Below are 110696 nucleotides of genomic sequence, written 5' to 3'. Positions count from 1 at the left end.
GGATCTGGCCGAGGATCAACGTCAACCCGAGTACCAGGAACGGCGCCAGCGGGGTCGCGTAGAAGTAGTACATCTGGCGGTCGAGGTTGGTGAACCAGGGCAGGTAACCGGCGAAGTAGCCGACGAGCACGGCGGCGTAGCGCCAGTCGGCGCGGAAGAACGACCGCCACAGGCTCCAGCCCAGCATCGGCAGGGCCAGCCACCACATCGCCGGGGTGCCGATCAGCATCGTCGCCCGCACACAGGTCGACTCGCCGCAGCCGGTCGCTTCGGTCCCGCCCGCGTACGCGTAGAGCATCGGCCGCAATCCCATCGGCCAGGTCCACGGCTTCGACTCCCACGGATGCGGTTTGTCCTTGGGCGTGACCAGGTTCGCGTGGAAGTCGAGGACGTTCATCGAGTAGTCGCCGAGCGAGCGCAGCGCGGGTGGCATCCAGGCCCAGAAACCAGGGTCGATGTCCTTGATCGCCACGTAGTTGCGGTCGGTCGCGGTCTCACTCGCGAACCAGGCCCAGTAGCAGGCGAAATACACCAGGACCGGGATGACGACGATCGCCCACAGCGCGGGCAGCACGTCGCGGCGCAGCGTGCCCGCCCACGGGCGCTGCACCCCGGCGGCGCGACGGGCGGCGACGTCGAAGAAGACGGTGAGCAGCCCGAACGCGGCGATGTAGTACAGCGCCGACCACTTGACGCCGAAGGTCAGCCCGATCATCAGGCCACCGGCGAACCGCCACCACCGGAAACCCAGCTTCGGGCCGAACCGCGATTCGTTGATCCAGCCTTCGCGGACGGCGACGGCGAGCCGCCGCCGCACCTGGTCGCGGTCGCACAGCACGCAGGCGAACGCGGCCAGCACGAACAGCGCGATGAAGATGTCGAGCATGCCCATCCGCGACTGCAGGTGCAGTACGCCGTCGCTGATCACCAGGATCCCGGCGACCGCGCCGAGCAGGGTCGACCGGGTGAGCCGCCGGGCGACCCGGATGGTGAGCAACACGATCAGCGTGCCGGCCAGCGCGGGCATGATCCGCCAGCCCCAGGCGTTGTAGCCGAACAGCCATTCACCGATCGCGATGAGGTGCTTGGCCAGGGGCGGGTGCACGATCAGCTCGTAGCCGTAGTTGTCTTCGTAACCGCCGTTGCGCAGCATCTGCCACGCCTGCGGGACGTAGTGCTTCTCGTCGAAGACGGGGGTGCCCTTGTCCGTCGGCGTGCCCAGGTTCTGGATCCGGACGATGCCGCCGATGAGCGTCAACACCAGCGTGACGATCCAGCCGCGCAGGCGGTCGGTCGGCATGCCGCGGCCGAGGAGGGTGGCCTCCCGGTCGTTCGGTGGCCGGAGCGCGTCGACCGGATCCGGCCGCACGCTCTCGTTGTCACGGGTCAGCAGCGCGGTCACGGGGCCTGATCCTACGGGCGGAAGAGTGAACTCGGTGTCCGGATCCGTGAACCGGTTAACCTTCGGGAATGACCGAAGGACGCCTCGTGCTGGCAGCCACCCCGCTCGGAGACGTCCGCGACGCTTCGCCACGCCTGTCCGAAGCCCTCGCGACCGCCGACGTGATCGCCGCCGAAGACACCCGCCGCCTGCGTTCCCTGACCGCCGCCCTCGACGTCTCGCCGATCGGACGCGTGGTCAGCTTCTACGAGGACGTCGAGACCGCCCGCCTGCCGAAACTGCTCGAATCGCTCCGGTCGGGCGAAACGGTGGTGCTGGTGACCGACGCCGGGATGCCGAGCGTCTCGGATCCCGGATTCCGCCTGGTGGCGGCGTGCGTCGAGGCGGAAGTGCCGGTGACCTGTCTGCCCGGCCCGTCCGCGGTGACCACGGCGCTCGCCCTCTCCGGCCTGCCGTGCGACCGCTTCTGTTTCGAAGGATTCGCCCCGCGCAAGCCCGGCGAACGTGCGAAGTGGCTCGGTTCGCTGAAGGACGAGCCCCGTACCGTCGTCTTCTTCGAGTCGCCCCACCGGTTGGCGAGCACGCTCTCCGACGCCGCCGAAGTCCTGGGCTCCGACCGTCGCGCCGCCGTCTGCCGCGAGCTGACCAAGACGTATGAAGAGGTCAAACGCGGCAATCTTCCGGAGTTGGCCGCTTGGGCCGCCGACGGGGTCAAGGGGGAGATCACCGTCGTCCTCGCGGGTGCGCCTCCGCGCTCGGTGAGCGTCGCGGACCTGGTTTCGGAAGTTTCGTCGCGAGTCGCCGCAGGCGAACGCCTCAAGTCCGCCGCCGCCGAAGTCGCCGAGGCCACCGGAGTGTCGAAGAAGGAGCTTTACGACGCCGTCCTCGCGTCCCGCAAATAGGGCTAGGTCAACAAGGCCTTCGCGGCCGCGTGAGCCTTCGTGGAGTCGGGCTCGGCACCCGTGATGACGTCGGTGTAGATGAAGGACTCCCCGATCCGGACCAGCAGGTAGGCCAGGTCCTCGACCGGCAGCGGCGGGGCGAGCCGCCCGGCCGCGACTTCTTCGTCGAGGAACTCGCTCAACTTCGCGATCGCCCGGCTCTGCACCACGCTGGCCTTCGTCGTCAGGATCCTCAGCGCCCGCTCGGGCTCGTTGCGCAGGAACTCCCGGAACGGCTTCGAGTCGTTCACGGTCCGCACGAAGGTGCCGATCAGTTCCGCGATCCCTTCCGCGCCGCGGCCGAGTTTGCCGGGGACCCGTGCTTCGAACACCTCCACGGTCATCGACCACAGGATCTCGCCCAGCAGCTGGTCCCGGCCGCCGACCCAGCGATGCAGCGTCGCGCGGCTGATCTCCAGCTCGCCCGCGAGGTCGCGCATGTCCACACGGCGTCCCGCCAGGAACCAGGAGCGCGCGATCGTGAACGCGCGCACGGCGTCCGGGCGCGGCGAAGTCAGCTGGCGTTCAAGTGCGGTTTCGATGAGTGAAACATATCACGACCTGTCTCATGAATGAGACATATGCAAGAATGTCTCATCTCGATGAGGAGGATGCGGATGCGTGCAGTACAGGTGACCGAATTCGGCGGACCCGAGGTGCTCAACCTCGTCGACCTGCCCGATCCCGTTCCCGGCCCTGGTCAGGTGCTCATCGACGTCGACCGTATCGGCGTCAATTACGCCGATACGCACCAAGCCGAGAACTCCTACCTCGCGCCGAGCAAGCTCCCGCTCGTGCCCGGCGGCGAGGTCGTCGGCCGGACCGCCGACGGCAAGCGCGTCGTCGCCCTGCTCAACGGAGGCGGCGGCTACGCCGAGCGCGCGGTGGCGGACGAGGTCACCACCTTCGGCGTGCCGGACGGGGTCGACGACCTGACCGCGCTCTCCTTCATCGTCCAGGGCACCACCGCCGCGGTCCTGCTGCGCAAGAACGTGCACCTCGAACCTGGCGAATCCGTCGTCGTGCACGCGGCCGCGGGTGGTGTCGGCTCCATCGCCGTCCAGCTGGCGAAGGCTTGGGGAGCGGGCCGGGTCATCGCGACCGCCAGCAGTGACGAGAAGCGCGCGCTCGCGCTCGAGCTCGGAGCCGACGTCGCCATCGATTCCCGCGCCGAGAACATGACCGACGCACTTCGGGAAGCGAACGGCGGTAAACGCGTCGACGTCGTTCTCGACATGACCGGCGGCTCTGTGACGGATCAGAGCATCGCGGCGCTCGCCCCGTTCGGCCGCCTCGCGTTCTATGGCATGGCCAGCCGTCGGCAGCCGAAGCCGATCGAAGCCCGCAACCTCCTCGGGCACAGTACGACCGTGTCGGGGATGTGGCTGCCGCACGTTTTCAAACTGCCGGGGAACGTGTTCGGTCGCGCGCTGGACGATCTCTTCTCGCTGGCGCTCGCGGGGCAGGTGCGTGCCATCGCCGGTGGCGAGTACGCGCTCTCGGACGCCCGCGTCGCTCACGAAGCCCTGCGCTCGCGCGGGACCACCGGCAAGCTCCTGCTGGACCCCGCCAAGTAGGTCAGCCGAGCAACCGCTCCAGCGGAGCGGATTTGTGCAGGCATTCCTGCCATTCCGCTTCGCTGTCGGAGTCGGCGGTGATCCCGCCGCCGACTCCCAGTGCGATCGTGCCGTCGTGGATTTCGAAGGTTCTGATCGCGACGTTCAGTTCCAGGCCCGCGATCGGCGACGCGAGCCCGATCGCGCCCGTGTAGACACCGCGCGCCGTGGGTTCCAGTTCGGCGATCAGGTCCAGCGCCCGGATCTTCGGCGCGCCCGTCACCGAGCCCGGCGGGAAGGTGGCCGCGAGCAGATCCGCGTCGCCGACCCCGTCTGCGAGCAATCCCTCCACAGTGGACTCAAGATGCCAGACCCCCGGCGCGGGCCGGACCTTGAGCAGCTCCGGTACGCGCACACTGCCGGTGGCGCAGACCCGGCCGAGGTCGTTGCGGACGAGGTCGGTGATCATGACGTTCTCGGCGACGTCCTTGGTCGATTCCCGCAGCCGCTGCGCGAGGTGATCGTCGTCGGCGTTCCGCCGGGGCAGGGTGCCCTTGATCGGCGTCGACCGGACATTTCGTCCATGCCGCGCAAGGAAAAGCTCAGGGGAGAACGAGACGATCGATCCCCACTCGCCGCTGAGGAACGCCGCCCGCCGGGCGGGCAGGCACCGCACCCCTTCGGCGAACAACGCGATCGGATCGCCGTCGAATTCGCCGGTGAAGCGCGCGCAGATGTTCGCCTGGAACAGCTCGCCGGCCTCGATCGCGTGCACGCATGCCTTGACGGCGTCGTAATGTTCCGACGGCAGCGGACGCGACAGCGGACCGGAGTTCCATCTCGTGGCTTCGAGGGGCTCGTCGAGCAAGGATTCGACCGTGGAAACCTCGCCGACCGGATCCGGGTCGTCGTCGGCGAGCAAAGCCTCGAACCACCACGAACCGTCCAGGTCCAGCCGCAGTACCCGGTCGACCCAGCCCCAGGCCGCCGGTGGAAGGTCGCCCGAACGGTGCGAGGGATCGGTCAGGTCATAACCCAGGTAACCGAACCAGCCGCCCCCGACCGCGCCGGGCACGGCGTCACGGACCACGGGCAGACGAGTGGGAATCGCGAACGCTTCGGCCACATTCCGGACAGGAGACGGGGAAGCACTCAGCGCGATGACCGCGCGTGAGGAGAACCAGTCTCCGCACAGCGCCGCCGGGGGAGCGGAGCCGAGAGTCTTGGCACGCAGGCCGAGAGCCGCCAGCGCCCGCTCGGGCGCGACGTCCGTCCGCAGTTTCCGGCACATCAACCGCACGCGACATTGTCGCTGCCCGAGCGGTCGAAAAGGCAACCCGCGCCTCCCGGAAAGTGACATCCGCGACCACGAGGACCCACGTCGGTGACACTGTGCGCCCCCGCCGTCACAAGTGAATCGCTACAGGAGCACGTCACCGAGGGTGAAGGGGTAGACCACGGCGTCCTGGGCTATCGGCCCCTGCACCCCTGGCAGACCGGTGCCGAAGCCATGCTGATGCAGGCCCAACCGGGAATGGAACCATCCAGGTCTTCCCGGGATCTCGTTGTGCCTCACCAGCCACAACACCACTTCGCTGTCCGCCCACTTGTCCGGGTGCAGGCGGTTCGTCCAGCAGTCGAGTCCGGCGTACACCAGGACTCGTTCGATACGTGCCGCGTGCCTGACATGTTTGATCCACGCCTTGATGAACCGGTCGTCGACGCTGGGCGCCTCCACTTCGAGCGCGGGCGCGAGCGAACCGGGGGCGAAGGCCCCGAGTGCGCTGGCCGTCCGCACGAAATGGTCTGCCTGATCGTGGACCGCGCCGGGGCGCGCGTAGTGCCGCGCGCCGGTGTGGATTCCGGCGTGCTGCGCGCCCGCCAGATTGCGTTCCGCGGCGACGTCCCGCCAGTTGGTGTTCTCGCTGACGGTGACCGAGGCGAACCGGATGTCGGCGCCACGCACCGCCGCCCAGTCCGTCACCGTCTCTCGGTGGGACAGGGTGACGCCGTGTTCACCTTCCGGATCGATCAAAGTCACCTGCCTCGAATTTCGCCCCAGTACGCCGGAAAGGTCACCTTACGTCCGCGGAGCGGCCGCAAGGTGACCTTTCGGTACAGCGTGTCTCAGGCGTTTTCCCGCTGGAACGTCCGCGAGCCCCACCAGATGGCCAGAACCGCCATCACCAGCACCACGACGCTCCCGGTGAACAGCGCGTCCATCGAGAAGTCACCGCGGAAACTGTTCCGCTCGACGTCCACGACATGCCGGAACGGATTGATGCGGGAAATCGTGTACAGCCAATCCGGCGCCGACCCCGCGGTGATCGGGATCAGGATTCCGGAAAGCAGCAGCAACGGCATGAGAACCGCGTTGAGCAAGGCCGGGAAGGCTTCCTCGCTCTTGAGGGTCAGCGCCAGCGCGTAGGAGCACGACGCCAGCGTGATCGACAGCAGGAAGACGATCGCCAGGCTGAGCACGACCCCGCCGAACGGCGCGTTCAAATCGAAGACCAGATACGCCAGCGCGATGATGAGCAAAGCCTGGACGACGGTCTGCAGCGCGTTGGCGAACACCTTGCCCAGCAACAGCGCCACCCGGCTCACCGGAGTGACCCGCATGCGCTCGACCACGCCCGAGCGGTACTCCGCGAGGAGACCGAACCCGACGAACGAACTGCCGAACAGCGCGAGCTGCGCGATGATCGCCGGGGTGAAGATCATCCAGCCGTCCACATCGGACAGCCCTTGCGCGTTGAGCGCCTTCACCAGAAGCGGTCCGAAGAAGAACAGATACAGCAACGGCTGCATGATGCCGATGATGATCCACGTCGGATTACGCAACGCCGCGAGCATGTCCCGGCGGAAGATCAACCAGGTGTCATGCAACATGCGTGGCCTCCTTCGCCGGCTCGTCTCCGACCGGCGCGCCCTCTTCGGCGTCACGCAGGCTGCGGCCCGTCAGGGTCAGGAAGACGTCGTCGAGCGTCGGCCGGTGCACCTGCATGGACGTCATCGTGATTCCCCGCGCGTCCAGCGCGCGCAGCAATTCGGGCATCGCGGTGTCCCCGCGCGGCACCCGGAAACGCACTGTGTCGTCCGTGACGGTCATTTCGTGCGCCCCTTCGAGCCGGCTCGCGACCTCCGCGGTCTCCGCCGCCGACTCCGGTGGAACCCCGATGACCACGCTGTCGCCCGAAACCCTCGCCTTCAGCGAATCCGGTGTGCCTTCGGCGACGATCTTCCCGTCGTCGATGACGATCAGCCGGTCGGAGAGCGCGTCGGCCTCGTCGAGATAGTGCGTCGTCAGGAAGACCGTGACTCCCTGCTCGTCGCGCAGCCTGCGGATGTGATCCCACAGGTTGGCGCGGCTCTGCGGGTCGAGCCCCGTCGACGGCTCGTCGAGGAAGACGAGACCGGGCGAGTGGATCAGCCCGAGCGCGATGTCGAGACGACGGCGCTGCCCGCCCGACAGGGTCTTGGTCGCCCGCTGGTCGAGTCCGGCGAGGTCCAGCTGTTCCGCGAGGGTGGCCCCGCGCGCGAGCGCCTCCGCCTTGCTCATCCGGTACAGCCGCCCTTGGAACTCGATCTCTTCGACGACCTTGCTTTCCGGAGCGGTGCCGCCGCCCTGTGCGACGTAGCCGATTCGCCGGCGCACCCCCAGAGGGTCGGCGAGCAGGTCGCAACCGCCGACGGTCGCTTCGCCCGCCGTGGGCTTGAGCAGCGTGGTGAGCATGCGCAGGGTCGTGGTCTTGCCCGCACCGTTCGGTCCGAGGAAGCCGACCAGTTCTCCGGCCGACACGTCGAGATCGACGCCCTTGACGGCGTGGACCTCGCCCCCATTGCGGCCCTTGCGGCGGAACCGCCGCTCAAGGCCGCGTGCCTTGATCATGAGTACTCCTTTCGGGATCCAGCTAGTCAAACTTGACTAGTGAACGGACGCACTGTGCCCTAAGAGGTGTTCGGCAGTCAAATTTGATTACTTGGGCGGCGTGCCGAACACGACTTCGTCGTCGCCTTCGCCCAGCATCACGTACTCGCCCGCTTCGAGGCGGCCGATCAGGTCCCTCATCCAGGTCACGTTCGCCTCGGCGTGAGCGCTCCACAGTCGGTACAGCTCGCTGACGTGTGGCGGTTTCCCCAGGTCGATCGCGTGCTCGCGGGCGTAGTGGGTCGATTGAGCGTGCGCTTCCATATTCGCCAGCTGCTGTTTCAACAGGGTCAGCACCTGCGCGCGGGGCAGGCTCGGCATGAACGTTACCGCCGCTGACAGCGAGTACCCGGTCGCGTCATCACTCGACAAGGCCCTGCCGAGTTGCACGAGGAACTCGGTCTCCCCGTCTTCGGTCAGCTTGTAGGCGGTCCGGTCGGGCCCACCGCCCGCCTCGACGTCCTCGACCTGTTCCAGGAGGCCTTCAGAGGTCATCTTCTTCAGCGCGTGATAGATCGACCCAGGCTGGACATTGCCCCATTTGTCGGCCGCCCACGAGAGAAGCTCGCGCCGGACCTGGTAGCCGTGTGCCTTCCCGTACATGCGCACGACACCCAGCACCAGCAGACGCGTGGCGGACACCGAGGCCTCCGATCCTCTCCCGGACAACAATGCCTTAGACGACGTCCGTAGGCTAAACAAGCATGAGCACCCCAGTGTTGACTGCGGTGGCCTGGCCCTACGCCAACGGCCCCCGCCACATCGGCCACGTGTCCGGATTCGGCGTCCCGTCCGACGTCTTCTCCCGCTATCAGCGAATGGTCGGCAACCGGGTGCTCATGGTGTCCGGCACCGACGAACACGGCACCCCGATCACCGTCCAAGCCGACAAGGAAGGCCTGACCTCCCAGCAGACGGCGGACAAGTACACCCGTCAGATCGGCCAGGATCTGCAGGGGCTCGGTCTCACCTACGACCTGTTCACCCGCACCACCACGGGTAACCACGCCGAGGTCACGCAGCAGATCTTCCTCGCGCTGCACCGCAACGGCTACGTGGTCCCCAAGACCGCCCGGGGGGCGATCAGCCCCTCGACCGGCCGCACGCTGCCCGACCGGTACATCGAAGGCACCTGCCCGATCTGCGGCTACGACGGCGCCCGCGGTGACCAGTGCGACAACTGCGGCAACCAGCTCGACGCCGCCGAGCTGATCAACCCGAAGTCGCGGATCAACGGTGAAACGCCGAAGTTCGTCGAGACCGAGCACTACTTCCTCGACTTGACCGCGTTCGTCGACACCTTGGGCAAGTGGCTGTCCAGCAAGACCGACTGGCGTCCGAACGTCCTCAACTTCACCAAGAACCTGATCGACGACATGCGGCCGCGGCCGATCACCCGTGATCTCGACTGGGGTGTGAAGATCCCGCTGGAAGGCTGGCGTGACCAGCCGCTCAAGCGGTTCTACGTCTGGTTCGACGCGGTCATCGGCTACTTCTCGGCGAGCGTCGAGTGGGCGCGCCGGTCCGGCAACCCGGATGCCTGGCAGGAGTGGTGGAGCAATCCGGACGCCCGCTCCTACTACTTCATGGGCAAGGACAACATCACCTTCCATGCCCAGATCTGGCCGGCACTGCTGTTCGGCCACAACGGCGAGGGCGATCGAGGCGGAGAGCCCGGCAAGTACGGCAAGCTGCACCTGCCGGACGAGATCGTCTCCAGCGAGTTCCTCACCATGAGCGGCTCGAAGTTCTCGACCTCGCGTGGCACGGTCATCTACGTCCACGACTTCCTGCGGGACTTCGGTCCGGACACCCTGCGCTACTTCATCTCGGTCGCGGGTCCCGAGACCCAGGACACCGACTTCACCTGGGACGAATTCGTCCGCCGGACCAACTTCGAGCTGGCCAACGAGTGGGGCAACCTCGTCAACCGGTCCATCTCGATGGCGCACAAGAACGTCGGCGCCATTCCGCGTCCGGACGCCCCCACGGCCGCCGACGAGGAACTCAAGGCGCTCTCCCGCAAGGCATTCGACACCGCCGGCGCTCACCTCCAGCGGTCCAGGTTCAAAGCGGCGGCGAGCGAGGCCATGCGCGTCGTCACCGCCGCGAACCGCTACCTTTCGGATCAGGAGCCCTGGAAGCTCAAGGACGACCCCGCTCGTCGTGACAGCGTCCTACACACCGCTCTGCAGGTCGTTTCGGACGCCAACACACTGCTCACCCCCTTCCTGCCCCACTCGGCTCAGAAGGTGCACGAGGCACTCGGCGGTTCCGGTGTCTGGGCGGCCCAGCCCGAACTGCAGGAAGTCGAGGACCTCGACATCCCCGGCCGGATCAACCCCATCCTGACCGGGGACTACAAGGCCGAGCAGGCGCGCTGGAAGTCCGTGCCGATCGAGGTCGGAAAGCCGCTGGAGAAGCCGACTCCGTTGTTCGCCAAACTGGATCCGGAACTCGGCGAGACCGGCCCCGAATGGGCGCCGATCTCGAAGTGATCAGTCGATGAGCGCAGAGAAGAAGGAGCTGCCGCCGATCCCGGACAGGCTGCCGGTTTCGGTGGTGGACGCGCACACCCATCTCGACGCGTGCGGCGCGGTCACCGCGGCTGATGTCACCGCCATGGTCGACCGCGCCGAACGCGCGGGTGTCTCGCGGGTGATCACCGTCGCGGACGACCTCGCGGCCGCTCGCTGGGCTACGCAGGCGTCCACTTGGGACTCTCGGGTTTGGGCCGCTGTCGCGATCCATCCCACGCGTACCAAGGATTTCGGTGAAGCCGAGAAATCCGAAGTGGAGAGTCTCGCTAAGGAGTCCAGAGTGGTCGCGGTCGGCGAGACCGGCCTCGACTACTACTGGGACTACTCACCTCACGACGCGCAGCAGGACGCCTTCCGGTGGCACATCGATCTCGCCAAGCGGATCGGTAAGCCCCTGATGATCCATGATCGAGACGCCCACGACGACGTCCTCCGGATCCTTGACGAAGAGGGCGCGCCCGAGCAGGTCGTCTTCCACTGTTTCTCTGGGGACGAGCACATAGCTCGTCGCTGCATCGACGCGGGATACGTACTTTCGTTCGCTGGAACGGTCAGCTTCCGCAACGCCCGCGGGCTCCATGAGGCGGCACGGATCGTTCCGGCCGGCCAGTACCTCGTCGAAACGGACGCGCCGTTCTTAACGCCTCATCCGTTCCGTGGGCGGCCGAACGAGCCCTACTGCGCCGCCTACACCGTCCGCCACCTCGCCTCGTTCAGGGGCGAGGCTGTGCATGAGGTGGCCGAATCGGTGCGAGTGACCGCCGAGCGGGTCTTCCGTTTGCCGAGAGTCACCTCCAGTTGAACGGATTGCGACATTAGTGATCATCAATGGTCCACTCTGATGAGTGACCAACGTCACGACACTCCGGGCGGTGTTTGCGCAACCCGGCGAGGTTCGTTACTGTCCCGTGATCGTGCCGGTCGGTGCCCGTTCATGCGGTCTCCGGCTGTTACGCCCACAGTCACGTCAGTGCACGTCGGGGAAGCGGAACCGGGAGCGGTACGGCCTGGAACCGTGACGATGGCGCTGGCTGCGGGTGTCGGACTTCTAGAGGTGTGCCAAAGTGCGCATCGAGACGAAGGACGTTATGGAGCGGTTGTCGAGTTCCTTGACGTCTTGGGAAAGGGAACGACCCAGTGACTGGTAGCAGTAGGCAGGATGGCTCGCGCCTCGGCGCCGAGACGAACACCTTCGCTTCCGCCGGTTCGGTTGCCGTGCTCGACCGCGACACTCAGTACGGCGAGCTGGACTACTCTGACGATCCGCGCATCACGCACCAGGACGTCCTGGCCGCGCTCGGCCCCGACGCCGATGCTCTGATGGCCGAGATCGACGTCGACGTCGACGAGCTGATCCGCCTCATCAGCGCCGAGACCACCATGCTGCCGCCGATCGTCATTCCGGACGAGATGGCCGAGGACCGCACCGCGGGCGCGCCGATGAAGGCCGCGACCAAGGACGAGGTCATCTCGAACTCGACCCGAGTGTGGAAGAAGCGTTTCCTCAAGGGAACCGTCATGGCGGTGCTGCTCACCCTCGGCGGTGGCGGCGCGGCCGCGATGGCGATGAACAAGAGCGTCACGCTCGACGTCGACGGCCAGCAGCGCACCGTTCACAGCTTCGGCGACACGGTCGGCGAGGTCCTCGAAGACGCCGGCCTTTCGGTCGGCGCGCACGACTCGCTCTCGCCCTCGCCTCAGGCCGAGGTCGGCGACGGTGGCGTCATCAAGCTGGAGCGCGGCCGCAAGCTGAACCTGGTCGTCGACGGCGTAGCTCAGGAGTCCTGGGTTCGCGCGACCAACCTCGGCGAGGCCCTGAATCAGCTCGGCCGCTCCGATCTCGCGAAGTCCGGTACCTGGACCTCGATGCCGCAGAACGGCGAACTCCCGCTCGAGGGCGCCACTGTCGAGGTCAAGACCCTCAAGAACGTCACGCTCTACGACGGCGCGAACGAACCGCGCAAGGTCCAGACCAACTCGGTCACCACCAAGGAATTCCTTGGTGAGCTGCGGATGACCCTCGGCCCGGACGACGAGGCCGTCGGCGGTCTCGACGTCAAGCTGGTCGACGGTGCCGAGGTCCACGTCAGCCGGACCGGCGTCACCATGGTCAAGCAGAACGAGGAAATCGCGCCGCCCGAGCAGAAGGTCGACGATCCGGAGCTCGAAAAGGGCAAGACCAAGGTCGAAGACCCGGGTACCCCTGGCCAGAAGACCGTGACCTACAAGGTCACCCAGCGCAATGGCAAAGAGGTCGGCCGCGAGAAGGTCTCCGAAGAGGTCATCACCGAGGCCAAGCCCAAGATCATCAAGGTCGGTACGAAGAAGCCCGCGGACCCGGTCATCGGTGACGCCGGCGCCTGGGATCGCATCGCGCAGTGCGAGTCGACCGGGAACTGGGCCGCCAACACCGGTAACGGCTATTACGGTGGCCTGCAGTTCAACAAGAGCACCTGGGATGCCTACGGCGGCGCGCAGTACGCCGCGTACCCGCACCAGGCCAGCAAGGCCCAGCAGATCGCCGTCGCCGAGAAGGTTCGCGACGACCGTGGCGGCTACAGCGCTTGGCCGCACTGCGGCAAGAAGGCCTGACGCCAGATCGTTCTCCTTTCCTGAAGGCCATCGTGTGGGTTTCTCCCGCAGGGTGGCCTTCAGGCCGTTTTTCGCTGCTGAGAGTGCGTAGCGTTTTTATCGGAGATCTGCGCGACCGATCTGTCGAGCGCCGTCGAGGGGATTTCCGTGCCGGATCTTGATCTCGATAGCCGGAACCACCACCGCGGCGGTCGCATGTGAGCCACATCGCGAGCCTTGTCCGATCGCACGCTGTCGTCGCCTCTGTGCCGGCTTTGGCCGCCTTGTTCTCGCGGTTGGGCGGTACCTGAGCTGTTCGCCGGTTTCTCGACCGGCTCCGCGGGCTCAGGCCGCTCGGTGACCGGTTCTGGCGACTGCCGAGGCATGGGAACGTCCGGGCTGCTCTCCGCAAGATCGACGATCTCTGCGAAGGCGTCGCCGCGTCTCTCCGCCGGCGTACGGTTCTCGGCTTTCCCGTCCTGGGCCGGTTGTGCCAACGGCACGAGAAGCGCGTTCAGGCGAGCGCCTGTCTCAGGATCGAGGTTGCCCCGCATATCCCAGCGACCGGTGCGTTTCTGACGCAGCCAGAACTCGCTTCGCGGAGTTCTCAGGGTCGGGTCGTGGGTGTCGTTGCCGTCAGGGGCGAGACGCGCGAGCAGGTCTGTTCCGGCAATCGTGACGTCGCGTGGTCTTGCGACACTGGCGAGATCGACCAAGTCCTTTTCGGCTTCGAGGCGGGCCCTCGGGGCGATGTGCTCCGGCAGCCTTCTCATGACAGTGACGATCCGGTCGATGCCGCCATCGGCCAGTGCGCCCGTGGCGGCCGCGGCTCCGGTCAAAGGCGCGACGGGTGGAGTCGAAGTCCCGTCGCGCGTCCGTCTCGAGTTGAGAGCCAGCGCTCGATCGGCCACCTTCTTCGCCTCGGCACGGGGGACCCGGGCCACATGCTCGTAGAAGACGGCGATCGAGTTGTACCCGTAGAGGTCTCGGACACCACGTGACTCGATCTCGGCCAGGATCTGGCCGACTTCGGCGAACAGGCGTCGCCCTTCGCGTAGCCGTGTCTGCAACTCGTCGAGAAGCAGATCGGGGTCACCTTCCGGCAGATTGAGCGGGAAGGTCTTGGGGGTGTTTGTACTGGTCATCCCTCGATTGTCGGGCCAGATTCGAACAAGTGCACGGTATCGATCGGGTGGATGATGATCACGCTCCGGCAGCCCGAACTTGCTGCCATCACTCCGTAGTGGGACCTAGGTTGCGTCGGAGACGTCCGAAGGATGATGCGGTCGAGGTCCGGGGGAACGGGGCCTGGTGCCATTCATCTGCTCCCACTCCTCGCGGAGGACTCCGTAGACAACGGCATCGTGCACGCCGCCAGACCAGCGCCGAGCGCGCCGGAACCGGCCTTCCTCGACGAACCCCAGCCGTCGTCCGACGGCGATCATTCCCGGGTTGCCCGAGAACGTGGCGAAGTCCAGGCGGAGTGCGTCGGTGCGGGAGAACAGGTAGGTCGTCCACAGCCGCAAGGCCTCGGTGCCGAACCCGCCGTTCCAATAGCGCTCGTCATAGATGGCCAGCCCCAGCCGTCGCCAGTCGGTTTGCCTGCTCTCCCAGTACCAGCTGACCTGACCGATCAACCGGCCGTCGCTCAGGTCTGTCACCGCAAGGCTGCTGCGAGGGTCGGGTAGTTCCGACTCGGCCGTGGTGAGCTTGAGTGCCGCCGATTCGGTATCCGCGGCTGTCGGAAGGCCGAAGTACGGGCCGTTCGTCCTATGCCATGGCCGCGCGGGATCGAGTAGGTCGCGGAGCGATCGGATATCCGACGGCCGCCAATCACGCAGCCGGACTTTCTCACCTTCGAGTGCGACGTTGTCCACCGGCCAATCGTGGCCCACCGGGGCTGGCTACGATCGTCAGGTGACTGAACTGCTCGGGCCTGCGGAGATCAGGGCGCTGGCGGCCGAGCTGGACGTACGTCCGACCAAGAAGCTCGGCCAGAATTTCGTGCACGACCCGAACACCGTGCGCCGTATCGTCGACCTTTCGGGAGTCGGCGAAGACGACGTCGTGCTGGAAGTCGGACCGGGGCTCGGCTCGTTGACGCTCGGTCTGCTCGCGACCGGCGCAAAGGTCGTAGCGGTCGAGATCGATCCCGTCCTGGCCGGACGGTTGCCGCACACGGTGGCAGAGCGAGGCGGGGCCGAAAGGCTGACGGTCGTCGGGGCGGACGCGCTGCGGATCAAGGCGGAGGACCTACCCGAACGGCCAACGGCGCTTGTCGCGAATCTGCCGTACAACGTCGCCGTTCCCGTCGTGCTTCACTTGCTCGCCGAGCTGCCGTCGCTGACCAGCGGACTCGTGATGGTTCAGACCGAGGTCGCGGACCGGATGGCCGCCGGGCCGGGAAGCCGGACGTACGGCGTGCCCAGCGTCAAGCTGGCGTGGTACGGGAAGGCGCGCAAAGTCGCCGCAGTGCCCCGATCAGTGTTCTGGCCCGTGCCGAATGTGGATTCCGCATTGGTCGCTTTCGAACGCGGCGACTTGGTGTGGTCCGTGGATCGGCAGCGACTGTTCGCGGTCGTGGACGCCGCCTTCTCGCAGCGGCGAAAGACCTTGCGTGCGGCGCTGGCGTCATGGGCTGGTTCGGCCGAACGCGCGGGGGAATTGCTCGAGAAGGCGGGTGTCGACCCCAAGGCTCGCGGCGAGCAGCTGGATGTTCATCAATTCGCTCGTATCGCCGCAGCGGTCGAGTGACCAGCGGCTGGGCATGACGAGTGCTGTTCGGCGGATGCCTGCTGAGGTCAGCACGAACGCATAAGCCCTCTTCTCGCACTGCGCTGCTCTAGCCTGTCTTAGCAGGCAGGAGCCTTGACGCGTATTCGGGAACGCCACAGCGTTCTCATGATATGGACATCAGATCCTGTAGTATGGACGCGACCAGACGTGTGATCTGCGCCTACGCGCTTGCTTTCATCCAGTGGGATCGGTTTTACTCAGTGAGCCATCCCGAGCGACTGAGAGACCTGGCTCGCCGAAGTCGCAGCAACCACCCTCCACAGGGCAGGTGCTACCGCCAGGACCGATGGAGGCTGTGCCTAATGAACAGGGTCACCCACCCGCTCCTGCTGACCAGGCGACGTGTCGTCGATGAAGGTCGCCGCACGGTAAGTGCGTGTCGACGCTCCACCGTTACTGCCTGAGTCTTCCCCTTACCTCTGAAATCCGTCCGGTCTGGACGGTTAATCGGTGACGGTTGGCGCGCTCGAAAGAAGCGGCGCCCCATTCGCATGGAGCCTTTCGTGATCACTGTCGAAAACTTGTCCAAGTCCTTCCCGCTCAACGGAAATCCCGTCGTCGCCCTGCGCGACGTCAGCGTGGACATCCAAGCTGGCTCGCTGTTCGGAGTCGTCGGTCCGGCGGGCTCCGGCAAGTCGACCCTCGCTCGCTGCATCGGGCTGCAGGAGCGCCCTGACCGGGGTGTCGTCCGGCTCGACGGTCTTAACACCGGGACCCTGGACGGGCGCCGCCTGCGCGAGATCCGCCGCCAGGTCGGTGTCGTGAACACCAAGCCGGAGCTGCTCGCGGAGCGCACCATCGCCGGTAACATCGCGTCGCCGCTCGAGCAGCTCGGCCTTGACGGACCGCAGCGCCGGACTCGGGTCGGCAACCTGCTCGACCTCGTCGGACTGACCCCGCGCGCGGGGCAGCGACCGGGTGAGTTGTCCGAAGGACAGCTGCGCCGGGTGGCGATCGCCAAGGCATTGGCCGCGGGGCCGTCGGTGCTCCTGGCCGACGACCCGACCGCGGGTGTGCGGCCCGAGGAGTCCGGCGCGGTTTTGACCGTGCTCGACCGTGCGCGCGCGGAGCTCGGCGTGACCGTGCTGCTCACCACACCTGACGCCGGAGTGGTTCGCCGTGTTTGCGATGACGTGGCCGTTCTCGAGGCCGGCGCGATCATCGAACGTGGGACCGTGCTCGACCTGGTCTCCGACCCGAACAGCCGGACCGCGCAAGCGCTGCTGCCTTCGATCGAGACCAGCCGGGCGCAGGCTTCGAAGTACGACCGCGCGGTGGACGTCGTGCTTGTCGGCTTCGCGTCGGTCGGCGCGCTGCTGCCTGAGGCCGCCGGGCGTTTCGACGTCGAACTCGCCACCATCGGGGGCGGTCTGACCCGGATCGGCGACACGCCGGTCGGGCGGTTCCGCCTCGGCGTGCGCGGAGAGCACGCGGATGCCGCGCTCGCCTGGATCGCCGAACGGGGCGGTCACGTGACTCACCCGGTCCGCGGGCCGCAGGGCGTCGCTGCCTGAATCCTTCACGAGCGGGTCGTCCTGGACGGATTTCGTCCAGGACGACCCGCTCGTGTCTGACTCGTCCTGTTCTCTTTTCTCCTGGCGGCAGCACAAGTGGAGCGGCCACGTAGGCTTGACTCGTGCTCGCCGTCGTACCGCCCCCAGTCACCGTCAGGGTTCCCGCCAAGGTCAACCTGCACCTGTCGGTCGGTGACGTACGTCCGGATGGCTACCACGAGCTGGTGACCGTGTTCCAGGCGCTTTCCCTGACCGACGAGGTGACCGTGGCGGTCACCGAGGACCCCGGTGTCGAGGTCTATGGCGAGGGTGAGGGTTCTGTACCGACCGGGGCCAACAACCTGGCGTGGAAGGCGGCGCAGGCGCTGGCGGCCCACGTGGGCAGGGCGGACGGCGAATCCAAGGTCCGCGTGGTACTTCGCAAAGGCATCCCGGTCGCCGGTGGGATGGCCGGTGGTAGCGCTGACGCCGCCGCGACTCTGGTCGGGCTCGCGTCACTCTGGAAGCTCGACATCTCCCGCGATGAGCTGGCAGGAATCGCCGCCAAGCTCGGTAGCGATGTCCCCTTCGCTCTCTACGGCGGGACCGCACTGGGTACGGGCCGGGGTGAGCAACTGGTACCGGTCCTGTCTCGGCACACCTTCCACTGGGTGCTGGCGTTCGACCAGCGTGGTCTTTCGACCCCTCGCGTGTTCGGCGAACTGGACAGATTGCGTGAAGAGGGCACCCCGCCGCGGATCGGTTCGCATACGCCGGTGGTCGAAGCGCTGGCGTCCGGTGATCCGAGGCAGCTGGCACTGCTGCTGGGCAACGATCTCCAGGCGGCCGCTGTTTCGTTGCGTCCTGGCCTGCGGCGCACGTTGAGGGCGGGGGTCAACGCGGGGGCGCTCGCGGGCACCGTGTCCGGGTCCGGGCCGACCTGCGCGTTCCTCTGCGCGGACGCCCAGTCGGCGGTCGAGGTCGCCGCGGAGTTGTCCGGAGCGGGAGTGTGCCGGACGGTGCGGGTCGCACATGGGCCGGTACCCGGCGCCCGGCTGGTCGGTGGGGATGACGCGCCGCGCCCGGCGCCGCCTCGAGTGCATGCGTGAGGACGTCCGAACCGGACGTCGACTAATTCCTTGTGGTGCAAGCTTTTTGGAAAGGATCGGCTGAGGAATGGCCAACTTGGTCAACCTGGAGTCGGTGAGCAAGTCCTACGGGGTGCGCCCGCTGCTCGACGGTGTTTCGCTCGGTGTCGCGGAGGGGCAGCGCGTCGGCGTCGTCGGTCTCAACGGGGGTGGGAAGACGACATTGCTGGAAGTTCTCGCCGGTATCAGCGAACCGGACACGGGACGGGTGAGTCACGTCCGCGGCTTGCGGATGGCCGTCGTCACCCAGCGAACCGAACTTCCCGGCGGCAGCACCATCGGCGACGTCGTGCTGGAGCGATACGGCGCGGAGCACGAATGGGCGGCTGACGTCCGAGTCAGGTCCATTATGGATGGTCTGGGGATCACCGCTCTCGGTGTCGACACACCGACGAAGAACCTGTCCGGTGGTGAACGGCGTCGAGTCGCGCTGGCCGCGGCTCTGACTGGCGAGCTGGACCTCGTGGTTCTCGACGAGCCGACGAACCATCTGGACGTCGAAGGTGTGCGGTGGCTGGCGGACCACCTGCTCAACCGCAAGATCGCGGTCGTGGTCGTCACCCACGACCGGTGGTTTCTCGACACCGTCGCGAGTGTGACCTGGGAGGTCGCCAACGGTCGCGTCGAACAGTACGAAGGCGGCTACGCGGACTGGATCTTCGCGCGGGCGGAACGGGCAAGGTTGGCGGCGACGGCCGAGGAGAAGCGGCAGAATCTGGCCCGCAAGGAACTCGCGTGGCTGCGTCGCGGTCCGCAGGCCAGGACTTCGAAGCCGCGCTACCGCGTCGAAGCCGCTGAGGCCCTGATCTCCGACGTCCCGGAGCCGCGCGACTCGGTCGAACTGCAGGCCTTCGCGCGGCGACGGCTGGGGAAGACCGTGCTGGAGGTCGAGGACGCCACCCTGACCGCCGGTGACCGCACCTTGCTCGACCACGTCACGTGGCGGATCGGACCCGGCGACCGGATCGGGCTGGTCGGCGTCAACGGGTCGGGTAAGACGACGTTGCTCAAGTTGCTCGGCGGTGACACGGAGCCCGAGACAGGGCGCCGCATCGAGGGGAAGACAGTCAGTCTCGCGCACCTACGGCAGGAGCTCGATGATCTGCCGGGCGACCTTCGCGTCCTCCAGGCGATCGAGGAGGTCTCCGGAAGGGTCGTGTTCGGCAAGCAGGAGCTTTCCGCGTCGCAGCTGGCCGAAAAGCTGGGGTTCCCGGCGTCGAGGCAGTGGACACCGGTCGAAGACCTGTCCGGTGGTGAACGGCGCCGCCTGCAGTTGTGCCGGCTGTTGATGGCCGAACCCAACGTGCTGCTGCTCGACGAACCGACGAACGACCTCGATATCGACACTTTGCAGCAGCTGGAAGACCTGCTCGATTCGTGGCCTGGCAGCCTCGTCGTCGTTTCGCACGACCGGTACCTCGTGGAACGAGTCTGCGACACCATCGTCGCCCTGTTCGGAGATGGGCACGTGACCCATTTGCCGGGCGGCATCGAGGAGTACCTCGATCGGCGGACCAAGAGCCTGGCGAAGGCCGGTGCCGACCGGAAATCGGGCAACGGGCAGGCTTCCGAGCCCAAGAAGAGCGCCGCGGAACAGCGGGCGGCACAGAAGGAACTCTCCCGCCTCGAGCGCAAGCTCGACCAGTTGCACGCCAAGGAAGGCAAGCTGCACGCGGCGTTGCTCGCGGCCGCGACCGATCCGGCGAAGCTCATCGAGCTCAACACTGAACTGAAAGCCGTCGAAACGGAGAAGGAGGAGGTCGAGGCCCAATGGCTGGAGACCTCCGAAGCGATCGAGTGAGTTCACTCGACGGCGAGCGGTCGTTCTCGGGCGGACAGTACTGTGACGCGCATGAGTCGGTTCGTGGACACGCTCGTCGCCACCGCGGCGGGGCGAGGTCAGCAGCGAGGAATGGTCACAGGTGAGCCCAAGGAGCCGGTTCGGCGTACCTGGGCCGAGATTCACGAGCAGGCCATGCGGGTCGCCGGGGGCCTGGTCGCCGGCGGGCTGGAGCCGGGCAAGGCGGTGGCGGTCCTGGCGGGAGCGCCATCGCTGATCGCGCCGACGGTGCAGGCCGTATGGCTCGCCGGCGGCAGCGTGACGATGCTGCACCAGCCGACCCAGCGCACCGACCTGGCCGAGTGGGCCGAGGACACCGTTCGCGTGCTGCGGATGATCGGATCCGGTCTCGTCCTGCTCGGTGAGCCGTTCGATCAGCTGGCGCCGGTGCTCACCGAGCATGGGATCGCCTTCCAGGTGATCACCGAACTGCTTGAGGCCGAACCCCTGACCGAGGCCGTTCCGACGGCCGAGTCCGACACCGCGCTCCTGCAGCTGACCAGTGGATCGACGGCCGATCCGAAGGCCGTTCAGATCACCTACGGAAACCTGTACTCGAACGTCAAGGCGATGGTCGATCGCGCCGAGTTCGATTTCGACGTCGACGTGATGGTTTCGTGGCTGCCCACCTTCCACGACATGGGAATGGTCGGCTTCCTGACCGTTCCCATGACGTTCGGCGTCGAACTCGTCAAGATCACGCCGCTCGAGTTCTTGTCGGGGCCGTTGATCTGGCCGCAGCTGATCAGCAAGTACAACGGGACGACCACGGCCGCGCCGAACTTCGCGTACGCGATCGTGGGCAGGCGCATGGCGCGCGTCGAGGACGACAACGCCTACGACCTCTCGAAGCTTCGGATCGCGCTGAACGGCGCCGAGCCGATCGACGAAACGGCCGTAGAGGCGTTCGTCGAGGCGGGGGCGCGGTTCAAGATGCCCGCCGAATGTGTTTTCCCGGCCTACGGCATGGCGGAGGCGACTCTCGCGGTTTCGTTCGCGCCGTTGTTCACCGGGCTGACGCTGGACGTCGTCGAAGCCGACGCGCTCGAAACGGACAACCGGGCGGTGCCGGTGCCGGAGGACGACCCGCGGCGCGGGACCGATGAGGTCCGCTCTTTCGCCGTGCTCGGACCACCGCTCGACGGGCTCGAGGCCGAAATCGTCGACGACAAGGGCACCGTTCTCGGCGAGCGTCAGGTCGGGGAGATCCGCTTGCGCGGCGAGGCCGTGACGCCGGGCTACCTGACGATGGAAGGTCCGCTCGCGACACAGGACGAGAACGGCTGGCTGCTCACCGGCGACCTCGGCTACCTGGTCGACGGCATGATCGTGATCTGCGGTCGCCGCAAGGACGTCATCATCATGGGCGGCCGCAACCTGTACCCGACCGATATCGAACGGGCGGCCACGTCGGTCCAAGGGGTTCGGGCGGGGAACGCCGTGGCCGTGCGGATCGACGCGGGCAGCCGTCGGGAGCGGTTCGCCGTCGTCGTCGAATCGAAGCTCGCCGGGGATCCCGACACCGAGAAGGCACTGGCGAAGGAGGTCGCGGCCAAGGTGCGCGACGCCGTCGACATGCGGCCGTTCGCGGTCGTCGTCCTTTCTGCCGGAAGCCTGCCCAAGACGCCTTCGGGCAAGGTGAAGCGGGCCGCGACCGCCATCCAGTTCGCGGACAAGATCGCCAAGAACGCGGCCACCAGCTGACACGAGAAGGCCGGGTCCGCGAACGTCGCGGACCCGGCCCTCTCGCGGCACCTCCCGTGCGTCAGCGGCGCCGCCAGAGCGGCTTGCGGGTGTGGGTGTGTTCCAAGGGCGGCGCGATGTGATAGCCGGCGGACTGGGAGAGCCCGGCAAGCGTGCCTTCGACGTCCCGCAGAAACGCGTCGACGGCCGCCGGGTCGTAGCCTCGTTTCGAAAGCGGCGCTTTGGCGAACGCCACGTTGTGGACGTCCGAAACCGACAGGTCGTCTTCGCCGTCGAGGGTCGCCGCGACGCGTTCGAGGAAGGCGTCGACCGCGGGTTCGTGGTAACCACGGGCGCCGATGGGTGCCCGGTCGAACTGCCGGGTTCTCGCCTCGAACGCGGTGACGGGCACTAGCGCTCCTGGAGGAACTCGACGGGGCCGCGGTCCGGAACTGCGCGTTCGGCGGTCATCTGGTCCTCTTCACGGGCGCCAGGCACTCCGAGCACCTGCTGTCCGGTCCTGTGCGCGAGCTGCTCTTCGACCTTGTCGAGGAACGCGTCGACGTCGCGCTCGTCGTAGCCGCGCTTCCCGATCAAGGGACGCGAGAACATGACGTGATGGACCTCGGCCGCCGTCAGGTCGTCCCGGTCCGAGATGGTGTCCGCGATCCGCTGCAGGAACGCGTCGACCTCGTGTTTGGCGTACCCGCGCCGCCCGATCGGGGCGTTCGGGAAACTGGCGCCGGTGATGTCTTCGGCCGTAAACGACATGAAACTCTCTCCGGTTCGGTGGGGAATGCGATCTCCGCATTCCGTCCTAACGGGTTTGAGAGTTCCCCGGAAGAGCTCACGCTATTCCACGACTCGATCAGGGGCGTGGTGAAACGCCTTCGAGTGATGAGAGGTAACGCACCGCCACGTGAGCTGATTCACCCAGCGTGGAAGGTGTTCTGCGCCGCCGCGAGCCCCGTGCTGATAAGCGCTTCAACGGCGTCGGCGCAACGATCGATCTCGAAAGCGAGCTCCTTACGCTCGACCGTCGAGAAGTCCTTCAGCACGAAATCCGCCGGATCCTGTCGTCCCGGAGGACGTCCGACACCGAAACGGACGCGGTAGTAGTCCTTCGTGCCGAGAGATTTGGTGATCGAGCGGAGACCGTTGTGTCCGTTGTCGCCGCCGCCCAGCTTCATCTTGAGTGCACCGAAATCGACGTCGAGCTCGTCGTGGACGACCACGACACCGGCCGGCGGGATCTTGTAGAACCGGGCCACGCCCACGACAGGGCCGCCTGAGAGGTTCATGTACGAGCGCGGCTTGGCCAGAACCACACGCTGCCCGGCGAGCCTGCCTTCGAGGACCTCGGCACCGCTCTTGTGGGCTTTGAACTTGCCGCCGACGCGGCCGGCGAGTTCGTCGAGCACCATGAAGCCGACGTTGTGCCGGTTGCCTGCGTACTGGGGCCCGGGATTGCCGAGGCCGGCGAGCAGAATCTGCTCGCCGGCCCCGGGAAGTACTGCTTCGGTCACACGAGTGACTTTATTCGGCGGCCTCGGCGGGGGTCTCCTCCGCCTCGCCCTCGTCGCCCTCGAGGGCGGATTCGGACGGCGCCTCGTTCACGGCGACGACCAGGGCGTCCGGGTCGGTGACCAGGGAAGCGCCCTTCGGCAGGACGACGTCCGAGGCGTTGATCTGGGTGCCGGCGACGACGCCCTCGACCGAGACCTCGACCTGCTCGGGGATGTGCAGCGCCTCGACCTCGATCTGGATGGCGTCGAGGTCGGTGGTGACCAGGGTGCCCGGGCCGGGGGTGCCGGTGACGACGACGGGGATGTCGACGGTGACCTTCTCGCCGCGGATGACGACCAGCAGGTCGACGTGCTCGATGTAGTTCTTCAGCGGGTGGACGACGATGGTCTTCGTCAGCGCCAGCTCGCTCTTGCCCTCGAGGTCGAGGGTGATGACGGCGTTGCTGCCGTTCTCACGCACGACGCGGGCGAACTCGATGGCGGGCAGGGCGTAGTGGCGCGGGTCCGAGCCGTGCCCGTACAGCACCGCGGGGATCTTGCCGGCGCGACGCGTGCGGCGCGCGGCACCCTTGCCGAATTCGGTGCGGGGCTCGACGGACAGACGTACCTCGGACACGGTGTAGCACTCCTTCAATTCACCAACATGTTCAGCTAAAGCATGCTGAGGTGGGGATGGTTCGGGGCGGTTCTGGTGTTCGGCGGCGAATTCCACAGGCGTGCTCGACCGCGTGTGGCCACTCAAGCCGCCGCGTCGATCACGTCGGGCACCAGGTGCTCACGGAACCCGCCTCGCCGAGACCGGGAAAGTGTAGACCAACCGGTCGTGCGGGGGTCCCGCCGGGTGGCTCGTTCAGGTGACAAGTCGGTGACAGCTGCTTCGGGAACCCGCGGATGCGGTGGTGCGCGACCCCTTTTCTAAGGTGTGATCTCTTCGCACGCGAGACACAGGGGGCGAAATGCCGGCACGACGGTTGAGGATCGGCGCGGTCGCCGTCTTGTGCTGCCTCGTTGCCGGTTGCGACGTCGCGATCGACGGGGCGGCGGGGATCTCGCCGGCCGAGCAGCAGCGGGTGGACCGGCGCGCGGAGCAGCGCGGCGCCGTCGAGAGCGCGTTGAAGGCCCTCGAGCAGGCGCCTGCCGTTGTCTACAAGTCGACAATCAAGGACGCCGTCGGCAAACCCGCCGAATTGCAGTTCCGGATCACCCGCAACGGCAGCGCGCACGGTGCGCTGCCGGTCGATGGCCAGGCCATCAACGTGGTCGCGGCCGACAAGCAGTTGTACCTCTCGGCGACGCCGGAGTACTGGAAGGCGCACGGGCTGGGCAACAGCGACCAGTACGGCACCAACTGGGTCCGCACCGACAGCACCGACCTGCCGGTGAACGCCGTCGAGGTGCTCAACCCGCGTAAGGCCGCGTCGACACTTCGGACCGCGGTGTCCGCCATGAACCGGTTGACCGATCCGGTTCGGTCGAAGCTGCCCGACGGGACCGAGGTCTACGACGTCGGCAGCGGGCTCGGCGCGCTGCGGGTGACCACCGCGGCGCCGCACCGCGTGATCAGTTTCGCGCCTGCCCTCATCGACCCGGCGGGCGGCAAGACGCTCGGTGCCGAGATGCGGGTCGAGCCGCTCACGGGGGACGCGCTCAAAAAGCTCCAGGCCGATCTCGACGGCGCGATCGGCGGGGTCGGACAGCCATTCGACGCGCTCACCCAGGTCAGCGTCAGTGTGGTCAACGACAAACTCGACTGCACGGACTACGTCGGCACCTGCCGGGCGACCATCGACGTCGCCAACACCGTGATCGGCGACGCGAGGGGGACGCCCGTGCATCTGATGCTGACCGTCGAGTTCAGCGCCCAGTCCCTTGGGGCCCAGACCTGCACGGCGGACGCCAACGCGGCGCCGGACACCACGACGAGCATGACCTGCGAGGTCAAGTTCAGGCTGCCGAATCGGAACGCCAGCTACCAGGTCCAGGCGAAGCCGTCGGCCCGCGGTGAGGTCCGGGCTCCGGTCGACGTGAACGGAGTACGCGAAAAGCTCAAGTCCGAGTTCGCCGCGCTGGGCGGCTGACCTGCACACTCACCTCGGGGTGCGTTGCATACGTTGAAGTAGCCGATCTTGCGTTCTTAGCATCGGTGTCGACACCGATCTAAGGAGAAACGTGATGGCGAAGCTGGTCGTGTTCGGAGGAACCGGGTACGCGGGCGGGAAGATCACCGCCGAAGCGCGTGGCCGTGGGCATGAGGTGCTGGCGGTGTCGAGGAACGCCGCGGGCGAGGGGACCCGCCAGGGGTCGCTGTACGACGAGGCGTTCCTGGCTGAAGTCGCCAAGGGCGCCGACGTCCTGGTGATCGCGGTTCACGGGCAAACCGGTCTGCTGGACGCGGTGCCCTCGATCGCCCGGGTCGCGAAGGACAACGGCGCCCGGATCGGTGTGGTCGGCGGCGCCGGGAGCCTGCACGTGGCCGAGGGCGGCCCGCGGCTGATCGACACTCCCGAGTTCCCGGACGAGTACAAGGGCGAAGCGGGATCCCACGCCAAGGTGCTGGAAGCGTTCCGCGCGCTTCCCGAGGACATCGACTGGTTCTACCTCAGCCCGGCCGCCGAGTTCGGTGCGTGGGCCGAGGGCGAGCGGACCGGTGAATTCCGGCTCGGGAGCGACGTGCTCCTGACCGACGAAAACGGCGATTCGAAGATCAGCGGCGCCGACTACGCGATCGCCTTCGTCGACGAGATCGACAAGCCGGAGCGCCGCCGTCAGCGTTTCTGCGTCGCTTACTGACCGGACAGTTCCTTCACGATCGGCGCGAACACGTCCAGCATCGGTTCGAACACCGTGATGTAGGAGAAGCCGTACCTTTCGCGACGCTCCTGGAGCTGCCGGACGATCTCGCCGACGGTCCCGAACAGCAATTGCGGCGTTTCGAGCAGCCTGTCCACGTCGAGGCCGTCGTCGTCCTGGTCACGCCAGGACTCGGCGGCCGCGCGCCTGTCATCCGTGACGACGACTCGCTGGACGAGCATGTTCAGTTCGGGATCCCGGCCGTTCGCGTGTGAGCGGAAGAAGGCGACGCGTTCGTCCATGCGCTCGGCGTCGTCGAGACGGAACGTGCCCGGCGGTTTTCCCGGTGCTTGGCGAAGGCCCGCGAAGCCGGCGATGTCGGCCTCGCGGGCGGCGAGGGACAGGACGCCGTCGCTGTTGCCCGCGAGGAGCAGCGGCGGAGGCGTGACCCCTTCGCTCGCGAAGTGTTCGCGCAGGTGGCCGAGGCTCTCGGCGAGGTACTCGATGCGTTCTTTGGCGGGAATCCACGGCAGACCGGCTTCGTCGAATTCCGATTTCATATGCCCGGAGCCGAGCCCGAGATCCAGCCGGTCGCCGGTCATCTTCACCGTCGTCGCGACTTCGCGGGCGAAGAGCGCGAAGTTGTAGAAGGGCACGTTGGAGACGAGGGTGCCTACGCGCGGGCGCTGGGTCACCGCGGCCGCCATCGTCAACGCCGGGAAAGGTGCGTTCCGTCCTGGGCCGAGGTGGTCCGGCACGGAGATGACGTCGTAGCCGAGGGCCTCGATGCGGTGGCATTTCTTGACCCAGTCCGCGTGGTTTTCGGCGCCCCACAGGTTCACGCCGAACTTGAATTTCCCCATGAGCGGCAACCTAGCCATGCCGGGCGGTCCGGCGCTCCCGGTTTCGCGGGGGGCCGAAAACGAAGCAAGGGACCTTTGCTGTCACTCTCCGGGAGAGAGCGATAGCAAAGGTCCCTTGCTGCGTTCGGATCAGGCGTTGCCGTCGAAGAGGGACGTGACCGACCCGTCCTCGAAGACCTGCTGGATCGCCTGCGCCAGCAGCGGCGCGATGGACAGCACGGTCAGGCCCGGGAACCGCTTCTCCTCCGGGATCGGCAGCGTGTTGGTGACGATCACCTCGCGCGCCTTGCAGTTCGACAGCCGCTCGGTGGCGGGGTCGGACAGGATGCCGTGGGTCGAGGCGATGACGACGTCGGCGGCGCCCTCGTCTAGCAGGGCCTCGGTGGCCTTCACGATCGTGCCGCCGGTGTCGATCATGTCGTCGATCAGCACGCACAGCTGACCGCGGACCTTGCCGACGACGCGGTTCGCGACGGCCTGGTTCGGCTTGTCCGGGTCGCGGGTCTTGTGGATGAACGCGATCGGCCGGTCACCCAGCTGCGCCGCCCACTTCTCCGCGAGCCGCACGCGGCCCGAGTCCGGCGACACGACGGTGATGTTCTCGCCGTGGTAGGTCTTGTTGATGTGCGCGGCCAGCACGTTCTGCGCGAGCAGGTGGTCGACAGGGCCGTCGAAGAAGCCCTGGATCTGCGCGGTGTGCAGATCGACCGTCATGATCCGGTCGGCGCCCGCGGTCTTGAACAGGTCCGCGATCAGGCGCGCGGAGATCGGCTCGCGGCCCTTGTGCTTCTTGTCCTGCCGCGCGTACGGGTAGAACGGCATGATCACGGTGATCCGCTTGGCGCTCGCCCGCTTGAGGGCGTCCACCATGATCAGCTGCTCCATCACCCACTCGTTGATGGGCGCCGGGTGGCTCTGGATCACGAACGCGTCGGTCCCGCGCACCGATTCGTTGAACCGGACGAAGATCTCCCCGTTGGCGAAGTTGTGCGCGGTCTGCGGGACGACCGCCACGTTGAGGTGCTTGGCCACCTCCTCCGCGAGTTCCGGGTGCGCGCGCCCGGAAAAGAGCATCAGGTTCTTCTTCGGTGTGCCGGACTTCGAACTCATGCTGGCGACTCCCCGTCGTTTCCCTTATTTGAATCGGACACGGCGGTGGTGTCCTGCTTCGCGGCGGAAGCTGCTTCCGCCGCGGGTGTACCCGGCCTGCGCCGGGACACCCAGTCTTCGATGTTGCGCTGCGGCCCGGTCGACACGGCGAGCGCGCCCGGGGGCACGTCCTGCCTGATCACGGTGCCTGCCCCACTGTAAGCGCCATCGCCGATGGTCACCGGGGCGACGAACGTGTTGTCCGCGCCGAGCCGCACATGGGAGCCGATCGTGGTGTGGTGCTTGTTCACGCCGTCGTAGTTGACGAAGACGCTGGAACAACCGATGTTGCTGTTCTCGCCGATGGTCGCGTCGCCGACGTAGGTCAGGTGCGGAACCTTCGTCCCGGCGCCGATGTCCGCGTTCTTCGTCTCGACGAAGGCGCCGAGTTTGCCCTTGGTCCCCAGCTTCGAGCCGGGCCGCAGGTAGGTGAACGGGCCGACCTTCACGCCGTCGCCCAGTTCCGAATCCGAACCGTGGGTCCGCACCACGGACGCGCCCGCGCCGACGGAAACGTTCTCCAGCGTGCTGTCCGGGCCGATCTGGGCACCTTCGCCGACCGACGTCGAACCCTTCAACTGGACACCGGGTTCGATGACGACGTCGCGCGAGAGGGTCACGCCCGCGTCGATCCAGGTGCTCGACGGGTCGACGACGGTGACGCCCGCCCGCTGCCAGCCGCGGACGATCCGGCGGTTCAGTTCCGCACCGAGCACGGAGAGCTGCACGCGGTCGTTGACGCCTTCGGTCACCCACGGGTCGTCGATGACCAGCGCGCCGACACCCTTGCCGTCGCTGCGGGCGATGCCGAGGACATCGGTGAGGTAGAGCTCGCCCTGCGCGTTGTCGGTCGACAGCTTCGAGAGCCCGTCGACCAGCACCGAAGCGTCGAAGGCGTAGACGCCGGAGTTGATTTCGGCGATTTCGTGCTGTTCGGGGGTGGCGTCCTTCTGCTCGACGATCGAGGTGACGACGCCGTTCTCGTCCCGGATGATCCGGCCGTACCCCGTCGGGTCCGCGACGACCGCGGTCAGCACGGTGACGGCGTTACCGGTGGAGTTGTGCTCGGCGACCAGGGAACCGAGCGTTTCGGTGTCGAGCAGCGGGACGTCGCCGTAGCTGACGACGACGGTGCCGGTCAGTCCGTCCGGCAGCGCCGAGAGGGCGCACGAGACGGCGTGGCCGGTGCCCTTCTGCTCCTCTTGGACGGCGGTGACGACCTCGCGGCCAAGCGCCTCGCCGACCTCCGCGAGCCGCGCGCCGACCGAGTCGCGGCCGTGGCCGATGACCACGACCAGGTGTTCCGGGTTCAGCCCCGCGGCGGCCCGCACCGCGTGCTCGACCAGAGGACGGCCGGCGATCGGGTGCAGCACCTTCGGGGTGGACGAACGCATGCGGGTGCCCTCACCCGCGGCGAGGATCAACGTGCTCAGCGGGCCGGTCACGGCGCTCCCAACATTTCACCAACGGTGGTTGTCGGGCATTGATCCTACGTGGGGTGCTCGGCGTCCCACGCGGGGTCGGTCGGAGCATCCTCGCCGGGCCATCCGGTCACCGGATCGATGGCCATCGAGTTCACCGACGAAACCTGGTTCCCGCCGCCGCGTTTCGCCTGGTACATGGCCGCATCGGCGCGTGCCAGGACCTGCTCGGCCCGTTCTTGCGGGCGGAGCGAAACGAGGCCGACGGAGAGGGTGACGCCGTGCGAAAGATGGTGCGGCAGAGATGCGACGGCATTCACAGAACGACCCAGCGCCTGCTTCGCCGCCGAGGCCGGAGCCCCAGGTAGAAGCACGATGAACTCGTCACCGCCGTACCGGGCGACGACATCGTCGCCGCGCAGGGCGTCGCGCAGTGTGCTCGCGATGACACGGAGCACGTTGTCGCCCTCGGCGTGCGACTGCTTGTCGTTGACATCCTTGAAACCGTCGAGGTCGACCAGGGCGACCGCGAGCGGCTGGGCGTCCGCGGACGACGCCAGCGAACGCAGCTTTTCGTCGAGCGCGCGCCGGTTCGGCAGGCCGGTGAGCGGATCCTGCAGGGCCTGCTGGGTGATCGCGCCGTGCTCGGCGGACAGGCGTTCGTGTTCCCGGCGCGCGTTGAGCGTGGCGATCTGCGATTCCCGCAGCGACCACATCTCCGCTTCCAGGATGGTCGCGTAGTCGATCAGCGACTGGCTAGCGCCGGACGCGTAGTCGGGCGTGGTGTCGAGCCTGGCCAGCTCGCGGGCGAGGTTCAGGCGCATCGACGGCAGCGAGCCCTCTTCGTTGTCCTCGCGAACCTCTTTGAGCACCTGCAGCGCGTCTTCGCGGCGACCGGAGTTGTCCAGGCAGCGGGCCAGCGCGATGGCGATGATCTCGCGTTCGTGCGGGAAGACCAGTTCCGGATGCAGTAGCCCGTGCAGCCGTTCGATATGCGACGAATCGGGTGACGCCAGTGCGGCGGCCGCGGCGAGCACGCCGACCTGGTCGATCGCGGGCACCCCGGCCTTGCGCGGGAACAGCGACTCGGTGAACGGGCCTTCGGCGGCCTGCGCCATCGACGCCGCGGTGCGGAACTTGTCCGCTCCCTCGTCGTACCGCTCGATGCGTTCGAGCCGCAGGCCCCAGCCCAGCAGCATCTTGACCCGGTTGATCAGCTGGAGGGCGATCTCGTGCGGGCTCGCGCTGTCGCGGATCGCCTGCGCGGCGCGGGCGATGGCCTCTTCGGCCGCCTCGTAGACGCCCAGCTGGTTCAGCACCAGCCAGCAGTCGACCAGGGTCGTGGACAGCATCCGGTCCCAGTTGCGCCTGCCGACCTGGCGGTCCGGGACCGCGGAGTCGTCGAGGATGGCCAGCGCCCTGGCGATCTCGGTGAGGGCGGCGTCCTCCTGCTTGGCGATCACCAGACGACGACCGCGCATGGCGTGGGCATCGGCCCGCATCAGCGCGAGACCGTGCCGCCGGGTGTGCGCGAGCATCTCGTCGAGCCTGGGTTCGGCTTCGGCGGCGAGACCGCGGGTGACCAGCCTGGCCATCGCGGAGTACCGCAGCAACTGGGCTACCAGCAGGGGTTCGCCGCGGCGCTGCGTCTCGTCGAGGAGTTCGTCGAGGCTGGTGACGATGTCCAGTTGTTCGGTGAAGCCGACGCGCTGGATAGCCGCACCGAGTTCGCGCGCGCGACCGTAGAGCCAGGCGTCGGACATCTCCGCAAGCGCCGGCCGCCTGCTGGTCGTCGGGTCGATCGCGTCCTCGGTCAGCCGCACACACCCCCACCGTTGAAAACGCCGCTGGTCATCTGTTCGTCTGCTCCGCCGCCAGGATTCGAACCTGAACTGTCAGAACCAAAATCTGAAGTGCTGCCGATTACACTACGGCGGATCGATCCTGGTCAGGATAGCCATGCCGGAGACGCCCGCGCGCGCCCGGGGGTTACCTCACGGCCGCGGCCTCTCCCCAGGGGGCGAAACCTCCTGTACCGTAACTTACGGCATCGTAGGTAAGGACACCCTTAGGGTCACCTCAGGGCTGCACGGAGAAAAGAAGTGACTGCATGACGGCTACCCTCGACCGTTCCCAGACGCCCGCGAAGGGCCCCAAGCCGGTACTGGAAGGACATCGATCGAGCGGCGTGCAGCTCTCGGTCTACCTCGGGGTCATCTTCCCGCTCGCCGCGTTGCTCGCGGCCGTCCCGTTCGCCTGGGGCTGGGGACTGACGTGGGTCGACGTCGGCCTTTTCGTGGTCTTCTACGCGATCAGCGGACTCGGTATCACCGTCTCGTACCACCGCTACTTCACGCACGGCTCGTTCAAGGCCAAGCCGTGGCTGCGCGTCGCGATGGCGATCGCCGGCAGCATGGCCGTCCAGGGCCCCGTGATCACCTGGGTCGCCGACCACCGGCGCCACCACGCCTTCTCCGACCGCGACGGCGACCCGCATTCGCCGTGGCTGTTCGGGACGTCACCGGTCGCCATCGCCAAGGGTTTCTGGCACGCGCACATGGGCTGGCTGTTCGACCGCGACCAGACCAACGCGGAGCGTTTCGCGCCCGACCTGGTGAAGGATCCGGCCATCAAGAAGGTCGACGACCTGTTCTGGCTGTGGAGCCTGCTCACCCTGGTGCTGCCCGCGATCCTGGGCGGACTGATCACCTGGTCGTTCTGGGGCGCGGTGACCGCGTTCTTCTGGGCCGGGCTGGTGCGGGTCTGCGTGCTGCACCACGTGACCTGGTCGGTCAACTCGGTCTGCCACATGATCGGTGAGCGCCCGTTCGCCGCCCGTGACAAGTCGGCCAACTTCTGGCCGCTGGCGATCTTCTCCTTCGGCGAGTCGTGGCACAACCTGCACCACGCCGACCCGACCTCGGCCCGGCACGGCGTGCAGCGCGGCCAGATCGACATTTCCGCGCGGCTCATTTGGATCTTCGAGAAGTTCGGCTGGGCCTATGACGTGCGCTGGCCGACCCCGCAGCGCCTCGCGCGTATCGCCGCCGAAAGCAAATAGCGAGGTCGCGTTAGTCTTCTCGAATGGCGGGGAGACGGCGAAGCAAACGTGAAGCGGTCACCGGGGCGCGTCCTGTCGCCCCGGTGGCCCGGGTACGGATGACGGGGACAGAGCGCAGGCAGCAACTGCTCAACGTCGCCAGGGCCCTTTTCGCGGAGAAGGGTTTCGAGGGCACTTCCATCGAGGAGATCGCGCATCGCGCGAACGTCTCCAAACCGGTGGTGTACGAGCACTTCGGCGGCAAGGAAGGCATCTACGCGGTCGTCGTCGACCGCGAGACGCAACTGCTGCTCGACCGGATGGTCTCCACCCTCCACGGTGGACATCCGAGGGTGATGCTGGAGCAGGCGGCGATCGCGCTGCTCTCCTACGTCGAGGATTCGCACGACGGTTTCCGCATCCTCGTGCGGGATTCACCGGTGGCGAGTTCGACGGGCACGTTCTCCACGGTGCTGAACGACATCGCGAGCCAGGTCGAGCACATCCTCGCGCAGCAGTTCGCCGCGCGGGGCTACGACGAGAAGCTGGCCGCGCTGTACGCGCAGGCGCTCGTCGGGATGGTCGCGCTGACCGGGCAATGGTGGCTCGACGCCCGGAAACCGAAGCGGGACGAGGTCGCCGCGCATCTGGTCAACCTCGCCTGGAACGGTCTGTCCAATTTGGAGCACAAGCCCAAGCTGCGGCTGTACTGAGACGTCGGTGGCGCGGCTGTAACGTTTCCCGGGCGATGAGCGCTACGTCCCCCATAGAGATCATCTAACTGGGGGAACCACCGTGGAGAACTACCTCGCGCCCGCCGTCGAACCGATGGCGCCGAAGAAGAGAACCTGGCTCAAACCGGTCATCCGCTTGGGCATCTTCGGCGTCATCGCCCTGATCGCGTTCTTCGTCGCGAATCCGTTCACGGCGTCGAGCACCGAGGTCGGCGCTTGCCTCAAGGGCAGTGTCGACAACGCGGAAAGCGTCAAGAACACCGAATGCGGTACGCCGGACGCCAACTTCAAGGTCGTCGGCAAACAGGAGAACAAGTCGGAAATCGGACTCCGGATCTCGGGCGGATCCGAATGCGACGACTATCCGACGACGGACGCTTACTTCTTCCAGGGAAAGAAGGGCGCCACTGATGGCACCCTGCTCTGCCTGGAAGACCTGAAGAACCCGGGAGAGCGGGCGCCGGTCGTCGGTGACTGCCTTCCCGGGGACGCCGAGGAGGCGAAGAAGCTCGCGAAGGTCGACTGCGCCGGAGCCGGATACAAGGTGCTCGCGGTCGAGAAGAAGCCCGCTGTCGCGTTGAACGACGAGACCTGCGCGCAGGTGCCGTCCGCCGACGCGAAGCTCTCCTGGCGCAGGGCCGGTAGCGCGCTGGCGCAGGAGCGGGTGCTGTGCCTGGACGACCTCAAGAAGTAACGGTCGTCAGCGCAGGAGGCCGGTCTCCCGCAGGTGGTCGAAGATGATCTTGTCCACCGCGGAGACCCGGCCCCGGTCCTCATAGCCGAGCCACGCGACTTCGTCGATCTCGCTGCTGGCCGTGAGCGTTCCGGCGAATTCGGCGGTGTAGCAGGTCATCCGGACCACGACGCCCGTCGTATGCCCGTCGGCCTGCGCCTCGAAAACCCCGGCGGGCGCGATGCTCGACGGGGTGATCTCGACGGTCAGTTCCTCGCGGATCTCCCGGATCAGGGTTTCGGCGTCGCTTTCACCGGCTTCGCGTTTGCCGCCAGGCAGGTAGAACACGGACTTGCCGCGGGAGCGGGTGCTCAGGATCCGACCGTCCCGCAGGTGGAGCCACGCGATCTTGTCGATCATGGTTCAGCCCAGCGCCGCGGCGGTCTCGGCGGTCGTGAGCACTTCGCCCAGCCTCGGGAACACCTTCGTGATCGCGGATTCGTGGGAGATCACGGCGATCCCGGCCATCGCGTCCGAGACGGCGATGGTCTCGTAGCCGTGGTCGATCGCCGCGCGCAGTGTCGATTCGACGCCGTACTCCGTGGCGATCCCGCCGAGCACGAGTGTCTTCACGCCGAGCCGACGCAGGAGTTCGTCGAGTCCGGTGCGGTAGAACGCGCCGATCGTGTGCTTCGTGATCAGATGCTCGCCTTCGCGAGGCGTCAGCTCGGTGACCAGTTCGCTGCCGGGCGGCTGTTCGTCGACGCCCGGCCGGTGCGCCCGGACGTGGACGACCGGTGAACCGGCCGCGCTGAAGGCGTCTCGCAGCAGGACGGCGTTCGAGACGACTTCGGCGCCTTCGATCGGGACGGTTTCGAGCGCGACGATCCGCGTCTGGAGGTCGATCAGGACGAGCGCGGTCGTCGCCGGGTCGATCTTCGTCATGCGGGGAAGCCTAGTGTCCCTATGCTGGAGATATGGGGAAGCACAGGGAAGTCGTGGTCACCGGCGGTGGAACGGGAATCGGATACGCGGTCGCGGCGGCGTTCGCCGCGCAGGGCGACCGCGTCACGATCACCGGCCGCCGCGAACAGGTCCTCACCGAAGCCGCCACGTTGCTCGGCGCGAATCCGGTTCCGTTCGACGCCGCCGACCCGGACGCGGTGGAACGGGCGCTGTCGGATCTGCCGGAACGGGTCGACGTCCTGATCAACAACGCCGGCGGAAACACCGATTTCCAGACCGGGCCCGCCGATGATTTGAAGGCGTTCGCCGCGAACTGGCAGGCCAATCTGGACGCGAACGTGTTCAGTGCCGTCCTGGTCACCCGCGCCCTGCGGGACAGGCTCGCCGACGGCGCGCGGATCGTCACCATCGGTTCCATCGCCGCCCGCACCGGAGCCGGTTCCTACGGCGCCGCCAAGGCCGCGCTGGAGGCGTGGAACGCCGACGTGGCGAGGGAATTCGGGCCGCGCGGGATCATCGCGAACGTCGTCGCGCCCGGTCTCGTCGGGGATACCGAGTTCTTCCGTGGCAAGCTTTCCGACGAGCGCCGCGCGACGCTGATCGGCAACACGCTGACCAAACGCGCCGGTGAACCCGCCGACGTCGCCGAAGTGGTCGCGTTCCTGGCGAGCCCGGCCGCGCGGCATGTCACCGGCCAGGTCGTCCACGTCAACGGCGGCGCGTACCTCGGCCGCTAGGCACCCGGGGTGACTCGCAGCAGTTTGTCGTCTTCGCCTTCCGAGGTCGTGATGTAGAGGGAGCCGTCCGGGCCGCTGCGGACGGCACGCAGCCTGCCGAATTTGTCGTCGAACTCCGGCGGCAGCGTCACTTCGGTGACCTTGCCGGTGTCGTCGAGGCGGAACAGCAGCAGCTTCTGTCCCTTCAGCGCGGTCACGGCGAGCGAGCCTTCGAGCGCGCCCCACTGCGATCCGGAAAGGAACTCGGCGCCGCAGATCGCCTCGGTGATCTCACCGGTCGTCCACAAAGGACTGACGGCGTCCGGGAAGCGCTGCTTGTCGGTCATCGGGACGCTTTCGTCGTAACTGGTCTCGGTGCCGCCCTTCGACGGGTCCCAGCCGTAGTTCGCGCCGGCCCGTTCCAGATTGACCTCGTCGTCGATGGTCGGCCCGTGCTCGGCGGTGAACACCTGGCCGGAGCCCGGCCGGACCGTCACGCCCTGGACGTTGCGGTGCCCGTAGGTGAACAAGCGCTGTTCGTTCGGGTTCGCCGAGGTGATGAACGGGTTGTCCGGCAACGGATTCCCCGTCTTCGCGTCGACGCGCAGCACCTTGCCGCCGAGACTCGTGCGGTCCTGCGGGTGCTGAGGGCGGGCGGTGTCGCCGGTGCCGACGAGCAGGGCGCCGTCCGCGCCGAACGTGGGACGGCAGCCGGAGTGCCTACCGCTGGGGTTCAGCGGTAGTCCCGTCAGCAGGTCCTTGACCTTCGTGGCGCTCGCGCCGTCGTCGGAAAGCCGCCAGGTGACCAGGCGAATGTCGACGGGAGTGTCGCCTTCCTTGTGGGTCTGGCAGGTGATGAACTCGCGCGACGTCGCGAAGTCCTTGCTGATCACCATCCCCATCAGGCCGCCTTCGCCGCGCACGTGGACGTCGGAGAAGTCGGCCGCGACGTCGCGCTTCGTGCCCCCGTCGACCAGTGCCAGCTTCCCGGGTCGCTGGGTGACGAGGATCTTCCCGTCCGGCAGGAAGCCGACGTCCCAGCCGTGTTCGAGCCCGGCCGTCACCTGCTCGACCTTCAGTTTCGACACGGCGGGTTTCGAGGTGACCGGCGGTGCGCTCTGCACTGTTTCGCTCGACGCCCCGGAACAGGCCGTGACCAGCAAGGACAGGGAGGCGAACGCGACGACCGCGGTAGTGCGCATGGCATCAGCATGCCATCGCGCTCACCCGCCCGCGCGAACCAAACCGCTTTCGTAGGCGAACACGACGGCGTGGACCCGGTCGCGTAACGCGAGCTTCGCGAGGATCCGGCCGACGTGGGTCTTCACCGTCGTCTCCCCGATGTAGAGCTTCTCGGCGATTTCGCCGTTCGCCAGGCCGCGCGCGATGAGGGTCAGGACGTCGGTTTCGCGTTCGGTCAGTTTCTCCAGCCGCTTGCTTTCGGCACCGTCCCGGTCACCGCCCACGTAGCGGTCCAGCAGGCGTTTCGTGACCGAGGGGGAGACCATCGAATCCCCGCGAAGCACACCTCGGATCGCGACCAGGATTTCCTCGGCCGGAGCGTCCTTGACCAGGAACCCGCTCGCGCCGGCACGCAACGCGGCGTACGCGTATTCGTCGAGATCGAAGGTCGTGATCATCAGGACCCGGGTGTCCGGCAGCGACGCGCAGATCCGTTCCGTCGCCACGACGCCGTCGAGCACCGGCATCCGGACGTCCATCAGCACCAGATCCGGCCGCAGTCTCTGAGCCGCTTCGACCGCTTCGGCGCCGTTGGCGGCTTCGCCCACGACGGTCAGGTCCTCCTGGCTCGTCACGATCATGCCCATCCCGACCCGGACCAGTTCCTGGTCGTCGCAGATCAGCACCTTCACCGGTGTCGCCGTCATCCCGCCTCCACCACCAGGTTCGCGGCGACCCGGTAACCGCCGTCGCGGGTCGGCCCGGTGTCGAGCGTCCCGTGGAACATCTCGACGCGTTGCGCCATCCCCGCGAGCCCTCGCCCCGAGGACGGCAGCCGCGGTGCGAGCGGACCGGAACCCCCGGTGTTCGTCACCGCGATCCGGACGTCGCGGCGGCGCCCTTCGCGGCCGAAATCGATCTCGACGGTTCCGCTCGCGTCACCGGGCGCGTGTTTGATCATGTTCGTCAGTGCTTCCTGGACGATCCGGTACGCCTGGAGCGCGGCGCTGGGCGGGAGCCCGTCGGCGTCGCCGGTGACCCGGAGACCGACTTCGCGACCACTCGCGCTCACCTGGTCCACGAGATCGCGAAGCTCCGCGACGGCGGGTTGCGGGCTTCGGGCCGCTTCGCCCGCATGAAGGACTTCCAACAGCCGCCGCAGTTCGGCGAGCGCGTCCCGGCCCGCCTTGCCGATGGTGTCGAGTGTGCGGTCGACGGCGTCGGGATCCTTGTGTCGCATGAGTTTCGCGCCCTCGGCGTTGACGACGATGACACTCACGTTGTGCGCGAGGACATCGTGCAGTTCGCGGGCGATCCGGGTGCGTTCCTCGGCGACGGCCGCCCTCGCGCGGGCGTCCTGCTCCGACGCGGCCAGTTCCTCCTTGACCGCTTCCTCGTCCGAAAGCCGTTGGCGCGCACGGAAGAACTCACCGAGCGCCCACGCGGCGACGTGCAGCGGGATCGTCGCGACGATGGAGATCTCCGGCCCCTGGTCCGTGGTGGTCCCCCAGGTGAGGCCCCACGTGATGTCGAGGGTGAGGATGGCGACGGCGGTCACCGCGGCGAACCGCCGGTTCCCGGCACGGACCAGCGTGTACAGCGCGACGGCCATCGCCAGTTCGCCGCGGCCGCGGTCGTAGGCCCAGATCTCCACGAGGCTCTGCACGGCGACGCCGGCGACGATCAGCACCGCGGCGATCTCGGGATGACGGCGCCGCCAGAGGAGCGGCACCACGAAGAGATACGGCACCAGCAGGACCGCTTTGGGGACCGACGACGAGCCTGTCGGCGCGAGGAAGACGAACCACGCGAAGAGCGGCAGATCGGTCACCCACGGGTGGGCGCGGATCCGGTCGAGCAGCCTGGGCACGTCCCGAAGGTAACCCCGTCCCGCACCGGAGCGCGTCGTCCTGGAGTACTCCCCGGGTCCTCCCGCGGGAGGACGGATCCGGCCGCCGCGGCCGACGACGGGCTACGGAAACCGTTCCTAACGTCATGATCATGTCGATAACCAGGGAATTCCTCCGGAACCCCGTGCTGACCGGAGCCGTCGCGGCCAGTTCGCCGAAACTCGCCGAAGCCATGACGGCCGGGCTCGGGCTGGAGAGCGCGGGGCTCGTCGTCGAACTGGGGCCGGGGACGGGAGTGTTCACCGACGCCGTCGTCCGGCGGCTTCCGCCGGGTGCCCGGCTGGTCGCGATCGAGATCAATCCCCGGCTCGCCGCCGGGCTCCGGGCGCGGCATCAGGACGTCGAGATCGTCGAAGGTTCCGCGGAGGATTTGGACGAGTACGTCCGCGAAGCCGCCGACGTCGTGGTTTCCGGTCTGCCGTGGACGGTCATGTCCGCCGAGCGCCAGGAACGGATCCTCGACCGGGTGACCGAGATCCTGGTCCCGAACGGACGATTCACGACCTTCGCCTACGCGCACGCGGCCTGGACGCCGCCCGGCAGGAGGTTTGCCGCCGCGCTGCGGGAACGGTTCGCCGTGACCGGGCGGACGCCGATCGTCTGGCCGAACCTGCCGCCCGCCTTCGTGCACCGCGCGGCACTGCCGGTCAGCGCGTCAGGATCTCGGCCGTCTCGGCGTCGGCGGGCAGGAACGTCTCCAGTTTCAGCTCGGACACGGTGACGTCGGCGGCGGTCGCGAACGTGGTGATGGCCGTGATCAGCCGCAGTTCACCCGCCGAAGTGGACAGGCGCATCGGGACGGCGAACCCGAGGTGATCCGGGCCGGGCGGTCCGGGCGCCGGAACGTATCCCTCGAGTTCGGTCAGCAGCGCCGCGAGCCGCTCGTCGGGAGCGTGCGCGATCTCCTGCGTCAGCCGCTCCAGGATGTGCCGGGCCCAATCCGCGAGGTTGCGCACGCGCGGCGCCATCCCCTTCGGATGCAGCGCGAGCCGCAAGGTGTTGACCGGTTCTTCCAGCAACTCCGGTGCCACGTCTTCGAAGAGCAGGTCGAGCGCGTCGTTGCGGGCGACGAGCACGCCGTAGCGGTCGACCACGATGGCCGGATACGGCCGGTGCCCGTCGAGCAGCCGCCGCATGCCGTCGAGGACCGGCTTCAACCCGGGATCGTCCAGTTTCGTTTCGGGGAATCCCGGCGCGAACCCGGCCGCGAGCAGCAGCCCGTTGCGTTCCCGGAGCGGGAGTTCGAGTGATTCGGCGACGCGCAACACCAGGCCGCGGCCGGGGATCGACCGGCCGCCTTCGAGGAAACTCACGTGCCGCTGGGTGGTTCCGGCGCGGAGCGCCAGTTCCAGCTGGGACAGCCGCCGCCGCTCACGCCAGCCCCGCAGCGCGGGGCCGAATCCGGAAACCATGGTCGTCATCTTGGCCGAGACGCCGGCGCCGCCGCCATTCCCTCGAAGGAATTGAAGCCATTCCCCGCCGCGGAGATGCTCCCGGTATGAAATTCGGTCTGGTCGTCCCCACTTATCGGTCCATCCTCGACGCCGGGCGCACCGCGCCGGAAATGATCGCCATCGCGGTCGAAGCCGAACGCCTCGGCCTCGATTCGGTCTGGGTCGGCGACACCCTCGCGAAGGCGCCCATCGACCCGCTGACGTTGCTCGGCGCGTTCGCCGCCAGAACCGAGCGGGTCACCCTCGGTACCGCCGCCCTGCTCCCGGCCCTGCGGGATCCGCTCCTGTCCGCGAACGCGATCCTTTCCCTCGACCTGATCAGCCAGGGCCGGATCACGCTGGCGGTCGGCGCGGGTTTCGCGGGCCGCAGCGAACCCGAGTTCGCCTTCACCCGCGTGCCGTGGGAACGCCGCCGCGCGCGGCTCGACGACATCGTCGCGCTGTGGCGGCATGTCTGGGCCGGGAACAGCGGTCCGTTCCACGGCGAAGTCCTGCACTACGACACCCTTCCGGAGTACCCGGCGCCGCACCGTCCCGGTGGCCCGCCGGTGTGGCTGGCCGCGTTCACCCCGGGCGCGCTGGAACGCGCGGGACGGCTTTACGACGGCTGGCTGCCGTATCCGCCCGACGTCGCGGACTACTCCGGCGGACTCGCGAAGATCCGCGAAACCGCCGTACGGCCGGTGACACCCGCGTTGTTCGCGACGGTCCTCATCGAGGACGACCCGATCCGGGCACGGGAACGGCTGGAGGATTACGTGCGGCGGAATTACGGCGTCCCGCTGGACTTCGTCGAGAAGATCCAGGTGCTGATCGCGGGCAGCCCCGCGCAGGTCGCCGACAGGTTGCGCGAATACCAGGACGCGGGGGCCGAACACGTGCTGATCCGCATCGCCACGCAGGAACCGGCCGAGTTCGACGAGCAGCTCCCGAAGGTCGTCGACGCCCTGCCCAGGTAATCGCGCGGCGAACTGTCGGTGCCCCCACGTAGGCTGGGACGGTGACAAACGCTCCATTGTCCGGACTCCTTCATGCCATCCTTCCCGATCCGGCCCTTCGCGGGGTCGTCGAGCGGGCCGGCGCCCCGTTGCTCGAGCTGCAGGGCGCGGTAGCGACCCGCCAGCTGGTCGCGGCCGCCCTCGCCGCGGACGAGGGCGCCGGCCGCCCCGTGCTCGCGGTGACAGCCACCGGCCGCGAGGCCGACGAACTGACCGCTTCACTTAAGTCGTTCCTCGGCGAAGAAGCCGTCGCCGACTTCCCGTCCTGGGAGACGCTGCCGCACGAGCGGCTGTCCCCGCGGGCGGACACCGTCGGACGGCGGCTGGAGGTGCTGCACCGGCTCAAGACCGGCGCCGACAGCCTGCGCGTCGTCGTCGCGACGGTCCGCAGCCTCATCCAGCCGATGGCGCCCGGCCTCGGTTCACTCGCGCCGATCGACCTGGTCGTCGGCGAGGAGCAGGGTTTCGAAGAGCTGCTGGAGCGGCTGGTCGAGCTGGCCTACACGCGGGTGGACATGGTCGAGAAGCGCGGCGAGTTCGCCGTGCGCGGCGGCATCCTCGACCTGTTCGGGCCGACGGCGCAGCATCCGGTGCGGGTGGAGTTCTGGGGCGACGAGGTCAGCGAGATCCGCGCGTTCGCGGTCTCCGACCAGCGGTCACTGCCGGGGGAGATCCAGCACGTCAGCGCCCCGCCGTGCCGTGAGCTGCTGCTCACCGAGCCGGTGCGGGCGAAGGCGGCCGAGCTGGCGACGACGTACGAGGCGGACGCGCAGCTCACCGAGATGCTCACGAAGCTGTCCGGCGGGATCCCCGTCGAGGGGATGGAGGCGCTCATCCCCGTGCTGTGCGAGGGCGAGCTGGACCTGCTGACCGACGCGATGCCCGAGGGCACGCACGTCCTGCTGGCCGATCCGGAGAAGATCCGCGCCCGCGCGGCCGACCTGGTCCGCACCGGGCAGGAGTTCCTCGAAGCGTCCTGGACCACGGCGGCCGCGGGCGGTCAGGCACCGATCGATCTCGGCGCTTCCGCGTACCAGGACCTCGCGGAGATCGCGAAGCACGCTCAGGAGACGAAGCGCCCCTGGTGGACGCTGACGCAGCTGGCCAGCGACGATCCCGACGTCTACCGCGTCTCGGTCGAGGCCGCGCCGAACTACCGCGGCGAGGTCGAGCGCGCGACGACCGATCTGCGCGCGCATACGGCCGCGGGCGGGACGGCCGTGCTCGTCGTCGCCGGGCACGGCACCGCGGCACGCGCGGTCGAGCAGCTGTCGGCGGGCGAGGTGCCCGCGTCGCTCGCGGAAGGCATCACCGGTCCGCTGACAGCGGGCGTCGTCACGGTGACGTGCGGCGGTCTCTCGGACGGCTTCGTGTCGCCGGAGCGCGCGCTGGTCGTCCTGTCCGAGTCGGATCTGACCGGCCGGGGTTCCGGCGCCGGGACGTCCACAAAGGACTTCAGCACCAAGATGCCGTCGCGGCGCCGCAACGCCGTCGACCCGCTGGCGCTCAAGACGGGCGACTACGTCGTGCACGACCAGCACGGCATCGGGCGGTTCGTCGAGATGGTGCAGCGCACCGTCGCCGGCGCGACCCGCGAATACCTGTTGCTGGAGTACGCCTCCTCCAAACGCGGACATCCCGGCGACCGGCTGTTCGTGCCGACCGACCAGCTCGACGAGGTCTCCCGCTACGTCGGCGGCGAGCTGCCGACGCTGAACAAACTCGGTGGGTCCGACTGGAAGAACACCAAGGCCAAGGCGAAGAAGGCGGTCAAGGAGATCGCGGCCGAACTGGTGCAGCTCTACGCCGCGCGGCAGGCGGCGCCCGGGCACGCGTTCGGGCAGGACACCCCGTGGCAGAGCGAACTCGAGGACGCCTTCCCGTTCACCGAGACCAACGATCAGCTCGCCGCGATCGACGAGGTCAAGGCGGATATGGAACGCGGGGTCCCGATGGACCGCGTCATCTGCGGCGACGTCGGCTACGGCAAGACCGAGATCGCGGTGCGCGCGGCGTTCAAGGCGGTGCAGGACGGTAAGCAGGTCGCGGTGCTGGTGCCCACGACACTGCTCGCGCAGCAGCACCTCAACACCTTCACCGAACGGATGAGTTCGTTCCCGGTGAAGATCAGGGGCCTCTCGCGGTTCACGAACAAGACCGAGTCCGACGCGATTCTCGAGCAGCTGTCCTCGGGCGACGTCGACATCGTGATCGGCACGCACCGCCTGCTGCAGACCGGGATCCGGTACAAGGACCTCGGCCTGGTGATCGTCGACGAGGAGCAGCGGTTCGGCGTCGAGCACAAGGAGCACATCAAGGCGCTGCGGACCCACGTCGACGTCCTGACGATGTCGGCGACCCCGATCCCGCGGACACTGGAGATGTCGCTCGCCGGGATCCGCGAGATGTCCACGATCCTGACCCCGCCCGAGGACAGGCACCCGATCCTCACCTACGTCGGCGCGTACGACGACAAGCAGGTCGGTGCGGCGATCCGGCGCGAACTGCTGCGCGACGGCCAGGTCTTCTACGTGCACAACAGGGTTTCCTCGATCGAGAAGGCCGCGAAGCGCATTCGCGAGCTGGTGCCGGAGGCGCGTGTCGTCACCGCGCACGGGCAGATGAACGAGGACAAGCTCGAGAAGATCATCCAGGGTTTCTGGGAGAACGAGTACGACGTGCTCGTCTGCACCACGATCGTCGAGACCGGGCTGGACATCTCGAACGCCAACACGCTGCTGGTGGAACGCGGTGACCTGCTCGGCCTGGCGCAGCTGCACCAGCTGCGCGGCCGGGTCGGGCGCGGACGCGAGCGCGGGTACGCGTACTTCCTGTACCCGCCGGAGGCCCCGCTCACCGAGACGGCGCACGACCGGCTGGCGACCATCGCGCAGAACACCGAACTCGGCGCGGGGATGGCCGTCGCGATGAAGGACCTGGAGATCCGCGGCGCGGGCAACATCCTCGGCGCCGAGCAGTCCGGGCATATCGCGGGCGTCGGTTTCGATCTGTACGTGCGGCTCGTCGGCGAAGCGGTCGACGCGTTCCGGCGGCACGCGGGCGCGGACACGGCGGAGGAGGAAGAGCTGGCCGACGTGCGGGTCGACCTCCCGGTGGACGCGCACATCCCGCACGACTACGTCCCGGGGGAGCGACTGCGGCTGGAGGCGTACCGCAAGATCGCGGCCGCGCCCGACCAGGCCGGGCTCGACGCGGTGCGCGAAGAACTCGTCGACCGCTACGGCCAGCCGCCCGCCCCGGTGCGGCGGCTGCTCGCGGTCGCCACGTTCCGGCACACCTGCCGCGCGGCGGGGGTCACCGAGGTCGCCGTCCAGGGTTCCTCGATCCGGTTCGCGCCGCTGGAGTTGGCGGATTCGCAGCTGGTGCGGCTGAAGCGCTTGTATCCCAAGGCTCTCTACAAGGCGGTGACGAACACGGTTTCGGTGCCGAAGCCGACCGAGGGCGCGGCCGGTGGCCGCATCGGCGCGCCCGCGTTGCGGGACGAGGAACTGCTGGACTGGTGCGCGAAACTGCTGACGAATCTGATGAAGTCGCCGGCGCCCGTCGCGTGACGGGACCGAATCGCGACTCACGACCTGGTTCTCACACCGGGGCCGGTATGAGAGGGTATGCGCTGTGATGCGGATCATGGGGCGCCGTCGCGCGCTGGTCGGGGTTCTTGCCGGTTCTCTCCTTCTCGCCGGATGCAACGCCGGACCGGGGCAGGTCGGTGCGGCGGTGATCATCGACGGCAAGTCCGTTTCGGTGGATCGCGTGCAGCAGATGATCGACAAGGCCGTCCGTGAGCACCCGTACGGGCAGCAGCTCGCCAAGGAGCACAAGCTCGATCTGGTCGGCCGCGAGATCGTGCGCCAGGAGATCCTCCACGAGCTGACCGGACGCGCCGCCCAGCGCGAGGGCATCCGGGTCGACGAGTCCCTCGTCGTGTCCGCGTTGCAGAACGACCCGCTGGCGAAGCCGATGGAGGCCAAGCCGCAGGACGACCCCGCGATCAGCGTCCAGCAGCTCGTCGCGCGCGTGCGGGATCACCGCGACGCCCTGATCGACGCCGCGCTGCAGACGCAGCTCGCGATGAAGTACCTGGACAAGCTCACCGTCACGTTCGATTTCAGCTCGGTCTCCTCGACCGACGCCACCGGCGGCGACGCGGACAAGCTGCGCGAGCAGGCGATCGAGAAGGCGCAGCGGTTCGCCGCGTCGCCGAACGCGGCCGCCGAGCTGATCGAGCAGGACCAGAAGACGACCGACACGCAGGCGGGCGTCGGCCAGAAGCTGCCGGCGATGCAGTCGCCCGCGACCGCGGCCACCGTCCTGTTCGGTATCCAGCCCAACACCGTCGCCGCGTTCCAGCCGACTCCGCAGCAGCCGCTGTGGGTCGTCGTCGTGATGCGTGAGCGGACCGCCGACAAGCCGGTCGCGTCGGATCAGGCTGCCCAGCCCAGTGCCCAGCAGCTGGCAGGCGTCGGTGTCCGGCTCCTCCAGCCGTACCTCGAGCAGGCCGACCTCAAGGTGAACCCGCGCTACGGCGTGTGGGATGTTGTGGGTATGGACCTCGCGCCCAACGAAGCTTCGAAGAAGGGCGTCGTGCTGCCTGTGCACGGTGCCACCCCGCAACAACGGTGAGCACTGCCGTCGTCGTGGTCGCCCGCGGGGCGACCCTGCCCGCCGCGGCACTCCCGATCCTGCGAAGCAGCGACGCCGTCTATGCGGCATCGGATGTCGATCCCGCCGTTTTCGGCGTTCCCCCGCTCGGTGACGCACAGGTGCGCGACCTCGTGCTCATCGCCGGTTCGCGAAGGGAACCGAAGGCCGCGGCGTTGATCAGGGCGGGCGCGCGGGTGTTCGAAGCGCCCGTGCCGCCGCTGGTCGAGGCCGCCGAGGTGATGGACCGCCTCCGCTCGCCGGGTGGATGCCCGTGGGACGCGGTCCAGACGCACGAGTCGCTGCGCCAGTACCTGGTCGAGGAGACCTACGAGCTGCTCGACGCGATCGAGGAGGGCGACCGCGCGGCCCTGCGCGAGGAACTCGGCGACGTCCTGCTCCAGGTGCTGTTCCACGCACGGGTCGCCGCCGAGGACGCGGGTGACCCGTTCGGGATCGATGAGGTCGCCTCCGACCTGGTCGCGAAACTCGTCGGACGGCATCCCCACGTCTTCACCGACGCCCCGCGAGTCGAGACCGTCGACCACCAGAACCTCAAATGGGAAGAACTGAAACAGGCCGAGAAGAGCCGTCAGTCCATTGTGGACGGCGTCGCGCTCGGGCAGCCCGCCGTGGCGCTGGCCGGGAAGCTCGGGCAGCGCAGCGGCCGGGCCGGGATCCCGCTCGACCTGTTCCCCGACGGTTCCGAAGCGGCGGCCCAGTTGTTCCGGGTGGCGGCGACCGCTCGTCGCGCGGGGATCGATCCCGAAGGCGAACTCCGCGCCGTCGCGAAGCGGTTCGCCCACGACATCCGCGACGCCGAGCAGGCCGCTCGCGACGCCGGTCTCGAACCGACGACGCTCGAAGCCGACGGCTGGCGCAAGTTCTGGCCCTAGGGCGTTTTCGCGAGTTCTATTTGAGAGGTAAGGCAAACGTGGCGTGATCGACTCGATGGCGTGAAGGTCCCCTTGCCTACCCTCAAGGTAGCGAAGGAGGCCTTCACTACTTGGCGACCTACGTGGGACTCTCTCACGAGACCGGGACCTGTCCACAAAGGGGAGTTTTCGGCGACTCGGCGTCCGGTTGATGCCTACATGCACGTTCCTGAACGGGGTCGTGAGTGGCAAAGAGCGTTCTAACGCTCCTTGCCACTCACGACCACCCCGCGAAACCGCATAGACGACCCAAATTGGACACTTGTCTTCAGGAGAGTGTCTCTCGGATCCGCGGCCCGGCTTCTGCCAGCCAGTCCGGACGCTCGCCGGGGCACGACATCTTTGCCTTACCTCTCAATAGAGCGTCAGCACGAGTTTGCCTTGAACGCGTCCGGATTCGCTCAGTTCGTGCGCCTTCGCCGCCTGTTCGAGCGGGAGGACGTCGGCGATCGAAACCCGTATTGAGCCGGCGTCGGCCAAAGTGGCGATTTCGGCCAGATCCGCTCCGGACGGGGAAACGTAGAATTCGTCGAAACGGAGTCCGAGTTCCTCGGCCTTCCGCCGGACCTCCGTCCGGTCCGGACCGTGCCCGACGATGTCGATCAGCGAACCGCCCGGTTCGAGGACGTCCAGGGAACGAGGACCGTAATCGCCGGAGATCGGGTCCAGGACGACGTCGACGACCTGCGATTTCGCGAAATCGACGGTCGTGTAGTCGATGAGTTCGTCCGCGCCGAGGTCCCGGAGGAACGCGTGCTTCGCCTCCCTCGCTGTCCCGATGACGTACGCACCGCGTGCCTTCGCGATCTGGACGGCGAGGTGTCCGACCCCGCCCGCCGCGGCGTGGACGAGCACGCGGTGCCCCGGTCCGACCGGGAAGACGCGGGTGAACGGCTGCCAAGCGGTCAGCGCTGCGATCGGGAGCGCGGCCGCCTTGACGTGATCGAGGCTTTTCGGTTTCGGCGCGAGCGCGTCCTCGGTGACGACGACGTATTCGGCGTACGAGCCGTTCGGCGGGAAGGTGACGCCGTAGACCTCGTCCCCAGGCTGGAACCGCGTCCCGGCCGAGGCGACCACACCCGAGAAATCGAGTCCCACGGTCAGCGGCAGTTCGCCGATGACCAGCCCATTCCTGATCTTCCAATCCGCCGGATTCACGCCGGCGGCGTGGACGCGCACCAGGACCTGGCCGTCGCCTGGAACGGGTTTTCCGGTTTCGACGAGGTGAAGGACCTCGGGTCCGCCGAAGGAGACCTGCTGGATCTTTCGCATGCGAACGAGGATGTCGGCTATCGGTACCCGTTGTGAAGTAGGCACCCGAATGGTATCTAGGTACCTCATGGGTACCTTCGCTGAGCGGCGGATGTTCGAAGAATGGGTGGCCGTGCACGGGCGCGACTGCCCCTCGCGCACGGTCATCGAAGTCCTCGCGAACAAATGGGCGCTGTACGTCCTGGGCGCGATCCGGCGTTATGAACGGCCGATGCGGTTCAGCGAACTTCGCCGTTTGCTCGACGGGATCACGCAGAAGATGCTGACGCAGACGCTGCGCTCCCTGGAACGCGACGGGCTGATCCGGCGGGAGGTCTATCCGACCGTTCCGCCGAGGGTCGAGTACGGCCTCACCCCGCTCGGCGTCGACGTCGGGAAGCTGACGAACGCCGTCGCCGAATGGGCGGTCGAAAACGTCGACCAGATCTTCGCCGCGCGTGCCGCCTTCGACGAGAAGGCGGCGAAGGCCACCCAGTCGCTGTGATCCGGAACACAATCGAGTGAGAACCGATTTCACGACTTCGGCGTCTTGCCGGGTGTGAAGGGAACGGAACCGGACGAAGAGCAGCTCGTCCGCCGCACCGCCCAAGGCGACCGCGCGGCGTTCGAGGAGCTCTACCGACGCACGTCGCCGTGGCTGGCCGTGCGCCTGCGCCGCCGCTGCGCCGACGAGCAGATCGTCGCCGAGGTGATGCAGGAGACCTACCTCGCGGTCTGGCGCGCGGCCGGCGCGTTCGCCGGTTCGGCCGTCGGCGGGAGCGCCGTCGGCTGGCTGTGGACGATCGCCGCGAGGCGACTGGTCGACGCCTTCCGCCGCCGGGCGAAGTACGCGCAACCGCCGCCGGTCGCGGAAACGGCCGTTTCACCCGCAGCCGAAGACGAGGCACTGGCCGGTGCGGTCGGTGACCATGTCGGTGACGCGCTGCGACGGCTCGCTCCCGAACTCCGTCAGGTCCTGCAGGCCATGGTGCTCGACGGGCTGACCGTCCGCGAGACCGCGGTCCTGCTCGGCGTGCCCGAAGGAACCGTCAAAACCCGCGCAAGGCGGGCTCGGATCGCGATGCGGGAGGCGCTGTCGTGAACAAGGAACACGTGTCCGAACAGCTCCTCACCGGGTACGTCCTCGGGGACGACGGCTTGGCCGGTGACGAGGTCTGGGCGGTCGAAGCCCATCTCGAATCGTGCGCGGAATGCCGGGGGCGGCTGGCCGCGGTCAGCCTGCCGTCGGTGTCGGCGCTGGTGGACGACGTCTGGGCCGGGCTGGGGCCGAAACTCGCCGAAACGGGGCCGAGCCCGATGCGGAGCCGGTGGGCCGGACGGCTGCACACCTGGGTGACGCCGGTGATGCTGCCGTGGCTGGTGATGATCCTCCTGATCCCGGCGATCGGCTTTTTGCTGGATCGGATCGGGTTCACCGGGAGCCAGGGCTACTCGTTCGTCCAGCTCTTCTCGCCGGTGTTGCCGGTGCTCGGGGTAGCGGTGTCGTGGGCGAAGGGCCTCGACCCCGCGTACGAACTCGTCACTTCGACGCCGAGGGCCGGGCTCTACCTGCTGCTGCGCCGGACGACGGCGGTCCTCGCGGTCGTCTTGCCGATACAGGGCCTCTCGAGCTGGCTCGGCGGCGGCGGATTCGGGCTCGGTCTCCTGCCGAGCCTGGCCTTCACCACCGGGACGCTCGCGCTCGGCGGGGCGATCGGGGTGGTGCGGGCGGCCTATGTCCTCGCCGGGGTGTGGGTGGCGGTGATCTTGGCGCCCGCGGTGGCCTCACAAGGACGGGCCAGCGCGCTCGAACCCCGGCTGCTCCCGGTGTGGGGCGTGATCTTCGCGCTGACCGCGGTCGTGGTGGTGCTCCGGCGGAGCGTCTTCGGCCTGCTCACCGGATCCGAACGTTGAACGAAGGGGAGATCATGATGCGTGCTGTCGGGGCCGCGGAGGTCGCGCCGACGACCTACGCGTGGCAGATCAAAGCGGAGGGACTGAAGGTCCGGGTCGGCAAGCGCAAGTTCGCCGTGAACGGGCTCGACCTGGAACTGGGCACGGGGGTGCACGGTCTGCTCGGCCCGAACGGGGCCGGGAAGACCACGCTGATCCGGGCACTGGCGACGGTGCTCCGGCCGGCGGAGGGAGGGCTGGCGTTGCTCGGTGAATCCGTCGGGGGATTCACCGACCAGCGCCGCCTGCGCCGCCGTATCGGCTATCTGCCGCAGAATTTCGGCTTCTACAAGCGATTCACCGTTCGCGAATTCGTCGAATACATCGCCTGGCTGAAGGAAATGTCCAAAGAGGACATCCCGGCGGCGGTGCAGCGGTCGATCGAGCGGGTCGGCCTCGCCGATCGCGCCGACGACCGGATGAAGACGCTGTCCGGCGGCATGGTGCGGCGGGTCGGGATCGCGCAGGCGATCGTCAACGATCCGGACATCCTCCTGCTCGACGAGCCGACCGCCGGACTCGATCCGGCGCAGCGCGTGCGGTTCCGGGACCTCATGCAGGAACTGGGCCGGGACGCCTGTGTCGTCGTCTCGACGCATCTGGTCGAGGACGTCGCGACGGCCTGCACCGACGTCGTCCTGTTCGAAAACGGGAAGCTCGTCTTCCAGGGCACGCCGGACGAACTGGCCGCGGCCGGGAGCGAGGAGTACGTCGGCGACAGCCCGATCGAGCGCGGCTATTCGGCGCTGCTGGGGCACGAGCCGGGAAGGGGGAACTGGTGAGCACGCGCGTCCTGCGGATCGAACTCCGCCGCTCCATCGCCCCTTGGGCCACGCTCGCGATCCTGGTCGTCGCGTTCGGCTTCCTCTATTCGTTCAGCGGTCCGTGGACGAGGGCGCCGCTCGCCTGGGACGAGCAGTGGACGCACACCGCGGAGTGGACCCGGTTCCTGCTGGTGTTCCTATGGCCGATCGCGATCGGTGCCGGTGCCATCCAGGGCATGCGCGACAGCCGGTCCGGCATGATCGAACTCCTGGCCACGATGCCGCGTCCGGGCTGGCACCGGGCCGCGAAACTCGCCGCCGCGCTGGGTGGTCTACTGGCGCTGGGCTACCTGTTCGTCTTCGCCGTCGGTGCCGTTCAGGTCCCTTTCAAAGGCGGGTTCTTCACCTTCGGCTGGCTGTCGATCGTCCTGGTCGGCGTGCTCGCGATACTCGCGGGTGCCTGGATCGGACTGGGGATCGGCCGGTTGCTGCCGCATCCGCTGACCGCGCCCGCGGTGGCCATCGCCGCCTTCGTCACCGTGATCCTGTTCCAGATCGCCGGTTCGGAGGGCAGCGTGCTCGTCGGAGCCGTCCCGTCACGCGTCTCCTTGCTCTCGCCCGCGATGGACGTCATCAATGATCCGTTCAGGACGACCTCGGGCCGGATGGATCTCGGGCAGGCGGTCTGGTTCGCCGGGCTGGCCGTGACCGGATTCCTCCTGCTGGCGGCCCGCACCAGGCGGGCGAAGGGGCTCGCCGTCGTCCCCGCGCTGGTGGCGGCGGCGATCGCCGTGCCCGTTCTGCCCGCGACCATGGCCGAGGCCAAGGTCGTCGACCCGCGCGCGACGGCGATGGTCTGTGACGGCCCGGTCTGCGTCCCCCGCATGCTGGAGGCCGACCTTCCCGGTATCGCCGGGCCCGGTAAGGAAGCGTTGCGGCTACTGGGAACACTTCCGGACGCACCGGTCAAGGTCACGGCACTGGACCGGCGGGTGGACTTCGACGAGGTGCCGCCCCGTGCCGCCGACACCGTCTACGTCGACCTGCTGGATTGGTCCGTCCGTTCGCTCATGAAGTCGGGAGACCTGACGCGGGTGCTGGTCGCCGGTGCCGGGACACCGACCTGTTACACCCTCCACGGTGGCGACAGGTCCTTTTTGGACGAACTCACCGCGCGGTCGATCACGTCGAGCTGGTTCCTCGGTGAGTGGAAGATGCTCGAGGGTTCTTGGCTGAGTGAGGACAAGAAGAACGAGATCCTCCGGGACAGGGACACCTTCCAGGCGTTGCCGCCCGACGTGCGGCGCACGCGGATCATCGCGCAACGACAGGCGGGCCTGACCTGCCAGGGCAACCAGCTCGACATCCTCGTCGGCCGGGGCACCCGATGAGGTGGGCGGTGCTGTACGCGCGGTCGCGGGCCCTTCCCGCGTCGCTCGCGGCGCTGGTGGTGACCATGGCCGTGATCTGGTTCCTGGCGCACGACTTCTGGTCGGAGGTGCCGGTTTCCCTGGCGCTCACGGCGGCGATCGCGGTGACGGCCACCGGGTTGAGCGGACAGGACGCCGACCTCGACCGGACCGCCGCGATCCGGTGGATTCCCCGCCGCGGCCTGCATCTCCTCCTGATCGGCGGCCTCGGCGTCGTCGCCGTGCTGCTGCCCCGGTGGTGGGAGACGGAACAGGTGCCGGTGGAGGTCGTCGTGCGGAACGCGGCCGGACTGCTCGGGCTCGCCGGGATCGCCGCGGTGCTGTTCGGCGGGGCCTTCGGGTGGACGTTGCCGTTGCTCGGGTTCATGATCGCGTTCGCGGTCCTGGCGGGCGGGTCGGCGGATTCGGACGTCGTGGGCCGAGCGGCGGCCTGGCTCTTCCAGCCCGCCGGGGTCACGGCCGCCACGTGGACGGCCGCGGTGTTCGCCGTGGCGGGGTTCGGGACCTACGCGGTCTTCGGCGCCCGGCGCTGACCGTCCGGATAAGAACTCCTCATCGTGCCGAAGTAGGCCTCGGGCGCTCCGTCGAGGTGCTGAGGCAGTTCGTCCATGAAGGCTCGCAGCAGTGGGGTCGCGTTGTGCCGGTCGAGGTCCTCCTGCGAACGCCATACCTCGTAGAGGAAGAACCGGCCGTCTTCCTGCTCGTGGAGGTGGTACTGAAGGCTGCCCTCGTGTCCCCGGGACGGCTCGACGAGGTCCATCAGGAGCTTCCTCAGCTCGTCGGCGTGTGCGGGCTTCGGGGTCAGGAAACCGTAGAGCGAAACCGGTGCGGTCGAAGTCGTCGTCATGCGATCAACGGTAGAATGTGACACCAGTGTCAGGTTCAAGTCGCTGCCCCATGAGGTGGGTCACATGAAGATCGGGGAGCTGTCCCGCGAAACAGGCGTGGCCGTACGCCTTCTTCGCTACTACGAGGCCCAGGGCCTGCTCACCTCGCGACGCAGCGAAGGCGGCCATCGTCATTACGACGCCGAAGCCCCCGCCGCCGTCGCGCGCATCCGCACCCTGCTCGCCGCCGGGCTCCCGACCAAGGTCATCCACGAACTCATGCCCTGTTTCGCCGGTGACGGCACCGGACTCCAGGCCTGCGTTCTCGGCCACCTCAAAACCCAGTACGCCGAGCTGGACGCCCGCATAGCGGACCTCACCCAAGCCCGCTCCGCTCTAGGTGACCTCCTCGAAGCCTCCGCTCACGCCTGAACCGTGCGTCTCCGTCAGACGTTCCGGTTGTGCGGAACGAGGTCGAGCGGGTCGTGGTCCGGATCGTCGACGCCGAGGCTGATGATCCGCGACGGGTGGATCCGGATCACCGCGCCGTCGAAATGGCCGTCGGCGGTGCCGGCGCCGGTCAGCGCCTCGGCGCGACCCCGGATCTCGAGACAGCGGATCCTCGGCGGGTCCTGGGAAGGCATGTCGTCCACCACGAACGCGGCCTGCCCGTTGGCGGCCACGTTCCGGAACTTCTTGCTCTTCGCCAGTTCGTAGCCGGTGATGTCGATCGTCCGGGTTTCCGGGTTGTAGGCATAGCCGACCGGGCTGACCTGCAGAGTCCCGTTCGGCTGTGCCGTCGCGAGCCGTCCGAGTGCCTGGGTGGCGAGGAAGTCGAGTTCCGCTTCACTGAACATGAAACCCAGTCTGCGACCTCTACTTAACTGGAGGTCAAGCGAACAGGCCCTCGCCCCAGAAACCTCCTTCGCGCACGCCCGGCGGCACGGCGAAATGGGCGGATCCGGTGTGCTGCAGGTACTCCATCATCGCGTCCTTCGAGGACAACGCCTGCTGCATCGGCACGAACTGCTTGCGCGTGTCCCGGTTGAAGGCGAGGAAGAACAATCCCGCTTCGAGATGCCCGACGCCGTCGGAACCGTCGACGAAGTTGTAGCCGCGGCGCAGGATCCGCACCCCGTTCAGGTTCTCGTGCGAGGCCAGCCGGACGTGCGAGTCCTCCGGGATCAGCTTTTCGCCGCCCGCGCCGCCGACCTGGAAATCGGGGGCGTCGAATTCGGCGGCCTGGCCCAGTGGCGCGCCCGCGCCCTTCGACCGGCCGACGATCCCTTCCTGGCCCTTCAACGATTCCCGGTCCCAGGTCTCGATGTGCATCCGGATCCGCCTGGCCACGAGGTACGACCCGCCCGCCATCCACGGCTGCCCGTCTTCGGCCGTCGCCCACACCTGGTCGCGCAGGACGTCGGTCTCCTCGGCCTTGATGTTGCGTGTCCCGTCCTTGAACCCGAACAGATTCCTCGGCGTGGACTGCGCCCGCGACGTCGACGAACTGCGGCCGAACCCGAGCTGCGACCAGCGCACCGCGGTGACGCCGAAGCCCAGCCGCACCAGGTTCCGGATCGCGTGCACCGCGACCTGCGGATCGTCCGCGCACGCCTGGATGCAGATATCGCCGCCACTGCGGGCGGGATCGAGTTTGTCCTGCGGGAAAAGCGGCAGGTCGATCAGCGCGGCCGGCCGTTTCGGGGCCAGCCCGAACCGGTCGTCGAACAGCGAGGGGCCGAAGCCGATCGTCAGCGTCAGCGACGACGCCGCCAGATCGAGCGCCTCGCCGGTGTCGCTCGGCGGGGCGGCGGGGGCGCCACCGACGGCGCCCCCGGTTCCGACCTCTTGGCCCGCGGTCATCCGCCGGGCCGCGTCCGTCCACGTCCGCAGCAGCTTGACCAGCTTTTCGCGGTCCTTCGTCGTCACATCCAGCGCGACGAAATGCAGGTTCTCCTGCACCGGCGTGACGATCCCGGCCTGATGCTCGCCGTGGAACTCGACCACGCTCTGCGCGGCCTGCGCCGGGCTGTCGCCGCCGACGAGGCTTTTGGCGCCGATCCCCGCCGCCGCGCCGGTACCGACGAGAGCGGCACCCGCTCCCGCCATGCCGAACAGTTTCCGGCGGGAGACCCGGGTGTGCTCCGTATCCGTCATTGCGCGGCCACCTCCGCGACCTTGCTCAGCGGTTCGCTCAGCGCGTCGACGGCCGAGGCGAACTCCTTGATCCGATCCTGGCTCAGCGCGGTGTACAGCTTGAAGCCGTCACCTTCGCGCTGCTTGTCCAGCAGCGCCTGCACGTTGCCGAACTCCTTGTCCAAAGTGGACACCAGGGCCGGGTCCTTGGCCTGCAGCAGCGGGCGCAGGGAGTTGATCGCGGCCTTCGAACCGTCGAGGTTGCCCTGGAAGTCCGAGAGGTCGGTGTGCGAGAACGCCTCTTCCTCGCCGGTGATCTTGCCGGTGGCGATCTCGTCGAGCAGTTCCTTGGCGCCGTTGGCCAGGTCGAGCGCGTTCAGTTCGATCGACGCCGACTTGGTGACCAGTTCCTTGACGTCGGCGAGCAACTGGTCCGCGATCTGGTTGGTGTCCGGCTGGAGCCCGGTCACCCACAGGTCCTTCTCCAGCCGGTGGAAGCCGGTGAACTTCTGGCCCGGTTCGAGGTCGGCCTCGCGTGCGTCGATCTTCGGGTCCAGGTCACCGAACTTCTCGGCGACCGGCTCGACCCGTTCGAAGTAGACGCGAGTGCGGGCGTACGCGGCCTTCGCCTCGTCGACCTTGCCCGCCTTCACGAGGGCGACGAACTTGACCGTCTCCTCGTCGAGCGCCTTGGTGTTGTTCGCGACGTACTCCGCGTAGCTCTTGACCGCCTGCGCCTTCTGCGAGTTCGGGTCCGCCTGCTTCGCCGCTCCGCCGGTGACGGTGAAATCGCCCCGGATGCCGTTGCCGGTCATCCCCGGCTTGCACGCGGTCTGGTACTTGCCCGCCTCGGCGACCTCGACGATCAGACGCCGGTTCAGCCCGGGCGCGATGTTCTCGACCTCGCCCATGATCCGGTCGCCCTCGGCGTAGAGATAGAACTCGGTGACCTTGCTGCCCTTGTTGGTGATCTCGAAGGTCACGTTGCCCGCGTTCGCGGTGTTCACCGAGACGGCGCAGGCGCTGTCCGAGGCTTCGACCTTGATCGGGCCGCCCGCGGTGGCCGCGGGCGTGCCCTCGCCGCCACCGCAGGCGGTGAGCACCAAGGCACCGGCACCGGCGAGCACGGCGAGCGGGATCCGATGAGGCAAGGACACGGGGTCACTCCTTAACTGCGGCCGCGACGGGAGTCGCCACGGTCTTCTTCTTGGGCTTGAGGAACAGCGGCAGGACGATGGCCACGTACGCGAGCCACGCGACGGCCTGCAGGACCGTCGTCTGCTGCGAATAGTTGAAGATCCCCTTGAGCAGCGCGCCGTACCAGCTGGTCTCCGGCATGACGGCCGACGCGTCGAACGCGAGCGTGGTCAAACCGGGGAGGAACGCAGCCTCCTGCAGGTCGTGCAGGCCGTAGCCGAGGACGCCCGCAGCGACGAACACCAGCAGGACACCGGTGACGGTGAAGAACTTGCCGAGGTCGAAGCGGACGGCGCCGCGGTAGATCAGGTACGCCAGCACGATCGCGGCCAGGATGCCCGCGGTGAAGCCGATCAGCGGTTCGGTCGTCCCGCCCTGGGCGGTCTGCACCGTGGAGTAGAAGAACACCGCCGTCTCCAGGCCTTCACGCCCGACGGCGAAGAACGACAGGACGAGGACCGCGAGCGGGCCGACGTCGAGCGCTTCGTCCAGCTTTCCGCGCAGTTCGGCGGCGATCGTCCTCGACGCCTTGCGCATCCAGAAGATCATCGCCGTCACGAACCCGACCGCGACGATCGACAGCGTGCCGCCGAGCAGTTCCTGCTGTTCGAAGGACAGCTGCGCGGTGGAGTAGGTGAGGATCGCGCCGACCCCGACCGACAGCACGACCGCCACGCCGACGCCGAGCCACACCCAGCGCAGCGCGTGCCGCCGGTCGGTCTTGACCAGGAACGCGACGAGGATGCTGACGACGAGGGCGGCTTCCAGACCTTCACGCAGGCCGATGAGCGCACTCGCGAACCACACGTCGTTCTCCCTGGTCGTAGTCCTGACTGAACCTCCTGGTTTTAGGTAAGGCTTCCCTGAAAGTCCAGGGGGAGTGACGTGGTCTGAAAGCGGACGAAACGCTTGATGAGGTCTTGATCGGACGCGGTCGTCGCAAGCATCCCCAGGTCAGCGCGACCTAGGGCGATCGCATAACGAATCGGCCGCCGACGACCGGCCGGCGATACGTTTAACCATCAGTTGGCTTCGTAGACCGAATGGGTCATCGCCCAGGAGTGGCGCGAAGTAACCTGACCGGGTGGCCGAAACCACCCAGTCGAGCATCGACACCGAGGAGCGCATCGCGCGTCCTCTGCCGCCGTACGTCCCCAGGCTCGCGTTCGCGGGTGGGCTCGTGCTCACCGGCGTGGTGCTGATCATGACCGTCGGCGTGCACCGGCCGGGCGGGGAGGAACCGCCCCCGCCGGCGGCGCCCCAGCCCGCGCTCGCGGTTCCCGATCAGAAACCGCAGCCGGGGGTGGCGACGCCGCGCGCCGGGCTGGCCGCCCCGCCCGACCGGCCCACCGTGTCCGACGCGGCCGAACTCGAGACCTGGGCGAAACGGGTCGCCGCGAAGACCAAGCTCCCGGTCGCCGACCTGTCCGCTTACGGCCGGGCCGAGATGTGGCTCCGGCGGCAGAAGCCGGGCTGTCACCTCTCGTGGGCGACCCTCGGCGGGATCTCCCACGTCGAGACCGCGCAGGGCAGGCCGGGCCCGATCACGCTCGCCCCCGATGTCTGGGCCAAGCACTCCATGCGCGCCACCGGCGACGGGAAACGGCCGGATCCCCAGAACCTCGACGACGCCGCTCTCGCCACCGCCCGCTACCTGTGCGCCGACGGCGACGACATCGCGACCCCGGTGGGCTGGTGGAAGGCGATGCGGGTGTTCAACCCTGCCGTCCCTTACGTCCAGGAAGTCTTCAGCGCGGCCGACGCCTACGCGGACGCCAGCGTCGCGCCCTGATCCTCGAGCACCAGATCGAAGTTGAGCGCCGACGCCATCCGGTAGGCGTCGCCGGCCGCGACGACGAGCTGCGCCATCGGATCGACGACGTTCCCGGCCGCCCAGACGCCGTCGACGTTCGTGCGTCCCTGGGCGTCCACCTTGACGAAGCCGTCTTCGGTGCGTTCGCAGCCGATCTGGGCGAGCAGCCTGTCGTGCGGGACGAACTTCGGGCCGACGAAGACGACATCGCGTTCGACGAGTTCGCCGTCGACGAGCCGGACGCCGGTCAGCCGATCGTCCTCGACGGCGAGTTCGGACACCTTGCCGTCGACGATCCGGATACCGAGCCCGGTCAGTTTCACCCTGTCCTCGGCCGAGATCTGCCGGGTGTGCGTGAAGAAGGTCAGATCCTTGCTCCACTGCCACACGATCAGCGCCTGGTGGACCGACTTCTCGGAGGTGGCCAGCACGCCGAAGCGCTGATCACGCACTTCCCAGCCGTGGCAGTACGGGCAGTGCAGCACGTCGGTGCCGAATCGCTCCGCGACACCGGGGACGTCCGGCAGTTCGTCGGCCAGCCCGGTGGTCACCACGATCCGGCGGCCCCTGATCACCCGGCCGCTCGCCAGCTCCACCGCCTTGTCGTGCCGTAGCCGGTGGACGACGTCCTCGACGATTTCCACGCCGTACGCGCGGACTTCGTCGCGGCCTGTCGCCAGCAGTTCTTTGGGTGGAATGCCGTCCCTGGTCAGGAAACCGTGCGCGTGGGCGGCGGGCGTGTTGCGCGGGGTGCCGGCGTCGATCACGACGACCTCCCGCCGCGCCCGGCCCAGGACCAGTGCCGCGCTGAGACCCGCGACGCCACCACCGATGATCACTACGTCGAATTCGTTCTTCATGATCCCGAGCATCCGCATCCGGCCGGGATCTGGCAAAGTTCATTGCCGATTTGGCAAACTGGGGTCATGCAGGACATCGAACGGCGACTCGCCGAGGTCGGGCCGAGGCTCAAGCTGCTCCGCAAGGAACGCGGCACCACCCTCTCCGCTCTTTCGGCGGCGACGGGGATCTCTGCCAGCACGCTCTCGCGGCTCGAATCGGGCGCGCGGAAGGCCACCCTGGAGTTGCTGCTGACGTTGTCGGAAGCGCATCAGGTCCCGCTCGACGAACTGGTCGGCGAACCCGAGCCGTCCGATCCGCGGGTCCGGATGAAACCGCAGAAGTTCGGCAGGTTCACCGCCTGGTCACTGAGCGCGCAGCCGGGGCAGCCGCAGGCGTTCAAACTGCTGATCCCGGTCGAGGACATCGAACCGGTGCAACGGACGCACGAGGGCTACGAATGGATGTATGTCCTCAGTGGACGGTTGCGGGCGGTGCTCGGCGACCGTGACTTCACGATGGGACCCGGCGAGGCCGCCGAGTTCGACACGCGGGTGCCGCACTGGTTCGGGAGCGCCGGGCCGGGGCCGGTGGAGCTGCTGGTGCTGTTCGGCAAGCAGGGGGAGCGGGCCCACCTGCGGGCCAAGTCGAAATGAGAGCTGGTGACGAGCTGCCGCGTTTAGTCGGCTAAACGCGTCCGCAAGGCAGGGTCAGTCCCGCAGCGCGATCCGCGCGCTGACCTCGCTGATCGCTTCCAGATACTCCGGGATCGGGTGCATCGCCGACGCGATCCGCATCTGCGCGAGCGCCTCGGTCAACCGGCCGAGGCGCTGGAGGGTCCGCCCGAGCACGAACCGGGCGTAGTGATCGGTGGGATCCAGTTCCAGCACCCGGGTGAAGGCGCGCTCGGCCCGCCGCAACTGTGCGGAGTGGAAGTACGCGCGCCCCGCCAGCAGCTGCACGCTCGGTTTGTCGGTTTCTTCCTCCAGCAACGGCTCGAGGGCCTTGAGGGCGTCGAGCGGCCTGCGGCTTTCGACCAGTGCCTCCGCCTGCCGGAAGGCACGGAACCGGGATTCGCCGGACGAGTCCGGACCGGGTTCTGGGTCGGGTTCGGCATCCATCATGGTCCGCTCCACGATACGCCTGGGCAGGGTCGTTCACGAGGAGCTGAAACGGTCATGGTGGACTGTCTCGCCATGAGCAGTGCCGAAGCGGATAGGCCCGAAAGCGAGCCCGGCTACCTCGGACTCGCGCCGTACCTCTACTACACCGACGCGACCGAAGCCGTCGCGTGGCTGGTCAGAGTGTTCGGGTTCACCGAGGAAGTGCGCTTCGCCGACGCGTCGGGCGAGGTGTTCCAGGCCACGTTGTGCGCCGGTCCGGCCAAGATCCAGCTGGCAGGGGTCGGTCCCGAGTACTGGGAGGCCAAGGGCGTCGACGGCCCGGTCGGCCAGCTGAACATCGTCTACGTCCCCGACGTCGACGCGCAGTACGAGCGGGTCCGCGCAGCGCTGGGCGACGACGCCGACCTCGACGCGCCACAGGACCAGCCCTACGGCGCCCGTGTGTTCACCGTCTCCGACATCGGCGGCAACAGCTGGACTTTCTGGCAGCAGTTCTCCGACACCGTCGAGCTGCCGTCGGGCTGGCGCGAAGTCCGTGCGGACGAACCGCCCCGGAGTGAGCCCTCGGAGTGAGCGCTGTGGCGCGTGCCTCCAACGGGTGAACGGCGCCGACGGCTAGGCTGGGGCCCGTCACCGCAGGCACAACCCACATGAGGAGCATGGCGTGGCGCTCATCGAGCAGGTAGGCGCTCGCGAGATTCTGGACTCGCGAGGCAACCCGACGGTCGAAGTGGAGGTGGCTCTCGACGACGGCACGCTGGCGCGGGCCGCGGTCCCCTCGGGTGCGTCCACCGGCGAACACGAAGCCGTCGAGCTGCGTGACGGCGACACCGGCCGCTACAACGGCAAGGGTGTCGAGCGCGCGGTCGCGGCCGTCCTGGACGAAATCGGCCCGGACCTCGTCGGCACCGACGCCGTGGACCAGCGCATCGTCGACCAGAAGCTGGTCGATCTCGACGGCACCCCGGCGAAGTCCCGCCTCGGCGCGAACGCCATCCTCGGCGTCTCGCTCGCCGTCGCGAAGGCCGCCGCGGAGTCGGCCGAGCTGGAGCTGTTCCGCTACCTCGGCGGGCCGAACGCGCATGTGCTGCCGGTGCCGATGCTCAACATCCTCAACGGTGGCGCGCACGCCGACACCGATGTGGACATCCAGGAGTTCATGATCGCGCCGATCGGCGCCGAGTCGTTCCGCGAGGCCCTGCGCTGGGGCACCGAGGTCTACCACTCGCTGAAGTCGGTGCTGAAGGGCCGCGGCCTGGCCACCGGTCTCGGCGACGAAGGCGGCTTCGCGCCCAGCCTGAAGAACAACCGCGAGGCGCTCGACCTGATCCTGCAGGCGATCGAGAAGGCCGGCTACGCCCCGGGCCGCGACGTCGCGCTCGCGCTCGACGTCGCCGCGACGGAGTTCTTCGCCGACGGCGCGTACACCTTCGAAGGCGCGAAGAAGAGCGCCGAGCAGATGTCGGCCTACTACGCCGAACTGCTGCGTGACTACCCGCTCGTGTCCATCGAGGACCCGCTGAGCGAGGACGACTGGGACGGCTGGGTCCAGCTGACCGCCGAGGTCGGCGAGAAGGTCCAGATCGTCGGCGACGACCTGTTCGTCACCAACCCGGACCGCCTCGAAGAGGGCATCACCCGCCGCGCCGCGAACGCGCTGCTGGTGAAGGTCAACCAGATCGGTACGCTGTCGGAGACCCTCGACGCGATCTCGCTGGCCACCTCCTACGGCTACAAGTCGATGATGAGCCACCGGTCCGGCGAGACCGAGGACACCTTCATCGCCGACCTGGCCGTCGCCACCGGCGTCGGCCAGATCAAGACCGGCGCCCCGGCGCGCGGCGAGCGCATCGCCAAGTACAACCAGCTGCTGCGGATCGAGGAGACCCTCGCCGACGCGGCGCGCTACGCCGGCGACCTCGCCTTCCCGCGGTTCACCCCGGAGGGGTAATCGGTTATGGCGGACCGGGGGAGGGCGCGGACCCGTCGTAGCGGGCGCGCGGACGGCGGTGGCTCCAGCAGGGGCCGCCGACCGGAGCGCGCCCGGCGGACCACGACGACGGAGGTCCGCGCCCGAACCCGGCTGCGCCGCAGCCTGGCGGCGAAAAGGGCGTCGGGCGCCGCGAAGGTGCTCGGCATGTCCACCACCCGCCGGGCCGCGGTGGTGGCGATCGTGGTGTGCGCGCTCGCGTTCACCATCGCCGTCCCGCTGCGGACATACCTCAGCCAGAAGTCCGAGGTGAGCGAGCAGCAGCAGCTGCAGTCCGAACTGCAGCGGAGCGTCGCCCAGCTGGAGGGCCGCAAAGCCGAGCTGAGCGATCCCGCGCAGATCGAGGCCGAGGCCCGGAAGCGCTTCGGTTTCGTGAAACCCGGTGAGACGCCGTACATCGTGCAGCTGCCCGAGGACAAGGCGCCCGAGCAGGGCCAGCAAGGCGAGCAGGCGGTGCCCGCGGGCTCCTGGTACGAGAAGCTGTGGGATCAGGTCGCGGGCGGCTGAAGCTCCCTGTTTACCCTTATGGGCGTGAACCGCACGGAAAAGTCTTCTTATGAGCCTGTGACCGACGCCGACCGCGAAATCATCGCGGAACAGCTCGGCCGGGCACCCCGTGCGCTGCGCGCCGTCGCCGCGCGCTGCCCGAGCGGCCACCCGTCGGTCGTGCAGACCAGTCCCCGCCTCGACGACGGCACCCCGTTCCCGACGCTCTACTACTTGACCTGCCCGAAGCTGACCTCGATGGTCGGCACCCTCGAGGCGTCCGGGCTGATGAAGGAGATGACCGACAGGCTCGCGGAGGACCCCGAGCTGGCGGCCGCCTACCAGCGGACCCACGAGAGCTACCTCGCCGAACGCGACGCCATCGACTCGCTCGGGCACGAGGTCAGCGCGGGCGGGATGCCCGGACGCGTCAAATGCCTGCACGTCCACCTGGCGCATACGCTCGCCGTCGGCCCCGGCGTGAACCCCTTCGGCGACGAGACCCTCGCGCTGCTCAAGTCGAACGGGTGGCCGTCGGGCGACTGCCAGGGGTAACACCCGCCCCCGCTGTACAGATAGTTCCTCCAGGTGGGTTAATTCACCCGTTGTCGGTCAACTCCTTCTCCCTATGGGGTGAAACCGGTCACCGTATGCGGCAGGCTATGCACCAGTTGTGGGTTGTCGGGGTGGGCAAGTAACCGGGTCGCCGAGTCGTGATCCGCCGGGAGGGTTCTGAGGTATGCGCGTGAGGCACGTGCCAGGCGCGGTGAACGGTCATGTCCGGAGACTCTGTCTCCGGCACCGCACGATCGCCGCGGTGACCGGAGGAGTCCTCGCCATCGTCCCGGCCTGTGCCGCGGTGATCGGCACGGGCACGTGGATCGCGACGGCGAGCACGATTCATTCCGACAACGTCGCCCTCGTCGGCGGCTATGACCCGAAGAACCCGCTCGTCCAGCAGATCGGCGTCGACGGAAGCCTGCCGAACGCGCCGACCCCGCTCCCGCTCCCCGCGGACGAACTCCCCAACGGACCGCTCGGCATCCCGGTCACCGCGCTTGCCGCGTACCGCAACGCCGCCGACATCCTCATCGCCGAACAGCCCGGCTGTCACATCGACTGGGCGCTCATCGCCAGCATCGGCCGGATCGAGTCCAACCACGCGCGCGGCGGCTTCGTCGACGCCAAGGGCAACACCCTCGAACCGATCCTCGGGCCGCAGCTCAACGGCGCCGGTCCGTTCGCGGCCATCCCGGACAGCGACGGCGGCAAGTACGACGGTGACACGGTGTGGGACCGCGCCGTCGGGCCGACGCAGTTCATCCCGTCGACCTGGGCCCGCTACGCCTCCGACGGGAACGGCGACGGTGAATCCAATCCCAACAACATCTTCGACGCGGCGCTGGGCACCGGCCGCTACCTGTGCTCGGGTGGACTGGATCTGTCCAAACCGGATCAGTTGCGCGCGGCGGTGTACCGCTACAACAACTCCGACACCTACGTGAACACGGTGCTGATCTGGGCCGAGGCCTACCGCACGGGGGTGCTGCCGACGCCGGACAGCAAGGTGCCCATCGGCGCGCCGAACGCCGCCGCCGCTCCGCCGCCCGCTTCGGTTCCGCCGCCTCCGGTGCCGCCGACACCGCCCGGTTCGGTGACGCCGCCGCCGTCGACCACGTTGCCGCCGTCGACGAATTCGTCTTCGCCGTCCAAGACGACGACGCCCTCGAAGTTGCCGCCTTGCCCGACAGTCACCGTGACGGAGACGCACCCGAGCACGAACACGAGCCCGGCGACCACGACCACGACGCCATCACCTTCGCCGCCGACCTGCAGCTCGCCGACGACGACCACCACGACGACGACGGTGACGTCGCCGAGCAGCGGCGGTGCCCAAACCACCTGATCGCCTTCATCCATGCCCCGCCACCACCCTCAACGGAGAAGCTTCGCTCCGCTGTAATCTCCGGGCATGCCTCGTGTTGCCGCGATCGACTGTGGGACCAACTCCATCCGTCTGCTCGTCGCCGAGTTGACCCCCCGCCACGACGGGACGGTCGACCTGCGCGACCTGCACCGCGAGATGCGGATCGTCCGCCTCGGCCAGGGTGTGGACGCCACCGGGAAGCTGGCCCCCGAGGCGCTCGAGCGCACCCGCAAGGCGCTGGCCGACTACACGATCGCCGCGCGCCGCAAGGGCGTCGAGAAGGTCCGCATGGTCGCGACGTCGGCGACCCGTGACGCGAGCAACCGCGACGAGTTCTTCGCGATGACCCGTGAGGTGCTCGGCACCGAGGCCGAGGTCATCAGCGGCGACGAAGAGGCCCGGCTGTCCTTCACCGGCGCCGTGGGCGAGCAGGATCCGGACGACGGCCCGTTCGTGGTGGTCGACGTCGGCGGCGGCTCGACCGAACTCGTCGTCGGCACCTGGGACGGCCGCCAGGCCGAGGTCATCGCCGCGAAGTCGGTCGACATCGGCTGCGTGCGGATCACCGAACGCGCGCTGAAGTCCGACCCGCCGACGGCGGGCGAGATCGCCGAAGCGCGTGAGCTGGCCGCCAAGGTCCTCACCGAGGCCTTCGACGTCGTGGACGTTTCGGCCGCGAAGACGTGGATCGGCGTCGCCGGCACGGTCACCACCCTGACGGCCGTGGCGCAGGGTCTCTCGGAGTACGACTCCGAGCGCACCCACCTCTCCAAGCTCTCCCGCGCCGACATCGACCGGGTCGCGCAGTCCCTGCTGACCGCCGACCACGCGACCAGGGCCGCGAATCCGGTGATCCACCCCGGCCGGGTGGACGTCATCGGCGGTGGTTCGGTGATCGTGCAGGTACTGGCCGAGCAGTTCGCCACGCGCAGTGGTCCCGGCGAACTGGTCGTCTCCGAGCACGACATCCTGGACGGCATCGCGCTCTCGCTCGCCTGATTCGCTGATTTCTCTTACGTGACGCCATTTCTGTCGGTGATCACGTGGTGACCTCCTGTCCGGATTAACCCATTCGGTCCTGCCTCGTTCCTACCAAGGTCGTGCTCTAACCGGGTGGTGCCCGAGACCGTCACACATTTGCAACACCAACGCACTGTGATCGGCTTCACCTGTCCCATAGCGTCGTCTCACCTTCTGGGCGGCTGAGCGCGACCCGCGCTCGCCGAACGATCCGACGACGAGAGTTGGAGGGGACATGCGGGGTTCACGCGGGTTCTGGGGAGCGACGGCGGTGGTGGCCACGGCGGCCATGCTGCTGACGGCCTGTGGGGGTGGTGGGTCCAGTGAGAACAAGGGATCCGGCGCCACAGACTCCAATGCGGCGGTCTCGGTCTACGGCACCGAGCCGGAGAACTCGTTGATTCCCGCCAATACCAACGAACTCGGCGGGTCGAAGGCCCTCAAGCCGGTCTTCTCGGCGCTGGTCGGCTACAAATCCGACACCGCCGAGCCGTACAACCTGATGGCCGAATCGATCACCACGACCGATTCGAAGGTCTTCGACATCAAGATCAAAAAGGGCTGGAAGTTCCACGACGGAACCGAAGTCAAGGCGAAGAACTTCGTCGACGCCTGGAACTACAGCGCGAACGGCAAGAACGGCATGCAGAACGCGTCGTTCTTCGAGCAGATCCAGGGCTACGACGAGATCAGCGTCAAAGAACCGGCCGTCAAGGAGATGTCCGGCCTCAAGGTCGTGAACGACTACGAATTCCAGGTCACGCTCAAGGGCCCGTTCTCCGTTTTCGCCACCAAGATCGGCTATCTCGCCTTCGCGCCGTTGCCGGACAAGTTCTTCGCCGACCCGGAGGCGTTCGCCAAGGCGCCCATCGGCAACGGCCCGCTGAAGTTCGTTTCGCGCACGCCCAACCAGAACATGAAGCTCACGCGGTACGACGAGTACCAGGGCGAGGACAAGGTCAAGTTCAAGGACCTGGAAGTCCGCATCTACACCAGCCAGGAGACCGCGTACCAGGATCTCCTGAGCAACCGCCTCGACTTCATGGAGGCGCTCCCGCCCGCGGCGAAGGCAGGCGGGAAATACAAGACCGACCTCGGTGAGCGGCTGGTCGAAGGCAACCTGCTCGGCATCAGCGCCCTCGCCATCCCGTACTACGTCCCGGGTTACAACAACCTGGACCTGCGCAAGGCGATCTCGCTGGCCATCGACCGCGAGCAGATCGTCAAAACCGTCATGAACGACACCTATTCGCCCGCCGACGGCTACGTTTCGCGCGGTATCGAAGGTTATCGGCCCGGCGTTTGCGAATTCTGCAAGTTCGACCCGGCGAAGGCCAAGGAGTTCTGGGCGAAGTCCGGTTACACCGGCAAACTGACCATCGCCTCGAACGCGGACGGTGGCCGTAAGGAACCGCTGGTCGCGGCCTGCAACAGCATCAAGAACGCGCTCGGCGTCGAATGCGACTTCGTCCCGGCGACCGACTTCGGCCAGTGGCGCAGCATCGTCAACGGCCGGAAGCTGACCGGCATGGGCCGCTCCGACTGGTCGGCCGACTACCCGTCGATCGAGAACTACCTGAACCCGCGCTACAAGAGCACCGGTTCGTCCAACGACTCGACGTACAACAACCCGGCCGTCGACGCGCTGCTGACCCAGGCGGACCAGACCGCCGACAAGGCGGCCGCGATCAAGCTGTACCAGCAGGCGGAGGATTTGATCGCGAAGGACCTGCCGCAGATCCCGGTGTGGGAGGAGAAGGGCGTCGGCGGTAAGTCGAACCGGCTGAAGGTCGCGAAGCTCGACTTCGGCCGTCTCGCGGACTACTCGTCCATCGAGGTCGCGGCGAAGTAAGCGTGTGGCCGCGCCGGCCGGGAGCGACGGAGCGTCGTTCCCGGCCGGCCGGACCTCCGGTTCCCACCACGCGATCTTCAGGACGGCACGCCCATGTCCCAGTACATCCTCCGTCGCCTACTCCAACTGATCCCGGTCTTCTTCGGCACGACTTTCCTCATCTACGCACTGGTGTGGGCCGTGCCCGGCGACCCCTTCGCCGGCAAATGCGGTCAGGTCGCCTGCCCGCCCGCCTACATCGAGATGATGACCGAGAAGTTCAATCTCGACGATTCGATCTTCGTCCAGTACTTCAAATACCTCGGCAACCTGTTCACCGGCGACTGGGGGGAGACCTTCAACGGTGTCTCGGTCGGCGAGCTGATCGCGAACGCCTATCCGGTGACCGTCCGGCTCGCGCTCATCGCGGTGGCCATCGAGGCGATCATCGGGCTCGCCGCCGGTATCCTGACCGGCCTGCGGGGCAAGGGTTTCCTCGACAACCTCGTGCTGATGTCCACCACGTTCCTGATCTCGATCCCGGTGTTCGTCACCGCGATCGTGCTGCAGATCGTCCTGGGTTCGGAACTGGGCCTCATCGACGCGAGCGTGTCCGAGGACGCGGGAGTCGGCGAACTCATCGTGCCCGGCATCGCGCTGGGCAGCCTGTCCATGGCCTACATCGCCCGGCTCACCAGGACGAGCATCGCCGAGAACCGGCACGCCGACTACGTCCGCACGGCCGTCGCGAAAGGCCAGCCGCGCAGCCGCGTCGTCGGCGTGCACCTGCTCCGCAACTCGGTGATCCCGGTGCTGACCTTCATCGGCACCGACATCGGCGCGCTCATGGGCGGGGCGATCGTCACCGAAGGCGTGTTCAACATCAACGGCATCGGCGGGCTCATCTTCCGCGGTATCCAGAACCGGGAGGGCGCCACCGTCACCGGGGTCGTCGTCCTGCTGGTGATGGTGTACCTGCTGGTGAGTCTCACCGTCGACCTGCTCTATGCCGTTCTCGACCCGAGGATCCGTTATGACTGACCCCAATGTGGCCGGTGGCGTGTCCTCTGTGGACGTCGCGGCGGCCGGTGTCGCCGACGATTCCGCGCTGGCGCACAAACCGCGCAGCCTCGGCGGCGACGCGTGGCGGATGCTGCGCCGCAAGCCCACCTTCATCATCTCCTCCGTCATCATCCTGGTGGTCGTGCTGATCGCCGTCGCGCCGGACCTGTTCAGTTCCCGTCCGGCCGGGTTCAGCGATCTGACGCATGCCAACGAAGGGCCGTCCGCGGACGCCTGGTTCGGCTACGACAACCAGGGGTACGACGTCTATGCGCGGACCATCCACGGCGCGCGGGCGTCGTTGCTGGTCGGTGTGTTCGCCACGGTGCTGACGATCCTGATCGGCTCGGTCGTCGGGATCATCGCCGGCTACTACGGCCGCCTCGTCGACAGCCTGTTCTCCCGCGTCGGCGACATCTTCGCGGCGCTGCCGTTCGTGCTCGGCGCGATCGTCATCCTGACGACGTTCAACGCTCCCGGCACGAATCCCGGCGCGGTCACCATCATCGTGCAGGTGGTGATCTCGATCGCGGCGCTGAGCTGGCCGGTGGCGATGCGCATCATGCGGTCGGCGACGCTGGTGGCCAAGCAACTCGACTACGTCAAGGCCGCCCGCGGGCTCGGCGCGAGCACACCGCGCATCGTGCTCCGGCACCTGCTGCCCAACACGATCGCGCCGGTCCTGGTCTACGGGACCATCGCGCTCGGCGCCTTCATCGGGGCGGAGGCGACGTTGGCCTATCTCGGCGTCGGCGTGCGGCCACCGGTCGTCTCGTGGGGCGTGATGATCAGCGACGCCAGGGACTATTTCCGGGTCATCCCGCACATGCTGTTGTTCCCCGCCGGGTTCGTGACCATCACCGTGCTCGCGTTCGTCATGCTCGGTGACGGGATCCGCGACGCGCTCGACCCGAAGGCCCGGTGAGCGGCTGTGGACAACGAACTACTGCTCGAGGTGGAAGACCTCCACGTCGAATTCCGGACCTCGGACGGTGTCGCCACCGTGCTCAACGGCGTCGACTACTCCGTGCACGCCGGGGAAACCCTTGCCGTGCTGGGAGAATCCGGTTCGGGTAAGAGCGTGACGGCGCAGACCGTGATGGGAATCCTCGACAGCCCGCCCGCCGTCGTCACCCGCGGCGCCGTCCGGTACCGCGGCGAGAACCTGCTCACCGCCACCGAAGAGCGGCGGCGTGAGGTGCGGGGCGGCGGGATCGCGATGATCTTCCAGGACGCGCTTTCGGCGCTGAACCCCGTCTTCACCGTCGGGTTCCAGATCGAGGAGCAGTTGCGGGTCCGGCTGGGGATGTCCAAAAAGGACGCCCGCAAACGCGCGATCGAACTGCTCGAGATCGTGCGCATCCCCGCCGCGTCCCGCCGGGTCCGCGAGTACCCGCACCAGTTCTCCGGCGGGATGCGGCAGCGCGCGATGATCGCCATGTCGCTCGCGCTGGACCCGGATCTGCTGATCGCGGACGAGCCGACGACCGCGCTGGATGTCACCGTGCAGGCCCAGATCATGGACCTGCTGGCGGAGATCCAGGCCGAACGGCGGATGGGGCTGATCCTGATCACCCACGACCTGGCGGTGGTCGCCGAGGTCGCCGACCGGATCGCGGTGATGTACGCGGGCCGGATCGTCGAACAGGCCGACGTCACCGAGTTGTTCCGCTCGCCGGGGCATCCCTACACCGAGGCGCTGATGGCCTCCCTGCCGCGGCTGGACCTCAAAGGACAGACCCTGGAGACCATCAAGGGCCTGCCGCCGAGCCTGCTGAACGTCCCGCCCGGCTGTCCGTTCCATCCGCGCTGTCCCCGGGCGGAGAGCCGGTGCGAGTCCGAACGGCCGGCCCTGCGAAGCCTCGGTTTCGGCCGGGTCAGCGCGTGCCATTTCGCCGACGAGGTGGTGAGCGACCGTGTCTGAGCCCATTCTGCGGGTCGAGAACCTGGTTAAGTACTTCCCGGTGCGGACCGGCATCCTCGTCAAACGCACGATAGGTCACGTGAAGGCCGTCGACGGGGTCTCATTCGACCTCATGCCCGGCGAAACCCTGGGCGTGGTGGGGGAATCCGGCTGCGGCAAGTCCACTTTGGCCCAGGTGCTGATGCGCCTGGAGGAGCCGACGAGCGGGCTCGCGACCTTCGAAGGCCGTGACATCTTCGCGTTACGGGGATCCGGGCTCCGGAAGTTGCGGCGCGAGATCCAGATCGTGCTGCAGGATCCGTACACCTCGCTGAACCCGAGGATGACGGTCGGCGACATCGTCGGCGAGCCTTTCGAGATCCACACCGAGGTGGCGCCGAAGGGTTCGCGGGCGGCGAAGGTGCGGGAGCTGCTCGACGTCGTCGGGCTGAATCCCGAGCACATCAACCGCTATCCGCACCAGTTCTCCGGCGGGCAGCGGCAGCGCATCGGCATCGCGCGGGCGCTGGCGTTGCGGCCGAAGGTCATCATCTGCGACGAGCCGGTTTCCGCGCTGGACGTTTCGATCCAGGCGCAGGTGATGAACCTGCTCGGTGAACTGCAGAAGGAATTCGGCCTTTCCTATGTGTTCATCGCACACGACCTGTCCGTTGTCCGTCACCTTTCCACGCGGGTCGCGGTGATGTATCTCGGCAAGATCGTGGAAATGGGGACGGAAGAGGAGATCTACGAACATCCTTCCCATCCCTACACGCAGGCGCTGTTGTCCGCGGTCCCGGTCGCCGATCCGGCGTTGCGTGGGCAGCGGCAGGTGATTCGCCTGGAAGGCGACGTCCCGAGCCCGCTGGACCCGCCGTCGGGCTGCCGATTCCGCACCCGGTGCTGGAAGGCGCAGGACATTTGCGCCGAGCAGGAACCCGAATTGATCACGCGGGCCGGTGGACATTTGTCGGCCTGTCATTTCGCGGAGGAAAAAACCGTCGTCCCCTGACTTTAGTAGGGACTTCGTTGATATGCGGAGATCGCTCACGTAGTTTGCACGAATCGTGTTCTTCAGGAGGCATGAAGTGAAAAGACCCAGATCTCTCGTCATCGCCTTGGCGGTACCGCTGTTCGGTGCCATCCTCGCCGCGCCGTCGGCGTCCGCCCAACCGCGGCTTTCCGGGGCGACGACCGAATTCTCCGTTCTGGCCCGTGACGGCCAAAGCGTCGCTTCGGCGGAACGGGCGATCCGTGCCGCCGGTGGCACCGTCGTGACCAGCAACGCCGCGGTCGGCCTGATCACCGCGACCGCGCCCGCCAACGGTTTCGCCGAGCGCGTCTCCGCGGACCGTTCGGTTTTCGGTGCGGCCAAAGCGAAGCCGATCGGCTCCGCGCCGAAGAGCGACAAGGCGAAGGTCAAGTCGAACGCCGTCGAGAAGGAGAGCCGCGGGGCTGCTTCGGCGCCGAAGGCCGCTTCGGCCCAGTCCGCCGGGCTCGACCCGCTCGATGGTCAGCTCTGGGGTCTCAAATCCGTCCGTTCGGACCTTTCGCGCACCGTCCAGCCGGGCGACAAGCGGGTGAAGGTCGGCATCATCGACACCGGTGTCGACGCGAGTCACCCGGACATCGCGCCGAACTTCGACCGGGCCGCGTCGCGGAACTTCACGAAGGACATCGTCGCCGACGTGAACGGTGAGCCCGTCGACGGACCGTGCGAGTACCGCGGCTGCGTCGACCCCACCGACGTCGACGACAACGGGCACGGCACGCACGTCGCCGGCACCATCGGCGCCGCCGCGAACGGCTTCGGCGTCTCGGGCGTCGCGCCGAACGTGACGCTGGTGAACCTCCGCGCCGGCCAGGACTCGGGCTTCTTCTTCCTGCAGCCGACCGTGGACGCGATCACCTACGCCGGTGACGCCGGTGTCGACGTCGTCAACATGAGCTTCTACACCGACCCCTGGCTCTACAACTGCGCTTCCAACCCGGCCGACTCGGCCGCGGAGCAGGCGGAACAGCGGACCATCATCGAGGCGACGACCCGTGCGCTGAACTACGCGCACCGCAAGGGCGTCAGCCAGGTCGTGTCGCTGGGCAACCAGCACACCGACCTCGGCGCCCCGCAGCCGGACGCTTCGAGCCCGGACTACCCGTCGAACAGCACGCACCCGCGGCAGATCGACAACGCGAGCTGCCTCTCGCTGCCCGTCGAGGGCCCGCACACGATCGGCGTCTCGTCCTTCGGGCCGTCGCAGGCGAAGGCGGACTACTCGAACTACGGCGTCGAGCAGATCTCGGTCTCCGCGCCCGGCGGATACTTCCGTGACTACTTCGGCACCCCGTGGTTCCGGACGCTCGAGAACCAGATCCTCTCGACGTACCCGCGGAACGTCGGCGTCGCGGAAGGCAACATCGACGCCGCCGGGAACATCACGCCCGACGGTGTCACCGCCGGCATCCAGAAGGCGACCGCCGCCGACGGCCGCGTCGGCTACTACCAGTGGCTGCAGGGGACGTCGATGGCGTCGCCGCACGCGACCGGTGTCGCCGCGCTCATCGTTTCGCAGTACGGCAAGGGTTCGCGTGACTTCGGGATGGACCCGGACGCGGTGCAGCGGGTGCTCGAGGGCACGGCCTCCGACATCGCCTGCCCGGTGCCGCGGACCGTCGACTACCTGGACGAAGGCCGGGACGCGTCGTTCACCGCGACCTGCGTCGGTGACGCTTCGTTCAACGGCTTCTACGGTCACGGTGCCGTTGACGCCTGGTCGGCCGTCACCCACGGTGCCCAGTACCTGCGAGGCTGATGCTTCGGTTCCGCTGAGAGTGCTATGAAAGGTCCTTTCCTTGCAAATTTTGCAAGGAAAGGACCTTTCATAGCGTTGCGGGCTGGGCAGTCAGGCGGCCCGATCGGTGCGGACCACGGAGACGGCCGGTCTCGGACGTCGTGCCGCCGCCTCGGCTGCGGCCCTGAGCTCGGCGATGACCTTGTCCGGCTCGTCGCGAATCCGGGAGGGCAAGGTCTGCACGACGATGATTCCGGCAGCCGCGTACCGATTGTTGCGGTGGAGTGTCTTGCGGTAGGCATCCCTTCCGAAGTGGAAGGCATACGAATCGATTTCCCACGCCATGGCGAGTTCATCGCACCATGAATCGGGCTTGCCAACATAGTTTCCGAAAGCGTCGAGGATCCTTACGTTCCGTTCGGCCGGAGGTAGCCCCGCCCGCTTCCAGATCGCCAGTGCGGCGGCCTCGGGTACCGACTTGACCTCGGCTGCGAGCTCTCGGAGTACGGCGCGGGGAAGTGCGGTTCCCCGCCTGCTGCCGGACTCGAGTTCGGCGCTCAGTTCATCGACTGTGCACAGACCTGTCTCGACCGTTTCGATCAGCAAGGCGCGTACTGGGTCGAGGTCGCGGATGCGCCGTACGCCGTCCAAGACCGCTCGAGCCGGAGCGGCCAGCGGGACCCCTTCGACTATGCGATGGTCCGGCATGGCGATCGTTCTTTCGAAGATCGCGAACTTGACGCTTCGCACTTTGCGCTGTTGGGGAATGAGCACATGGACGGTTCCGTAAGGCCCGGCTTGCCGTAGCCCGTATCGGCGCGCGGCCTCGAAGCCGGTGATGACCCCCTGGCCGCCGGTGAGCATCAACGAGGCTTCGACTCGTTGCCGGGCGGTCGGTTGTTCCTTCGAGAGAAGGACAACGCCTGGCAGGAGGTGAGTCCACCTTCCGCCAGGCTGGCATCTTCGGTACGCCGTGCTTTGCGTGACCCCTAGCTTCTCCAAGGACGCCACACGGATGACGCCATGCCTGCTGTGTTGACGTAGGTACGAGTCCGTAATCGGAGCTTTGGATAGGTACATGTCAACATGGTCAGGGGTGGGTCCGACAGAACTTGGTGCCTGAGTGCCATGAAAGGTCCTTTCCTTGCAAAATTTGCAAGGAAAGGACCTTTCATGGCACTTGCCAGGGGGCAGGCGTCCCCTACTGGCCCGAGGCGGCCTTCACGAACTTCGCCAGGTCCTTCGACTGCCGCACCCGCGACTCCTCGTGCACGTACATCATGTGCCCCGCGGGGTAGTACGCCGTGTCGATGTTCTCCCGCAGCTCCTCGGGGATCTGAAGGTGTGCCAACACATGCTCCGAAGCGAAGTAAGGCGTCGCGCCGTCATAGTGCCCGAAAGCGACGTGAATCCGTAGATGCGGATTCGCTCGCATGGCGGAAGCGAGCGAGTCCACAGAGGACACCGAGCGCCCTTCGAAGTCGGAGTAGGACCAGGCCTTGAACACGTCCATCGACAGGAGTTCGTAGGGAAGGTCGTTCTCGTAACCCAGCTCGGCCCGCACGTAGTGGTTGAGGCCGCTCGCGTAGGCGCCGATGATCCGTGAGATCGAAGGATCGTCGCTCATGTGCTCGCGGCCGCCGTCGGGTTCCCAGGTGGTGAACCGCCCGTCCATCCGGCCGACGGTGAGACCCTTGTCCCGCAGGAGTTCCGTGAAGTACCGGACATGCTCGATCCGCAGGTTGACCCTGTCCACATAGGACTCGCTCAAACCGGTCAAGGAAGCGAGTGTCGCCACGACCTCGGCGCGGTCCTGTGTGGACAGACGTGCGCCGCGCGCGAGGGCCCAGGGGAGTTCCTTGGCCGCGAAGTCCTCGGCGTCCGCGAGGACGTCGTCGAGCGGGCGGTCGCCGTGGAGGCCGTGGTAGTGCGCGATCGCCGCGTACGTCGGCACGTAGAGCGTGTACGGCAGGTCGTTGCCCTCGGTGAACCGCAGTGTGCCCAGGTCCAGCACGGACGAGATCAGCAGCAGCCCGTTCAGGTACATCCCGTGGCGTTCCTGCAGATGCGCCGCCAGACCGGCCGCCCGGAGCGTGCCGTACGACTCGCCTGCCAGGAACTTCGGCGACAGCCAGCGCTGCTTGCGCGAGACCCACAGCCGGATGACCTCGCCGATGGACTCGATGTCGGCCGTGTACCCGTGGTACTCCTTGGCCTTCTCGCCGTCCACCGCTCGCGAGTAGCCGGTCGACACCGGGTCGATGAACACCAGGTCACTGTGCGCGAGGAGGGTTTCCTGGTTGTCGGTCAGTCCGTAGGGCGGCGCGACCGGGTCGTCGACGTCGCCGGACAGGACACGGCGCGGGCCGAGGAGGCCCATGTGCAGCCAGACACTCGCCGAGCCGGGTCCGCCGTTGAACGCGAACGTCACCGGCCGCGTGCCGGGCTCCGCGTCGTCGAGCGTGTACGAGGTCACGAACACCTCGGCCTTGGCCTTGTGGCCTTCGGACTTGCCGTCGGTGATGACCTCCTTCCGCAGCACGATCCGGCCGGTCTGGGCCGTGTACGCGAGCTTCCGGCGCTTGAGCGTCAGTGTGTGCTTCGTGGTGACCAGGTCGTCGATCGGCTCGACCTTGGTTTCCGTCGACGGGGCATCCTTCTCGTCGACGGCCTTCTCATCGGGATCGGTATCCGGCATGGTTCCAACCTACTGGCAGTCTGTACAGGTGGACATCGTCACGGCGCATGATCGCCCGAGTACGGCCGCCGAAGCGATCGAAATCCAGGAAACCCTGCGTGGCCTGGTCGATCGCGAGGATCGCTGTCCACAAGAGATCGTCACGGTGACCGGGCTCGACGTCGCCTACGACGAGGGCGGCGGCCTCATCGCCGCCGCCGCGGTCACGCTCGAAACCGCCGAATTCCGGGTCGTGGAAAAGCGAACCGTCGTTTCCGAGGTCTCGTTCCCGTACGAACCCGGCCTTTTCGCCTTCCGTGAGCTGCCCTCGCTTCTCGACGCGCTGCGAGCCCTCGACCACACGCCGGACCTCCTGATCTGCGACGGCCACGGGCTCGCCCATCCACGCCGGTTCGGGCTGGCGTGCCACGTCGGCGTCGTGACCGGTTTGCCGACCGTCGGAGTGGGGAAGACCCGGTTCATCGGCGAGCACGCCGAGCCGGGCCCGGAGCGCGGCGCCCGGGCACCCCTGATGGACGGCGGAGAGGTGGTCGGCGCCGTCCTGCGCACCCAGGACGGGGTGAAGCCGCTTTACGTCTCCGTCGGGCACAAGATCTCGCTCGACAACGCGTGCCGTCAGGTGCTGAGGCTGTGCCCCGCGTTCCGTCAGCCGGAGACGACCCGGCACGCCGACCGCCTCGCCCGCGACACGCTGAAGGAGGCACTCGTCCGGTGAAGTTCTCGTCGATCGCCGAACTCGACGCCGAGGTCATCGGCTGCCGCGCGTGCCCGCGGCTGGTCGCGTGGCGCGAGGAGATCGCCGTGGTCAAACGCGCCGCCTTCGCCGGCGACACCTATTGGGCCCGGCCGGTGCCCGGATTCGGCCCGCCGGACGCGTCACTGGCGATCGTCGGCCTCGCCCCGTCGGCCCATGGGGCGAACCGGACCGGCCGCATGTTCACCGGCGACCCCTCCGGTGACGTTCTCTTCAAGGCGCTTCACCGGGTCGGGGTCGCCTCGCAGCCGACGTCGACCCATATCGGTGACGGTCTGGAGTTGCGGGGGACCAGGATCGTCTCGCCGGTGCGATGCGCGCCACCCGCCAACAAGCCCACACCTGAGGAACGGGAGACCTGCCGATCCTGGCTCGCGGCCGAACTCGCGTTGCTGAAACCGACGCTGAAGGCCGTCGTGGTCCTCGGCGCGTTCGGCTGGCAGGCGCTGCTGCCGGTGCTCGCCGAGGCGGGCTGGCCGGTGCCCGCGCCACGCCCGAAATTCGGCCACGGGGCCGAGGTGAGCGTCGGCGACCTGCGGCTTTTCGGCTGTTATCACGTGTCGCAGCGCAATGTCCAGACCGGCCGCCTGACGCTTGACATGGTGTGCGACGTGCTCACCGCCGCGACCTCGGTGGCCGGCCTGAACTGAATCGGTGCGGAAGCGGTGGCGACGCTGGTCACAGCCGGATGGGGTCTACGAGCGATCTCAGCAGATGGGTGCGACTATAGAAATATGGCTGGTGTTAAGTCGGAACCGACACGGATCCTCGTCCTTGGTGGTGGATACGTCGGGCTCTACACGGCGTACGGGCTCCAGAAGATGCTCCGGGCCAACGAAGCGTCCGTGACGGTCGTTGACCCGCAGCCGCACATGACCTATGCCCCCTTCCTGCCCGAGGCGGCGGCCGGTGCGATCGAACCGCGGCACGTGGTCGTGCCGCTGCGGCGCGTGCTCAAGCGCTGCCACGTGCTCACCGCGCGGGTGACGAAGATCGAGCACGAGCGCAAGGCCGTCACGGTCGAAGCCGCCGACGGGCACGTCGAGCAGCTGAACTACGACGTCCTCGTGGTCGCGCTGGGTGCCGTCGCGCGCATCCTGCCGATCCCCGGCCTGGTCGAGGAAGGTATCGCCTTCAAGACCATCGGTGAGGCGATCTACCTGCGCAACCACGTCATGACGAAGCTGGACGAGGCCGCCAGCACGCTCGATCCCGAGCAGCGCAAGCGCCTGCTGACGTTCACCGTCGTCGGCGGCGGGTTCGCCGGTATCGAGGCGCTCGCCGAACTCGAGGACATGACCCGCTTCGCGGTGGAGAACTACTACCCGAACCTCAAGGTCGAGGACATCCGCTGGGTGCTCGTCGAGGCGGCCGGGCGGATCCTCCCCGAGGTGCGCGAGACGCTCGGTGTGTACACCGTCGAGCAGCTCGAGAAGCGCGGCATCGAAGTCTATTTGTCGACAGCGGCGAAGTCGTTCGAGAACGGCCACGTCGTCCTTTCGGACGGCACCGAGTTCGACACCGACACGATCATCTGGACCGCCGGCGTGAAGGCGAACCCGGTGCTCGCCAGCTCGGACCTGCCGCTGGACAAGCGCGGCCGCGTCGAGGCCACCGCCGCGATGCAGGTCGTCGGGCACCCCGACGTCTGGACCGCCGGTGACAACGCCGCCGTGCCGGACCTCTCGCGCACCGAACAGGACCCGACCGCGACCTGCCCGCCGAACGCGCAGCACGCCGTTCGCCAGGCGCGTCTGCTGGCGAAGAACATCATCAAGGTGATCCGCGGCGGCAAGCCGAAGGACTACTACCACAAGAACCTGGGTGCGGTGGCCAGCCTCGGCCTGCACAAGGGTGTCGCCGACGCGCTGAACCTGAAGATCAAGGGCTTCCCGGCCTGGCTCTTCCACCGCGCGTACCACCTCAAGGCGATGCCGACGTGGAACCGCAAGACCCGCATCCTGTTCGACTGGATGCTCGGCGGCCTGTTCCGGCGCGAGGTCATCTCGCTCGGCCAGATCAACAACCCGCGCGAGGAGTTCGACAGGCTGTCGAAGTCCTGAGTCCGTAGTTCGCCGTGAAGGCCTCCTTCCCTACCTTGAGCGTAGGGAAGGAGGCCTTCACGGCTTCAGGGTGAACCGGTGCTGATACTGGCGCTCTCCGCGGTATCCACGATCATTCTCGGATTGCAGAACCTCAACGGCTGGACCGGTGTGGCGTTCGCGCTGGTCGCCGCGACGACCGTGGTCGGCGCGCTCGAGCCGTTCTTCGCCTGGCGGTCTCTTTGGGTGCTGATGGAAGAGGTCCAATTCCGGCTCTACCGGCTACGCGACGAGCTCAGCTTCTACATCGCGTCGACCCCGCCTGATCAGATCGATCCCCGGTTGATCACCGAGAAGTTCGAGGAGTACCAGGCCGTTTGGAACGAGAGCGGCCTCCAGTGGCTCGAATATCGGCGTACTGAAGCGGCGAACTGACGGCCATCGCTTAAGCTGTCCGTGCCCCGGTAGCCCAATTGGCAGAGGCAGTCGACTTAAAATCGACGTAGTGCGGGTTCGATCCCCGTCCGGGGCACCATTCCCGCAGGTCAAAGCTCTGTCTGATCTTGCTGGTCCTGACCGGCCCCCGGTTTACCCCCGGAATTGGCCTGCTCGTCGTCGAGCCACATGCCTTCCAGGGCGACCGCGTTGTCCCGGGAGACCGACGTCCTGCCCATGTAGACGTCCTGAGTGATCGACGGCCGAGCGTGGCCGAGCTGATCGGCGATCTGCCGGGAACTGAGTTTCGCGTCGTCCAGCACGGTGGCTGCCGTCTTGCGGAAGACGTGCGACTTGACCCACGCGAAATCCTCGGTACCGCGCGCATCGCGGAGATCTCGCCGAGTGTTCGAAGGATCGCGCAAGCCGCCGATGGTGTCCGGGAAGACCGGGGATGCCGGGCCGCGCCCAGCTTCCTCAGCGAGGCGCCGACGCTCCCTCAGCACCGACACCGCCCACGAGGGAAGCGGCAGCGTCCGATCGCCGGATTCGGTCTTGAGCTTCTTCACGCGGCGCAACCCGGCCCCTCGAATCCGGATCACCTTCCAGTCGATCGCGACCGTTCCGGCGTCAAGATCGACGTCTTCCCAGAAGACCGCGAGCGCCTCGCCGATCCGCACGCCGGTTGCCAGCATGAAGCGCGTCAAGTCCGGCAGGTCTCGCGCGACCGCCTTCGGGTCGGCTTCGAGCTGTTCGAGCCACCTACGACGCTCTGCCGACGACAAGGCGCGAGGCTTATTACGCTTTCCGCCCTCGATCCGCTCAAGCTCCCTGACAGGGTTCGCGCCCAAGGCCCCCTGACGTACCGCGAAGCCGAGGATGCCACTCACCACGGCACGGGTCGTTCGGGCATGCGATGCACTGGTTTTCGCTTTGACGGCAGGAAGAAACGCGTCCAGCCGTGGCACGGTCACCTCATACAACCGGAGATCACCGAGCGCGGGAAGTACGTGGTTCTTGAGCACGCTTCGGTAGTTGTCCAGCGTGCCGTGTGCGCGTTCTTCTGCCTCGACGCGCTCAGCCTGCCGTGTGATCCACCTGTCGGCGACGACACTGAACTTCGTGTTGTGATCCATGTCGCCGCCTCCGGGCGCCTTCAGGGCCTCACTGATCGCCTTCTTCAGCAGTCGCTCAGCCTTTGGACGAGTCGGGCCGGTGCGCTCAATGTCATGCACCTTCCCATCGAAGCCCCGGTAGCTCGCACGAGCCCGGACGCCGGATGCCGTGTCGCTGAACCGGATCTTCCCGTGCGTCCCCACATCGAGAGGTGGCCGTGCCATCACACACCCCCTTGTTCGGCGACCCAGGCGTCGACGTCTTCGGGGCGGTAGCGGAGGTGCTTGCCGATGCGCTTTCCAGCCGGGCCGTAGCCGGTGGTGCGCCACCGGTAGAGGGTGCCGACGGGCACTCCGAGGTGGGCCGAGAGGTCTTCGACGGTCATGAGTGGCTGGTTCATCACTGGTTCTCCTTTGCGAGTTTGTCCTTGCGCTGTAGGCGTTTTCCTTCGTAGATCGCTTCGGCGATCTCGCGTTCTTCGGGGTTGTTGTGTCCGTTTCCGGTGTAGTTCCAGTGGTTGACGACGATCGCGCCGTCGGGAGTGGTCCCGAGGGCTTCGAGCGTGGCGAGGTGCTGGTGGGTGCGGCGGTCGCCGCGCAGCATGGTGAAAGTGACGGAGTAGCGCTGTGACTTGGTGAGGAAGTGGCCTCGGAAGCCGAGCATGTGCGCCCATTTCCGGAGGAACGTGAGGTCTTCGCTGGCTCCGAGTTCCCAGGCGGTGGCGATCATGCGTCGGTGGTGCGGCAGGACGTCCAGGTGCTCGATCGCTCGTTCGGACCGGATTGGACGGTCGGGGACTTCGCTGGTGCTGGTGCCCTTGGTGGCGTATTTGGCGATATACCCGGCTAGCGCGCGGTCGCTGATCTCGCCGTCGTCGCCCTCGATCTGGGCGGCGTGCGCGGGCCGGATGGGCCGGATGTCGATCTGCTGGCCCCACGTGAACACGTGCTCGGTGAGCTTGCCGTCGAGCATGAATTCGCGGGTGACGTGGGTGGTTTCGACGGCCGCGCGGACGGCGTGTTCCATGAGCGTGTTGTCCGCCCAGGTGGGCGCGGGGTCGTGGGCGCCTTCCGGCCCGTCGAGCCGGATCACGGCGTGGAAGTGGATGAGTCCGCGCTTCTGGTACTCGGCGACCTTGGCGTAGGAGAGCCGCGCGTACTCCGCGAACTCACTGACCTTGATTCCGGCCGCGCGGGCGATCTCCCGGCGAAGACGGATGGTGAACCGGTGCCACAGGTCGCCAGTGTGGCCTTGCCACAGGACCGCGCCCCGGTAGTCGTAGCTCTCTGGGGCGATCGCGGTGCCGACGCGGGGATCGGCTTCGTGGTGGTTTTCCCCGCAACCACAGGGGATGCGGCGGCCGGTGCGGGTGGTGCGGCGGCCGTGGACAGCGCCGAAGCTCGGTGCGGTGAGGGTGACGAACAGACGGGGCTTGTCCGCCACGGACTCAGGAATCGCCTTGCCACCGGTCATTCCGGCGCGGATGAGGTGGAACGCGTCGGCGGCGTAGCGGTCGGAGCAGGCGGGGCACACGGACTCGCGGCGGTTGCCGCACGGGGCGTAGACGGTCCCGGCGTGGTGGTCGAGGGTGCGGCCGGTGGCGCGGTCGGTGACGACGCGGTAGCCGGACAGGTGCACCGGCTGGAGGCATCCGCCGGTCGCGGTGACGCGGGCGCGGACGTGGCGCATGGTGAGGTGGCGGGTGATGCGGGTAGCCAGTGAGGACCCGTCGTGCTCGGTGATCATGGCTCTCCATTCGTGCGGGCACGAGAGAGCCGGGCAGACCCCCAGCACGGTCACCGAGGGCTGCCCGGCGAACGTGCGTGGTGCGAGGGAACCGGTCAGGCGGTGACCGGGTGGTGGTTGATCGAGGCGTTCAGTTCGTCCACGAGCGTGGTGAGCATCGCCTCGGGCAGGTTGACCCTGGTGGTCAGATCGGCGGCCGTGACGGGCCTGCCAGCACTGTGGGCGGTGTCGGTGATGCTGGTGACCGTGGTGCGGATGCTGGCGGGGAGCTTTGCGAACGTCGCCGACGTCGGGGGCCGGGGGGGCTGGATTTCGGCCGGCATAGCCGCCGGGGAAGCCGCGGTTTGCCGCACGGTGTTCTCCCTGGTCGGGGCCGTGACCGTGGCGAGGGCTTGTTCGCGGACGCGGGTGCATGTCTGCTGGATCACCGGCATGACCTCCGCGAGAAGGAACACCACGAGCGGGATCACCAGGTGGAAGAACACCATGCCCTTGGAGACCTCGCCACGGGCTGGTGCGAGACCGGCCCAGACGTTGGCCACCAGCGTGGCACCCAGCAGAAGGCGCTTGAGGTAGCGAACGGGTTTGACGTCGACCGTGACGCCATGAGAGAGCATCGAGGCTTCCCAGCGGAGCAGGGTCACCAGGATGCCCGCCAGCGCGGGTTCGGCAAGCCACGCGCCCCACCACAGCGGATCAGTGATAGGCCGGTCCCCGGCAAGGAAGTCGTGCACGCCAGTAGTGGTGAACCCGAGCCCGATCGCGAGGAACACCCACATGGTGCGGGTGATCGAGGCCCGGAACCGGTCTGCGGTCACCGCGCCCAACATCGGATCGGTGGACAGCCGGTGCACGTCACGCGCCTCGTCGAGCTGATCGGCCAGCGCGCGGACCCGGCGAGAACGGGGCGGAGTGTCCTCGCCCTCGGACTTGCGTTTCCAGAACATAATGTTGCCTCCTTCCAGGGGGGTGGACGGGCGAGGCGCCCGTGGCACGACGGAGATCTCACGTGTCCCGCGAGGACTCCGCGCATGCCGGTGAAGCGGTCTGGATGTAGCGGGCTTGCGCGTCGAGCAGCGCCGCCAGGTAGCGGGCGAACTCCGGGGGCATCGCCAGTTCCCAAGCCCGATCCGGTTTTCCCGGCGGGGACTGGCTTACCCGGAGCAGCACCGTGGACGCGGTTCCGGAGACGGCCGTGTTCGTGACCGTGGCCCGCTCGAACCGCACGCCCTCGATCGAGCGAAGCGGGTAGATCGCTAGGCCGTCCTCCAATGTTGACACTGCCGAGTGCCACGCCGCCGAGTCAGGCGACGGAACGGCTTCCGGATGGGTCATGTTCCGCCTCCTTGGCGAGTCACAGGGTTCGGGCGCGACTGAGGATCTTGTGCGCGTCGTACAACATCTCCTCAACGTCGTGCTTCGCTTTGTCCCGCTGAGCCTTCAGGGTCTCGATCTCAGTGGGCGAGTACTGACCGGCTTCGTGATGCGTGAAGCTCCAGTTCCAATAGAGCAAGTCATGCAACAGTTTCCCGATCTTCGTATTGATTTCGTCGTACAGTTCCTCGAACGAATCGCCGAATCCGAAAGTCAAAGTCGATGAGTACATGCCTAGTCCTTTCTGGTCAGTCGCGGGTGTAGTGGATGACTTGGTACGTTCCGGCGCCGTTTCGTTCCGCGTGCCACTCCTTCCAGATCCCGACAGTCAGTCCGATGTAGACGACGACCGTCGCGCCGACCGCAAGGAAGGTCCACCAGAATCCCCGGATGAGAACGCCTTCTAGGACGACGGTGAGAACGGCGAGACCGGTGATTTTGAGCCAGAGTCCGAGAAGCTTGAGGGTGATCACTGGTCGTTCTCCTTCTGTTTGGCGATTTCGAGAGCGAGGAGGTACAGCTCATCTGGCGTGACGGTCTCGTGGTCGCCCTTGCGGAGGGCGAGGTGTTTCCGGGCGAGGCTGTAGGGAAACGCGTCGTAAACGCACACCTGAGAGCGAGACGGCCCACGTCCCCGGAACGTCATATGAAGCTGCCCCGAGCTGGTGTGCCACCAGTCGCCATGCAGTCCGGTGAGGGAGTGTGTCCAGACCAGGAGAGAGCCGATCACGGTGACCGGGTCGGTTCCGGCGTCCGGCTGAATGCTGATGCTAGATGTGCCCGGTGTCAGGCATACCGAGGCCGGTTCGGGCGCTGGCGTCTCCCGGACCAGGCGAGTGGCGATCGCCGCGAGTTTGGCGACCCCGGTGAGTGGTACGAGTGCCGTGGTCATGGTCCATGTCCTTTCTGGACGGTCAGGCGGCGAAGGGGACGAGCACGCCGCCCGGCTCGTCGTCGTCGAAGTGCGGAGTGCAGAGCCGGACGAGTTCGTCGATGTCGTCGTCGGTGCTGTAGCCCGCGCGGACCCGGATCGGGGTGCGGGACTTCTCCGAGGTGCGGTAGCCGATGCCCTCGCAGCCCTCTTCCGGGATCTCGTCGGCGAGAGCGCCACGAAGTCGCGCGTCCTCCCCAAGCACCATGTCCACATAGGAGGCCGATCCGGTGCGCAGCGAGACCCGGCGGGTGAACAGATCCCGCACTGGGACGATGTCCTTCGTCGGTTCCTGGACGTAGGCCACGACCGCGAAACCGGCCGCGCGGCCCTGAGTCAGGATCTCCGCGAGAATCCTGTTCACCTGGCTGATCGTGGACCGGCTACCACCGAGCGCGGTGAGCATCGCCAGTTCGTCGACCATCAGGACTTCGAACGGGGTCTCGGCCGAGGGAGTGAACTTGCGCTTCTTCTGCGCCTTCAGGTACGCCTGACGTTCCCGCATCCGGTCCCGGAATTCCAGTAGCACCGCGAGCATCGGATCGACGTCCTCAGGGCCGGTGCCGTCGTCATACTCGACGTCATCATCGGCGGACGTAGCGTGCCGGTAGAACATCGGCTTCCCGCGCTCGGTCTCCATCCCGCCCTTGGGATCGATCATCCAGATCCGGGCGATCTGTTCCCGGATCATCGGCCCCATCGCCCGAAGCGGGTTCCACAACAGCGACCCCTTGCCGGAGCCGGTCGCGCCGGAGATCAGCCAGTGGTGACCGAGCAGCGGTTCCGTCCAGATCTCGCCCTGTTCGGTGTCGCCCAGCTCGATCGCCTTCAAGTCGACCTCATCCATCTCGCCGGGGATATCCGCCGGAGGGATCACGTCGTCGAACGGGTTGCCGTGCACCAGCGTGATGGTCAAGATGCGGGGCTTGCTGCCCTTCTCGATCGCGATCACGTCCGCTCCGAGTGCGGCGGCTAGCTCCTCCTGGACGTCCTGGAAGACGCGCAGCGACTGTCCTTTGACGAACTTGACCTTGAGGACGTCGATCGACGGAGTGGGCGCTGCGACCTTCAGCAGCCGGGGAACCAAAAGTTCGCCGGTGCGGCGGTCCTGCCCGACCAGGTTGCAGTACTCCAGGGACTCTTTCCAGGACTTGCCGATGTAACGGGTCCAGCGGCGGCGGACGGCACGAAGCCGCGGGGACGCCAGCGCCATATACGAGTCTTTGTGCAGGTAGCGCCAGGACAGCCCGACACCAACCAACCCGGCCACCGCGCTACCGGTGGTGACCGCGCCCAGCTCAACGACGCTCGTGCCGAAAACGGCCGGCATAGCCGTGACGCCGGGGTGGCGCAGCATCCAGCCCGCGCATCGGGCCGGGATCGGGGTCTTCCCGCTCGGACGGCGGGTCTTGGACTTCGGGGTCTTCATCGGTAGATCTCCTGTGTGTGGTGGACACAGGAGGGCCGCAGAGCCCCGGACACTGGACGCGGGGTCTACGGCCCTCACTACGTCCAGACGGATCGGTCATACGCGGTATGCGACTGTCGGTACTACTACGTTCCAGCGGTCAGCGTCGCCGGGCGGCAGGCTTCTTCTTCGCTCCGCCAGCGAACAGCGGTTTCGCCGCTTCCACGGTGGTGATCGCGGTCGCGACCTTGCGGGCGGCTTCGGTGTGCTGCTTGCCGCACCCGGCGACCCGGTTGGACAGGCGAGTCATCGCCGTCCGGAGCTTCTTCATCGCGTTGTCCAGCTCGGTCAACTTGCCGTCGATCTGGTTGGTGCTCATCGGTTTCTCCTCGGTGCTCGGTTCAGAACCACGTCTTGTTGGCCAGGCGCTTGCACTCCGGGCAGTAGGTCGCGAACACGTAGCCGAAGCACGAGGTCTCGACTTCGGACACGTTCGCGGTGATCCCGCACGCGGCGGTCATCTGTCCGGACCAGAACGACTGCTCCACGGCGATGTGGACAAGGTCTTCTTCGCGGGTGGTCATCAGACTCGCCAGCCCCGCGAGATCAGTTCCGCCTTGCGCTTGAGCGCCGCCTCCCGGAGTTCGTCCAGCGCACCGGACGCCTTCCGGAGATCGGCCTGTACCTCGGACTTGGTGGGGACCTGCCAGCCCTCGAACCGGTCCGCCGTGGCGCCCTTGTCGTCCAGGGCCTTCCCGAGCTTGCCTACCTCGTCGAACGCTTTGCGGACCTCATCGAGCGCGAACTCGAACTCGGCGAATCGGGCCTTGTTGACGTTGTTGATCGTCTGCGACGTCATCATGATGCCTTTCGTTTGCGGTAGGGGAGCATCGGCGCCACGACGTGAGCGCTGTCTCCCAGATCTCTTCCGATTAAGCCTGTCCGCCTCATTCAGCGCCTTGTAGTAGCTGCCATGCGTACTGACATGCACGCCAGGAACACCATTCGCGTTCACCGAGGTGTCGATCACCTTGCCGAAGCCGTTCCAGTCCTGCACAGCCTCGAATCGTCGGGTCATCACGACGCCTTTCGCTTACGAGAACAGGGAATCGGCGCCAGGTAGCGCCACTGACGTGCCTTCACCTTGGTGGCCTTGGGCACCAGGACCGCGTTACCCGGCCCTTCGTATCCGTGGTGTGTGTAGACGTGCACACCTCCCTTCGTCAGCCACTTCACGGTCAGGAGCTGATGCACGGCCTCCTCTTCGTACCGGGGGGCGACCTCGATCGTTTTTGGGGCGACCAGGTGATACACCCGCTCCGAGGGGCCGACAAGCACGTATCCGGTGTTCTCCGCAATCTGAAGTACCTTCTCGATCAAGTTCATGTCATTGATCGGCGGAGCCGCCGGTCCGGCCACCACCGGTTCCTCCACCGGATCGCCGAACAGATCCAGGGCGCCCGTCATCGCGTCCCCCGCGTGCCGACCACCGCCAGCAACCCCAGGACCACGGCAACCACTCCGGCCACCGGCATCGCGATCACCAGTGCCGCGACCAGGAGCAGCCACAGCGGGTAGAACGTCACCTTCGCGAAACTCGTCTCCATCACATTCCTCACATCTGCCATTGGCGACCGCACACGTTGCAGGTCGCGATACGGGTCGGGGACAGCCAGAAATTCGCCGAACACACGTGATTCCCCATCACGCACCCCGCTTCGGGCCGTTCGGGTCGAACGATGAAAGACCACTCCGCAGAGCGTCCACGGCAGACTTAGCCATTGCTCTTCACTCCTTCCACGCTTTTTCCGATCGCGTGAATTTCCTGGTTGATTCCAATCAGTTCTTCGATCACTCGATTGGTCCGAGACCGCGCATCAGAATCCACTCCGCGCGCCAAGCTCACCGCCTGGTCCAGTTCCCGGATCACTTCGCGGACGCCGCGATAGGTGCTCTCGTAAGCGCCGAGAAGGAGACTCACACGTTCGTTCACTTCTCCTTCCTCCGGTCTTCATAGGTCTCGACCTCTCCGAGGCGGCGACGAATCACGCCAAGTTCAGCGGTTACATTTCCCAGGTCATCGAGCATCCTGCGGTTAGCGAGACGGGAATCCCGGTCCGCGATCTCCACGAGCATCGCCACCTCTTCCAAGTTGCGCGCAGCACTCTGCAGCGCCTTGAACGCCCCGTCGTACGCCTCCACGATTTCAGCCTTCAATACTTTCGTGATCATTCGTCGCTCCCTCCGGTTGTCCAGTCGCCCTGAATGAATGCCGCAGACTGAAGGGAGCCCGCAGCGTCCACAAGCGCCAAGGCGACCCCCCGAACCCGGTAATCCGCCCGCTGATGAAGCGTCTCGCTCGTCCGAATACGCTCAACGCGTTCCGCCAGATACCGAATTTCCTCGATCAACGCGTCGAACTCGGACGCCAATTCGTCACCCTTGTCCATCACGGCTCATCCCCTTCTGTCAAATGCAGCCACGGCCACTCGTTCAATTGGGCGGCCAAAATTTCGTGCTCGCTCATTCTCAAAACCTCATTTCGGCTAGGACGGATACACCCGCCGGTCCCTGACGAAATGAGGTCAGGAACCAAAGCGCGTAGCCGTATTAGGCGCGTTTTTGGGCATAGTTGGGCTCACTATGTATTTGTCAATGATCAGAAGAATTCAGTGCCCGAGCGGGCAAATTGCCGATTTGGCAGGTTCACGCGACGCGTGATCAGATCAGCGGCTTCATTCCGGCCGCACCCCAGGCCACACCCGAGACAGTCTCGCCCCGATCGTTCTTGAACGAGTAGGGCGTCACACGCGGGTCGATCAGCTCGACGCGGGTCATGTCGTCCTCCGAGAAGCCCTCGCCGGGGTCGGCGTCCAGGGTCACCCGGATCTCCTCGCCCTTCTCACCCTTGGCCTTCACCATGAGCGCCACCGTGTACTTGGTGACCCCTTCGCGGTCGGTCACAACCTCTTCACGGCCGTCGACCTTGCGCATCTTCATCTCCGGGTTCTCCGAGACCGTCAGCCGGTAGCCCGCCAGGTTCACCGGGATGTTCCTCATGTCTGCCTCCGTTGGTCGGTTCTGCCGTCTAATCCCGGTATCCGGTCGTCATCCCGGGATGGTGTGGTTAGAACCTTGCCATCGTCATCCGTGGCTTGTCAACCCCATCCCGGGATGGAGTTTGACTGCCCGGGATGATGTGGGAGGATGGAGTCATGGAACGAATGGACATGAAGGCCGTAGCTGCGCAGCTCCGCGCGGACATCCATGACGGCAAGTTTGTGCCGGGGGAGACGCTGCCAAACACTGATCAATTACGTGAGCGGTTCGGTGTCGGCAAGAACGTCGTGTCCGCCGCTGTGCAGACCCTGAAGGGGGAGGGGCTCCTTGCTCCGGGTGGGCGCGGGCAGCCGGTACGGGTCCGCGCGCTTCCGCGGAAGCTGACTCGCTCGAACGTCAACTATCAGGAAGAGAAGGATCTCGTTAAGGCGAGTGAGGACGTTCGACGCCGTCGCGGTTCGGCTGAACGTGACGCCAATGTGTCAATTGAAGAAGTCAACGACGACTCTGTAGCCTATGAGGTTGTCTCGCCGCCTGACGAAGTGGCCAAGATCTTGGGTCTTGGGTCGGATGAATACGTTCTTCGCCGGACATATTTGCGGCAGTATCGTGACGGTGAAGGCTATAGTAGAATGATTTCCTACTTGCCATATTCGTTAGTCAAAGATCATCCACCTCTCTTGGACTCGTCAAATGAACCTTGGCCTGGCGGCACGCTTCATCAGCTTTATACGGCGGGAGTAGAGGTTTGCGCGATTGAGGACCGTGTTACCGCGCGTATGCCCACGGAGGAGGAAGTGGCGCTCTATGACATTCCCTTTAATGTCCCCGTCATTCCGATTTTGAAAATTAGCTACGACGAGTCGGGGCGCGCGGTAGATGTAGCAGAACTCTTGACCCCGGCTGACCGGATTTCACTGTCTTACATCACTGAACTGCGAAAGTGGGACGAGTAAGCAATGGCAACGCCGCGCTTAATTTCTGTGGTAACAGCCGTTTTCGATGGCGGACACCACTACCTCAGGGAGCTCTACGAGTCCCTGTGTGCTCAGGAAATGCCCGAAGGCTGGTCGTGGGAGTGGTGCGTACAGGAAGACGGCAACAGCGGAACACCAAAACAAGAGCTTCCTGACGGCGATCCGCGCGTGCATTACGGCACGGGGCTTGCTGGTCGCGCCGCCGTCACTCGAAATATGGCCTTGTCGCAGGCGCAGGGGATTGTGATTCGCAACGTTGATGCAGATGACGTACTACTTCCCGGCGCACTATCACGGGACATTGACGCGTTGCGCCGCGTTGCTTGGTGCGTGTCGGCGGGCCTTGATCTGCATGAGGACGGAACCACAACGCCAGGCCCGTACGACCCGCCGAATGGTCCAATTGAGCCCGGTCGCTTCTATAGGGAGCAGGCAGAGGACAGGCTCTCGGTTCTCGCAGCGAACGTCGCGATGCACACTGACCTCATCTGGTCTCTGGGCGGGTGGATGGCGCTCACTGGGGCCGAGACGATCGCCACGCTCTTGGCCGCAGAAGCGGTGACTCCGGGCGAGTTCATTGCCGAACCAAGCATGCTCTATCGGAAGCACTCTGCGCAGACCACCGCCTCTGCTGACTACTGGAACCCGCAGGAAGACGAGGCGCGCAGGCGCCTCATTCAGATGCGCGTTGATGCGATCCACGCCAACCGAACGCGGTACTTGCCGGGGCCGATCGATGATGACGATTCGGCTGTGGACCCGTCGGTTCCGCCGGAGGCGCGTCAGGCGCAGGGGCTTTCGCGTATGACGCGAGGCAATGAGGCTTGAGTCTGAACCTAAGCCAGGCCCCGACGAAGGGAACAAGTTCGTGGTTGAACCGGCATACGTCAGGATCGCAGATGCCTACGCACGTCGTATCCGCACCGGAGAACTTCGGTCGGGGACTCAGCTTCCAAGCTACCCGGAGATTGCGAGCGAGCATGGGGTCTCAGACATTGTCGTCCGGAAGGCTCTTGGGCTCCTGCAAAGTCAAGGCCTAGTTCGGTCCGTCCGACGTCGCGGCGTCTTCGTTGCTGATCTTGAAGCCCTGCCGTCTGCCGACCGTCATTCACCTTTTGAAGCGATGTTCGACAACGAGTCCGATCAGGCCAGGAACCAGGAGGCATCGAGCGCCTACACGCGCGCGCTGGACGAGCTGCGGGAGATGCAAGCCAAGCATCATGCGGAGACGCGCCGGAGCTTCGCCGAGGTCAATCAGGGCATAGCCGAGATCAACACTTTGCTACGTGCTCTGATCGACAAGGCCTGATGTCATCCAGTCGCCCGTCATGACGCTCGCGTGTTCAGAGTTTCATTACTTGTTCAAGGCGGCCCCTCCGGGGCCGCTGGCCAGGGTGTTTGATCCACGGGCAAGCCCCGCCGGGGCGTGCGGGCTGGCGCCCGGTCCCCGGCGGTCGCCCGTGGAAAAGCCAGCCAGCGGCCCACCCGTCGGAGGGGCCGTCAACAAGGGTTCGAGCCGTGGACCAGGGGATACGGCAATGCCGGCGTGGCCCTGCGGTGAGGTTCCGTCAACAAGGGCAATGTCCTCGCCGGACGGGCAGGTCTCCGGGATGGGCGAGGTGAGCGCGGAACTCGCGTTCGTGTGTGCCTGTCGTCCATCCCATCGACCTCCTGAGGGCTATCGAGCCTGTCAAGGGGGCAGTCCGGCGATGAGCTTCCGTCCGCAGCTTCGTGCCCCCTTGACAGGCTCGATCGGGCTGGCGCCAGGTCGATGGGATGGACGAAAGGCCCCCACTTGCAGGGTGATGACCTGCAGATGGGGGCTGAGTAACGTTCCTTTGGTCATCATCGACTTGGGGAGAGCAACCGGGAGGACCAGACTGTGGCTGAACTCGATTTTGCGATGCTCGCGGAGTATGCGCGCGTCGATCCTGCTGGCCTGCTTACGGTCGCTGGCGGCGCGTTCGACCAGATCGAGGCTCCTGGACCCGGTCTGGTGCAGCGAATGGCCCTGGCGTTCCGTCTGACATTCGAGCCTGATGAAGCGTCAACGACGCTCGAAATCAAGATCAATCAGCCAGGCAACGATTCATTCGCGCTCGGCCTGTCGAGCACCGTGAGTCCGCAGGTCGAGGGCAGGAAGATCGTAACGAAACCTGCGGTCGTCATGGCGGTTGACATGGGCTTTCCTGTTATGGCAGCGGGGCGCTACATAGTCCAGATCATCGTTGCTGGCCAGCTGGTCAAAGAGCTGCCGTTCGATGTCCGGTTCATCAACGGGCCGGAGGACTGAGCGCCTATGCAGGTGATCTACTCAGGTCATGCCAAGCGGCGTATGAGACAGCGCGGAATTACGGACAGTGACGTTCGTGCCTGTTTGGGTAACCCGCAACTGAGGATAGTCAGCGGCGAGTCTACCGTCTACCAAGGAGGCGTAGGAAGCCGTACGCTTAAGGTGATGGTTGCTTCCGATCGGGACACCGACGCGATGAAGTTCGTCATTACGACAGTGTGGAGAGGCGACGATGACGACGACTGAGCCCAGTCTGTCACTGGAGATTGACCAGGATGCGGGAGCCGCATACCTGCAGTTCAGCGATAGCGACGTGGCGCGCAGTGTCGAGTTCAGTGATCACATCATCGTCGACCTGGACGTGCACAACATGGTCATCGGCATCGAGATACTCGATCTCGCCAAGTCTGTGCCACTCGACGACCTCACCGAGCGGTTCCATGTTCGGGCTGAGTCCTTTGCTCTCCTGATGCAGGCACTGCGGTCATCATCGCGTGCGTCGTCGGCGGCAACCGGGACGCGTCGACTTGCGCCAACGAAGCGCAACTTGACGCTGGCCTGATCCCCGCATCGACAAGCTGCGCATTCTGGATCGCTGGCGTGGATAGTCCCTGTCTTACCCCTGGAATTTGGCGCCAAGCAACCCCAAGGGGCGACAGGTAACAAGCGTTCTCATTTGCTAATCATGCAGGTCGCGGCACATGTTGACAGCGCACGACAAGAGTTGCGCAGTGCCGCGCCAAAATCGACGTAGTGCGGGTTCGATCCCCGTCCGGGGCACAAGCAGTTCCGCTCTGTGGACGTGCTGGTCCGCGCGGACGGCCGCTGCCGACAATGGCCCGCATGACCGGAACCGGCCAGACCGACGAAGCGACCCACGACCGCGCGCGGCGCACGGGACAGGCGCGAGGTGACGGGATGCCGCGACGCAGGATGCTCCGGCTGGCGGCCGGTGGCGGACTCGCGCTGACGGCGTTCGGGACGTTCCCGGCCGGGACGGCGTCGGCGGCCGCGCCGATCGTGAAGCCCTTGCCGCCGGAGATCTTCGAGGTCTACGGCACGAACGCGGAGACGCGGTGGGAGGCGTTGAGCGGGCAGGGTTACCTGACGCCGGTCGACAGGTTCTTCGTCCGTAACCACACTTCGACCCCGCTGATCGACGCCGTTTCGTGGCGGCTGAAGCTTTTCGGCACCGGATTGCGCGGAGCGCCGACCGCGGACCGGCCGGTCGAGTTCACCTACGCCGACTTGCTCCGGTTGCCTTCGGAGACGATCACCTGCGCCATCGAATGCGCGGGCAACGGCCGGAGTTTCTTCACCGGCCAGCAAGGACAGGCGGTGTCCGGCACGCCATGGAAGCTCGGCGCGATCGGAGTCGCACGCTGGCGCGGCGTCCGGCTCGCCACGGTGCTGGCCAAGGCGGGGCTGACGCGGCACGCGGTGGACGTCCTGCCGGAAGGACTGGACGCCGACTATGTGACCGGCGGGGTCAACCTGGGCAAGGTCCGCCGCCCGCTGCCGGTCGCGAAGGCGCTGCAGGACGTTTTGCTGGCCTACGAGATGAACGGGCAGCCGCTGCCGCCGGACCACGGTCATCCGGTCCGGCTCGTCGTGCCCTCGTGGGCCGGGATCTCGTCGATCAAATGGCTGGGACGCGTCGAAGTCTCGGAAACGCCCTTGCTGTCGCCTTGGAACACTCAGTATTACCGGCTGCTCGGACCGGACTATCCGGCGGAGGGAACGGTCGTGACCCGGCAGGCGGTCAAGAGCGCGTTCGAACTGCCGTGGAACGCCGAATTCGGGGTCGGCGACAGGCAGGTGCTGCGCGGCAGGTCGTGGTCGGGCAACGGCCGGATCCGGCGAGTCGAAGTCGACACGGGCAAGGGCTGGCGGCAGGCGAGGTTCGTCGGCGCGGCGGCGGATCGTGGCTGGCAAGGCTGGGAAATCCCTTGGCGCCCCAGGGTTTCCGGCGCGCACACCCTGCGGGCACGGGCCGCGGACATCTCCGGCGTCACCCAGCCGGACGTCACTCCGCACAACACGCAGGGCTACCTTTTCGACGCGGTCGTCCGGCATCCGGTCCGGGTGGTGTGAGATGACGCAGCCGGCCGTGGCGACCGGGAAGCCGACCGTCGAACTGACGTTGGCGCTGCGGGTGAGCACCGACTCGGAGCATGCCGCCGCGATCGCCGCGCGCCTGCTTGAGTCCTTTGAGGACACTGTCGGGGTGACCCTGACGACACGGACCGTCCAGGCGGATTCCGGGCAGGTCATCGAACTCGCCGGACGACGGCGACGCTTCGGCGAGTCCGCGCCACCGCTGCGCATCGAGCCGGACTCGCGACGAGTGCTGCTGTGCGGCGAGGTGCTGGAGTTCACCAAGCTGGAGTTCGATCTCCTGCTGTTCCTGAGCCGGAATCCGGACCGCGTCTTCGACCGCCTCACGCTGATGGCGCAGGTGTGGGGGCTGTCCGGCGGTAACGGGCGGACCGTGGACGTCCACGTCCGCAAGATCCGCGGGAAACTCGAACCCGTGCTGGCACCCATCGCGACCGTGCGCGGGGTCGGTTACCGGTTCGACGGGGCGGGGCAGGTGTTCATCGCGGACTGAGTGACGAATCTACGACGTTCGCCCCGGTGTCTTCGACCGCTTTGGAGCCGGAGGCCACAGGATAGTTGTATCGAGCCACGGTCTTCCGGAGATGGTCGGCGTGCTGGTAGATCTCCTCGACTGTCGCGATGGGGATACGTGTCTCGACCTTGTTCTCGTCGAAGATGCCGAGGTACTTCTTCGAACGGTTGAACCACAGGCGGGCGATGGGCTTGCGATTGTTGTCGTCAAGCAGCACACCGAAATAGGTCTTCGTGTCACGTGCGACGATTCTCGCTGCCGGGACCTCTCCGCAGACGATGGCACGGACGATCCGGTACCCCTCGAGTTCCTCTTCAGTCGTGACCACGTCCCCGTTGCCGTCATGTGGTCTCGCTTCCGAGGGAGCCGCGGAGGAGTTCTCGGCAGGACTACCTTGCCCGGAAAGTTCAGGCGCACCAGCGGAAACGCTGACGAAGGAGTCGGGTCCGCCCAGTGCGTTCTTCAAGCGGTCGTTGACCTGTTCGTTGAGGAACTGGCGTGCCGCCTTGTCGACAAGCGGAGCGAACTGGTCGCGAACCCGTTGGGTGAAGGACCCTTCGTAGACGCGGCCGGCGAGAAACTTCACCCACTCGTCCTCGGGCGTCTTGAACTGGGTCGCGAGGATCCGTTTGATCTGACCGATGTACTTGAGTTCCTCGGCGGCGTTGATGACCGAGTCCAAGTTGAAGGACTCTTTGCTCAACTTCGCGAGCTCGGGAATGAGAGTGTCGTCTATGTCCGAAAAATCCAGGACCAGAAAAGGCTTCGCGTCCATCCGGTTCGGCGCGTCCAGATCGGTGTAGAACTGGTAAGTCTCGCCGTTCGTGAGGATGGCGATCCTCGCATTGGTTACAGCGAAGTACCGGAAAAGCTGGGATGCGTGCTCGATGCGAAGCGGATCGTTGACCTTCTTGGCTTCGACCAGTACCTGCACCTGTCCGTCGTGCACGATGGCATAGTCGATCTTCTCGCCCTTTTTGGTGCCGACGTCAGCTGTGAATTCGGGGATGACTTCGGCGGGGTTGAAGACGTCGTACCCCAGTACCGTGCTGATGAAGGGCATCACGAAAGCGTTCTTGGTGGCTTCTTCCGTCTGGATGTCGGCCTTGTGCTTCCGGATTTTCAGAGCCAGAGCCTGTGCGCGCTCTGCGATCTCCATAGTGATGTCCTCCATGCGGAACGTTTCCCAGGTGCGTGGTGGCCGCACCTTCCCCAGTGGTTTCGCTGTGCTGCTGGACCTAGGTCGTAGACGGTGGCCCTCGCGTTACATCTCGTCACTCGACGCCGATATCGGATGTCATCGGGTGTTCTGCCGGCAAGGCCGGACGAGCGATCCTCGGAACGTGACGATCCGGCTTGCAACCATGAGCTGCCCCGCGTGATCCTCGGGGCAAAGTCGCGATGCCAGAATGTGGACCGTGACTCCGACCTACCTTCTCGTACACGGCTCGAACAGCAACTCGTTCACCTGGGGTCCGCTGCAGCGCGAACTCGCCCTGCTCGGGCACCGCACCCTGGCCGTCGACCTGCCGGGGCATGGCTTCGCCGCCGGTTTCCCGGCGGCCTACCAGGCGCCCCAGAATCTCGAAGCGCTGGCCACAGCGCCTTCCAAGCTGGCTGGGGCCACGCACGCCGCGGCCGTCGAGCATGTGGTGGAGGTCGTGCGCAGGGTCGCGGAGCACGGGCCGGTCATCCTGGTCGGGCACAGTCGTGGCGGGGCCACGCTCACCGGGGTCGGCAACGCTGTCCCGGAACTGATCGACCGGATCGTCTACATCTCCGCGTGGTGCTGCGCCGCCGCGACCATCGGCGAATACATGCAGGGGCCCGAGTACGCGGGCAGCGCGCTCAACGACGTCGGCGGGGTCGTCGTCGCCGATCCCGCGGCGCTCGGTGCGCTCCGGATGAACTGGCGCACCGCCGACCCGGAGCTGCTGACCGCGTTGAAGACCGCGATGCTCGAAGACGGTACTGAGCAGGAGTTCTTCGCCTACCTCAACACCCTCGAGCCGGACGAGAGTCTCGATGTCGGTAGTGAACGCGCTGACGCCGCCACGTGGGGCCGGATCCCGCGCACCTACATCAGGCTGACCGAGGACCGGTCGATGCCGATCGCGCTGCAGGATCGTTTCATCAAGGAGGCGGACGCCCTCACCCCGGACAACCCCACCGACGTGCACTCGGTCGAGAGCAGCCACGTCGGGTTCTTGGTCCGGCCACAGGAGGTCGCGGACATTCTCGCGGGACTCGCCTGACACCGTCGTCCGCCCAAGTATTGTTCCGCCGGGGGGGGGAGGAGGAGACCCGGAAGCGATGACGGACGGACAATTCACCAAAGGACATCTGATCACCTTGCTGATCAGTTCCGCGATCGGGGTGGGATTCGGTGCCGGGTGGTGGTTCTTCGGAGCCTCCTCCGCCGGATCGACGCCGCTGGTCTTCGTGGGTGTCGCCGCGGTGCTGGCATTGGCGGGCTGGATCGCCCTGACCGCCCGCAGGGGTGCCGGGCTGCCCGCGGGCGGAGGCCGGGAGAACAGCCCGTTCGGCAAGAAGTACGGCATCGCCGTGCTGCTGATGCTGGTGGGGATCTTCGCCGGGGCACGGGTGCTCTCGGCGGTTTTCGAAGTCCCGGAAGCCGTGCCCGCGTGGGTGCTGTTCGTGGTCGGCCTGCACTTCTTACCGTTCGCGAAGTTGTTCGGCTCACGGCGTTTCCTGGTGCTGAGCGCCCTGTTGTGCGCCGTCGCCGTGCTGGCCGTCGTGCTCGCGATCGTGGGCTGGACGGCCGCGTGGCAGCTCGTGCCAGGCTTCGGTGGCGCGGTGGTGCTTTGGGCGACCGTCGCCGCCGGGCTGCTCGCCGCGGATCGTCAGGGCGCGACAAGCCCGGCTTCGTAGGCGAAAATCGTCAGCTGGACCCGGTTGGTCGCGTCGAGTTTCGCGAAGATCCGGGTGATGTGGGTCTTCACCGTCGCTTCGCTCAGATGCAGTTCCGCGCCGATCTCGGCGTTGGTCCCGCCCCGCGCGACGGCGGTGACGATCTCCCGTTCGCGTTCGGTCAACGTGGCCAGCCCGGCCTGCGCGCGGTGTCGTCGCGGGCTCATCCTGGTCTCGACGAAGTGGCCGATGAGTTTCCGCGTCGTCCGCGGCGACAACATCGCCTCACCCGCCGCGACCACGCGTACCGCGTCGATGATCTCCTGCGGCGAGCCCTCCTTCAGCAGGAACCCGGAGGCGCCCGCGCCGAGCGCGTCGAAGACGTATTCGTCGAGATCGTAGGTGGTCAGTACGAGGACCTTCGGCGGATTGGCCAGCGCGGTGACGGCGGCGGTCGCGGCGAGCCCGTTCATCCGGCGCATCCTGATGTCCATCAGGACGACGTCGGGGGCGTGCATGGTCACCTTCGGCACGGCCTCGTCCCCGTCGCCCGCTTCCGCGACGACCCGGATGTCGTCCGTGCTGGACAGGATCATCGACAAGCCGGTTCGCACGAGGGGGTCGTCATCGACGAGCAGCACTCGCAGTGGGCGCTGGTTCACCCGGTCAGGTTAGTGGTGTCCCCATGGCAGCCAAGCCCGGACGGCGAACGTGCGCTCCTCGGTGGGGCCGGCGCTGACGTTTCCGCCGATCAGGCTGACGCGTTCGCCGATCCCGGTCAGTCCGGTGCCCGCGCCCGGTGGTTTCCCCGCGGTGACCGTCGCGGGCAGCGGATTGACGACTTCGACGACGAGCCCGTTCCCCGGCCCGCCGCGAACCGAAATCTCGGCCGCGGCGCCAGGCGCGTGCTTCAGGATGTTGGTCATCGCTTCCTGGACGATCCGGTACGCGGTCGAGCCGAGCAACGCCGGCGCTCCGCCCGCGTCGTCCAGCAGGATCGTCACGTTGACCCCCAGCCCCGACCGGCGGGCGTTGGCGACCAGTTCGGGGATGTCCGCCAGCGTCGGCTGCGGCGGTTCGGGATGGGGGCCGTTCTCGCCGTTTCCGGCGAAACCCTGGCCGTCGCGGAGGACTCCGATGACCTGCCGCAGATCTTCGAGTGACTGGCGTGCGGTCGTGCGGACGGTCTTCGCCGCTTCCGACGTCGCCGGTCCTTTGGTGACCTCGAGGGCACCGGCTTGCAGTGACAACAGGGAAAGCCGGTGCCCGAGGACGTCGTGCATCTCGCGAGCGATCCGCGTGCGTTCCGCGCGACGGGTCATTTCGGCGCGGAGTTCTTCTTCCTTGGCCTCGCGGACCGCGAGCTTGTCCTGCATACCGCGGACGACCCCGACGGTGAGCGGCACGGCCGTCATCACGACGGCGACCGTCAGCGTCCCCATCACCTGCACCGCGGAGAACTGTTTGCCGACGATCTGCCCGGCGACGGTCACGTCCGGATGGCGGTTGGCGTCACCGAACAACGCCCACGCCGTGGCGAGATAGACCAGTACGGATCCCGTCCACAGGAGATGGTCGCGACGGCGCGCGGCCAGCGCGGCGAGGGCGATCAACGCGGCCAGCGCGTCGGACCGGAAACAAAGCGGTGGCACCAAGGCGATCGCGACGACGAGCTCCGGCCATTTGTGCCGCCAGCAGAGCATGACCGCCGCCGCGATCCCGGTGAAGAAGCCGAGCGCGGACCACCAGGTCGGGTCGAACGATCTGGTCGCCGGGAGATAACCCTGGGCGCTGAAGACGAAGATGCTGCTGATCACGCATGCCGCGACCGCCACCACGGTGAGCACCACACCGAGCACACGCCTTCCCATGCGCTGAGCGTACGCAGGCCCGCCAGGCGTTTCGCATCAGCGGAACAGGTCCTTCCAGAAGCGCGATTTACGACTTTCGTCGTAACGGGTTCAAGCGCCGAGGACGACGCGGCCGCCCCGCGATCGCTGGTTGTATGCCGCGTCGTTCATCCCTTTGGAAAGGAAAAAACCCCGTGACCCAGCAAACCCCCTACACGCCGGCCCCGCAAGCCCCCGCCGCCCCGATGCCGCCCCGCAACGGCATCGGCGTCACGGGCTTCGTCCTCGGCCTGGTGGGGCTGGTCTTCTCCCCGATCCCGTTCGTCGGCGTCATCGCCTGGCCGCTGGTGATCCTCGGCCTGATCTTCTCGATCATCGGAGTCGTCCGCGTCAAGAACGGGAAAGCCTCCAACAAGGGGCTCTCCATCACCGGTATCGCGCTGTCCGCACTCGGGCTCGTGGTGTGCGTGGTGTGGATCTTCGTCTTCAACGCGGCCGTGAACGAGGTCAACAACGAACTCAACCGCACCGCGAAGGTGTCCTACGAGATCACCGGGGACGCCACGAACGTCGAGGTCATCTACGGAGAGGTGCTCAACCCCGTCACCGAAACGGTTCCGGCGCTGCCGTGGCACAAGGAAGTCGAGAACAAGGGCGTCTACAAGGGCGGCACGCTCACCGTCAGCACGGGCGAGACCGGCGGTTCGGTCAGCTGCAAGATCACCGTCGACGGCGCGGTGGTTTCGACCAAGACCGCTTCCGGCGAATTCGCCACGGCCGCCTGCACCGGAGTGTGACGGCCGGACCGTGAAAGGCCTCCTTCGCCATTCTCGGGGTGGCGAGGAGGCCTTCGCGCTTCGCACGCGACTGGGCGACGTCACCCGGTCGATTCGGTGGCGAGGACCTCAGCAACCGGGCTTATGGCGAGATCATTTCCACGCCCGGGAACTCGTCGACGGAGCGCCCACCTTCTTCGGCGTCTCCCCGGACGACACCATGACCTTCGTGCCCATTTGGGACACCATGGGACTGCGCGCCAGCCGAAGTCAGCTCGTCTCGTTCGAAGGCACGGTTCTGCGGGAGGACCGCAGGTGCCCGCCGTCGGCCGGGCGGCGCCCGAACCACATCGGGGCGGGGCTCGCCTTCCTGTCCCTGGGCATAGCGGACGCGGCGGAGGACGCCCTGATCACGCACTCCCGTGGCCGCGTAATTCCGGCGACGGGGCAGTCGCTGGCCGAAATGCAATGGCTTCAGTTCGAAGTCGCGGACGTGCACACCCGCCTCGAAGCCGCGCGTATGTACGCCGGGAACATGGCGTGGCTGGCGGATCAGAACTCGCCGCAGTTCCTGCCCGCGACCATGACGGCGAAGGTGCTCGCTAACGAGATCGCCCGTGATGTGGCCCAACTGGCGCTGAAAGCGGGCGGTGGATCGGGTTTCCTGCGCGCTTCGCCGATCCAGCGGCTCTTCCGGGACGCGCAGGCGGGCGGGCTGATGGCCTATTCGGCCGAAGTCTGCAAGGACCGGATCGGCAAGACGGTGCTCCTGCCGCAGGACTGACCTCGGATGGCCGGCCGGGTGACGTCAAGCCCGGCCGGTCCCGCCGAAGCGGGTCAGCAGCAGCCGGTGCCGCAGTCGCAATCGCACCAGTCGTCGTTACGCATGGTCAGCCACCTCCTTCCTGGGTTCGCGGTCGGGTGGGCACCACGCGCCGGGTAGCGGATCGGCGCAGCTCGCGCCGGTCATCCCGGACAGCATGGAAGTGAGTTCGGCGCGCAGCGCGCCGAGCCGCGCCATCTCGGCGTCGATTTCGGCGAGATGGCGTTCCAGCATGGTTTCGGCGGGTTCGCACGGGCACACCCCGGTGTCGCGCACGCTCAGCAGGTCGCCGATCTCCGTCAGCGTCAGCCCGAGCCGCTGGGTGCCGCGGATGAACCTCAGTCTGTCGATGACGTCCTCGTCGTAGCGCCGGTGCGCCCCGGTCGTCCGCGCCGGGGTGGGCAGCAGGCCGATGCGCTCGTAGTAGCGCACGGTGTCCGGTCGTACTCCGGCACGCGAAGTCACCTGGGACATCGTCAGCGCCGTGGTCGCTTCGGTTCGCATGTACCGAGGGTAGAACCTGGACCCGGCTCCAGAATCAAGCTCGGATTTTCGTCGGGGCTCGTGAGGAGAAGACGACCGCGTGCCGGGCCCGCATCATCGGAACGGGCGGAAACGGCGAGAGGACGGCACGGTGACTGACTTCCGGTACGTGATCAGGGACCTCACCACGGAGGGTGAACAGGTCGACGCCCTGGTGTCCGGTCTGGATGACGCGGGCTGGGCGCTCCCCACGCCGGCGGCCGGATGGTCGGTCAAGCACCAGATCGCTCATCTGTCCTTCATCTTCAAGATCGCCGGGCTGTCCGCGGCCGAACCGCGGAAGTTCGCCGAACTCGCGAAGACCTCGATGGCGCGTGGTTTCGACGCCGCCGTCAACGCGGCCCTCGACGACTACCTCGGGGACCCCGACGAGGTCGTGCTCGACCGGTGGCGGGCCGAACGCGACGCCGGGATCAAGGCGCTCGCCGCCGTCCCGGCGGACCAGGTCGTGCCCTGGCTGGTCAACCCGCTGCCGCCGGCCATCCTCGCTTGCGCCGGGATGATGGAACTGTTCGCGCACGGCCAGGACATCGCGGACGCGCTCGGAGTGCGCCCGGAGCGGACCGACCGGCTCGCGTACCTCGTCGGGTTCGCCGTCCGGGTGCGGGACTTCGGTTACGAGGCGCGGGGCCTGACACCGCCGCAGCAGGAGTTCCGCTTCGAGATCACCTCGCCGTCCGGGCAGCTGTGGACGTTCGGGCCCGAGGACTCGGGACAGCGGATCACCGGCAGCGCGGAGGACTTCTGCCTTCTGGTGACGCGGCGCCGTCACCGCGACGACCTCGACGTCCGTGCCAAAGGCGCGCTGGCGGACCACTGGCTGGACATCGCGCAGGCTTACCGCGGTCCCGCGGGTGAGGGACGCGAGCCGGGGCAGTTCGACCGCTGAACCGCGTCACTTCCACGGCGACTACGGCATCCTGGAAGTCGCGATCAACTCCGCTCGGTGCGATCGTCGGTGCACTCGGGGTCTAGGAGGCGATCGTGGCGCGGGTGTGGTTGATCAGGCACGGGGAAAGCGAGACGAACGCGGGCCTCCCGGGTGGCGATCCGGGGGCCTCGGCGCTGACCGAACTCGGCAGGCGGCAGGCCGCCGAAATCGCGGAATCGCTGGCCGAACCGCCCAGGTTGATCGTGACTTCGCCGTTCTTGCGGGCGCGACAGACCGCCGAGCCGACGATCGAGCGGTTCCCCGGCGCGGACCGCGAGGAGTGGCCTGTCCAGGAGTTCACCTTTCTCGGCGAACTCCATGGACAGGTCACCACCACCGCCATCCGCAGGCCGTATACCGAGGCGTACTGGGACCGGGCCGATCCGCACCACGCGGTGAACGGCGCGGAATCCTTCGCCGGGCTCTTCACCCGGACCCAGGAATTCCTGGCCAGGGTGGGAAAACGAGAACCCGGGCCGATCGCCGTCTTCACGCACGGACTCTTCATCCGCGCGGTCATGTGGTCGCTGCTGACCGGGATCACCACCCCGGACAGCGAGGCCATGCGCGGATTCCGCACGTTCGCCGACACCTACCTCGTGCCGAACGGCAACATCACCGAACTGCGGTACACGCCGGGGAAGCGAACTCCGCGAGTGGTGGTCCCGCTCGCCTCCCGGTTCGCCGACCGCTAAGGCTTCAACAGCAGCCGGAGTTCGTTCACCCCGGTCATGTTCGGGCTGGGGATGAACGCCGGGGGCACACCGGGATCGGTACGCAGATCCGGGAACCGGTCCAGCAGGATGCCGAGTGCGGTCTTGCCCTCCAGCCTGGCCAGCGGAGCCCCGATGCAGAAGTGGATCCCGCGGCCGAAGGCCAGATGCGGATTGTGCGTCCTGGCCGGGTCGAACGTGCCGGGATCTGTGAACGTGCGCGGGTCCCGGCACGCGGCCGCGATCCAGACGGCGAGCATGCTGTCCGCCGGGATCGTCTGGCCGCCGAGTTCGACCTCGGTCATCGTGGCGCGGGCGACGAGCGCGAACGGGCTGAGGAAACGCAGTGATTCCTCGATCGCGGCCGGGAGCAGCGCACGGTCCTCACGGACCCGCCGGTACTCGTCCGGATGGGAATCCAGGCACAGCATCGTGTTCCCGAGCAGCATCGTGGTGGTGATGTGTCCCGCGAGCAGCAGCACGTTCGCGAAGTTGACGACTTCGTTCTGCGTGAGCTTTTCGCCGTCGACCTCGGCTTCGACCAGCTTCGTCAGCAGATCCTCCCGCGGATTCCGCCGCCGGTCGTCGACGTGCCCGGACAGGTAGTTCACCAGATTCTTCAACTGTTCGACCGATTCGTCGGCGGCCTTCTTGTCCTCCTCGGTCTGCTTGATCAGTGACCGTTGCTGGCTGTTGTTCAGCATCGTGTCGACCCACTGCTTGAACAGGGTGCGATCGCTCGCCGGAACGCCGAGCAGTTCGGCGATGACGATCACCGGCAGCGGATAGGCCAGGCTCGTCACCAGTTCCATCGAATCCCCGCCGTCGACGGCGTCGAGGAGTTCGTTCGTCAACGCGGCGATCCGCGGTTCGAGGTCCGCGACGACCTTCGGGGTGAAGGCGTGGCTCACCAGGGTGCGCAGCTTCTTGTGGTCGGGCGGATCCATCTGGAGCAGGTTGCCGTCGACGAACAGGTCCTTCTCCGGTGCCATCTCCGGCGGGACCAGACGGACGGTGTCGGAGGAGAACACCTTGGGATCGCTCAGGGTCTTCAGTGCCTCTGCGTGGCCGTAGACGTTCCACATGCCCGTTTCGGGATCGAAACCGACCGGGTCGGCCGGGAATTCACCGCGAAGCCAGAACTGGCTTTCGTGGATTCCCCAGTTTTCGGCGAGTGTGGTCATGACGTGCCCCCTTCTTTTCGGGTGAAGGAGCTCGGATCAGACGGGCTCCTCTGCTCCGTCCTGCCGGTAGATCCAGGCGCGATAGGTCGAAATCAGATCCAGGAACGCCTGGGTCACCTCGGCCGCGGTGGCGGCCAGGTTCGCCGGGGACGGTTTCTCCGGCGGCTCGAACGCCGTCCGGATGATGTGCGCGAGGGCGTCGGCCTTCTCCTCGGCGGTGAGTCCGTCGCCCTCGGTGGTGAAGCTGTCCATCAGGTAGAACCCCAGTGCCGACGAACGCAGGACGTACGTCAGGTTCGGGATGTCGTCGCGCAGCAGACCCCGGTCGGTCATCGTCTTCAGGTACCGCTCGGTCACGACGGCGTCCTGATCCTGCAAGGGGTGCTTTTTCAGCCGGCCGAGCAGTTCCGTGTTGCCGGAGACGAGGGCGCCGAGCAACGGATTCCGCTGGGTGTACAGGAAGGCCGCCCGCTGGAAACGATGGGGCAGCACCTCCTCCGGATCTTCGGCCACCCCTTCGAGAAGCGCCTCGGCGGCGCGAAGGGATTCACGCAGGAGCAACGCGTGGAAAAGGTTCTCCTTGGTGGGCCAGTGCAGGTAGATCGTGCCCTTCCCGATGCCCGCCTGCTTCGCGATGTCCTCGATGGTCACCTTGCGATAGCCCAGCCGCGTCAGCAGGACGCCGGCCGCGTCGAGGATGCGATCGGCGCGGCCGGCGGTGCGGTCCGGACGTTCTGCCACGTGCGCTCCCAGGTTCTGACTTCGTGACCAAATTTGCTCATCTGGTCATCCGGTCAGTCAAACGGTAGCGCGGCGGGTGCGAACCCGGCAAGGAAATCGACGTTTCCTTAACGCAGACGGTGGGCGAGGAGGAAGCGCCAGATGACCGGCGTGGCGTTGATGACGGTCGGTGTGGCGGAGTCGTTGTTCGGTGCAGTGCTCGGCCAGACGTGCCCGGCGCCTTCGACCCGGTAGTGCTGGAGTGAGCAGCCGATCCAGCGCTGGACCGTGACGCCGGTCTTCGGGGAGTACTGGACCGGGTCGGGGAAGCAGCCGTTCCGATCCGCCCACCCGGCGAGCCAGTCCGGCAGTGCCGGCAGGCCCTTCGCGGGATTCCCGCCGTAAGGAATCGTCGCGTCGGCGGTGCCGTGGAAATCGAGGATCGGCGCCGGGCGCGACGGAGCGCATCGCCCGCCTTGCGGGTAGAACGCCCCGGCGACCGGGGCGAAGGCCGCGATCCGGCCCGGCATCCGGCAGGCGAGCACGCCGACGAACCCGCCGCCGTTCGATTTGCCCGTCGCGTAGATCCTGCGGGAGTCGACGCACAGCTCCCGCTGGAGCGTGTTCAGCAGGTCGCTGGTGAAGAGCACGTCGTCGGCGGCCGCCGAATAGGGTGCGCCGGTCCAGGCCGACTCGCCGTCGGTGCCCGGAAGTCCTTGCGGATAAACGGAAATCGCGTCATAGGCGGAGAACCCGGACAGCTCCTCCTGGTACTTCGATGTCCGCTTGTGGCCGTGGAACGACAACACCAGCGGATAGTGCCGCGACGGCCGGTACCGCGCGGGTACGTGCACGGTGTACTCGCGGACCAGACCGCCGGACGTCAGAGTCCGCGATGTCGTCGTGCCCGGGGGCGCCGGGGACGGACGATCACAGCCGGTGGTCGGCACCGGGCTGTCGATCGGCGACGGCGCCGCCGACGCCGCCGGTGCGGCGAACAGGCTCAGTCCGGCCACGGCGGCCGCCGTCAGCGCGAGACGGCGCAGGGACTTCGTGGGACCAGGCACGCGATCCTCCTTGATCGGGCGACGGGATGGTGATCAGGGTCACCCCCGGCGCCGACCTGGTCAGCATTGTGTTCATTGTGTTTTCGGCGCTTTCGCGGGTCAGCCGCAGGCCTTCTTCGCCGTGAGGACCCTGGTCAGTGCCTCATCGACCCGGGCGGCCGGGAGCTCGCCCGACGCAAGCGCTTGCTCCAGCCTGGTCAGCACCGTGTCGACGTTGCCGCCGGAGGACCACAACGCCTGGTCCGCCCCCGCCTGCAGGGCCTTGAGGACCGCCGTCGGCAGCGGGTATTGGGCCGTGATCGCCTTCATCGCCCCGAGATCGTCCGTGATCACCGGGCCGTCGAACGCGTAGTCCTTCCGCAGCAGCCGGTACGCCGGCGCCGACAGGGTCGACGGCAGGCCGCCGGTCAGCTCGGGCACGTCCAGATGCCCGACCATGACACCGACGTCGCCGTACTCGCCGATATCGCGGTAGGGCACCAGGTCGACCTTCCGCAGCGAGGCCAGCGGCGGAGTCCGGACCAAGCCCTTGTGAGAGTCGCCCGTGGCGTGCCCGTGGCCGGGAAAGTGCTTGAGCACCGGCTGAACCCCAGCGTCCCGCAACCCCTGGGCGAACGCCAGGACGTACTTGCGCGCGACCTCGGGGTTCGCACCGAACGACCGGTCGCCGACGATGTCGCGGTCCGGCTGCTCCGTGATGTCGGCGTCGGGCGCGTAGTCGACGGTGACGCCGCGGTTCCGCATCTGACGGCCGCGTTCGGCGGCCTTCGCCCGTACCTGCGCCGGTGTCATGGTCGTGGCCATCTTCCGTGCGCTCGGCATGGAGCCGTCGAGGGCGTCGATTCGCTGGACGCGGCCGCCTTCCTCGTCGATCGCCACCGACACGGGGACCTTCGCCGCGCGCTGGACCCCGTCCAGCGCGCGGTTCTGCAGCAGGGCCGTCTCGTTGCCGCCGAGGAAGATCCCGCCGACCTGGTGATCGCGCACCAGCTTCACCGTCGCCTGCGGGTCCCCGGCGTTCACGCCGACCACCACCAGCTGAGCCAGCCGCTGCCGGGGGCTCATCTTGGCGATGACGGCTTCACAGCCGGACACGGGTACCTGCTCAGCCCTCGGTGACGGGGAGGGCGGTGTCGGCCTCGTGCTCGGCGGGCTCGAAACGCTGCCGCGCGGAGGTGGCACCGTTCCCGCGGGCTGTGCCGACCCGGCCTGCTCGTTCGCCGTACCGCACTGCACGCTCGTGAGCAGAACGGTGGCCGCTCCCAGGATGACGGTCGCCCATCGTTTCGTCGTCTTCGGTCGCCCGGCGCTCATCGGCTCGTTTCAGTCGTCGTCCATGCCGGTACCGACGGTAACCCCAGTTGCCCGTTCGTACGCGCTCGCATGCCTGTTAGTACCTGCTTGCGCCGCTCGCGGGCCGTGTATTACCGCCTGGTTATCGAACCGAGGGCGCGGTCAGACATGGATGCCCCGGTGTCGCCGGACGGGCCGGGGAGGAACCGGCACTTCCGCGGTGCCGGTCCCCTTGGCCGCGGCCAGGACCCGTTCCAGAACCGACAGCGAGGTGGTGAGCAAGGAGATCTGGTTCTGGATCCGGGTCCTGGCGATCTCCAGTTCCTCGGTCAGCCCCGGTGAAGGCACCAAATGCGTGTCGTCCCCGGAAACACAGGGCAGGAGTTCCGCGATCTTGCCACTGCACAACCCGGCCGAATAGAAGAGCTGGATCTGCAGGACCCGGGCGACGTCGTCTTCGGTGAAGGTCCGGTAGCCGTTGACGCGGCGATCGGGGTGCAGCAGCCCTTCCGCTTCGTAGTACCGCAACGAGCGCACGCTCACGCCGGTCCGCTCCGCCAGCTCGCCGATCCGCATGAGTCCACATTAGCCGCGGAATCCGCGGTTGACCGTGACGCCGGTGTCAGGGTTTAGCTTCGCGTCCATGAGGTTGCTAGAAGCATTCCGGGGCCCTGCGATCCAGTTGCCGAACCGGATCGCGATGGCCCCGATGACCCGGGGACGTGCCGACGACATGACAGGCGTCCCGCATCCGCTGACGGCCGAGTACTACGCGCAACGCGCGAGCGCCGGTTTGATCGTGAGTGAAGGTGTCTGGGTCGACAGGACCGGCAAGAGCGGTCCGGGCATCCCAGGGCTGGTGACGGAACAGCAGGTCGAGGCCTGGCGTGCGGTGACCGACGCCGTACACGGAAAAGGCGGCCGCATCTTCGCGCAGCTCTGGCACGCGGGCCGGGTCAGCCACCCCGGCGTGATGGGCCGGACGCCGGTGGCCCCGTCGGCGGTCCGTCAGGCCGGGCGGATCTTCGTGGCCGACGAGTGGCTGGACACGGTCGAGCCCCGCGCGCTCGGCGAGGACGAGATCGGCGAGGTCGTCCAGCACTTCGCCACGGCGGCGCGCCAGGCCGTCGATGCGGGGTTCGACGGCGTGGAACTCCACGGTGCCAACGGATACCTCATCCAGGAGTTCCTCGCCCGCAACACCAACCTTCGGCAGGACCGTTACGGCGGTTCCGTCGCCGCCCGGCTCAGATTCCCGCTCGAGGTGGTGGCGGCCGTGGCCGACCGGATCGGCGCGGCCAGGGTCGCCCTGCGGATCTCGCCGGGCAACCCGGAGAACGACATCGTGGAAGACGACTGGCAGGAGGTGTACTCACGGCTGCTCGCGGAGCTTCGCCGGTACGAACTCGCGTATTTGCACGTCATCGACACCCCGGAGGCCGAGGCGCTCGCCCACCTGCGGCCGCTGTGGCCCGGGACGCTCATCGCGAACCTGCGTTCCGAGGAGCCGACCTCCCGGGAAGAGGGTGAGTCCTTGATCGAGTCCGGGCTGGCCGACGTGGTCGCCTTCGGGAGGCTGTTCATCGCGAATCCGGACCTGCCCGCCCGGTTCGCGCTCGGTGCTCCGCTCGCCGCGGCGGACCACGACGTCTTCTACGGCGCCCGGCTTGACGGCTACACCGATTTCCCGGCGTTCGATCCGGACTCGGCGAAGTTCGCCTGTTCGGCGCGCAGCTGATCTTCGCCGCCCGATCTACAGTGCGGGGATGGTCAAGACGGCAGTGGAGATCGCGGCGGCTGTGCGCGCCAAGGAACTCGATCCGGTCCAGGTGACCCGCGAGGCGCTGGCCCGGATCGAGGCGGCGGACGGAGTGGTCGGCGCGTTCCGCCTCGTCCGGGCCGAGGAGGCGCTCGCCGAGGCCGCGGCGGTGGCCGACCGCGCGGACCTGGCCGATCTGCCCCTGGCCGGGGTCCCGATCGCGGTCAAGGACGTCACGGCGGTCGAGGGCGAGTACGCCTCGTGGGGTTCGCGAGCGGGTTCCTCGACGGTGTCCACAGAGGACGGTGAGATAGCGCGGCGGCTGCGCGCGGCCGGTGCGGTGATCGTCGGCCTGACCCGGGTGCCGGAACTGTGCGTTTGGCCGTCGAGTGACGGTCCGGACGGGACGGCGCGTAATCCGCGTAATCCGTCCTACGCCGCAGGCGGTTCCTCGGGTGGCAGTGCCGCGGCGGTCGCCGCCGGGATGGTGCCCATCGCGCACGGCACCGACGGCTTGGGCTCGATCCGGCTGCCGTCCGCGATCTGCGGGATCGTCGGTCTCAAGCCGGGTAAGGACGTCGTCCGCATACCGGGGGAGAACGGCTGGTTCGGTCTGTCCACACACGGTCCGATGACGACCACCGTGGCCGACGCGGCCGTGCTGATGTCCGTCCTCGCCGGACAACCCGGCCTGGCGGACCTCACCGACCCGAAGCGGTCCCGCGTCGCCCTGTCGACTCAGGTCCCGTTGACCAGGGCGCCCTTGCCGGGCGCGTTCAGCCGAGCCGTCACGCGGGCCGGAGACTTGCTGCGCGCGTCCGGGCACACCGTCGTGCCCGGAACGCCCCGGTACACCGCGGGAGCCGTGGGAGGCCTCTTCGCGCGCTGGGTGGCGGGTCCGGCCGAGCAAGCGGCCGGATACGACCTCGCCGCTCTTCAGCCCCGGACGCGGGCACACGTCCGGCTCGGCCGCCTGCTGGCGACCCGGGTCCGGGAGAGCACCCGCGAGCGCTGGCTGGAGCGTGCCGAAGAGTTCTTCGCCGAGCACGACGTCCTGATCACGCCCATGCTCGCGTCACTTCCGCTCAAGGCCCGCAGCTGGCACCGAAGCCGGTGGCTCAGTAACGTGCTGCCGTCCGTGCGCGTCGCGGGTTTCGCCGGGTTCTGGAACCTCGCGGGCTATCCGGCGATGTCGGTGCCGGTGGGCGTGCACCCCTCGGGCATCCCGGCCTGCGTTCAGCTCGTCGCCGCACCCGGCGGGGAAGCGCTCCTCCTCGGCCTCGCCGCCCAGCTCGAAGCGGCCAACCCCTGGCCCCGCACCATTCGGGGAGGGGCCGCCGCCCACGTAGGTACTTAAGAGGGGTAAGGCAAAGCTGTCGTGCCCCGGCGAGCGTCCGGACTGGCTGGCGGAAGCCGGGCCGCGGCTCCGAGAGACAC

General features: G+C 67.2%; 122 protein-coding genes, 2 tRNA genes, 1 pseudogene and 1 riboswitch (1 of these 126 running past the window's edge). Of the genes and pseudogenes, 64 read left to right on the top strand and 61 right to left on the bottom strand.

Annotation, left to right across the window (positions count from 1 at the left end):
* Positions 1-1402 carry the 5' portion of a dolichyl-phosphate-mannose--protein mannosyltransferase gene (locus tag L324_RS31665; RefSeq protein ID WP_037317397.1) on the bottom strand. Its footprint begins 170 nt before the window's first position, so 1402 of the gene's 1572 nt are visible here — the first part of the coding sequence; the start codon lies at positions 1400-1402; its stop codon lies off the left edge, out of view.
* A 68-nt stretch (positions 1403-1470) separates the two neighbouring features.
* On the opposite strand from L324_RS31665, the gene rsmI reads away from it, so the two are divergent.
* Complete coding sequence (rsmI, locus tag L324_RS31660; RefSeq protein WP_037317394.1) at positions 1471-2304, top strand: 16S rRNA (cytidine(1402)-2'-O)-methyltransferase; 834 nt, start codon at positions 1471-1473, stop codon at positions 2302-2304.
* A gap of 2 nt (positions 2305-2306) precedes the next feature.
* Here rsmI and L324_RS31655 read toward each other — a convergent pair whose 3' ends face one another.
* Positions 2307-2837 carry a QsdR family transcriptional regulator gene (locus L324_RS31655; protein ID WP_268871963.1) on the bottom strand — a complete coding sequence of 177 codons (531 nt, stop codon included), beginning with the start codon at positions 2835-2837 and terminating at the stop codon, positions 2307-2309.
* Between the two features lie 123 nt (positions 2838-2960).
* Between L324_RS31655 and L324_RS31650 the strand changes: the two genes are divergently transcribed.
* On the top strand, positions 2961-3920 hold the full coding sequence (locus tag L324_RS31650; protein WP_037318748.1) for a quinone oxidoreductase family protein: 960 nt from the start codon (positions 2961-2963) through the stop codon (positions 3918-3920).
* 1 nt (position 3921) lies between these two features.
* Here L324_RS31650 and L324_RS31645 read toward each other — a convergent pair whose 3' ends face one another.
* The 5 genes from L324_RS31645 to L324_RS31625 form a co-directional block, all read right to left on the bottom strand.
* Positions 3922-5199 carry an aminodeoxychorismate synthase component I gene (locus tag L324_RS31645; protein WP_037317388.1) on the bottom strand — a complete coding sequence of 426 codons (1278 nt, stop codon included), beginning with the start codon at positions 5197-5199 and terminating at the stop codon, positions 3922-3924.
* A gap of 120 nt (positions 5200-5319) precedes the next feature.
* Complete coding sequence (locus L324_RS31640; protein ID WP_037318746.1) at positions 5320-5934, bottom strand: glycoside hydrolase family 25 protein; 615 nt, start codon at positions 5932-5934, stop codon at positions 5320-5322.
* Positions 5935-6026: 92 nt separating this feature from the next.
* Positions 6027-6791 carry an ABC transporter permease gene (locus tag L324_RS31635; RefSeq protein ID WP_037317385.1) on the bottom strand — a complete coding sequence of 255 codons (765 nt, stop codon included), beginning with the start codon at positions 6789-6791 and terminating at the stop codon, positions 6027-6029.
* Entirely contained in the window at positions 6781-7791 is a 1011-nt protein-coding gene (locus L324_RS31630) for an ATP-binding cassette domain-containing protein (RefSeq protein ID WP_037317382.1), read from the bottom strand. Before L324_RS31630 ends, L324_RS31635 begins: the two co-directional genes overlap by 11 nt.
* A gap of 87 nt (positions 7792-7878) precedes the next feature.
* On the bottom strand, positions 7879-8472 hold the full coding sequence (locus tag L324_RS31625; RefSeq protein ID WP_037317379.1) for a PadR family transcriptional regulator: 594 nt from the start codon (positions 8470-8472) through the stop codon (positions 7879-7881).
* A gap of 62 nt (positions 8473-8534) precedes the next feature.
* On the opposite strand from L324_RS31625, the gene metG reads away from it, so the two are divergent.
* The 3 genes from metG to L324_RS31610 all read left to right on the top strand — a co-directional run bounded on the left by metG (position 8535) and on the right by L324_RS31610 (position 12962).
* Positions 8535-10328: a methionine--tRNA ligase gene (gene metG, locus L324_RS31620; protein WP_173426426.1), complete on the top strand. Its 1794-nt coding sequence runs from the start codon at positions 8535-8537 to the stop codon at positions 10326-10328.
* A 7-nt stretch (positions 10329-10335) separates the two neighbouring features.
* Positions 10336-11172: a TatD family hydrolase gene (locus L324_RS31615; protein WP_037317373.1), complete on the top strand. Its 837-nt coding sequence runs from the start codon at positions 10336-10338 to the stop codon at positions 11170-11172.
* 413 nt (positions 11173-11585) lie between these two features.
* The gene (locus L324_RS31610) at positions 11586-12962 is read left to right on the top strand and encodes a resuscitation-promoting factor (protein WP_037317370.1); all 1377 of its coding nucleotides are present in this window, start codon (positions 11586-11588) and stop codon (positions 12960-12962) included.
* A gap of 59 nt (positions 12963-13021) precedes the next feature.
* On the opposite strand, the gene L324_RS41085 is transcribed toward L324_RS31610, so the two are convergent.
* A complete protein-coding gene (locus tag L324_RS41085) occupies positions 13022-14086 on the bottom strand; it encodes a DUF222 domain-containing protein (RefSeq protein ID WP_051174195.1) in 1065 nt (354 codons plus the stop codon).
* A 105-nt stretch (positions 14087-14191) separates the two neighbouring features.
* A complete protein-coding gene (locus tag L324_RS31600) occupies positions 14192-14818 on the bottom strand; it encodes a GNAT family N-acetyltransferase (RefSeq protein WP_051174194.1) in 627 nt (208 codons plus the stop codon).
* Between the two features lie 40 nt (positions 14819-14858).
* Between L324_RS31600 and rsmA the strand changes: the two genes are divergently transcribed.
* From rsmA to L324_RS31575, 5 genes are all read left to right on the top strand, one after another.
* Positions 14859-15695 (top strand): 16S rRNA (adenine(1518)-N(6)/adenine(1519)-N(6))-dimethyltransferase RsmA, encoded by an 837-nt coding sequence (gene rsmA / locus L324_RS31595; protein ID WP_037317367.1) that lies wholly within the window; start codon positions 14859-14861, stop codon positions 15693-15695.
* A 244-nt stretch (positions 15696-15939) separates the two neighbouring features.
* Positions 15940-16030, top strand: a riboswitch (SAM riboswitch).
* 210 nt (positions 16031-16240) lie between these two features.
* Complete coding sequence (locus L324_RS31590; protein WP_037318739.1) at positions 16241-17251, top strand: methionine ABC transporter ATP-binding protein; 1011 nt, start codon at positions 16241-16243, stop codon at positions 17249-17251.
* Between the two features lie 122 nt (positions 17252-17373).
* Complete coding sequence (locus tag L324_RS31585) at positions 17374-18339, top strand: 4-(cytidine 5'-diphospho)-2-C-methyl-D-erythritol kinase (protein ID WP_037317364.1); 966 nt, start codon at positions 17374-17376, stop codon at positions 18337-18339.
* Between the two features lie 67 nt (positions 18340-18406).
* Positions 18407-20179 (top strand): ABC-F family ATP-binding cassette domain-containing protein, encoded by a 1773-nt coding sequence (locus tag L324_RS31580; protein ID WP_037317361.1) that lies wholly within the window; start codon positions 18407-18409, stop codon positions 20177-20179.
* A 51-nt stretch (positions 20180-20230) separates the two neighbouring features.
* Positions 20231-21922 (top strand): fatty acyl-AMP ligase, encoded by a 1692-nt coding sequence (locus L324_RS31575; protein ID WP_037317358.1) that lies wholly within the window; start codon positions 20231-20233, stop codon positions 21920-21922.
* Between the two features lie 61 nt (positions 21923-21983).
* Here L324_RS31575 and L324_RS31570 read toward each other — a convergent pair whose 3' ends face one another.
* The 4 genes from L324_RS31570 to L324_RS31555 all read right to left on the bottom strand — a co-directional run bounded on the left by L324_RS31570 (position 21984) and on the right by L324_RS31555 (position 24043).
* A complete protein-coding gene (locus L324_RS31570) occupies positions 21984-22313 on the bottom strand; it encodes a DivIVA domain-containing protein (protein WP_037317355.1) in 330 nt (109 codons plus the stop codon).
* Positions 22313-22672 (bottom strand): DivIVA domain-containing protein, encoded by a 360-nt coding sequence (locus tag L324_RS31565; RefSeq protein ID WP_037317352.1) that lies wholly within the window; start codon positions 22670-22672, stop codon positions 22313-22315. The genes L324_RS31570 and L324_RS31565 overlap by 1 nt, the downstream gene beginning before the upstream one ends.
* Positions 22673-22830: 158 nt before the next feature.
* Entirely contained in the window at positions 22831-23427 is a 597-nt protein-coding gene (pth, locus tag L324_RS31560) for an aminoacyl-tRNA hydrolase (RefSeq protein WP_037317348.1), read from the bottom strand.
* A gap of 10 nt (positions 23428-23437) precedes the next feature.
* Positions 23438-24043, bottom strand: a complete 606-nt coding sequence (locus L324_RS31555) for a 50S ribosomal protein L25/general stress protein Ctc (protein WP_037318736.1) — start codon at positions 24041-24043, stop codon at positions 23438-23440.
* A gap of 340 nt (positions 24044-24383) precedes the next feature.
* Between L324_RS31555 and L324_RS31550 the strand changes: the two genes are divergently transcribed.
* Positions 24384-25505, top strand: a complete 1122-nt coding sequence (locus L324_RS31550; protein WP_081736533.1) for a hypothetical protein — start codon at positions 24384-24386, stop codon at positions 25503-25505.
* A gap of 94 nt (positions 25506-25599) precedes the next feature.
* A complete protein-coding gene (locus L324_RS31545) occupies positions 25600-26217 on the top strand; it encodes an NAD(P)-dependent oxidoreductase (protein ID WP_037317345.1) in 618 nt (205 codons plus the stop codon).
* Here the strand turns inward: L324_RS31545 and L324_RS31540 are convergent.
* The 5 genes from L324_RS31540 to L324_RS31520 all read right to left on the bottom strand — a co-directional run bounded on the left by L324_RS31540 (position 26211) and on the right by L324_RS31520 (position 31588).
* On the bottom strand, positions 26211-27080 hold the full coding sequence (locus L324_RS31540) for a TIGR03621 family F420-dependent LLM class oxidoreductase (protein WP_037317342.1): 870 nt from the start codon (positions 27078-27080) through the stop codon (positions 26211-26213). The genes L324_RS31545 and L324_RS31540 overlap by 7 nt on opposite strands.
* A gap of 129 nt (positions 27081-27209) precedes the next feature.
* On the bottom strand, positions 27210-28190 hold the full coding sequence (locus tag L324_RS31535) for a ribose-phosphate diphosphokinase (protein ID WP_037317339.1): 981 nt from the start codon (positions 28188-28190) through the stop codon (positions 27210-27212).
* Positions 28187-29674: a bifunctional UDP-N-acetylglucosamine diphosphorylase/glucosamine-1-phosphate N-acetyltransferase GlmU gene (glmU, locus tag L324_RS31530; protein ID WP_037317336.1), complete on the bottom strand. Its 1488-nt coding sequence runs from the start codon at positions 29672-29674 to the stop codon at positions 28187-28189. The genes L324_RS31535 and glmU overlap by 4 nt, the downstream gene beginning before the upstream one ends.
* A gap of 44 nt (positions 29675-29718) precedes the next feature.
* Positions 29719-31473 carry a GGDEF domain-containing protein gene (locus L324_RS31525; protein ID WP_037317332.1) on the bottom strand — a complete coding sequence of 585 codons (1755 nt, stop codon included), beginning with the start codon at positions 31471-31473 and terminating at the stop codon, positions 29719-29721.
* Between the two features lie 43 nt (positions 31474-31516).
* Positions 31517-31588 (bottom strand) — tRNA-Gln (locus L324_RS31520).
* A gap of 172 nt (positions 31589-31760) precedes the next feature.
* Between L324_RS31520 and L324_RS31515 the strand changes: the two genes are divergently transcribed.
* The 3 genes from L324_RS31515 to L324_RS31505 all read left to right on the top strand — a co-directional run bounded on the left by L324_RS31515 (position 31761) and on the right by L324_RS31505 (position 34118).
* Entirely contained in the window at positions 31761-32711 is a 951-nt protein-coding gene (locus L324_RS31515) for an acyl-CoA desaturase (RefSeq protein WP_037317330.1), read from the top strand.
* 98 nt (positions 32712-32809) lie between these two features.
* Complete coding sequence (locus L324_RS31510) at positions 32810-33403, top strand: TetR/AcrR family transcriptional regulator (RefSeq protein WP_037318732.1); 594 nt, start codon at positions 32810-32812, stop codon at positions 33401-33403.
* An 82-nt stretch (positions 33404-33485) separates the two neighbouring features.
* Complete coding sequence (locus L324_RS31505) at positions 33486-34118, top strand: LppU/SCO3897 family protein (protein WP_037317327.1); 633 nt, start codon at positions 33486-33488, stop codon at positions 34116-34118.
* A gap of 6 nt (positions 34119-34124) precedes the next feature.
* Here L324_RS31505 and L324_RS31500 read toward each other — a convergent pair whose 3' ends face one another.
* Both L324_RS31500 and L324_RS31495 read right to left on the bottom strand, forming a co-directional pair.
* A complete protein-coding gene (locus L324_RS31500; RefSeq protein WP_037317325.1) occupies positions 34125-34517 on the bottom strand; it encodes an NUDIX hydrolase in 393 nt (130 codons plus the stop codon).
* Positions 34518-34520: 3 nt separating this feature from the next.
* On the bottom strand, positions 34521-35042 hold the full coding sequence (locus tag L324_RS31495) for an isochorismatase family protein (RefSeq protein ID WP_037317323.1): 522 nt from the start codon (positions 35040-35042) through the stop codon (positions 34521-34523).
* Positions 35043-35074: 32 nt separating this feature from the next.
* Between L324_RS31495 and L324_RS31490 the strand changes: the two genes are divergently transcribed.
* A complete protein-coding gene (locus L324_RS31490) occupies positions 35075-35800 on the top strand; it encodes an SDR family NAD(P)-dependent oxidoreductase (RefSeq protein ID WP_037317321.1) in 726 nt (241 codons plus the stop codon).
* Here L324_RS31490 and L324_RS31485 read toward each other — a convergent pair.
* Genes L324_RS31485 through L324_RS31475 form a run of 3 tightly spaced genes read right to left on the bottom strand, consistent with a single transcriptional unit; the run spans position 35797 to position 38831 of the window.
* On the bottom strand, positions 35797-36981 hold the full coding sequence (locus L324_RS31485) for a PQQ-dependent sugar dehydrogenase (protein ID WP_037317319.1): 1185 nt from the start codon (positions 36979-36981) through the stop codon (positions 35797-35799). The genes L324_RS31490 and L324_RS31485 overlap by 4 nt on opposite strands.
* Before the next feature lie 21 nt (positions 36982-37002).
* Positions 37003-37668 (bottom strand): response regulator, encoded by a 666-nt coding sequence (locus L324_RS31480; RefSeq protein WP_037317317.1) that lies wholly within the window; start codon positions 37666-37668, stop codon positions 37003-37005.
* Positions 37665-38831: a sensor histidine kinase gene (locus tag L324_RS31475; protein ID WP_037317316.1), complete on the bottom strand. Its 1167-nt coding sequence runs from the start codon at positions 38829-38831 to the stop codon at positions 37665-37667. Before L324_RS31475 ends, L324_RS31480 begins: the two co-directional genes overlap by 4 nt.
* A 131-nt stretch (positions 38832-38962) precedes the next feature.
* On the opposite strand from L324_RS31475, the gene L324_RS31470 reads away from it, so the two are divergent.
* Positions 38963-39592: a class I SAM-dependent methyltransferase gene (locus L324_RS31470; protein WP_037318730.1), complete on the top strand. Its 630-nt coding sequence runs from the start codon at positions 38963-38965 to the stop codon at positions 39590-39592.
* On the opposite strand, the gene L324_RS31465 is transcribed toward L324_RS31470, so the two are convergent.
* On the bottom strand, positions 39519-40283 hold the full coding sequence (locus L324_RS31465; protein ID WP_037318728.1) for a helix-turn-helix transcriptional regulator: 765 nt from the start codon (positions 40281-40283) through the stop codon (positions 39519-39521). The two genes, L324_RS31470 and L324_RS31465, sit on opposite strands and share 74 nt — an antisense overlap.
* Before the next feature lie 86 nt (positions 40284-40369).
* Here L324_RS31465 and L324_RS31460 point away from each other — a divergent pair, with 86 nt between their 5' ends.
* From L324_RS31460 to L324_RS31445, 4 genes are all read left to right on the top strand, one after another.
* The gene (locus L324_RS31460) at positions 40370-41284 is read left to right on the top strand and encodes an LLM class flavin-dependent oxidoreductase (RefSeq protein WP_037317313.1); all 915 of its coding nucleotides are present in this window, start codon (positions 40370-40372) and stop codon (positions 41282-41284) included.
* A 56-nt stretch (positions 41285-41340) separates the two neighbouring features.
* Complete coding sequence (gene mfd, locus L324_RS31455) at positions 41341-44895, top strand: transcription-repair coupling factor (protein ID WP_037317310.1); 3555 nt, start codon at positions 41341-41343, stop codon at positions 44893-44895.
* A gap of 67 nt (positions 44896-44962) precedes the next feature.
* Positions 44963-45967, top strand: coding sequence for a hypothetical protein (locus L324_RS31450; RefSeq protein WP_037317307.1), 1005 nt, complete (start codon positions 44963-44965; stop codon positions 45965-45967).
* Positions 45964-46881: a nucleoside triphosphate pyrophosphohydrolase gene (locus L324_RS31445; RefSeq protein WP_037317304.1), complete on the top strand. Its 918-nt coding sequence runs from the start codon at positions 45964-45966 to the stop codon at positions 46879-46881. The genes L324_RS31450 and L324_RS31445 overlap by 4 nt, the downstream gene beginning before the upstream one ends.
* A 393-nt stretch (positions 46882-47274) precedes the next feature.
* Here the strand turns inward: L324_RS31445 and L324_RS31440 are convergent, their stop codons facing one another.
* The gene (locus L324_RS31440; RefSeq protein WP_037317301.1) at positions 47275-48192 is read right to left on the bottom strand and encodes an NADP-dependent oxidoreductase; all 918 of its coding nucleotides are present in this window, start codon (positions 48190-48192) and stop codon (positions 47275-47277) included.
* Positions 48193-48259: 67 nt separating this feature from the next.
* On the opposite strand from L324_RS31440, the gene L324_RS31435 reads away from it, so the two are divergent.
* The 6 genes from L324_RS31435 to L324_RS31410 are packed head-to-tail and all read left to right on the top strand — an operon-like array spanning position 48260 to position 52851.
* Positions 48260-48676, top strand: a complete 417-nt coding sequence (locus L324_RS31435) for a winged helix-turn-helix transcriptional regulator (protein ID WP_051174192.1) — start codon at positions 48260-48262, stop codon at positions 48674-48676.
* A 54-nt stretch (positions 48677-48730) separates the two neighbouring features.
* Positions 48731-49273 (top strand): RNA polymerase sigma factor, encoded by a 543-nt coding sequence (locus L324_RS31430; protein ID WP_037317298.1) that lies wholly within the window; start codon positions 48731-48733, stop codon positions 49271-49273.
* Entirely contained in the window at positions 49270-50085 is an 816-nt protein-coding gene (locus L324_RS31425; RefSeq protein ID WP_037317295.1) for a zf-HC2 domain-containing protein, read from the top strand. The genes L324_RS31430 and L324_RS31425 overlap by 4 nt, the downstream gene beginning before the upstream one ends.
* A gap of 17 nt (positions 50086-50102) precedes the next feature.
* The gene (locus L324_RS31420; protein ID WP_037318724.1) at positions 50103-50906 is read left to right on the top strand and encodes an ABC transporter ATP-binding protein; all 804 of its coding nucleotides are present in this window, start codon (positions 50103-50105) and stop codon (positions 50904-50906) included.
* Positions 50903-52279, top strand: coding sequence for an ABC transporter permease (locus L324_RS31415; RefSeq protein ID WP_037317292.1), 1377 nt, complete (start codon positions 50903-50905; stop codon positions 52277-52279). Before L324_RS31420 ends, L324_RS31415 begins: the two co-directional genes overlap by 4 nt.
* Entirely contained in the window at positions 52276-52851 is a 576-nt protein-coding gene (locus tag L324_RS31410) for a hypothetical protein (protein ID WP_037317289.1), read from the top strand. The genes L324_RS31415 and L324_RS31410 overlap by 4 nt, the downstream gene beginning before the upstream one ends.
* Here the strand turns inward: L324_RS31410 and L324_RS31405 are convergent.
* The gene (locus L324_RS31405) at positions 52824-53165 is read right to left on the bottom strand and encodes a putative quinol monooxygenase (protein WP_037317286.1); all 342 of its coding nucleotides are present in this window, start codon (positions 53163-53165) and stop codon (positions 52824-52826) included. The genes L324_RS31410 and L324_RS31405 overlap by 28 nt on opposite strands.
* 64 nt (positions 53166-53229) lie before the next feature.
* Between L324_RS31405 and L324_RS31400 the strand changes: the two genes are divergently transcribed.
* Entirely contained in the window at positions 53230-53577 is a 348-nt protein-coding gene (locus tag L324_RS31400; RefSeq protein WP_037317283.1) for a MerR family transcriptional regulator, read from the top strand.
* A gap of 14 nt (positions 53578-53591) precedes the next feature.
* On the opposite strand, the gene L324_RS31395 is transcribed toward L324_RS31400, so the two are convergent.
* The 4 genes from L324_RS31395 to efeU are packed head-to-tail and all read right to left on the bottom strand — an operon-like array spanning position 53592 to position 57285.
* Positions 53592-54002 carry a PPOX class F420-dependent oxidoreductase gene (locus tag L324_RS31395; protein ID WP_037317280.1) on the bottom strand — a complete coding sequence of 137 codons (411 nt, stop codon included), beginning with the start codon at positions 54000-54002 and terminating at the stop codon, positions 53592-53594.
* A gap of 34 nt (positions 54003-54036) precedes the next feature.
* Positions 54037-55302, bottom strand: a complete 1266-nt coding sequence (efeB, locus tag L324_RS31390; RefSeq protein ID WP_037317275.1) for an iron uptake transporter deferrochelatase/peroxidase subunit — start codon at positions 55300-55302, stop codon at positions 54037-54039.
* Complete coding sequence (efeO, locus tag L324_RS31385) at positions 55299-56432, bottom strand: iron uptake system protein EfeO (protein WP_081736554.1); 1134 nt, start codon at positions 56430-56432, stop codon at positions 55299-55301. The genes efeB and efeO overlap by 4 nt, the downstream gene beginning before the upstream one ends.
* Before the next feature lie 10 nt (positions 56433-56442).
* Positions 56443-57285, bottom strand: coding sequence for an iron uptake transporter permease EfeU (gene efeU, locus L324_RS31380; protein ID WP_037317269.1), 843 nt, complete (start codon positions 57283-57285; stop codon positions 56443-56445).
* Between the two features lie 277 nt (positions 57286-57562).
* On the opposite strand from efeU, the gene L324_RS31375 reads away from it, so the two are divergent.
* A complete protein-coding gene (locus L324_RS31375; protein WP_037317266.1) occupies positions 57563-58270 on the top strand; it encodes a lysozyme family protein in 708 nt (235 codons plus the stop codon).
* On the opposite strand, the gene L324_RS31370 is transcribed toward L324_RS31375, so the two are convergent.
* Complete coding sequence (locus L324_RS31370) at positions 58243-59163, bottom strand: NAD(P)/FAD-dependent oxidoreductase (protein ID WP_037318722.1); 921 nt, start codon at positions 59161-59163, stop codon at positions 58243-58245. The two genes, L324_RS31375 and L324_RS31370, sit on opposite strands and share 28 nt — an antisense overlap.
* A gap of 54 nt (positions 59164-59217) precedes the next feature.
* Between L324_RS31370 and L324_RS31365 the strand changes: the two genes are divergently transcribed.
* Positions 59218-59787 (top strand): helix-turn-helix domain-containing protein, encoded by a 570-nt coding sequence (locus L324_RS31365; protein WP_037317263.1) that lies wholly within the window; start codon positions 59218-59220, stop codon positions 59785-59787.
* 54 nt (positions 59788-59841) lie between these two features.
* Here the strand turns inward: L324_RS31365 and L324_RS31360 are convergent, their stop codons facing one another.
* Positions 59842-60255 carry a tetratricopeptide repeat protein gene (locus L324_RS31360; protein WP_037317260.1) on the bottom strand — a complete coding sequence of 138 codons (414 nt, stop codon included), beginning with the start codon at positions 60253-60255 and terminating at the stop codon, positions 59842-59844.
* 72 nt (positions 60256-60327) lie between these two features.
* Here L324_RS31360 and L324_RS31355 point away from each other — a divergent pair, with 72 nt between their 5' ends.
* The 12 genes from L324_RS31355 to L324_RS31300 all read left to right on the top strand — a co-directional run bounded on the left by L324_RS31355 (position 60328) and on the right by L324_RS31300 (position 73284).
* Entirely contained in the window at positions 60328-60828 is a 501-nt protein-coding gene (locus L324_RS31355) for a VOC family protein (protein ID WP_037318715.1), read from the top strand.
* Between the two features lie 91 nt (positions 60829-60919).
* Positions 60920-62206, top strand: a complete 1287-nt coding sequence (gene eno, locus L324_RS31350) for a phosphopyruvate hydratase (RefSeq protein ID WP_037317257.1) — start codon at positions 60920-60922, stop codon at positions 62204-62206.
* Positions 62207-62392: 186 nt separating this feature from the next.
* Positions 62393-62752 carry an FtsB family cell division protein gene (locus L324_RS31345; RefSeq protein ID WP_152547082.1) on the top strand — a complete coding sequence of 120 codons (360 nt, stop codon included), beginning with the start codon at positions 62393-62395 and terminating at the stop codon, positions 62750-62752.
* 18 nt (positions 62753-62770) lie between these two features.
* Entirely contained in the window at positions 62771-63286 is a 516-nt protein-coding gene (locus L324_RS31340; RefSeq protein WP_173426425.1) for a DUF501 domain-containing protein, read from the top strand.
* 184 nt (positions 63287-63470) lie between these two features.
* A complete protein-coding gene (locus L324_RS31335) occupies positions 63471-64637 on the top strand; it encodes a lytic transglycosylase domain-containing protein (RefSeq protein ID WP_037317251.1) in 1167 nt (388 codons plus the stop codon).
* Between the two features lie 66 nt (positions 64638-64703).
* Positions 64704-65657, top strand: a complete 954-nt coding sequence (locus L324_RS31330) for a Ppx/GppA phosphatase family protein (protein WP_037317247.1) — start codon at positions 64704-64706, stop codon at positions 65655-65657.
* Between the two features lie 256 nt (positions 65658-65913).
* Entirely contained in the window at positions 65914-67530 is a 1617-nt protein-coding gene (locus L324_RS31325) for a peptide ABC transporter substrate-binding protein (protein WP_037317244.1), read from the top strand.
* 93 nt (positions 67531-67623) lie between these two features.
* On the top strand, positions 67624-68550 hold the full coding sequence (locus L324_RS31320; protein ID WP_037317241.1) for an ABC transporter permease: 927 nt from the start codon (positions 67624-67626) through the stop codon (positions 68548-68550).
* Positions 68543-69496 (top strand): ABC transporter permease, encoded by a 954-nt coding sequence (locus tag L324_RS31315; RefSeq protein WP_037317237.1) that lies wholly within the window; start codon positions 68543-68545, stop codon positions 69494-69496. The genes L324_RS31320 and L324_RS31315 overlap by 8 nt, the downstream gene beginning before the upstream one ends.
* A 6-nt stretch (positions 69497-69502) precedes the next feature.
* Entirely contained in the window at positions 69503-70495 is a 993-nt protein-coding gene (locus L324_RS31310; RefSeq protein ID WP_037317234.1) for an ABC transporter ATP-binding protein, read from the top strand.
* Positions 70488-71486, top strand: coding sequence for an ABC transporter ATP-binding protein (locus L324_RS31305; RefSeq protein WP_037317231.1), 999 nt, complete (start codon positions 70488-70490; stop codon positions 71484-71486). The genes L324_RS31310 and L324_RS31305 overlap by 8 nt, the downstream gene beginning before the upstream one ends.
* Positions 71487-71562: 76 nt before the next feature.
* Entirely contained in the window at positions 71563-73284 is a 1722-nt protein-coding gene (locus L324_RS31300) for a S8 family serine peptidase (RefSeq protein WP_037317228.1), read from the top strand.
* A gap of 90 nt (positions 73285-73374) precedes the next feature.
* On the opposite strand, the gene L324_RS31295 is transcribed toward L324_RS31300, so the two are convergent.
* Positions 73375-74127 (bottom strand): hypothetical protein, encoded by a 753-nt coding sequence (locus L324_RS31295; protein ID WP_235783704.1) that lies wholly within the window; start codon positions 74125-74127, stop codon positions 73375-73377.
* A gap of 337 nt (positions 74128-74464) precedes the next feature.
* Positions 74465-75961 (bottom strand): S10 family peptidase, encoded by a 1497-nt coding sequence (locus L324_RS31290; protein WP_037317225.1) that lies wholly within the window; start codon positions 75959-75961, stop codon positions 74465-74467.
* Between the two features lie 28 nt (positions 75962-75989).
* Between L324_RS31290 and nfi the strand changes: the two genes are divergently transcribed.
* From nfi to L324_RS31265, 5 genes are all read left to right on the top strand, one after another.
* Positions 75990-76676, top strand: coding sequence for a deoxyribonuclease V (gene nfi / locus L324_RS31285; RefSeq protein WP_037317222.1), 687 nt, complete (start codon positions 75990-75992; stop codon positions 76674-76676).
* Positions 76673-77365, top strand: a complete 693-nt coding sequence (locus L324_RS31280) for a uracil-DNA glycosylase (RefSeq protein WP_037317219.1) — start codon at positions 76673-76675, stop codon at positions 77363-77365. The genes nfi and L324_RS31280 overlap by 4 nt, the downstream gene beginning before the upstream one ends.
* An 84-nt stretch (positions 77366-77449) precedes the next feature.
* A complete protein-coding gene (locus tag L324_RS31275) occupies positions 77450-78778 on the top strand; it encodes an NAD(P)/FAD-dependent oxidoreductase (protein ID WP_037317217.1) in 1329 nt (442 codons plus the stop codon).
* 78 nt (positions 78779-78856) lie between these two features.
* Positions 78857-79192 carry an SLATT domain-containing protein gene (locus L324_RS31270; protein WP_235783703.1) on the top strand — a complete coding sequence of 112 codons (336 nt, stop codon included), beginning with the start codon at positions 78857-78859 and terminating at the stop codon, positions 79190-79192.
* Between the two features lie 23 nt (positions 79193-79215).
* A tRNA-Leu gene (locus tag L324_RS31265) sits at positions 79216-79292 on the top strand.
* Between the two features lie 10 nt (positions 79293-79302).
* On the opposite strand, the gene L324_RS31260 is transcribed toward L324_RS31265, so the two are convergent.
* From L324_RS31260 to L324_RS31180, 18 genes are all read right to left on the bottom strand, one after another.
* Positions 79303-80427, bottom strand: a complete 1125-nt coding sequence (locus L324_RS31260) for a site-specific integrase (protein WP_081736553.1) — start codon at positions 80425-80427, stop codon at positions 79303-79305.
* A gap of 104 nt (positions 80428-80531) precedes the next feature.
* Entirely contained in the window at positions 80532-80708 is a 177-nt protein-coding gene (locus L324_RS31255; protein WP_037317213.1) for a helix-turn-helix domain-containing protein, read from the bottom strand.
* On the bottom strand, positions 80708-82054 hold the full coding sequence (locus L324_RS31250) for a replication initiator (protein WP_037317211.1): 1347 nt from the start codon (positions 82052-82054) through the stop codon (positions 80708-80710). The genes L324_RS31255 and L324_RS31250 overlap by 1 nt, the downstream gene beginning before the upstream one ends.
* Positions 82055-82149: 95 nt before the next feature.
* Entirely contained in the window at positions 82150-83001 is an 852-nt protein-coding gene (locus L324_RS31245) for a hypothetical protein (RefSeq protein ID WP_037317209.1), read from the bottom strand.
* Positions 83002-83059: 58 nt separating this feature from the next.
* Positions 83060-83389 (bottom strand): hypothetical protein, encoded by a 330-nt coding sequence (locus L324_RS31240; RefSeq protein WP_235783702.1) that lies wholly within the window; start codon positions 83387-83389, stop codon positions 83060-83062.
* Positions 83390-83408: 19 nt separating this feature from the next.
* The gene (locus tag L324_RS31235; protein ID WP_037317206.1) at positions 83409-83660 is read right to left on the bottom strand and encodes a hypothetical protein; all 252 of its coding nucleotides are present in this window, start codon (positions 83658-83660) and stop codon (positions 83409-83411) included.
* Positions 83661-83676: 16 nt separating this feature from the next.
* Complete coding sequence (locus tag L324_RS31230; protein ID WP_037317203.1) at positions 83677-83901, bottom strand: hypothetical protein; 225 nt, start codon at positions 83899-83901, stop codon at positions 83677-83679.
* A complete protein-coding gene (locus L324_RS31225; RefSeq protein ID WP_037317199.1) occupies positions 83898-84320 on the bottom strand; it encodes a hypothetical protein in 423 nt (140 codons plus the stop codon). The genes L324_RS31230 and L324_RS31225 overlap by 4 nt, the downstream gene beginning before the upstream one ends.
* A gap of 22 nt (positions 84321-84342) precedes the next feature.
* Positions 84343-85788 carry a type IV secretory system conjugative DNA transfer family protein gene (locus tag L324_RS31220; RefSeq protein WP_037317196.1) on the bottom strand — a complete coding sequence of 482 codons (1446 nt, stop codon included), beginning with the start codon at positions 85786-85788 and terminating at the stop codon, positions 84343-84345.
* 139 nt (positions 85789-85927) lie between these two features.
* The gene (locus L324_RS31215; RefSeq protein WP_037317194.1) at positions 85928-86146 is read right to left on the bottom strand and encodes a hypothetical protein; all 219 of its coding nucleotides are present in this window, start codon (positions 86144-86146) and stop codon (positions 85928-85930) included.
* Positions 86147-86168: 22 nt separating this feature from the next.
* Positions 86169-86351: a hypothetical protein gene (locus L324_RS31210; RefSeq protein WP_037317192.1), complete on the bottom strand. Its 183-nt coding sequence runs from the start codon at positions 86349-86351 to the stop codon at positions 86169-86171.
* Positions 86351-86845 (bottom strand): hypothetical protein, encoded by a 495-nt coding sequence (locus tag L324_RS43760; RefSeq protein WP_235783701.1) that lies wholly within the window; start codon positions 86843-86845, stop codon positions 86351-86353. Before L324_RS43760 ends, L324_RS31210 begins: the two co-directional genes overlap by 1 nt.
* Positions 86845-87234, bottom strand: a complete 390-nt coding sequence (locus L324_RS31200; RefSeq protein ID WP_037317187.1) for a hypothetical protein — start codon at positions 87232-87234, stop codon at positions 86845-86847. Before L324_RS31200 ends, L324_RS43760 begins: the two co-directional genes overlap by 1 nt.
* Positions 87231-87374: a hypothetical protein gene (locus L324_RS42905; protein ID WP_161780899.1), complete on the bottom strand. Its 144-nt coding sequence runs from the start codon at positions 87372-87374 to the stop codon at positions 87231-87233. The genes L324_RS31200 and L324_RS42905 overlap by 4 nt, the downstream gene beginning before the upstream one ends.
* Before the next feature lie 167 nt (positions 87375-87541).
* Positions 87542-87760 carry a hypothetical protein gene (locus tag L324_RS31195; RefSeq protein WP_037317184.1) on the bottom strand — a complete coding sequence of 73 codons (219 nt, stop codon included), beginning with the start codon at positions 87758-87760 and terminating at the stop codon, positions 87542-87544.
* On the bottom strand, positions 87757-87999 hold the full coding sequence (locus tag L324_RS31190; protein ID WP_037317181.1) for a hypothetical protein: 243 nt from the start codon (positions 87997-87999) through the stop codon (positions 87757-87759). Before L324_RS31190 ends, L324_RS31195 begins: the two co-directional genes overlap by 4 nt.
* Positions 87996-88217, bottom strand: a complete 222-nt coding sequence (locus tag L324_RS31185) for a hypothetical protein (RefSeq protein WP_037317178.1) — start codon at positions 88215-88217, stop codon at positions 87996-87998. The genes L324_RS31190 and L324_RS31185 overlap by 4 nt, the downstream gene beginning before the upstream one ends.
* 271 nt (positions 88218-88488) lie before the next feature.
* Entirely contained in the window at positions 88489-88827 is a 339-nt protein-coding gene (locus L324_RS31180) for a hypothetical protein (RefSeq protein ID WP_037317175.1), read from the bottom strand.
* Between the two features lie 155 nt (positions 88828-88982).
* Between L324_RS31180 and L324_RS41185 the strand changes: the two genes are divergently transcribed.
* The 9 genes and pseudogenes from L324_RS41185 to L324_RS31145 all read left to right on the top strand — a co-directional run bounded on the left by L324_RS41185 (position 88983) and on the right by L324_RS31145 (position 94708).
* Positions 88983-89783: a GntR family transcriptional regulator gene (locus L324_RS41185; protein ID WP_037318700.1), complete on the top strand. Its 801-nt coding sequence runs from the start codon at positions 88983-88985 to the stop codon at positions 89781-89783.
* A gap of 3 nt (positions 89784-89786) precedes the next feature.
* Complete coding sequence (locus tag L324_RS41840) at positions 89787-90632, top strand: glycosyltransferase (protein WP_081736530.1); 846 nt, start codon at positions 89787-89789, stop codon at positions 90630-90632.
* Positions 90622-90864, top strand: a pseudogene (locus L324_RS43755) (winged helix-turn-helix domain-containing protein); the annotation flags it as partial. The gene L324_RS41840 and the pseudogene L324_RS43755, both read left to right, overlap by 11 nt.
* Before the next feature lie 63 nt (positions 90865-90927).
* Positions 90928-91113: a hypothetical protein gene (locus L324_RS43750; protein WP_037317172.1), complete on the top strand. Its 186-nt coding sequence runs from the start codon at positions 90928-90930 to the stop codon at positions 91111-91113.
* A gap of 573 nt (positions 91114-91686) precedes the next feature.
* A complete protein-coding gene (locus L324_RS31160; RefSeq protein WP_037317169.1) occupies positions 91687-92097 on the top strand; it encodes a DUF6941 family protein in 411 nt (136 codons plus the stop codon).
* Between the two features lie 6 nt (positions 92098-92103).
* Positions 92104-92343: a DUF4258 domain-containing protein gene (locus L324_RS44150; protein ID WP_081736528.1), complete on the top strand. Its 240-nt coding sequence runs from the start codon at positions 92104-92106 to the stop codon at positions 92341-92343.
* Positions 92330-92659: a DUF2283 domain-containing protein gene (locus tag L324_RS41075; RefSeq protein ID WP_051174187.1), complete on the top strand. Its 330-nt coding sequence runs from the start codon at positions 92330-92332 to the stop codon at positions 92657-92659. The genes L324_RS44150 and L324_RS41075 overlap by 14 nt, the downstream gene beginning before the upstream one ends.
* 281 nt (positions 92660-92940) lie before the next feature.
* The gene (locus L324_RS31150; protein WP_037318694.1) at positions 92941-94191 is read left to right on the top strand and encodes a sulfite oxidase; all 1251 of its coding nucleotides are present in this window, start codon (positions 92941-92943) and stop codon (positions 94189-94191) included.
* Between the two features lies 1 nt (position 94192).
* On the top strand, positions 94193-94708 hold the full coding sequence (locus L324_RS31145) for a winged helix-turn-helix domain-containing protein (protein WP_037317166.1): 516 nt from the start codon (positions 94193-94195) through the stop codon (positions 94706-94708).
* Here the strand turns inward: L324_RS31145 and L324_RS31140 are convergent.
* A complete protein-coding gene (locus L324_RS31140) occupies positions 94695-95888 on the bottom strand; it encodes a type I restriction endonuclease (RefSeq protein WP_037318692.1) in 1194 nt (397 codons plus the stop codon). The genes L324_RS31145 and L324_RS31140 overlap by 14 nt on opposite strands.
* A 259-nt stretch (positions 95889-96147) precedes the next feature.
* Between L324_RS31140 and L324_RS31135 the strand changes: the two genes are divergently transcribed.
* Together L324_RS31135 and L324_RS31130 are read left to right on the top strand one after the other, a co-directional pair.
* On the top strand, positions 96148-96984 hold the full coding sequence (locus L324_RS31135) for an alpha/beta fold hydrolase (RefSeq protein ID WP_037318689.1): 837 nt from the start codon (positions 96148-96150) through the stop codon (positions 96982-96984).
* Between the two features lie 58 nt (positions 96985-97042).
* Positions 97043-97621 carry a hypothetical protein gene (locus L324_RS31130; protein ID WP_037317163.1) on the top strand — a complete coding sequence of 193 codons (579 nt, stop codon included), beginning with the start codon at positions 97043-97045 and terminating at the stop codon, positions 97619-97621.
* Here the strand turns inward: L324_RS31130 and L324_RS31125 are convergent.
* Positions 97594-98241: a response regulator gene (locus tag L324_RS31125; RefSeq protein WP_037317160.1), complete on the bottom strand. Its 648-nt coding sequence runs from the start codon at positions 98239-98241 to the stop codon at positions 97594-97596. The two genes, L324_RS31130 and L324_RS31125, sit on opposite strands and share 28 nt — an antisense overlap.
* A gap of 30 nt (positions 98242-98271) precedes the next feature.
* Entirely contained in the window at positions 98272-99471 is a 1200-nt protein-coding gene (locus tag L324_RS31120; RefSeq protein WP_173426424.1) for a sensor histidine kinase, read from the bottom strand.
* Between the two features lie 224 nt (positions 99472-99695).
* Between L324_RS31120 and L324_RS31115 the strand changes: the two genes are divergently transcribed.
* Entirely contained in the window at positions 99696-100247 is a 552-nt protein-coding gene (locus L324_RS31115; RefSeq protein WP_037318688.1) for a DUF4190 domain-containing protein, read from the top strand.
* A 208-nt stretch (positions 100248-100455) separates the two neighbouring features.
* Positions 100456-101010 carry an acyl-CoA dehydrogenase family protein gene (locus L324_RS31110; protein ID WP_235783700.1) on the top strand — a complete coding sequence of 185 codons (555 nt, stop codon included), beginning with the start codon at positions 100456-100458 and terminating at the stop codon, positions 101008-101010.
* 96 nt (positions 101011-101106) lie between these two features.
* Here L324_RS31110 and L324_RS31105 read toward each other — a convergent pair whose 3' ends face one another.
* On the bottom strand, positions 101107-101553 hold the full coding sequence (locus L324_RS31105; RefSeq protein WP_037317155.1) for a heavy metal-responsive transcriptional regulator: 447 nt from the start codon (positions 101551-101553) through the stop codon (positions 101107-101109).
* 130 nt (positions 101554-101683) lie between these two features.
* Between L324_RS31105 and L324_RS31100 the strand changes: the two genes are divergently transcribed.
* The gene (locus tag L324_RS31100; protein ID WP_037318684.1) at positions 101684-102481 is read left to right on the top strand and encodes a TIGR03084 family metal-binding protein; all 798 of its coding nucleotides are present in this window, start codon (positions 101684-101686) and stop codon (positions 102479-102481) included.
* A gap of 95 nt (positions 102482-102576) precedes the next feature.
* Complete coding sequence (locus L324_RS31095) at positions 102577-103218, top strand: histidine phosphatase family protein (protein ID WP_037317152.1); 642 nt, start codon at positions 102577-102579, stop codon at positions 103216-103218.
* Here L324_RS31095 and L324_RS31090 read toward each other — a convergent pair.
* The 5 genes from L324_RS31090 to L324_RS31070 all read right to left on the bottom strand — a co-directional run bounded on the left by L324_RS31090 (position 103215) and on the right by L324_RS31070 (position 108076).
* Positions 103215-104420: a cytochrome P450 gene (locus L324_RS31090; RefSeq protein WP_037317150.1), complete on the bottom strand. Its 1206-nt coding sequence runs from the start codon at positions 104418-104420 to the stop codon at positions 103215-103217. The genes L324_RS31095 and L324_RS31090 overlap by 4 nt on opposite strands.
* A gap of 36 nt (positions 104421-104456) precedes the next feature.
* Positions 104457-105161: a TetR/AcrR family transcriptional regulator gene (locus L324_RS31085; protein ID WP_037317147.1), complete on the bottom strand. Its 705-nt coding sequence runs from the start codon at positions 105159-105161 to the stop codon at positions 104457-104459.
* Between the two features lie 107 nt (positions 105162-105268).
* Positions 105269-106207 (bottom strand): CE1 family esterase, encoded by a 939-nt coding sequence (locus L324_RS31080; RefSeq protein ID WP_037317144.1) that lies wholly within the window; start codon positions 106205-106207, stop codon positions 105269-105271.
* 99 nt (positions 106208-106306) lie between these two features.
* On the bottom strand, positions 106307-107521 hold the full coding sequence (locus L324_RS31075; RefSeq protein ID WP_037317141.1) for a glycoside hydrolase family 3 N-terminal domain-containing protein: 1215 nt from the start codon (positions 107519-107521) through the stop codon (positions 106307-106309).
* A gap of 141 nt (positions 107522-107662) precedes the next feature.
* Entirely contained in the window at positions 107663-108076 is a 414-nt protein-coding gene (locus tag L324_RS31070) for a MerR family transcriptional regulator (protein ID WP_037317138.1), read from the bottom strand.
* 67 nt (positions 108077-108143) lie between these two features.
* Here L324_RS31070 and L324_RS31065 point away from each other — a divergent pair, with 67 nt between their 5' ends.
* Positions 108144-109238 (top strand): alkene reductase, encoded by a 1095-nt coding sequence (locus L324_RS31065; RefSeq protein ID WP_037317135.1) that lies wholly within the window; start codon positions 108144-108146, stop codon positions 109236-109238.
* 28 nt (positions 109239-109266) lie between these two features.
* Positions 109267-110616 carry an amidase gene (locus tag L324_RS31060; protein WP_037317132.1) on the top strand — a complete coding sequence of 450 codons (1350 nt, stop codon included), beginning with the start codon at positions 109267-109269 and terminating at the stop codon, positions 110614-110616.
* Positions 110617-110696 lie beyond the last annotated feature (80 nt).

Origin of the sequence: Amycolatopsis orientalis DSM 40040 = KCTC 9412 (assembly GCF_000478275.1) — a bacterium.
In the GTDB taxonomy this organism is placed as follows: Bacteria; Actinomycetota; Actinomycetes; order Mycobacteriales; family Pseudonocardiaceae; genus Amycolatopsis; species Amycolatopsis orientalis.
This window is presented reverse-complemented; position numbering and strand designations above follow the sequence as displayed.

Bases quoted from the DNA above. Each gene is read 5' to 3' on its own strand.
- rsmI (WP_037317394.1), top strand. From the start codon at position 1,471: ATGACCGAAGGACGCCTCGTGCTGGCAGCCACCCCGCTCGGAGACGTC.
- L324_RS31650 (WP_037318748.1), top strand. From the start codon at position 2,961: ATGCGTGCAGTACAGGTGACCGAATTCGGCGGACCCGAGGTGCTCAAC.
- L324_RS31635 (WP_037317385.1), bottom strand. From the start codon at position 6,791: ATGTTGCATGACACCTGGTTGATCTTCCGCCGGGACATGCTCGCGGCG.
- L324_RS31630 (WP_037317382.1), bottom strand. From the start codon at position 7,791: ATGATCAAGGCACGCGGCCTTGAGCGGCGGTTCCGCCGCAAGGGCCGC.
- metG (WP_173426426.1), top strand. From the start codon at position 8,535: ATGAGCACCCCAGTGTTGACTGCGGTGGCCTGGCCCTACGCCAACGGC.
- L324_RS31615 (WP_037317373.1), top strand. From the start codon at position 10,336: ATGAGCGCAGAGAAGAAGGAGCTGCCGCCGATCCCGGACAGGCTGCCG.
- L324_RS41085 (WP_051174195.1), bottom strand. From the start codon at position 14,086: ATGACCAGTACAAACACCCCCAAGACCTTCCCGCTCAATCTGCCGGAA.
- L324_RS31580 (WP_037317361.1), top strand. From the start codon at position 18,407: ATGGCCAACTTGGTCAACCTGGAGTCGGTGAGCAAGTCCTACGGGGTG.
- L324_RS31575 (WP_037317358.1), top strand. From the start codon at position 20,231: ATGAGTCGGTTCGTGGACACGCTCGTCGCCACCGCGGCGGGGCGAGGT.
- L324_RS31565 (WP_037317352.1), bottom strand. From the start codon at position 22,672: ATGTCGTTTACGGCCGAAGACATCACCGGCGCCAGTTTCCCGAACGCC.
- L324_RS31550 (WP_081736533.1), top strand. From the start codon at position 24,384: ATGCCGGCACGACGGTTGAGGATCGGCGCGGTCGCCGTCTTGTGCTGC.
- L324_RS31545 (WP_037317345.1), top strand. From the start codon at position 25,600: ATGGCGAAGCTGGTCGTGTTCGGAGGAACCGGGTACGCGGGCGGGAAG.
- L324_RS31540 (WP_037317342.1), bottom strand. From the start codon at position 27,080: ATGGGGAAATTCAAGTTCGGCGTGAACCTGTGGGGCGCCGAAAACCAC.
- L324_RS31535 (WP_037317339.1), bottom strand. From the start codon at position 28,190: ATGAGTTCGAAGTCCGGCACACCGAAGAAGAACCTGATGCTCTTTTCC.
- L324_RS31515 (WP_037317330.1), top strand. From the start codon at position 31,761: ATGACGGCTACCCTCGACCGTTCCCAGACGCCCGCGAAGGGCCCCAAG.
- L324_RS31510 (WP_037318732.1), top strand. From the start codon at position 32,810: ATGACGGGGACAGAGCGCAGGCAGCAACTGCTCAACGTCGCCAGGGCC.
- L324_RS31500 (WP_037317325.1), bottom strand. From the start codon at position 34,517: ATGATCGACAAGATCGCGTGGCTCCACCTGCGGGACGGTCGGATCCTG.
- L324_RS31495 (WP_037317323.1), bottom strand. From the start codon at position 35,042: ATGACGAAGATCGACCCGGCGACGACCGCGCTCGTCCTGATCGACCTC.
- L324_RS31490 (WP_037317321.1), top strand. From the start codon at position 35,075: ATGGGGAAGCACAGGGAAGTCGTGGTCACCGGCGGTGGAACGGGAATC.
- L324_RS31485 (WP_037317319.1), bottom strand. From the start codon at position 36,981: ATGCGCACTACCGCGGTCGTCGCGTTCGCCTCCCTGTCCTTGCTGGTC.
- L324_RS31480 (WP_037317317.1), bottom strand. From the start codon at position 37,668: ATGACGGCGACACCGGTGAAGGTGCTGATCTGCGACGACCAGGAACTG.
- L324_RS31470 (WP_037318730.1), top strand. From the start codon at position 38,963: ATGTCGATAACCAGGGAATTCCTCCGGAACCCCGTGCTGACCGGAGCC.
- L324_RS31465 (WP_037318728.1), bottom strand. From the start codon at position 40,283: ATGGTTTCCGGATTCGGCCCCGCGCTGCGGGGCTGGCGTGAGCGGCGG.
- L324_RS31460 (WP_037317313.1), top strand. From the start codon at position 40,370: ATGAAATTCGGTCTGGTCGTCCCCACTTATCGGTCCATCCTCGACGCC.
- L324_RS31450 (WP_037317307.1), top strand. From the start codon at position 44,963: ATGCGGATCATGGGGCGCCGTCGCGCGCTGGTCGGGGTTCTTGCCGGT.
- L324_RS31440 (WP_037317301.1), bottom strand. From the start codon at position 48,192: ATGCGAAAGATCCAGCAGGTCTCCTTCGGCGGACCCGAGGTCCTTCAC.
- L324_RS31435 (WP_051174192.1), top strand. From the start codon at position 48,260: ATGGGTACCTTCGCTGAGCGGCGGATGTTCGAAGAATGGGTGGCCGTG.
- L324_RS31420 (WP_037318724.1), top strand. From the start codon at position 50,103: ATGCGTGCTGTCGGGGCCGCGGAGGTCGCGCCGACGACCTACGCGTGG.
- L324_RS31410 (WP_037317289.1), top strand. From the start codon at position 52,276: ATGAGGTGGGCGGTGCTGTACGCGCGGTCGCGGGCCCTTCCCGCGTCG.
- L324_RS31405 (WP_037317286.1), bottom strand. From the start codon at position 53,165: ATGACGACGACTTCGACCGCACCGGTTTCGCTCTACGGTTTCCTGACC.
- L324_RS31400 (WP_037317283.1), top strand. From the start codon at position 53,230: ATGAAGATCGGGGAGCTGTCCCGCGAAACAGGCGTGGCCGTACGCCTT.
- L324_RS31395 (WP_037317280.1), bottom strand. From the start codon at position 54,002: ATGTTCAGTGAAGCGGAACTCGACTTCCTCGCCACCCAGGCACTCGGA.
- efeB (WP_037317275.1), bottom strand. From the start codon at position 55,302: ATGACGGATACGGAGCACACCCGGGTCTCCCGCCGGAAACTGTTCGGC.
- L324_RS31370 (WP_037318722.1), bottom strand. From the start codon at position 59,163: ATGCTCGGGATCATGAAGAACGAATTCGACGTAGTGATCATCGGTGGT.
- L324_RS31365 (WP_037317263.1), top strand. From the start codon at position 59,218: ATGCAGGACATCGAACGGCGACTCGCCGAGGTCGGGCCGAGGCTCAAG.
- L324_RS31360 (WP_037317260.1), bottom strand. From the start codon at position 60,255: ATGATGGATGCCGAACCCGACCCAGAACCCGGTCCGGACTCGTCCGGC.
- L324_RS31355 (WP_037318715.1), top strand. From the start codon at position 60,328: ATGAGCAGTGCCGAAGCGGATAGGCCCGAAAGCGAGCCCGGCTACCTC.
- L324_RS31345 (WP_152547082.1), top strand. From the start codon at position 62,393: ATGTCCACCACCCGCCGGGCCGCGGTGGTGGCGATCGTGGTGTGCGCG.
- L324_RS31340 (WP_173426425.1), top strand. From the start codon at position 62,771: ATGGGCGTGAACCGCACGGAAAAGTCTTCTTATGAGCCTGTGACCGAC.
- L324_RS31335 (WP_037317251.1), top strand. From the start codon at position 63,471: ATGCGCGTGAGGCACGTGCCAGGCGCGGTGAACGGTCATGTCCGGAGA.
- L324_RS31330 (WP_037317247.1), top strand. From the start codon at position 64,704: ATGCCTCGTGTTGCCGCGATCGACTGTGGGACCAACTCCATCCGTCTG.
- L324_RS31325 (WP_037317244.1), top strand. From the start codon at position 65,914: ATGCGGGGTTCACGCGGGTTCTGGGGAGCGACGGCGGTGGTGGCCACG.
- L324_RS31320 (WP_037317241.1), top strand. From the start codon at position 67,624: ATGTCCCAGTACATCCTCCGTCGCCTACTCCAACTGATCCCGGTCTTC.
- L324_RS31315 (WP_037317237.1), top strand. From the start codon at position 68,543: ATGACTGACCCCAATGTGGCCGGTGGCGTGTCCTCTGTGGACGTCGCG.
- L324_RS31295 (WP_235783704.1), bottom strand. From the start codon at position 74,127: ATGCTCACCGGCGGCCAGGGGGTCATCACCGGCTTCGAGGCCGCGCGC.
- L324_RS31290 (WP_037317225.1), bottom strand. From the start codon at position 75,961: ATGCCGGATACCGATCCCGATGAGAAGGCCGTCGACGAGAAGGATGCC.
- L324_RS31275 (WP_037317217.1), top strand. From the start codon at position 77,450: ATGGCTGGTGTTAAGTCGGAACCGACACGGATCCTCGTCCTTGGTGGT.
- L324_RS31255 (WP_037317213.1), bottom strand. From the start codon at position 80,708: ATGAACCAGCCACTCATGACCGTCGAAGACCTCTCGGCCCACCTCGGA.
- L324_RS31250 (WP_037317211.1), bottom strand. From the start codon at position 82,054: ATGATCACCGAGCACGACGGGTCCTCACTGGCTACCCGCATCACCCGC.
- L324_RS31245 (WP_037317209.1), bottom strand. From the start codon at position 83,001: ATGTTCTGGAAACGCAAGTCCGAGGGCGAGGACACTCCGCCCCGTTCT.
- L324_RS31240 (WP_235783702.1), bottom strand. From the start codon at position 83,389: ATGACCCATCCGGAAGCCGTTCCGTCGCCTGACTCGGCGGCGTGGCAC.
- L324_RS31235 (WP_037317206.1), bottom strand. From the start codon at position 83,660: ATGTACTCATCGACTTTGACTTTCGGATTCGGCGATTCGTTCGAGGAA.
- L324_RS31225 (WP_037317199.1), bottom strand. From the start codon at position 84,320: ATGACCACGGCACTCGTACCACTCACCGGGGTCGCCAAACTCGCGGCG.
- L324_RS31220 (WP_037317196.1), bottom strand. From the start codon at position 85,788: ATGAAGACCCCGAAGTCCAAGACCCGCCGTCCGAGCGGGAAGACCCCG.
- L324_RS31215 (WP_037317194.1), bottom strand. From the start codon at position 86,146: ATGAGCACCAACCAGATCGACGGCAAGTTGACCGAGCTGGACAACGCG.
- L324_RS31210 (WP_037317192.1), bottom strand. From the start codon at position 86,351: ATGACCACCCGCGAAGAAGACCTTGTCCACATCGCCGTGGAGCAGTCG.
- L324_RS43760 (WP_235783701.1), bottom strand. From the start codon at position 86,845: ATGACCCGACGATTCGAGGCTGTGCAGGACTGGAACGGCTTCGGCAAG.
- L324_RS31200 (WP_037317187.1), bottom strand. From the start codon at position 87,234: ATGACGGGCGCCCTGGATCTGTTCGGCGATCCGGTGGAGGAACCGGTG.
- L324_RS42905 (WP_161780899.1), bottom strand. From the start codon at position 87,374: ATGGAGACGAGTTTCGCGAAGGTGACGTTCTACCCGCTGTGGCTGCTC.
- L324_RS31190 (WP_037317181.1), bottom strand. From the start codon at position 87,999: ATGATCACGAAAGTATTGAAGGCTGAAATCGTGGAGGCGTACGACGGG.
- L324_RS31185 (WP_037317178.1), bottom strand. From the start codon at position 88,217: ATGGACAAGGGTGACGAATTGGCGTCCGAGTTCGACGCGTTGATCGAG.
- L324_RS31180 (WP_037317175.1), bottom strand. From the start codon at position 88,827: ATGAGGAACATCCCGGTGAACCTGGCGGGCTACCGGCTGACGGTCTCG.
- L324_RS41185 (WP_037318700.1), top strand. From the start codon at position 88,983: ATGGAACGAATGGACATGAAGGCCGTAGCTGCGCAGCTCCGCGCGGAC.
- L324_RS41840 (WP_081736530.1), top strand. From the start codon at position 89,787: ATGGCAACGCCGCGCTTAATTTCTGTGGTAACAGCCGTTTTCGATGGC.
- L324_RS43750 (WP_037317172.1), top strand. From the start codon at position 90,928: ATGTTCGACAACGAGTCCGATCAGGCCAGGAACCAGGAGGCATCGAGC.
- L324_RS44150 (WP_081736528.1), top strand. From the start codon at position 92,104: ATGCAGGTGATCTACTCAGGTCATGCCAAGCGGCGTATGAGACAGCGC.
- L324_RS41075 (WP_051174187.1), top strand. From the start codon at position 92,330: ATGACGACGACTGAGCCCAGTCTGTCACTGGAGATTGACCAGGATGCG.
- L324_RS31150 (WP_037318694.1), top strand. From the start codon at position 92,941: ATGACCGGAACCGGCCAGACCGACGAAGCGACCCACGACCGCGCGCGG.
- L324_RS31145 (WP_037317166.1), top strand. From the start codon at position 94,193: ATGACGCAGCCGGCCGTGGCGACCGGGAAGCCGACCGTCGAACTGACG.
- L324_RS31140 (WP_037318692.1), bottom strand. From the start codon at position 95,888: ATGGAGATCGCAGAGCGCGCACAGGCTCTGGCTCTGAAAATCCGGAAG.
- L324_RS31130 (WP_037317163.1), top strand. From the start codon at position 97,043: ATGACGGACGGACAATTCACCAAAGGACATCTGATCACCTTGCTGATC.
- L324_RS31120 (WP_173426424.1), bottom strand. From the start codon at position 99,471: ATGGGAAGGCGTGTGCTCGGTGTGGTGCTCACCGTGGTGGCGGTCGCG.
- L324_RS31115 (WP_037318688.1), top strand. From the start codon at position 99,696: ATGCCGCCCCGCAACGGCATCGGCGTCACGGGCTTCGTCCTCGGCCTG.
- L324_RS31105 (WP_037317155.1), bottom strand. From the start codon at position 101,553: ATGCGAACCGAAGCGACCACGGCGCTGACGATGTCCCAGGTGACTTCG.
- L324_RS31090 (WP_037317150.1), bottom strand. From the start codon at position 104,420: ATGACCACACTCGCCGAAAACTGGGGAATCCACGAAAGCCAGTTCTGG.
- L324_RS31075 (WP_037317141.1), bottom strand. From the start codon at position 107,521: ATGAGCGCCGGGCGACCGAAGACGACGAAACGATGGGCGACCGTCATC.
- L324_RS31070 (WP_037317138.1), bottom strand. From the start codon at position 108,076: ATGCGGATCGGCGAGCTGGCGGAGCGGACCGGCGTGAGCGTGCGCTCG.
- L324_RS31065 (WP_037317135.1), top strand. From the start codon at position 108,144: ATGAGGTTGCTAGAAGCATTCCGGGGCCCTGCGATCCAGTTGCCGAAC.
- L324_RS31060 (WP_037317132.1), top strand. From the start codon at position 109,267: ATGGTCAAGACGGCAGTGGAGATCGCGGCGGCTGTGCGCGCCAAGGAA.